This window comes from Rhizobium jaguaris (assembly GCF_003627755.1).
Classification (GTDB): Bacteria; Pseudomonadota; Alphaproteobacteria; order Rhizobiales; family Rhizobiaceae; genus Rhizobium; species Rhizobium jaguaris.
This window is the reverse complement of sequence record NZ_CP032695.1, coordinates 172,748-288,090: the sequence shown is the minus strand read 5'-3', so window position 1 is coordinate 288,090 and position 115,343 is coordinate 172,748. Positions and strand designations below refer to the sequence as shown.

The 115,343-nt window shown below is 60.0% G+C and carries 102 protein-coding genes and 5 pseudogenes (2 of these 107 running past the window's edge); 48 read left to right on the top strand and 59 right to left on the bottom strand.

The features are described 5' to 3' along the window. From CCGE525_RS23435 to CCGE525_RS23425, 3 genes are all read left to right on the top strand, one after another. A protein-coding gene (locus tag CCGE525_RS23435; RefSeq protein WP_120706760.1) for an Ldh family oxidoreductase crosses the window boundary here: on the top strand, positions 1–694 show its 3' portion. 323 nt of this gene lie to the left of the window's left edge; the window shows 694 of its 1,017 coding nt (coding positions 324–1,017); its start codon lies off the left edge, out of view; it ends in the stop codon at positions 692–694. A gap of 77 nt (positions 695–771) precedes the next feature. Then, a complete protein-coding gene (locus CCGE525_RS23430) occupies positions 772–1,824 on the top strand; it encodes a proline racemase family protein (protein ID WP_120706759.1) in 1,053 nt (350 codons plus the stop codon). Between the two features lie 158 nt (positions 1,825–1,982). Continuing rightward, positions 1,983–2,558, top strand: a complete 576-nt coding sequence (locus tag CCGE525_RS23425; RefSeq protein ID WP_120706758.1) for a MurR/RpiR family transcriptional regulator — start codon at positions 1,983–1,985, stop codon at positions 2,556–2,558. Between the two features lie 145 nt (positions 2,559–2,703). Here the strand turns inward: CCGE525_RS23425 and CCGE525_RS23420 are convergent, their stop codons facing one another. The 7 genes from CCGE525_RS23420 to CCGE525_RS23390 all read right to left on the bottom strand — a co-directional run bounded on the left by CCGE525_RS23420 (position 2,704) and on the right by CCGE525_RS23390 (position 9,716). Next, a complete protein-coding gene (locus CCGE525_RS23420; RefSeq protein ID WP_120706757.1) occupies positions 2,704–3,780 on the bottom strand; it encodes an ABC transporter ATP-binding protein in 1,077 nt (358 codons plus the stop codon). A 114-nt stretch (positions 3,781–3,894) separates the two neighbouring features. Further along, positions 3,895–4,848 (bottom strand): SIS domain-containing protein, encoded by a 954-nt coding sequence (locus tag CCGE525_RS23415; RefSeq protein ID WP_120706756.1) that lies wholly within the window; start codon positions 4,846–4,848, stop codon positions 3,895–3,897. A 30-nt stretch (positions 4,849–4,878) separates the two neighbouring features. Next, positions 4,879–5,757, bottom strand: a complete 879-nt coding sequence (locus tag CCGE525_RS23410; RefSeq protein WP_414130709.1) for a carbohydrate ABC transporter permease — start codon at positions 5,755–5,757, stop codon at positions 4,879–4,881. Then, positions 5,757–6,659 (bottom strand): carbohydrate ABC transporter permease, encoded by a 903-nt coding sequence (locus CCGE525_RS23405; protein WP_425375927.1) that lies wholly within the window; start codon positions 6,657–6,659, stop codon positions 5,757–5,759. The genes CCGE525_RS23410 and CCGE525_RS23405 overlap by 1 nt, the downstream gene beginning before the upstream one ends. 21 nt (positions 6,660–6,680) lie before the next feature. Next, positions 6,681–7,952 (bottom strand): ABC transporter substrate-binding protein, encoded by a 1,272-nt coding sequence (locus CCGE525_RS23400; protein ID WP_120706754.1) that lies wholly within the window; start codon positions 7,950–7,952, stop codon positions 6,681–6,683. 13 nt (positions 7,953–7,965) lie between these two features. Further along, positions 7,966–8,934, bottom strand: coding sequence for an N-acetylglucosamine kinase (locus tag CCGE525_RS23395; protein ID WP_162950278.1), 969 nt, complete (start codon positions 8,932–8,934; stop codon positions 7,966–7,968). Next, positions 8,931–9,716, bottom strand: coding sequence for a DeoR/GlpR family DNA-binding transcription regulator (locus CCGE525_RS23390; protein ID WP_245472271.1), 786 nt, complete (start codon positions 9,714–9,716; stop codon positions 8,931–8,933). Before CCGE525_RS23390 ends, CCGE525_RS23395 begins: the two co-directional genes overlap by 4 nt. Positions 9,717–9,863: 147 nt before the next feature. Between CCGE525_RS23390 and CCGE525_RS23385 the strand changes: the two genes are divergently transcribed. Continuing rightward, positions 9,864–11,150, top strand: a complete 1,287-nt coding sequence (locus CCGE525_RS23385) for a D-tagatose-bisphosphate aldolase, class II, non-catalytic subunit (protein WP_120706752.1) — start codon at positions 9,864–9,866, stop codon at positions 11,148–11,150. A gap of 87 nt (positions 11,151–11,237) precedes the next feature. Here the strand turns inward: CCGE525_RS23385 and CCGE525_RS39080 are convergent. Together CCGE525_RS39080 and CCGE525_RS23375 are read right to left on the bottom strand one after the other, a co-directional pair. Then, positions 11,238–11,372, bottom strand: a pseudogene (locus CCGE525_RS39080) (recombinase family protein); the annotation flags it as partial. 157 nt (positions 11,373–11,529) lie between these two features. Beyond that, entirely contained in the window at positions 11,530–11,859 is a 330-nt protein-coding gene (locus CCGE525_RS23375; protein WP_120706751.1) for a type II toxin-antitoxin system RelE/ParE family toxin, read from the bottom strand. 441 nt (positions 11,860–12,300) lie between these two features. On the opposite strand from CCGE525_RS23375, the gene CCGE525_RS23365 reads away from it, so the two are divergent. From CCGE525_RS23365 to CCGE525_RS23350, 4 genes are all read left to right on the top strand, one after another. Next, positions 12,301–13,950, top strand: coding sequence for a Mu transposase C-terminal domain-containing protein (locus CCGE525_RS23365; protein ID WP_120706750.1), 1,650 nt, complete (start codon positions 12,301–12,303; stop codon positions 13,948–13,950). 6 nt (positions 13,951–13,956) lie between these two features. Beyond that, positions 13,957–14,835, top strand: coding sequence for a TniB family NTP-binding protein (locus CCGE525_RS23360; RefSeq protein ID WP_120706749.1), 879 nt, complete (start codon positions 13,957–13,959; stop codon positions 14,833–14,835). Further along, positions 14,832–15,863 carry a TniQ family protein gene (locus CCGE525_RS23355; RefSeq protein ID WP_120706748.1) on the top strand — a complete coding sequence of 344 codons (1,032 nt, stop codon included), beginning with the start codon at positions 14,832–14,834 and terminating at the stop codon, positions 15,861–15,863. The genes CCGE525_RS23360 and CCGE525_RS23355 overlap by 4 nt, the downstream gene beginning before the upstream one ends. 189 nt (positions 15,864–16,052) lie before the next feature. Next, the gene (locus tag CCGE525_RS23350) at positions 16,053–17,399 is read left to right on the top strand and encodes a chloride channel protein (RefSeq protein WP_120706747.1); all 1,347 of its coding nucleotides are present in this window, start codon (positions 16,053–16,055) and stop codon (positions 17,397–17,399) included. A 684-nt stretch (positions 17,400–18,083) separates the two neighbouring features. Here the strand turns inward: CCGE525_RS23350 and tnpC are convergent. The 6 genes from tnpC to CCGE525_RS23320 all read right to left on the bottom strand — a co-directional run bounded on the left by tnpC (position 18,084) and on the right by CCGE525_RS23320 (position 22,965). Then, positions 18,084–19,736 (bottom strand): IS66 family transposase, encoded by a 1,653-nt coding sequence (gene tnpC, locus CCGE525_RS23345; protein WP_120702553.1) that lies wholly within the window; start codon positions 19,734–19,736, stop codon positions 18,084–18,086. A gap of 62 nt (positions 19,737–19,798) precedes the next feature. After that, positions 19,799–20,152: an IS66 family insertion sequence element accessory protein TnpB gene (gene tnpB / locus CCGE525_RS23340; protein ID WP_028005268.1), complete on the bottom strand. Its 354-nt coding sequence runs from the start codon at positions 20,150–20,152 to the stop codon at positions 19,799–19,801. Beyond that, positions 20,149–20,592 carry an IS66-like element accessory protein TnpA gene (gene tnpA, locus CCGE525_RS23335; RefSeq protein ID WP_120702554.1) on the bottom strand — a complete coding sequence of 148 codons (444 nt, stop codon included), beginning with the start codon at positions 20,590–20,592 and terminating at the stop codon, positions 20,149–20,151. Before tnpA ends, tnpB begins: the two co-directional genes overlap by 4 nt. Next, positions 20,514–21,101: a hypothetical protein gene (locus tag CCGE525_RS23330; protein ID WP_205587507.1), complete on the bottom strand. Its 588-nt coding sequence runs from the start codon at positions 21,099–21,101 to the stop codon at positions 20,514–20,516. Before CCGE525_RS23330 ends, tnpA begins: the two co-directional genes overlap by 79 nt. 292 nt (positions 21,102–21,393) lie before the next feature. After that, positions 21,394–21,624: a DUF4396 domain-containing protein gene (locus CCGE525_RS23325; RefSeq protein ID WP_245472270.1), complete on the bottom strand. Its 231-nt coding sequence runs from the start codon at positions 21,622–21,624 to the stop codon at positions 21,394–21,396. Positions 21,625–21,780: 156 nt separating this feature from the next. Next, a complete protein-coding gene (locus tag CCGE525_RS23320) occupies positions 21,781–22,965 on the bottom strand; it encodes an FAD-binding domain (RefSeq protein WP_120706746.1) in 1,185 nt (394 codons plus the stop codon). Between the two features lie 364 nt (positions 22,966–23,329). Here CCGE525_RS23320 and CCGE525_RS23315 point away from each other — a divergent pair, with 364 nt between their 5' ends. Then, the gene (locus CCGE525_RS23315) at positions 23,330–23,734 is read left to right on the top strand and encodes a response regulator (RefSeq protein ID WP_120706745.1); all 405 of its coding nucleotides are present in this window, start codon (positions 23,330–23,332) and stop codon (positions 23,732–23,734) included. 42 nt (positions 23,735–23,776) lie between these two features. Then, positions 23,777–24,088, top strand: a complete 312-nt coding sequence (locus CCGE525_RS23310) for a hypothetical protein (RefSeq protein ID WP_120706744.1) — start codon at positions 23,777–23,779, stop codon at positions 24,086–24,088. Positions 24,089–24,160: 72 nt separating this feature from the next. Here CCGE525_RS23310 and CCGE525_RS23305 read toward each other — a convergent pair whose 3' ends face one another. Beyond that, on the bottom strand, positions 24,161–24,586 hold the full coding sequence (locus CCGE525_RS23305; RefSeq protein ID WP_425375911.1) for a MarR family winged helix-turn-helix transcriptional regulator: 426 nt from the start codon (positions 24,584–24,586) through the stop codon (positions 24,161–24,163). A 214-nt stretch (positions 24,587–24,800) separates the two neighbouring features. On the opposite strand from CCGE525_RS23305, the gene CCGE525_RS23300 reads away from it, so the two are divergent. From CCGE525_RS23300 to CCGE525_RS23280, 5 genes are all read left to right on the top strand, one after another. Then, positions 24,801–25,088: a hypothetical protein gene (locus tag CCGE525_RS23300; protein ID WP_120706742.1), complete on the top strand. Its 288-nt coding sequence runs from the start codon at positions 24,801–24,803 to the stop codon at positions 25,086–25,088. A 109-nt stretch (positions 25,089–25,197) separates the two neighbouring features. Further along, positions 25,198–25,449 (top strand): hypothetical protein, encoded by a 252-nt coding sequence (locus CCGE525_RS23295; RefSeq protein ID WP_162950277.1) that lies wholly within the window; start codon positions 25,198–25,200, stop codon positions 25,447–25,449. An 85-nt stretch (positions 25,450–25,534) separates the two neighbouring features. Then, a complete protein-coding gene (locus tag CCGE525_RS23290) occupies positions 25,535–25,807 on the top strand; it encodes a hypothetical protein (protein WP_120706740.1) in 273 nt (90 codons plus the stop codon). A 154-nt stretch (positions 25,808–25,961) separates the two neighbouring features. Further along, entirely contained in the window at positions 25,962–26,234 is a 273-nt protein-coding gene (locus tag CCGE525_RS23285) for a hypothetical protein (protein ID WP_120706739.1), read from the top strand. Between the two features lie 422 nt (positions 26,235–26,656). Then, positions 26,657–27,520, top strand: coding sequence for a DUF4118 domain-containing protein (locus tag CCGE525_RS23280; protein WP_162950276.1), 864 nt, complete (start codon positions 26,657–26,659; stop codon positions 27,518–27,520). 85 nt (positions 27,521–27,605) lie between these two features. On the opposite strand, the pseudogene CCGE525_RS39070 reads toward CCGE525_RS23280, so the two are convergent. Beyond that, positions 27,606–27,778: pseudogene (locus CCGE525_RS39070) on the bottom strand (SMC-Scp complex subunit ScpB); the annotation flags it as partial. A 57-nt stretch (positions 27,779–27,835) separates the two neighbouring features. Then, positions 27,836–29,761 (bottom strand): adenylate/guanylate cyclase domain-containing protein, encoded by a 1,926-nt coding sequence (locus CCGE525_RS23270; protein ID WP_120706737.1) that lies wholly within the window; start codon positions 29,759–29,761, stop codon positions 27,836–27,838. A 599-nt stretch (positions 29,762–30,360) separates the two neighbouring features. Between CCGE525_RS23270 and nhaA the strand changes: the two genes are divergently transcribed. After that, entirely contained in the window at positions 30,361–31,572 is a 1,212-nt protein-coding gene (gene nhaA / locus CCGE525_RS23265) for a Na+/H+ antiporter NhaA (RefSeq protein ID WP_120706736.1), read from the top strand. Positions 31,573–31,651: 79 nt separating this feature from the next. On the opposite strand, the gene scpB is transcribed toward nhaA, so the two are convergent. After that, on the bottom strand, positions 31,652–32,326 hold the full coding sequence (scpB, locus tag CCGE525_RS23260; RefSeq protein ID WP_120706735.1) for an SMC-Scp complex subunit ScpB: 675 nt from the start codon (positions 32,324–32,326) through the stop codon (positions 31,652–31,654). 1 nt (position 32,327) lies between these two features. Then, positions 32,328–33,263 carry a DUF1403 family protein gene (locus CCGE525_RS23255; protein ID WP_120706734.1) on the bottom strand — a complete coding sequence of 312 codons (936 nt, stop codon included), beginning with the start codon at positions 33,261–33,263 and terminating at the stop codon, positions 32,328–32,330. 261 nt (positions 33,264–33,524) lie between these two features. Here CCGE525_RS23255 and CCGE525_RS23250 point away from each other — a divergent pair, with 261 nt between their 5' ends. Genes CCGE525_RS23250 through CCGE525_RS23240 form a run of 3 tightly spaced genes read left to right on the top strand, consistent with a single transcriptional unit; the run spans position 33,525 to position 35,232 of the window. Then, positions 33,525–33,779, top strand: coding sequence for a type II toxin-antitoxin system VapB family antitoxin (locus CCGE525_RS23250; RefSeq protein ID WP_007538500.1), 255 nt, complete (start codon positions 33,525–33,527; stop codon positions 33,777–33,779). Further along, entirely contained in the window at positions 33,779–34,165 is a 387-nt protein-coding gene (locus CCGE525_RS23245) for a type II toxin-antitoxin system VapC family toxin (RefSeq protein WP_120706733.1), read from the top strand. Before CCGE525_RS23250 ends, CCGE525_RS23245 begins: the two co-directional genes overlap by 1 nt. Continuing rightward, the gene (locus tag CCGE525_RS23240; protein WP_120706732.1) at positions 34,162–35,232 is read left to right on the top strand and encodes a site-specific integrase; all 1,071 of its coding nucleotides are present in this window, start codon (positions 34,162–34,164) and stop codon (positions 35,230–35,232) included. Before CCGE525_RS23245 ends, CCGE525_RS23240 begins: the two co-directional genes overlap by 4 nt. A 68-nt stretch (positions 35,233–35,300) precedes the next feature. On the opposite strand, the gene CCGE525_RS23235 is transcribed toward CCGE525_RS23240, so the two are convergent. Further along, complete coding sequence (locus CCGE525_RS23235) at positions 35,301–36,392, bottom strand: LacI family DNA-binding transcriptional regulator (protein WP_120706731.1); 1,092 nt, start codon at positions 36,390–36,392, stop codon at positions 35,301–35,303. A 220-nt stretch (positions 36,393–36,612) separates the two neighbouring features. Here CCGE525_RS23235 and CCGE525_RS23230 point away from each other — a divergent pair, with 220 nt between their 5' ends. The 6 genes from CCGE525_RS23230 to CCGE525_RS23205 all read left to right on the top strand — a co-directional run bounded on the left by CCGE525_RS23230 (position 36,613) and on the right by CCGE525_RS23205 (position 43,450). Next, on the top strand, positions 36,613–37,566 hold the full coding sequence (locus tag CCGE525_RS23230) for a sugar phosphate isomerase/epimerase family protein (RefSeq protein WP_120706730.1): 954 nt from the start codon (positions 36,613–36,615) through the stop codon (positions 37,564–37,566). A 59-nt stretch (positions 37,567–37,625) separates the two neighbouring features. Continuing rightward, positions 37,626–38,861 (top strand): ABC transporter substrate-binding protein, encoded by a 1,236-nt coding sequence (locus tag CCGE525_RS23225; protein WP_120706729.1) that lies wholly within the window; start codon positions 37,626–37,628, stop codon positions 38,859–38,861. A gap of 72 nt (positions 38,862–38,933) precedes the next feature. Beyond that, entirely contained in the window at positions 38,934–39,821 is an 888-nt protein-coding gene (locus CCGE525_RS23220; protein WP_120706728.1) for a carbohydrate ABC transporter permease, read from the top strand. Continuing rightward, complete coding sequence (locus CCGE525_RS23215; protein ID WP_120706727.1) at positions 39,821–40,708, top strand: carbohydrate ABC transporter permease; 888 nt, start codon at positions 39,821–39,823, stop codon at positions 40,706–40,708. Before CCGE525_RS23220 ends, CCGE525_RS23215 begins: the two co-directional genes overlap by 1 nt. Positions 40,709–40,712: 4 nt before the next feature. Then, positions 40,713–41,795: an ABC transporter ATP-binding protein gene (locus CCGE525_RS23210; protein ID WP_120706726.1), complete on the top strand. Its 1,083-nt coding sequence runs from the start codon at positions 40,713–40,715 to the stop codon at positions 41,793–41,795. A 17-nt stretch (positions 41,796–41,812) separates the two neighbouring features. Continuing rightward, entirely contained in the window at positions 41,813–43,450 is a 1,638-nt protein-coding gene (locus CCGE525_RS23205) for a GMC oxidoreductase (RefSeq protein WP_120706725.1), read from the top strand. Between the two features lie 177 nt (positions 43,451–43,627). On the opposite strand, the gene CCGE525_RS23200 is transcribed toward CCGE525_RS23205, so the two are convergent. The 12 genes from CCGE525_RS23200 to CCGE525_RS23145 all read right to left on the bottom strand — a co-directional run bounded on the left by CCGE525_RS23200 (position 43,628) and on the right by CCGE525_RS23145 (position 55,503). Continuing rightward, positions 43,628–44,995 carry an amidase gene (locus CCGE525_RS23200; RefSeq protein WP_120706724.1) on the bottom strand — a complete coding sequence of 456 codons (1,368 nt, stop codon included), beginning with the start codon at positions 44,993–44,995 and terminating at the stop codon, positions 43,628–43,630. Beyond that, the gene (locus CCGE525_RS23195) at positions 44,992–46,230 is read right to left on the bottom strand and encodes an ABC transporter substrate-binding protein (RefSeq protein WP_120706723.1); all 1,239 of its coding nucleotides are present in this window, start codon (positions 46,228–46,230) and stop codon (positions 44,992–44,994) included. The genes CCGE525_RS23200 and CCGE525_RS23195 overlap by 4 nt, the downstream gene beginning before the upstream one ends. Before the next feature lie 16 nt (positions 46,231–46,246). Continuing rightward, positions 46,247–47,311 (bottom strand): CobW family GTP-binding protein, encoded by a 1,065-nt coding sequence (locus CCGE525_RS23190; RefSeq protein ID WP_120706722.1) that lies wholly within the window; start codon positions 47,309–47,311, stop codon positions 46,247–46,249. Further along, entirely contained in the window at positions 47,301–47,633 is a 333-nt protein-coding gene (locus CCGE525_RS23185; protein WP_120706721.1) for a hypothetical protein, read from the bottom strand. Before CCGE525_RS23185 ends, CCGE525_RS23190 begins: the two co-directional genes overlap by 11 nt. 49 nt (positions 47,634–47,682) lie before the next feature. Then, positions 47,683–48,564, bottom strand: coding sequence for a polysaccharide deacetylase family protein (locus CCGE525_RS23180; RefSeq protein ID WP_120706720.1), 882 nt, complete (start codon positions 48,562–48,564; stop codon positions 47,683–47,685). Positions 48,565–48,596: 32 nt separating this feature from the next. After that, the gene (locus CCGE525_RS23175) at positions 48,597–49,700 is read right to left on the bottom strand and encodes an ABC transporter ATP-binding protein (protein WP_120706719.1); all 1,104 of its coding nucleotides are present in this window, start codon (positions 49,698–49,700) and stop codon (positions 48,597–48,599) included. A gap of 83 nt (positions 49,701–49,783) precedes the next feature. After that, entirely contained in the window at positions 49,784–51,016 is a 1,233-nt protein-coding gene (locus tag CCGE525_RS23170) for an ABC transporter substrate-binding protein (protein ID WP_120706718.1), read from the bottom strand. 96 nt (positions 51,017–51,112) lie between these two features. Beyond that, positions 51,113–51,880 carry an SDR family NAD(P)-dependent oxidoreductase gene (locus CCGE525_RS23165; RefSeq protein WP_120706717.1) on the bottom strand — a complete coding sequence of 256 codons (768 nt, stop codon included), beginning with the start codon at positions 51,878–51,880 and terminating at the stop codon, positions 51,113–51,115. 13 nt (positions 51,881–51,893) lie between these two features. Beyond that, positions 51,894–52,634 (bottom strand): SDR family NAD(P)-dependent oxidoreductase, encoded by a 741-nt coding sequence (locus tag CCGE525_RS23160; protein ID WP_120708588.1) that lies wholly within the window; start codon positions 52,632–52,634, stop codon positions 51,894–51,896. Continuing rightward, positions 52,634–53,479, bottom strand: coding sequence for an ABC transporter permease (locus CCGE525_RS23155; protein ID WP_120706716.1), 846 nt, complete (start codon positions 53,477–53,479; stop codon positions 52,634–52,636). Before CCGE525_RS23155 ends, CCGE525_RS23160 begins: the two co-directional genes overlap by 1 nt. 2 nt (positions 53,480–53,481) lie before the next feature. Then, positions 53,482–54,381 carry an ABC transporter permease gene (locus tag CCGE525_RS23150; protein ID WP_120706715.1) on the bottom strand — a complete coding sequence of 300 codons (900 nt, stop codon included), beginning with the start codon at positions 54,379–54,381 and terminating at the stop codon, positions 53,482–53,484. A gap of 48 nt (positions 54,382–54,429) precedes the next feature. Then, positions 54,430–55,503 carry an ABC transporter ATP-binding protein gene (locus CCGE525_RS23145; RefSeq protein WP_120706714.1) on the bottom strand — a complete coding sequence of 358 codons (1,074 nt, stop codon included), beginning with the start codon at positions 55,501–55,503 and terminating at the stop codon, positions 54,430–54,432. A gap of 541 nt (positions 55,504–56,044) precedes the next feature. On the opposite strand from CCGE525_RS23145, the gene CCGE525_RS23140 reads away from it, so the two are divergent. Then, positions 56,045–57,055 (top strand): GntR family transcriptional regulator, encoded by a 1,011-nt coding sequence (locus tag CCGE525_RS23140; protein ID WP_120706713.1) that lies wholly within the window; start codon positions 56,045–56,047, stop codon positions 57,053–57,055. A 75-nt stretch (positions 57,056–57,130) separates the two neighbouring features. Here CCGE525_RS23140 and CCGE525_RS23135 read toward each other — a convergent pair whose 3' ends face one another. From CCGE525_RS23135 to CCGE525_RS23115, 5 genes are read right to left on the bottom strand one after another with little or no spacing between them, the layout of a single operon-like run. Then, on the bottom strand, positions 57,131–58,102 hold the full coding sequence (locus CCGE525_RS23135) for a 5-oxoprolinase subunit C family protein (RefSeq protein WP_120706712.1): 972 nt from the start codon (positions 58,100–58,102) through the stop codon (positions 57,131–57,133). Next, positions 58,092–58,967 carry a 5-oxoprolinase subunit B family protein gene (locus tag CCGE525_RS23130; RefSeq protein ID WP_120706711.1) on the bottom strand — a complete coding sequence of 292 codons (876 nt, stop codon included), beginning with the start codon at positions 58,965–58,967 and terminating at the stop codon, positions 58,092–58,094. The genes CCGE525_RS23135 and CCGE525_RS23130 overlap by 11 nt, the downstream gene beginning before the upstream one ends. Next, on the bottom strand, positions 58,967–60,352 hold the full coding sequence (locus CCGE525_RS23125) for an acetyl-CoA carboxylase biotin carboxylase subunit (RefSeq protein WP_120706710.1): 1,386 nt from the start codon (positions 60,350–60,352) through the stop codon (positions 58,967–58,969). Before CCGE525_RS23125 ends, CCGE525_RS23130 begins: the two co-directional genes overlap by 1 nt. Beyond that, positions 60,349–60,591: an acetyl-CoA carboxylase gene (locus tag CCGE525_RS23120; RefSeq protein WP_120706709.1), complete on the bottom strand. Its 243-nt coding sequence runs from the start codon at positions 60,589–60,591 to the stop codon at positions 60,349–60,351. Before CCGE525_RS23120 ends, CCGE525_RS23125 begins: the two co-directional genes overlap by 4 nt. Further along, positions 60,578–61,384, bottom strand: coding sequence for a 5-oxoprolinase subunit PxpA (locus CCGE525_RS23115; protein WP_120706708.1), 807 nt, complete (start codon positions 61,382–61,384; stop codon positions 60,578–60,580). Before CCGE525_RS23115 ends, CCGE525_RS23120 begins: the two co-directional genes overlap by 14 nt. A gap of 258 nt (positions 61,385–61,642) precedes the next feature. Here CCGE525_RS23115 and CCGE525_RS23110 point away from each other — a divergent pair, with 258 nt between their 5' ends. The 5 genes and pseudogenes from CCGE525_RS23110 to CCGE525_RS23090 form a co-directional block, all read left to right on the top strand. Continuing rightward, a complete protein-coding gene (locus CCGE525_RS23110) occupies positions 61,643–62,551 on the top strand; it encodes a LysR family transcriptional regulator (protein WP_120706707.1) in 909 nt (302 codons plus the stop codon). Between the two features lie 440 nt (positions 62,552–62,991). Further along, complete coding sequence (locus CCGE525_RS23105) at positions 62,992–64,464, top strand: HlyD family secretion protein (RefSeq protein WP_120706706.1); 1,473 nt, start codon at positions 62,992–62,994, stop codon at positions 64,462–64,464. A gap of 145 nt (positions 64,465–64,609) precedes the next feature. Further along, positions 64,610–66,574 carry a glycosyltransferase family 2 protein gene (locus CCGE525_RS23100; RefSeq protein ID WP_120706705.1) on the top strand — a complete coding sequence of 655 codons (1,965 nt, stop codon included), beginning with the start codon at positions 64,610–64,612 and terminating at the stop codon, positions 66,572–66,574. Between the two features lie 18 nt (positions 66,575–66,592). Continuing rightward, positions 66,593–67,894: a hypothetical protein gene (locus tag CCGE525_RS23095; RefSeq protein ID WP_162950275.1), complete on the top strand. Its 1,302-nt coding sequence runs from the start codon at positions 66,593–66,595 to the stop codon at positions 67,892–67,894. 12 nt (positions 67,895–67,906) lie between these two features. Continuing rightward, positions 67,907–68,060 (top strand): annotated as a pseudogene (locus CCGE525_RS23090) (IS5/IS1182 family transposase); the annotation flags it as partial. Between the two features lie 104 nt (positions 68,061–68,164). Here CCGE525_RS23090 and CCGE525_RS23085 read toward each other — a convergent pair. Together CCGE525_RS23085 and CCGE525_RS38780 are read right to left on the bottom strand one after the other, a co-directional pair. Continuing rightward, the gene (locus tag CCGE525_RS23085) at positions 68,165–68,608 is read right to left on the bottom strand and encodes a threonine transporter (RefSeq protein ID WP_245472269.1); all 444 of its coding nucleotides are present in this window, start codon (positions 68,606–68,608) and stop codon (positions 68,165–68,167) included. 143 nt (positions 68,609–68,751) lie between these two features. Continuing rightward, the gene (locus tag CCGE525_RS38780) at positions 68,752–69,099 is read right to left on the bottom strand and encodes a hypothetical protein (protein ID WP_205587504.1); all 348 of its coding nucleotides are present in this window, start codon (positions 69,097–69,099) and stop codon (positions 68,752–68,754) included. Between the two features lie 362 nt (positions 69,100–69,461). On the opposite strand from CCGE525_RS38780, the gene CCGE525_RS23075 reads away from it, so the two are divergent. Together CCGE525_RS23075 and CCGE525_RS23070 are read left to right on the top strand one after the other, a co-directional pair. Beyond that, positions 69,462–70,349, top strand: coding sequence for a tyrosine-type recombinase/integrase (locus CCGE525_RS23075; RefSeq protein WP_120703950.1), 888 nt, complete (start codon positions 69,462–69,464; stop codon positions 70,347–70,349). Positions 70,350–70,359: 10 nt separating this feature from the next. Further along, positions 70,360–71,553: an IS91 family transposase gene (locus CCGE525_RS23070; protein WP_120703951.1), complete on the top strand. Its 1,194-nt coding sequence runs from the start codon at positions 70,360–70,362 to the stop codon at positions 71,551–71,553. A gap of 843 nt (positions 71,554–72,396) precedes the next feature. Here CCGE525_RS23070 and CCGE525_RS23060 read toward each other — a convergent pair. Further along, positions 72,397–74,736: a methyl-accepting chemotaxis protein gene (locus tag CCGE525_RS23060; RefSeq protein ID WP_120706703.1), complete on the bottom strand. Its 2,340-nt coding sequence runs from the start codon at positions 74,734–74,736 to the stop codon at positions 72,397–72,399. A 782-nt stretch (positions 74,737–75,518) separates the two neighbouring features. On the opposite strand from CCGE525_RS23060, the gene CCGE525_RS23055 reads away from it, so the two are divergent. From CCGE525_RS23055 to CCGE525_RS23020, 8 genes are all read left to right on the top strand, one after another. Next, the gene (locus tag CCGE525_RS23055) at positions 75,519–76,718 is read left to right on the top strand and encodes an amidohydrolase family protein (RefSeq protein WP_120706702.1); all 1,200 of its coding nucleotides are present in this window, start codon (positions 75,519–75,521) and stop codon (positions 76,716–76,718) included. Next, complete coding sequence (locus CCGE525_RS23050) at positions 76,718–78,004, top strand: amidohydrolase family protein (protein WP_205587503.1); 1,287 nt, start codon at positions 76,718–76,720, stop codon at positions 78,002–78,004. The genes CCGE525_RS23055 and CCGE525_RS23050 overlap by 1 nt, the downstream gene beginning before the upstream one ends. Positions 78,005–78,370: 366 nt before the next feature. Next, positions 78,371–79,357 (top strand): BMP family protein, encoded by a 987-nt coding sequence (locus CCGE525_RS23045; protein WP_120706701.1) that lies wholly within the window; start codon positions 78,371–78,373, stop codon positions 79,355–79,357. Between the two features lie 15 nt (positions 79,358–79,372). Beyond that, on the top strand, positions 79,373–80,797 hold the full coding sequence (locus CCGE525_RS23040; protein ID WP_120706700.1) for an amidase: 1,425 nt from the start codon (positions 79,373–79,375) through the stop codon (positions 80,795–80,797). After that, positions 80,794–82,320 carry an ABC transporter ATP-binding protein gene (locus CCGE525_RS23035; RefSeq protein WP_120706699.1) on the top strand — a complete coding sequence of 509 codons (1,527 nt, stop codon included), beginning with the start codon at positions 80,794–80,796 and terminating at the stop codon, positions 82,318–82,320. The genes CCGE525_RS23040 and CCGE525_RS23035 overlap by 4 nt, the downstream gene beginning before the upstream one ends. Next, the gene (locus CCGE525_RS23030; protein WP_120706698.1) at positions 82,310–83,359 is read left to right on the top strand and encodes an ABC transporter permease; all 1,050 of its coding nucleotides are present in this window, start codon (positions 82,310–82,312) and stop codon (positions 83,357–83,359) included. Before CCGE525_RS23035 ends, CCGE525_RS23030 begins: the two co-directional genes overlap by 11 nt. Further along, the gene (locus tag CCGE525_RS23025) at positions 83,356–84,297 is read left to right on the top strand and encodes an ABC transporter permease (protein ID WP_120706697.1); all 942 of its coding nucleotides are present in this window, start codon (positions 83,356–83,358) and stop codon (positions 84,295–84,297) included. Before CCGE525_RS23030 ends, CCGE525_RS23025 begins: the two co-directional genes overlap by 4 nt. 14 nt (positions 84,298–84,311) lie before the next feature. After that, positions 84,312–85,604: an amidohydrolase family protein gene (locus CCGE525_RS23020; protein WP_120706696.1), complete on the top strand. Its 1,293-nt coding sequence runs from the start codon at positions 84,312–84,314 to the stop codon at positions 85,602–85,604. A 137-nt stretch (positions 85,605–85,741) separates the two neighbouring features. On the opposite strand, the gene CCGE525_RS23015 is transcribed toward CCGE525_RS23020, so the two are convergent. Together CCGE525_RS23015 and CCGE525_RS23010 are read right to left on the bottom strand one after the other, a co-directional pair. Next, the gene (locus tag CCGE525_RS23015; protein WP_162950274.1) at positions 85,742–86,656 is read right to left on the bottom strand and encodes a proline iminopeptidase-family hydrolase; all 915 of its coding nucleotides are present in this window, start codon (positions 86,654–86,656) and stop codon (positions 85,742–85,744) included. 54 nt (positions 86,657–86,710) lie between these two features. After that, positions 86,711–87,493, bottom strand: a complete 783-nt coding sequence (locus CCGE525_RS23010) for a helix-turn-helix transcriptional regulator (protein WP_120706694.1) — start codon at positions 87,491–87,493, stop codon at positions 86,711–86,713. A 131-nt stretch (positions 87,494–87,624) separates the two neighbouring features. Here CCGE525_RS23010 and CCGE525_RS23005 point away from each other — a divergent pair, with 131 nt between their 5' ends. The 5 genes from CCGE525_RS23005 to CCGE525_RS22985 are packed head-to-tail and all read left to right on the top strand — an operon-like array spanning position 87,625 to position 93,590. Next, positions 87,625–88,515, top strand: a complete 891-nt coding sequence (locus CCGE525_RS23005) for a proline iminopeptidase-family hydrolase (protein ID WP_120706693.1) — start codon at positions 87,625–87,627, stop codon at positions 88,513–88,515. A gap of 51 nt (positions 88,516–88,566) precedes the next feature. Continuing rightward, entirely contained in the window at positions 88,567–89,505 is a 939-nt protein-coding gene (locus tag CCGE525_RS23000; protein WP_120706692.1) for an ABC transporter permease, read from the top strand. Further along, the gene (locus CCGE525_RS22995) at positions 89,502–90,353 is read left to right on the top strand and encodes an ABC transporter permease (RefSeq protein ID WP_120706691.1); all 852 of its coding nucleotides are present in this window, start codon (positions 89,502–89,504) and stop codon (positions 90,351–90,353) included. Before CCGE525_RS23000 ends, CCGE525_RS22995 begins: the two co-directional genes overlap by 4 nt. Beyond that, positions 90,350–92,056 (top strand): dipeptide ABC transporter ATP-binding protein, encoded by a 1,707-nt coding sequence (locus tag CCGE525_RS22990; RefSeq protein ID WP_120706690.1) that lies wholly within the window; start codon positions 90,350–90,352, stop codon positions 92,054–92,056. Before CCGE525_RS22995 ends, CCGE525_RS22990 begins: the two co-directional genes overlap by 4 nt. A 19-nt stretch (positions 92,057–92,075) precedes the next feature. Further along, the gene (locus CCGE525_RS22985) at positions 92,076–93,590 is read left to right on the top strand and encodes an ABC transporter substrate-binding protein (RefSeq protein WP_120706689.1); all 1,515 of its coding nucleotides are present in this window, start codon (positions 92,076–92,078) and stop codon (positions 93,588–93,590) included. A 455-nt stretch (positions 93,591–94,045) separates the two neighbouring features. Here CCGE525_RS22985 and CCGE525_RS22980 read toward each other — a convergent pair whose 3' ends face one another. The 14 genes from CCGE525_RS22980 to CCGE525_RS22915 all read right to left on the bottom strand — a co-directional run bounded on the left by CCGE525_RS22980 (position 94,046) and on the right by CCGE525_RS22915 (position 111,171). Next, a complete protein-coding gene (locus tag CCGE525_RS22980) occupies positions 94,046–94,831 on the bottom strand; it encodes an SDR family oxidoreductase (protein WP_120706688.1) in 786 nt (261 codons plus the stop codon). 49 nt (positions 94,832–94,880) lie between these two features. Continuing rightward, positions 94,881–95,654, bottom strand: coding sequence for an SDR family NAD(P)-dependent oxidoreductase (locus tag CCGE525_RS22975; RefSeq protein WP_120706687.1), 774 nt, complete (start codon positions 95,652–95,654; stop codon positions 94,881–94,883). Between the two features lie 9 nt (positions 95,655–95,663). Then, positions 95,664–96,998 carry a dihydroorotase gene (locus CCGE525_RS22970; protein WP_120708584.1) on the bottom strand — a complete coding sequence of 445 codons (1,335 nt, stop codon included), beginning with the start codon at positions 96,996–96,998 and terminating at the stop codon, positions 95,664–95,666. A 22-nt stretch (positions 96,999–97,020) separates the two neighbouring features. Beyond that, positions 97,021–98,676, bottom strand: coding sequence for a thiamine pyrophosphate-requiring protein (locus CCGE525_RS22965; RefSeq protein WP_245472268.1), 1,656 nt, complete (start codon positions 98,674–98,676; stop codon positions 97,021–97,023). 40 nt (positions 98,677–98,716) lie between these two features. Continuing rightward, the gene (locus tag CCGE525_RS22960) at positions 98,717–99,658 is read right to left on the bottom strand and encodes an allantoinase PuuE (RefSeq protein ID WP_120706686.1); all 942 of its coding nucleotides are present in this window, start codon (positions 99,656–99,658) and stop codon (positions 98,717–98,719) included. Continuing rightward, positions 99,658–100,701, bottom strand: a complete 1,044-nt coding sequence (locus CCGE525_RS22955) for an NAD-dependent epimerase/dehydratase family protein (protein WP_120708583.1) — start codon at positions 100,699–100,701, stop codon at positions 99,658–99,660. The genes CCGE525_RS22960 and CCGE525_RS22955 overlap by 1 nt, the downstream gene beginning before the upstream one ends. Positions 100,702–100,737: 36 nt before the next feature. Next, a complete protein-coding gene (locus CCGE525_RS22950; RefSeq protein ID WP_120706685.1) occupies positions 100,738–101,511 on the bottom strand; it encodes an SDR family NAD(P)-dependent oxidoreductase in 774 nt (257 codons plus the stop codon). Further along, positions 101,508–102,941 carry a dihydropyrimidinase gene (gene hydA, locus CCGE525_RS22945; RefSeq protein ID WP_120706684.1) on the bottom strand — a complete coding sequence of 478 codons (1,434 nt, stop codon included), beginning with the start codon at positions 102,939–102,941 and terminating at the stop codon, positions 101,508–101,510. The genes CCGE525_RS22950 and hydA overlap by 4 nt, the downstream gene beginning before the upstream one ends. Continuing rightward, a complete protein-coding gene (locus CCGE525_RS22940) occupies positions 102,938–104,209 on the bottom strand; it encodes an MFS transporter (protein WP_120706683.1) in 1,272 nt (423 codons plus the stop codon). The genes hydA and CCGE525_RS22940 overlap by 4 nt, the downstream gene beginning before the upstream one ends. Positions 104,210–104,211: 2 nt before the next feature. Next, on the bottom strand, positions 104,212–106,302 hold the full coding sequence (locus tag CCGE525_RS22935) for a dipeptide ABC transporter ATP-binding protein (protein ID WP_120708582.1): 2,091 nt from the start codon (positions 106,300–106,302) through the stop codon (positions 104,212–104,214). Beyond that, positions 106,299–107,174 (bottom strand): ABC transporter permease, encoded by an 876-nt coding sequence (locus tag CCGE525_RS22930; RefSeq protein ID WP_120706682.1) that lies wholly within the window; start codon positions 107,172–107,174, stop codon positions 106,299–106,301. Before CCGE525_RS22930 ends, CCGE525_RS22935 begins: the two co-directional genes overlap by 4 nt. A 3-nt stretch (positions 107,175–107,177) precedes the next feature. Continuing rightward, entirely contained in the window at positions 107,178–108,191 is a 1,014-nt protein-coding gene (locus tag CCGE525_RS22925; protein ID WP_120706681.1) for an ABC transporter permease, read from the bottom strand. 77 nt (positions 108,192–108,268) lie between these two features. Further along, the gene (locus CCGE525_RS22920; protein ID WP_120708581.1) at positions 108,269–109,942 is read right to left on the bottom strand and encodes an ABC transporter substrate-binding protein; all 1,674 of its coding nucleotides are present in this window, start codon (positions 109,940–109,942) and stop codon (positions 108,269–108,271) included. A gap of 245 nt (positions 109,943–110,187) precedes the next feature. Further along, complete coding sequence (locus CCGE525_RS22915; protein WP_120706680.1) at positions 110,188–111,171, bottom strand: GlxA family transcriptional regulator; 984 nt, start codon at positions 111,169–111,171, stop codon at positions 110,188–110,190. Between the two features lie 173 nt (positions 111,172–111,344). On the opposite strand from CCGE525_RS22915, the pseudogene CCGE525_RS39065 reads away from it, so the two are divergent. Further along, positions 111,345–111,730 (top strand): annotated as a pseudogene (locus CCGE525_RS39065) (hypothetical protein); the annotation flags it as partial. A 249-nt stretch (positions 111,731–111,979) separates the two neighbouring features. On the opposite strand, the gene CCGE525_RS22910 reads toward CCGE525_RS39065, so the two are convergent. Further along, positions 111,980–112,960, bottom strand: coding sequence for an MBL fold metallo-hydrolase (locus tag CCGE525_RS22910; protein ID WP_120706679.1), 981 nt, complete (start codon positions 112,958–112,960; stop codon positions 111,980–111,982). A gap of 301 nt (positions 112,961–113,261) precedes the next feature. On the opposite strand from CCGE525_RS22910, the pseudogene CCGE525_RS22905 reads away from it, so the two are divergent. Continuing rightward, positions 113,262–113,764: pseudogene (locus CCGE525_RS22905) on the top strand (IS5 family transposase). Between the two features lie 294 nt (positions 113,765–114,058). Here the strand turns inward: CCGE525_RS22905 and CCGE525_RS22900 are convergent. Then, a protein-coding gene (locus CCGE525_RS22900) for a trimethylamine N-oxide permease (protein ID WP_120706678.1) crosses the window boundary here: on the bottom strand, positions 114,059–115,343 show its 3' portion. 500 nt of this gene lie beyond the right edge of the window; only the last 1,285 of its 1,785 coding nucleotides appear in the window; the start codon falls outside the window, past its right edge; its stop codon occupies positions 114,059–114,061.

Genomic DNA, 115,343 nt, shown 5'->3' with positions numbered 1-115,343 from the left:
CGGCGTTGCGGTATTTACCCAAACCAATAGCTATACCGCAGGAGAACTGGGCTACTATGTACGTAGGCTCGCGGGCGAAGGGATCATCGGGCTGGCGGCGGCGAACGCGAATGCCATGGTGGCAGCGAAGCCAGGAGGTGCGGCGGTCTACAGCACGAACCCCATGGCGTTCGGTTTTCCGCTTGGTGACCAGACGCCGCCCTTGATTATCGACCAGGCTTCCAGCGCGACTGCCTATGTCAACATCGTTCGTGCCGCCGCCGAGGGCCAGCCGATCCCTGAAGGCTGGGCGGTAGACGAAAACGGCCTGCCCACGCAGGACGCGGCCAAGGCGCTGGCCGGAGCCCTGCTGCCGTTCGGCGGACGCAAGGGCGGGAACGTGGCGTTGTTCGTGGAAATGTTGTCCGCCGGCCTGTCAGGAGGACCATGGTCGCTGGATGCTCCAGACTTCAGATCGGGCGACGCATCCCCGGCAGTTGGTCTTAGCGTGATTGCGATCATGCCTGGGCTTGCCGGAGACGATTGCATGCGTCGTGCGCATGCCCAGACGGTTCGCCTGCACGATTACGGCGTGTTCATCCCCGGCGTCACCGGCATTCCGTTCCCGCCTTCCCCTTCGGATGGATTGAAGATTCCGAGCACCGTTTTCGAGGCGATCAGTCGGATTGCTACGCACGGAAAAGAACTCGGGTAGCAAACTGCAAATTAAGGCCCCGCGGGGCTGTCCGGACAGTCGCCAACAACTGACACGGCAGAGCAGAGGAACAAACTATGGCATTCAAACGAACAATCCACGCCGTTGATACGCATGCCGGCACGCCAATGCGCGTCGTCACCGGAGGTATTCCGAACATTCCCGGCAACTCCGTTTACGAAAAGATGAAGTGGCTTGAGAGCAACGACGATCAGCTGCGCAAGCTGCTGCTCCGCGAGCCCCGTGGGTATTCTGCACATTGTTGCAACATCATCGTGCCCCCCACTCATCCGGAGGCAGACGCAGGCTACATCATCATGGAACAGATCGAGTATCCCGTCATGTCCGGCGGAAACACGATCTCTGTGGTCACCGTGCTGCTGGAAATGGGAATGCTGCCCATGAAAGAACCCGTGACGGAGCTGGTTCTCGAGGCGCCTGCGGGCCTGATCCGCATCAGGGCGGAATGCCAAAATGGGAAAGTGAAGAACGTCACCTTCAAGAACGTTCCGGCGTTTGCCGCACATCTGGACGCCGTGATCGATGTGCCGCACCTCGGAAAGGTGACCGTCGACGTCGGCTGGGGCGGGATGTTCTATGCGATCGCGGACGTCCGGCAGTTCCGGGGCCTCGAACTGAAACCCGAGCACGGTAGGGAAATCGCGAGAATTTCATCGATGATCAGGGAGGCCGCCATCGAACAGTTGCCGGTCTCGCATCCAGACTACCCCGGCGTCGGCATCACGATTTCGCAGCTGTCCGGACCGACCGACGATCCCCGCGCCGACTGGAAGAACACCGTAACAATGGCTTCCGGCGACTTCTCCTGGGACAATCCCGCCACTTGGACCGGCGCACTGGATCGTTGCCCATGCGGCACCGGCACATGTGCGAAGATGGCAGTCTTGCATGCGAAGGGCGAACTGCCGCTCAATCAGGATTTCCGGCATCAGGGGATTCTCGGGAACATCTACACAGGCAGGCTCGTCGAAGAAGCCAGGGTCGGCGACAGGAACGCGGTTGTGCCGACTGTCAGCGGAACAAGCTGGATCTGCGGGATCAACACGATCGTGCTGGATAACGACGATCCCTTCGTTGAGGGGTTTACTGTCGGAGACACTTGGGCCTGAGAGCCACAACCGACCTTTGAGGCCTTTGAACGACAAACGTCTGGTGCCCGAATGACCATATGTCCCGAACGGACCGGCGACAGAGATGATCCTGCCGCCGGCCTCGATAGTGCAATGTTAAGCACCGATCACCATGATCGGCGTTCCCAAATCTTTCTCTGGGAGGCAAGGCGCTCGGAGTTCTCTCCCGGCTCGTCGATATGCCTGAACAGACAGCGGTCCGGACGATTTCCGAATTGGCCGAAGGGCTCGGGATAAATCCATCCACTTTGACCCGGCTTGCAAAGCGTCTGGGTTATGGCGGCTTCGCCTTCGCGAGCTTCCTTACCTATGGATTGGCGATGTTGAGAAGCGACGTTGCCTTGCTCGATGCGCCCCGCCTTGGTGAAGCGGAGGGACTTGCCCAGCTCGAGCCCGGCGATGTCCTTGTCGTTGCGAGTTGCGCGCCCTATACACGCAACGTCGCAGAGGTCGCGGCCCTCGGCGCTCGCCGGGGGCTCGACGTCATCGCCGTGACGGACACCCGATCGTCTCCCCTGGTCCCGCCTGCCCGCCATGCGTTTTTGGTACCGCACGCAAGCAGCTTCTTCAGCAACAGCATGGGTGCCTATATCATCTTCTGCGAGGGCCTGCTCAATCTCGTCGCACGTGCTCTTGCCGACAGTGCCATCGACGCGCTCGCCGAGCGCGAAGCGCTGATCCGGGAGCTTCGTATCGAGATTGATCGAGATTGATATTCGACGCCGGATTCTCAGGCTTTGAAACCGTCAAAAGAATTCGCTGCCAGCGGCTTGTTGCTGTTCGCTACGTTCGCAGCGCGCTTCTCGAGGCCTCGCCCGCGAGCGATGCAGTTTCGCTCGGCCGCACGGCCGTCCGGCGCTAGTCAAGCCGGACGCCATCCGACTTGCGGAAAACGTGAACCTTGTCAGGCCTTGCCGTCAGGCTCAATCGGCCTGCGCTCCCTGGCTGCAACCGGTCACGCAACGCCACGGTAACCGCCCGCTCACTCACCTTTCCGTAGACATGCGTCTCGGCTCCTGTCGGCTCGATCGCCTCGACATCGAAGGGCAGACCGACGGCGCTCGCTGCATCGGCAAGCTGCCAATGCTCGGGGCGAATGCCGATCATAACGGCGTCGCCTTCTGAAACCTTGACTGGATCCGAAATTGGAAGCTTCGAGGAGCCAATCCGGGCGACCGGCCCTCCCCCATCCCGCTCGATTGCGGCGTCCAATAGGTTCATCGCGGGTGAGCCGATGAACGTCGCCACGAAAAGATTGGCTGGCCGATCGTAAAGGTCAAGCGGTGAGCCGACCTGTTCGATACGCCCTTTGTTGAGAATGACGATCCGGTCGGACATTGTCATGGCTTCCATCTGATCATGCGTCACGTAGATGGACGTCGTGGCGAGCCTGCGCTGCAATGCCCGGATCTCCACGCGCATCTGGACGCGCAGCTTGGCATCGAGGTTCGACAGCGGCTCGTCGAACAGAAAGACCTGCGGGCGACGCACGATCGCCCGGCCCATGGCGACGCGCTGGCGCTGTCCACCCGAGAGCGCCTTTGGCAGGCGGTCAAGATAGGGCGTCAGGTTCAACATCTCGGCGACCTCACCCACCGCTTTGCGGATCTCAGCCTTGTCGACATTGCGCAGACGCAGGCTGAAGCCCATGTTCTCGGCCACAGTCAGATGGGGGTAAAGCGCGTAGTTCTGGAAGACCATGGCCATGTCGCGGTCTTTGGGCTCGACCTCATTGATGACCGACCCGTTGACCGCGATGGTACCGTCCGTGATGTCTTCCAGGCCAGCTATCATCCGCAAGAGGGTCGACTTGCCGCAACCGGACTCGCCGATCAGCGAAACAAATTCACCGTCTTCGATCTTCAGGTCGAGGCCGTGAATGACTTCCACGTTGCCGTATTTCTTCGTCAGGCCGGATATCGCCAGGTTTGCCATTGCATCTTCCAGTTTTGCGAGAAGGGAGGACCGCCGTTGGCCGGCGGTCCCTACTGCATAATTCCTCAAATCGGCATCGATTTAAGGATAAAATTATGCAGCAGATTTAAAGTGCTACGACAGCACGACTACCTTGGTCAGGTGCCGCGGGGCTGTGGTATCGATCTGCTTGGATTGGGCAATCCGCTCTCCGAAAATCTGGAGAGCCGGAAGGATTTCGGGGATGCGCGCCAGTTGCTTGCCGAGCAGAGGGATGGAGATATCGCCCGGACCGCCGAAGCCGATTACCTTGCCCCCCTTCTCCTGAATTTCACGAGCGAGCTTTGCTTCTTCGTCGAGCGTATCTTCGCTATAGAGCAGAACCACCAGCGAGCCTTCGTCGATCAGGCTGATCGGCCCGTGCCGATATTCCATCGGATGGAAAGTCTGGGCGTAGCTGATGCTCATTTCCTGCAACTTCAAAGCACCCTCGGAGGCAATCCCATAAAGAGCGCCTGCGCCGAGATAGACAAAGTGCCGGCGGCCCGCGATGACCGAGGCATCAACATCGCCCAGGACTGATAGAGGGCCTTCAGCCGCCTTGGTGATGGCGCTGTCCAGCGCGACGCCTGCCAGTCTGAGGCCAGCGATCAGCATCAGGCTAGCTGACGATGTCATCACGACACCCTCCTGCGGGTGTGTCGGCAGATAGACCGTCTCGTCCGCGGCGCGGGCGATGGAACTATCCTTTTCACAGGTGATCGCGATCGTTTTGAGCCCGGCAGCCCGGCTAGCCTCGACGGCCTGAACCGTTTCCGTGGATTCGCCGCTGCGTGACAGGGCGACAACAACAACGCCCTTGCGGTCCGCGACATAGCTCGATGGGCGACGAGCCCATTCGCCGCCCGGCACGGCCAGCGCGTCGCGACCGTTGACATTGAAGGCCGATGCGATCGTCTGGGCGAGATAATAGGACGTGCCACAACCGACCACGACGACGCATTCCGCGTCGATCGCCGGTATTTCGGCGTCAAGCGCTCCTTGCCAGAAGGGGAATTGTTCCTTGACGACGCGTTCGGTTACATTCATTGCGGTTTTCCTTGCTGTGTGAGTTTAGGATTACTTGGTCGCACCGGCCATGAGGCCGCTGACCAGAAAGCGGTTGAGAAACAGGACCACGAGCACCGGCGGTACGATCGCGATGATGCCTGCCGCGTTGATGAGGCCGTAATCCACATAATTGCGGCTCACGAACTCCGGGATCAGCACCGTCAATGGCTTGGTTGCCAGCGTCGGCGAAAAGACCAGAGGCACCAGGAACTGGCCCCATGCATTGAGGAAGGTGATGATGGCCGCGGCGATAAGGCCGGGAGCGGCGAGCGGCATGACTATACGAACGAGCGTGTAGACCTTGCCGGCGCCGTCGAGCCAGGCCGCCTCCTCCAGCGACAACGGCATGGCCTGGTATACGCTACGCATCAGCCACAACGCCAACGGCAGAAAGGCGGAAACGTAGATCAGTGTGACGCCGAGATAGGTGTCGACAAGCTTGATCGCGATCATGATCCGATAGAGCGGGATCATCACCGTGTAGGCGGGGATCGCCAGCGTTGCAACCACCACGATGAAGATCGTATCCCGGCCGGGAAATCGCAGCCGCACAAAAGCATAGGCGCTGAACGCGGCAATGACGACAGTCAGGATCGTTGCTGCCACCGACGTGACCACACTGTTGATCAAGGCTTGCGAGAATTGCGGCCAGACGGATTGCACCTCATTGCCCTGCGAGACACTGGTGCTGCCCAATAGCTTTGCATAATGCTCAAACGTCAGATGGGCAGGCCAGATGTGTGGCGTCGCCGAGACGAGATCTGTCGGCGGTGTCAAGCTGGTGACGATGGACCAGTAGATCGGGCCCAGGGACCAGAAGAGGAGGACGATAACGGCGAGGGTGAGACCGAGCTTTCCGCCGATGCGCTTCATGCTGCGGGAGGACATCAATCGAACCTCGTTTCGCGGTAGACTTTCAGAACGTAGAGAAGCGAGATCAGAAGCGAGGCGAGCATCGCGAGCAGCGATAGCGCCATGCCCAGCGAGAACTTCATGTTCTGGAACGCGAACATGTAGGTCTGGATGATCACGGTACGCGTATCGAGGCTGGCGCCACTCAAGATCCACGCTTCGTCGAAAAGGTTGAAGGCGAAAACTGTCGACTGGCTGAGCGCGATGGCAAGCCCGCTGGCGATCAGCGGCATGGTGATGAGCCGAAAGCACTTGAATGCCCCGGCGCCGTCGAGCTTGGCGGCCTGATAGAGCTCCTCCGGGATGCTCTGAAGGGCGGCAAGCAGGATCACTGCCGTCAGCGGCATCATCCGCCAGACATGGACGATCGTCACGAGGAAGAGTGCCAAATAACGATTATTGAAGAACACCACCGGACCGGAGATCAGTCCAACCGACTGCAAGATGCCGTTCAGCAGACCATAGCTCGGATTGTAGATCCATAGCCAGACGACAGCGTTGACGACGGGCGGCAGGCACCATGGCAAAACGACTGCGGCGAGAAGCCATCGACGCCCGTAGCGGATCCTGTTCAGCAAAAGTGCAGTGGCGAGGCCTCCAAGCGTTTCCAGGATGACGGCCATCACCACGTAATAGAACGTATTGATCCAGGACTGACGTACCGCCGGATCCTGAAACAGGTCGACATAGTTGCCGAGGCCGACAAAAGGGGTGCCCGGACGCATCGGGTTGATCCGGTAGACGCTGTCTATCATCGTCGACAACAGAGGCACGACCACCAGGCCGCCCATGATGACGATCACGGGAATGACGAAGGCCAGCCCCAGTTTGACCTCGCCGCGACGGCGGCGAGATCCTTGTTGTGACGACGAGGCAATCATGGCATCAGCTCCGCGAGGTCAGTCCTGGGACGCCGACTGGGCGGCAGCAGCGATCTGCTGGATTGCCTGGTCGACCGTCAACTGGCCCTTGGCGGCCTGATTGATGGCGGCGGCGACAGCGGAGGAGAATTCCGGATACCAGCCCGGTGTACCCTGCGCAAAGACCGGCTCGACGGTTGCGGCCTGCTTAAGCAGAACATCGCCATCCTTGAGCGCGCCCTGCCCTTCCAGCTCCTTCAGGACACTGAGACGCGGCGGCATGTTGCCGAGCGCTTTGTATGCGGCGATTTCAGTTTCGGGCTCCAACATAAAGTTGACGAAGGCGGCCGCAGCCTTAGCGTTTCCGGCGGCTGTCGGGATGCCGATTGCTTCAGGCAGGCCGATAGTGCGCGTGGAGCCGGTCGTTGACGGCATCAGCGCAGCCGCGACGTCATTGGCAACCTGCGACTTCGAGGGGTCTGCATAGACCGACAGGTTGCCGGCCCATCCGGCGACGTCGAAGCTGATCTTTCCACTCTTGAAGAGCTCCTGAACTTCAACGTCCTTGAGACCGGTCATCGACGGATCGATCAGGCCGTCTTTCATCGCCTGAATCTCAAAGGCGAGTGCCTTGTAACCGGCCGAATTGGCATCCACGAAGAGCGGCTTGAAATCCTTGTCGAAGAGATCGCCACCGAACGCCTTGGTGAGGAGGTACCATGCCGTCGACGTCCCTTCGGTTGCCGAAAGCGGCAGACCGATCGGATAGTCGGCGATCTTGGCATCCTTGATGGCCTTGGCGTCTCTCAGCAATTCGTCCGGCGTCGTCGGCGGGGTATTGATGCCGGCCTTGGAAAGCTGCGCCTTGTTGTAGATCAGGACGCGAAAGTCGTTGCTGTAGGGGACCGCCAGCAACTTGCCGTCATAGGTGAAAATCTTCGCAGTCGGCGCATCGGCGACCGCGCTGGCGTCGACGGCGCCGTCAAGGGGCTGGTACCACTTGGAAGCACCGAACTGACCAACCCAGGACCAGTCGACCTCCGTCGCGTCGCCGGGTGCCGCATTGGCGACGGTCGAGGTCACAATCTTCGTATGGATGTCATCCCAGCCGAGCGTTTGCGCGTCGAGGACGATGCCGGTCTTGGCGGTGAAACGGTCCGTCATCTCCTTCGGGAGAGTTCCCCACGGTGGAAGAAGGACGGTAAGGTGCTGGCCGGCCAGAGGCTTGGCATCGTCGGCCATCGCACCAGTCGGAACGGCGAACTGCAGAAGCGCAGCACTCGCCATCAATGCGGTTAAAAATGTCTTCATTGGTATTCCCCTTTCATTGCATTGTTGATTGAAGGTTCTGTTGCAGTGAGCTTTTGAGCCGGCCGACGAAGGCCGCATCGGTCTTCCAGCCGGCAAGCTGCGCGGCACGCAGAACGGCGCCGCCGATGGGCGGCAAAACCGGCTCGCGCGGATCGCTTCCGACTCGTCGCGTGACGCCACCCAGGATGATGGGATTGGCAAAGACGCCACCGGCATAGCTCCATGGCTGTCGCGAGGCGCCCGGTGTCGAAACCAGGCGCTCGGCTGCAAGCACATGGGCAGCGAGATGTTCGCAAGCGTCGTCCAGCAGGCCTTGTGCAATCAAGGACCCGGATGCGGCAAGTGCGGCCGTGATTTTTGCAACACCAGCGATGGCTGTGCGCTGATTGGCGAGAGAGTAGACCCAATCGATGAGGCAATCGGAGCTGAGCGAAAGTCCCTCCAGTATCCCCTGCGCAAACTCGCTGGCATCCGTTCGCCGACCGTCCAACGCCTGGCTTGCGATCGATAGGCTCTCGCGGCCGATCCAGCAGGCACTGCCTTCGTCTCCGAAAGCATCGCCATAGCCGCCGATCCGGTAATGACGGTCACCTAGTCCGTTACGGCTCGCCCAGGCCATCGAGCCGGTGCCGGCAAGAACCAGGACGCCGCCGCCCGTGGCGAAGGCGCCATCGAACGCCATACGCACGTCGTTTTCGACGATGACCTGCGACGTTGGAAGGAGCGCTGCGGCGACTTGCTTCTGCCGGCGCGTGAAGTTTTCAATCTCGTCATGGAAGGATAGGCCGAAAGCCGCCGCGACGGGCGCCTCACGCCCCTGTGTCGCCTCACCCACTTGCCGGGCCAGTCGCGCTGGCCATTCGTCGCCTGCAGTCGGGTCGAGACTGGCGCCGGAACTGATACCGAGCACTGCGCCGCTTTCCTCCACAAGCGCAATCAGCGTCTTAGTACCGCCGCTATCCAGACCAAGGGCGTAACTCATCGGCGTTCGCTCTCGCGATAGGGCGCTTCCGTAACGCTGGACCCGAGATTGTTGATGCGCGCTCGCCATTCGATCGGCAGCTTGTGATCGGTAAATATTTTCAGATCGCTATTAAGGGGGGCGACGCGATAGGTCAGCCGGTGTCCGAACTTGGAGGAGTCGACAAGCAGTGCCTTCTTCGCCGATCGCGCCAGCATCAGCTCGTTGACCCGCGCTTCGTGTTCATCGAGACTATAAAGGCAGGTATCGTCGGCAATCGCGCCAGCCCCGAGAAAGAGCTGATCGAACCAGAGCCGCTCCAGCGTGCTTTCCGCGATTGGCCCAACCATGGACGCATTTTCGGGGCGGAGCTGACCGCCGATCAGGGTGATGCGCAGATCGCTCACGTCCATCAACACCTGGGCGACAGTGACGCAATTGGTAAAGATAGACAGCGGCATTGGTTCGAGCCGCAGGCGTCGGGCAAGCTGCAGCACGGTCGTGCCGGCATCGAGAAAGACGGTGCTCTTCGGCACCAATTCCTCGAAAGCAGCGTCAGCGATTGCGCGTTTGGCGGCAAGGTTTTTCTGCTCTCTCAGTTCGAACGCGACTTCGGTTCCCGTGGCATCGGCAATTCGGGCACCGCCATGCGTGCGAACGATCGCGCCTTCCGCCTCCAGCGCAAGAAGATCGCGCCGCACCGTTGGCAAAGAGGCGCCGACGGCATCCGCGATCGTCTGAATATGGCTGAATCCGTGGCTGTAAAGATGCTGCCTTATGGCCGACAGCCGATCGTCCTTCATGAGCGCCTTTCCTCCTTTGTTCGCCGCTACATTCATTCCGGCTTCGATCAATGTCAATCTAAAAAATGATTGATTGTGATCGATAGTCGGCATAGGAGTGATTTATATCGATTTTATTTGCACGCGACCTATCCGGAGGACAGCGCAATGGCTCAACAAAACCCACTTCAGGATATCGCGCGTTGGAGCGAACGCGAGAGTGGCTTCAAAGGCATACCTTCGATCTGCTCTGCTCATCCGCTCGTCCTCGAAGCGGCGATGCTCCGCGCGTCAAGGACGGATTCTCCCCTGCTGATCGAAGCGACCTGCAACCAGGTCAATCAGGATGGCGGCTACACCGGCATGAAGCCTGCCGACTTCCGTCGCTTCGTTGAGGACATCGCCACTCGAACGGGCTTTCCAATAGATCGCATTATCCTCGGCGGCGACCACCTAGGCCCCAACCCCTGGAAGTCGCTCGCAGCAGAAGAGGCCATGGACGAGGCCGAGCAGATGATCCGAGCCTACGCTATGGCCGGCTTTACGAAACTGCACCTGGATACCAGCATGGGCTGCAGGGGCGAACCGATTGCCCTGCCGGATGAACTGACTGCCACCCGCGCCGCACGACTTGCCGTCGCCGCCGAGGACGCCATCAGGGACATGGATGGCAGCAAGCCGGTCTATGTCATCGGCACCGAAGTGCCTATCCCAGGCGGGGCGATGGAGGAGCTCGGCGCTCTTGAAGTAACGAAACCGGAAGCGGCTGTCCGCACCGTCGAGATCCATGCCAACGCCTTCGATGCGGCCGGCGCCGGCGAAGCCTTCAAGCGCGTTGTCGGCGTTGTCGTTCAGCCCGGCGTAGAATTCGGCAACCACAACGTCATCGACTATGTCCCCGAGAATGCGAAGGCGCTGAGCGCAAGCCGCAGTCGGATGCCCATGATCGTCTTCGAAGCCCACTCGACCGATTATCAATCGCGTGAAGCCCTGCGGAGCCTGGTCCTCGGCGGCTTTGCGATTCTCAAGGTCGGGCCTGGCCTGACCTTCGCTCTGCGCGAAGCCCTCTACGGGCTCGATCAGATCGCAGCGTTCCTGCATCCACAGGCGCGCAAGCAGACGCTCCAAGAAACGGCGGAAGCCGTCATGGTCGAGCAGCCGAAAGACTGGGAGAAATACTATGAAGGAAGCGCCGCCGAGCAACATCTACAGCGCCATTATTCCTATAGCGATCGAATCCGCTATTATTGGCCACAGGGGCGATTGGCAGCTGCCGCCGACGAACTGCTGGCATTGCTTGGTGATACAATCATTCCCGAAACCTTGATCAGCCAGCACCTCGCGAGGATCTATCCTCGCGTCCGAGCGGGTTTGGTGGCGCCAAGAGCGCGCGCGCTGGCGATCGCTGCGATCGATCTCGTTCTAGAGGACTATTTCGAAGCCGCCCACGGTTGATTGGAAACTGAAGGGCGGCCCCATTCATCGCTGCTACGGGATCGTATTCATCATGTGAAGGATGGGGCCGCCTTTAGAGCATCAGTTCGTGGATCGCATCTCACTTCGCACGGCGCAAAGATCGCCCACCTTCGTTTCGCATTGGCCCATAGCAGCGCGGGCGAGGCGCAGTTTCGGCCGCGTCACTTTAAATGGGCGACCACCACTAACGCGACGAGCCTTTATTATCGAGCGCCTGCGAGTGGACTGCGCGGCCTCCCTGCGCGACATGCTGGATGCGCTCGAAATGTCGCTCCAGGCGACGCTTCCGATTTATTGACGCTCTTGATGGGTATCGAACCGGCGGTCTGGATTCTTAGCAGCAAATCTGTCCGACTCATCAACGGTTTTCAGATTCCTGCATCGACAGCGGAATGTCCCGCTTGCCATGAAGAATACGCCAGACATCAACACTGTCCTTTTGCTCACGGCAAAACACAATGTAGGGATATCGTTTTAGTGAAATGCCGCGCAGTTCAGGCAACCCCAACTCGTATCCATATCGCAGCGATCCAGATTTCGGATACCTTGCGATAAGGTCGTAAGTTTCCTCTAGGGCGTCAACAAACCCAAGGGCAACCTCGCCTCCAGCCTCGAGCAACAAGTAGTCTACGGCCGCTTCGACATCACTGCGAGCCAATTCGCGAGGAATGACAATCTTGCTTGTCACTTGTTGTGCCGGCCACGCACACGATCGCGCAGATCGCTAAAATAGTGCTCGTCGGCGGGACCAGATTGTGCGGACGATGCTCCGTCGAGCAAAAGCCCGCACAAAGCTGTGGCATCGGTAATCAGTAAACACGGGGGTGGTTCGGCATTGATACTGCTACATGAACATATTTGCGGAAGCATTTTGTCAGGAACTGGGCTGCGGTCGATAGAGGCGCTCACGCATCACCACCAGCAAATCGCATGAGTTCTGTCGTCCTGACCCTGGACGAAAACTAGATCGTCGAGTCGGCGTGCTTTCCAGATGAAGGCGGCGACACACCCCTTACGCAGGGTGTGGCTTTTACTTTGCCATTTCAAACGGGAAAACGTCATACACCCGTTAGGTTTAGCCGATAAATTAAGGACGATTTTTCGCTAACGATTTCACTGAAACATTCATTTGCCAAAACGATTTCAAGATCGAACATCAACGTCGGCTCGCTCGATAGCAGCAGAGCAGTGGTCGAAGGCACGTCACATTGCGCGCGAGTTGGACAAAATACTCGATGGCATCGATCCGAGGCACGCCGCCGTCATACGCGCGGCAACCGAACTCCGGCTCACGACCCGGCAAATCTACAATCTCCTCGCCCGCTATCGCACCGAGCGGACTGTCACGGCTCTGCTGCCTCGGCTTACAGTCAGCCGGCGCAAGAGATTGCCGACAAAGGTCGAGGAAATCATCGGCACGACGCTGCGCGAGCAATGGCTGACGCTCGAGGCGCCTCCTCTCGCTCCCGTCGCGGCTGAGATCCGCGCCCGGTGTGAGGAAGCCGGTCTTGCGCTACCTTCCTACGTCACGGTAGCGCGACGCATACCGGCGTTGTTTTCGCCTGAAGAGATTGCGAAGAAACGCTCCGCCAATCCGAAGCATCTGCTACGCCTCAAGCCGCGACCGGGCTATATTCATGCGCCGCATCCGCTCGACGTCTGCCAGATCGACCATACCCCGGCTGACATCAGTTTCGTGGAAGTTGTCGACGGAGCCGGCGTGTTCGTCGGTCGTCCTTATCTGACGATCGTCACCGATGTGGCGACACGGGCCATTCTCGGATTCTGTCTCACTTTGGAAAAGCCGTCAGTTCTATCTGTCGCGCTTTGCCTCGCCCAGGCCATCTGCCCAAAAGACGCATGGCTTGCCGCACGCAATCTCAATCACGCCTGGCCGATGTTCGGCCGTCCGCGTCTACTCGTCACGGACTCGGCGAAAGAGTTCAAGGGACACGCCTTCCAACGCGGCTGTGACGATTACGGCATCCGGATCCGGTATCGTGATCGTGGCCGCGTCCATCACGGCGGCGTTGTCGAAAGGCTGCTGGGCAAACTCAACGGCGTGCTCGCCACATATCCCGGTTCGTCGGGCCGCTCGGTGGCCGATCGCGACGAATATCCCTCCGAGCGACGCGCCTGCCTCAGCTTCGCCGACCTTGAGCGCTGTGTGGCGCTGGCGGTCATCGATCATAATTTCCAAGAAAATCCCAAGACACTGAAGGTGCCGTTTTCGGAGTGGCAACGCAACAGTACCGATCTGCCCGACTTCCGCGACGATCCGAAACGCGTGCTGCTGTCATTTTTGCCGGGGGCTGAACGGCAACTGTCACCGCAAGGGATCAGTATGTTCGCCTTGCACTATTATTCGCCGTGGCTCGGCATCTTGGTTCCCGAGCGCGACCGCCTCGGAAAGCTGGAGGTGCGATACGATCCCCGCGACATCAGCCATATCTATGTCCGCGACCCGGAAACACAACTGTTTCGACCGGTCGAGCGACGCGACGGTCAGCTGACACCGCTGACCTTGTGGGAACATTGGGCCGGGCGCGCGCATCGGCGCGCGATTAACCAGCGCTCAAGCGTCGAGAAGGTGGCACTTCGTCGTGAGATCGCCGCCATTACCGAGGCGGCCAAGTCTCCCAGGAGCCGGTTGCGGGCCGCGGTGCGCAGCGCGCATGCTGCGGCGGCAAATCCTCACGCAGTGACGGAGACACAAGCGACGGCTCCCGCGGAGCATCCAGTACGCCAGAAGAACCGGCTGCCGGTTGAGGACTGGTAGCAAGACATGCCGGATCATCTGCTTGACCACGTCCGGCCCTATCTCGATCGCAGTCGCGAGGAACGGATCGCCTATATCCGCGCCCCGCGATGGATCGGTCATCAGGTTGCGAAGGACAGCCGTCGGCGGCTGGCCGAGTTGCTGTCACGACCTCAGTCATTGCGAACTCACGGCCTGATGTTGATCGGCCCCTATGCCAATGGCAAGACGATGATCGCCGAGCGCTTCGCCGTCGAACATCTGAGAAACTCGTCCGAGCAAAGGGTGTGGATCGCCCAAACACGCGAGGGCGCCGGCCTCGGTCATTTCTACGCCAGCATTCTTCAAGCGCTCCGCGCTCCCGGTGGCGACTTGTGGGACGTCGGACGCAAGGCCGAGCAGTTGGATCACCTGCTGGCGACCCTCAAACCGAGGGTGCTGATTTTCGACGAATTCCATAATGCGCTGCGCGGCCGAGCGCGCGATGTCGAGGCTGTCTTTGCTTTCCTGCGGCGAATCGGCCGGCAATACGACATTTCGCCGGTGCTGATCGGGGAAGTCGCCATCTACGATTTTATCAACGCTACCAGCGAGATGGCGAGCCGCTTCGACCTGGTCGCGGTCCCTCGGTGGCAATATGACGAGAACTATCTGATGCTGCTCGACAGCCTCGAAGCCGCTTTACCACTTGCCCGAAACTCGGACTTGTCGAACCAGCCTATGGCGCGCCGGATCTACAGCCTCTCAGAAGGTTTGATCGGTGAGATCGTTGGCATCGTCACCAAGGCAGCCGTCGCGGCGATCAAATCCGGCGCCGAACGTATCACCAAGGCCGGCATCGACGAGCTACACCACATTCCGATCTCGCAGCGGCGCAACTCTGCTCTGCGTGAGAGCCTTCTATGACGGTGAACGATACCCTCGCGCCGGCAATCAGCATTGGCGAACGATATCGTGACGTCGTTTCTAACCGCTGGCCCGTTATCGTCGAGCCGCAGCCCGACGAGTTGCTGTCGAGTTGGCTGCACCGACTTGCCTTTGCCAATGGTGTTGCGCCTCGAGCGTTTGCCCGTGTGCTCGGGCTGGCGCCGGGAATGTGGTCTGCATCGCTTGATCTCAGGCTTCCAGGCGACATCGCAAGACAGCTCTATGCAAATACCGGCGTTTCGCTCGATCAACTCTCGGCGATGACATTGTCACATGCTCTTCCGAAGCAACTCTTGCTGCCGCTTCGCAACAGCGGGCGGCGCGATCGCTCGACCTGGCTACAATTCTGCTCGCAATGTCTTACCGAGAATTCGCAGCCCTATTTTCAGCGGCGATGGCGGCTGGCGTCCCGGATTGCATGCGCACTGCACGGCTGCAGATTGCGTGACCGATGCCCCTCCTGTCGCAGCCGGATTGCGAGTTTTGATCAGAGCCAACTTGTGCCGCAATATCGCTGTGCTTACTGCGTCTATGATCTACGTCGAGCATCAGTTATCGCCATCAGCCCGGGAGCAAAATGGTTCGACCGCTGTATCGACGATGTCTGCCAGCTGGAAGCACTGATCGAATCGCCTCCAGGCCGCACGCTCATTCGGCGTCTCTTGAGCCTGCCCAGTCTCGCTGACCTTTATTCGGCCAACGTCTTGACCGGGCTCTCCACCGCCGCGCGGACGCGCTGCTTCGAAAAAGTCACACGCCATCTCAGTGACTGGCTGATGGATGATGAGGATATGGGATTTAACGAGCGACGATATATAATTGCGCCTGCGGTCAGTCACAGCAGAGTGGTCGAGCTGCTTGCGGCGGCTCTCGCGCGAAAAAGAGGGCGGCGGATTGCAGCAAATGACCTCCACCCGGCGTTTAATTGCGCAGACCTGTTCAAAGCCTATGCACAGACTTCAGGCTCGATTTCGGTTGAGCGACGCATGAGGTTCCGCGCATCATGATCGCTTTCGCAATAAAGTGAAGCGAGAAGCGATCATGAGGATTACGTCCGTGAACTATCCCAGTCCCCTTGATCGGATGGCCTGCATCGTGCTTACGCCGATCCGCTTCGGCGCCTCAATCAAACCTCGTATTTTATATCACAGCATGACATATAGCCTTAGCAGCTCTCCACCTCCGTTAGGCAAATGATGTCATCGCGCTTCCGTAGACCGAAATTATTCCGCCGTTCCCGCGTCCTATGGGGGTCTTTCAATCTCTGGCGGCCGCGCCTGGTATTCTGGACTGGGGCTCTGGCGATCGGTGTGATCAGCGTCGGATTTGCCAAGCTTGCCGATCTGGCCCAGCGCACCTTTGCCGGCGTGACCCAATCGGGCGAGTGGACGTGGCTGCTGCCGCTCGTGATTACACCGCTCGGCTTCGTGCTTTCAGCTTATCTAGCAGCGACCGTGTTTCCCAATTCACAAGGGAGCGGCATTCCGCAGGCCATCGCCGCGCGACACCTGCATCACGATGAGGACCGCACGAAATTGCTGTCGCTGCGGTTAGCCTTTGGCAAGATCGTCCTGACCATATTGGGGCTCTTAAGCGGAGCCTCGATCGGCCGCGAAGGGCCGACGGTGCAGGTCGGTGCCTCCTTTATGTTGGCTGTTGCCCGCTTCGGCGGAATGGCGCAGGCAAAAGGGCTGATCCTTGCCGGATCGGCGGCAGGGATAGCCGCCGCCTTCAACACGCCGCTTGCCGGAATCGTTTTTGCCATCGAGGAGATGAGCCGCACCTACGAGGCTCGTGCCAATGGCCTCGTTCTGATGGCCGTCATCCTATCCGGTCTTGCCGCACTCGGCCTTTCCGGCAGCTACAACTATTTCGGCACCGCAGATGCCGCGCCGACCATGCTTCGAGATTGGATCGTCATGCTGATCTGCGGCGTTGGCGGCGGTGCACTCGGCGCCACTTTCAGCGGACTGGCGCTCTATGCGGGCATCCGCATCCGCCGTTGGGCGCAGCCGCAGCCGCTGAAGCGCATGTTGATCCTTGCCGGCCTCTGCGGCCTCGCCGTTGCCGTCATCGGCGTCGTGTCTGCCGGTCAGACATTTGGCACCGGCTATCAGCAGGCCCGTGGCGCGGTGGAAGGACATGCCCTGCCGCAACTGTTCTTTGTCGAGAAGCTGTTGGCGGGCTTCCTCTCGATGATCTCGGGCATTCCCGGCGGCATTTTCGCCCCGTCACTTGCCGTCGGCGCCGGCTTCGGCAGCACGGTCGGCACGCTGATCGGCGGGGGCGTGGCGCTTTCGGCAATCCTCGGCATGGCAGGTTATTTCGCCGGCGTAGTGCAGGCACCAATGACCGCCTTCGTCATCATTCTGGAAATGACCGGCGACCATCAGGCCGTCATCCCGATCATGGCGGTGTCGATGATCGGCTATGTGACCTCGAGGCTGCTCTCGCGCGAACCGCTTTATCACGGCCTGTCGCGGGTGTTCATTGCAGCAGCGATCCGTGCCCGACGCAATGTCGACAAAGGCTCCCAAATATGAGGGGCGGGATGATTATGCCCTTCGTTCAAGCAGTGTGGTCATCTCATAGTAACATACCCGTCGATTGAGTCTTCCTGTTAAGCCCAGTTTGTGGCTGGGTGCCAGGACCAATGCTCACCGCAGATCATTTTGCCGACTGTGGCGGCTGTTGTTGACGGGGTGCTAACGAAAACAAAAGGCTGGTTACGTTCGTTTTGTTCAAGCGAGAAAGATGCACCGTCACATCCTTCTGACGAAAGGAAGTCAGCGACCGGAAAGATTGTTCTGAGGGTAGATCGCCAGCAGGAAATAAGCCGCATGGAAAATGAGGTTTGTTCCAACATGCTGCGCACGAATCCGTTGTGCCGAACTCGCAGAAATGACGTTCACAGCGTGCCGAGCCTTCGGTCGTGGCAGATTGTTTTCGCGAAACATCACGATGGCCCAACGAGATCGAAATTGCCAGCCTTGGCAGATTGCCCGTCGATAGACACGGCGGGAAAAAAGAGAGAGCGGACAAAACTATTTACACTTTCCTATCCGCTCCAAGGCAGCCGAAACAGCAGAGAGAGAATAGGTATAGCTGGTTGCCGTTCCTCGTTTGGAGGGTATGCGGCGTCCACGCCCCATCGAATTTTCAGTTGCAGCGGTCTGAGGTTGATCTACGGGCCGTCAAATGAGCTCACCGAAGAGTACCTGACGAGCTCATTGTGAGGCTCTGATCCGTTGCGCATAAGCCCATGGCATCAGGGCGTCGATGTCTTTGGCGAGGTGGCCGTTTGCGAGGCGGGTGAAGAGGTCGCACAGATAGGCGTAGGGCTCAACGCCGTTCATTTTACAAGTGCCGATCAGGCTGGCAAACCGGGCCCAATTGCGGCCCCCTTCATCGTGCCCCGCAAAGAGCGCATTGCGGCGGTTCATGGCGGGTCGGCGGATCGCGTTTTCCACCAGGTTGGAGTCGATATCGACGTGGCCGTCGTCCAGGAACAGCCGGAAGCCGTCCTGCCGCGTTAGCATATAAGCCAGGGCTTTTCCGAGGTCAGACTTGCGTGAGATGCGCTTGGCTTGCGCTGCCAGCCAGGTGAAGAACTCGTCCACCAGCGGGAGGGACAGGTCCTGTCGAACTGCCCGGCGATGTTTGGGATCTGAGCCCCGGATACTGTCTTCGATCTTGTAGAGCGCGGCGATCCGCACCAGCGCCTCGTCGACGATGGGCGATCCACTCTTTGGCGTGGCCTTGATCAGCTTCCTGCGTCCGTGCGCCCAACAGAAAGCCAGCTTCAAGGGGTCGCCACCCATCCGGTCCGACGTGGCGAGGTGAGAGTAACCACCGTAGGCATCCACCTGGATTGTCCCGTTGAAGCCGTCGAGGATTTCAGCGGCATATTCGCCTTTACGCCCAGGTCGATAATGGAACACCACGCCCGACGGCGCGGAGCCATTCCAGCCGCGATCGTCACGCAACACGGCCCATAGATAACCGGTCTTCGTCTTGCCGCGCCCCGGATCCAACACCGGAGCCGTGGTCTCGTCGACATAGAGCCGCGCGCTTTCCGACAGCAGCCGTTCGGCCATGTGGTCGACCACCGGTGCGATTTCGCTGCCCGTGCGCCCAAGCCAATCGGCCAGGACCGTGCGGTCTATCGGCACCCCGTGTCGCGCCATGACTTCGGCCTGCCGGTTGAGCGGCATATGTTCGGAATGCTTGGAGACGGCAATCTCAGCCAGAAGGGCTTCCGTCGGCCAGCTCCCTTCCAAGAGATGCGCCGGCGCTCTGGCTTGGACGACGCCCGTTCGACCCTTGGGGCATGCGTATTTCGGGCGGATCGTGACGATCACCTCGTAGCGTGCCGGAATCCGGTCGAGCCGTTCCGTCCGATCTTCGCCGATCCGGACCATGTTGCCGCAACCACAGGGGCAGACAATACTGTCGGGCTCAATCACCTTCTCGACCCGCGGCAGGTGTTCGGGCAGTGCACGGGCCTTACGCTCCTTGCGAGGAGCGGCCTTTTCCGGATCGGATGCGCTGGCTTCGATCTTTTTCTCGACGGCGGCGATCCGCGCCTGTGTTTCGGCAATCGCCGTTTCAAGGTCTTCCAGCGCCAGTTCCATCTGCGCCGGATCGAGCTTTTCCGATTTCGGCCCGAACTTGGTGCGCCGATAGTCGTGAACCTGCCCCTCAAGCTTCTCGATCAGTTCCTTCAGCTCGGCGATGAAGGCGTCCTTTTCGGCCACCACAGCCTGCTCATGCTGACGCGCAGCACGCTCGACCGACAGCTCGAACTGCATCGCCGCAAAGGCTTTGATAACCTCTGGCGGAAGGTCCGGAAACAGGCTGAGATCAAGGCGCGACGACATGCGGCCTTATAGCAAGGCAGCACAAAAAAGCCAAATAAAACAATGCAAAGACGGCCGGATATTTACCCTGCCGCCGACGGCGCGGTCACCCGCTGTGCCATGACCCGTCGCCAGTCAAGACCTTCGAACAAAGCCTCATATTGACCCCTGGAAAGACGCATCGTCCCATCCTGAACCTTGGGCCAGGCAAAGTTTCCATGTTCAAGAATTTTGTAGGTTAGCACCATTCCGGTGCCATCCCACACCAGGATCTTCAGGCGATCCCCGCGCTTCGACCGGAAGATCACCGTCACCCCGGAATGCGGGTCGAGCTTCAACTCGGTCTGCACCATCAAGGCCAGCGCCTGATGCCCACAGCGGAAGTCCACCGGACGCGTTGCAATCAGGATCGGCAGTCGTTGGCCCGCGACGATCATGCCGTCCCTCGCATGGCTCGTACCAGAGCCGCCACACGTTCAACCGGCACATCGCCGGGAACCCGCATCACAACATCCGGGCCGATCTCCAACGTCAAGACCGGCCAACCCGCCTCCGGCAGCGGCGGCGCCAAAACATTCACCGCCTCGCTCGGCTCTGCCGCAACCGCCAAAGGCACAAATGCAGGCGCGGCATCGCCGCTCTCCGACAGGCCCGACATAGCCTCAAAAGGCAGGGCCAGAATGCCCTCGCGCACTTGCCGGCGCCACAAGGAAAGCTGGTGCGGCACAACGTCATGACGGCGCGCGACATCAACAACACGAACACCAGGCTCAAGGCTTTCCGCCACGATCCGCGCCTTCACATCATCCGGCCAGCGCCGGTTTCCGCGGCGCGGCTCGACAATTTCGTAGCGGCCAACAAATCCATCATCTGCCATGCCAATCTCCAGATAGTCCTGGAAACCTTCTCGCACACGCAGCAAGCCTCAAAATACAGCCAATCCAATGGGGCGGAGACGGCGCTTACTTTGGAGGTGGCATGCAGTTCCAATTTGTCGCCTGACTTCAGCGCCTGGATCATGGACGGTTGGTCAGCTTCATTCTGAACCCAGCCATGCCGATCCTTGGTGAACATCGCAAAGGTTTTACCTCCAATCACTGCCATCATTGGCGCACCTTGCTTGAGATCGTAGCCCGCCATCGCCTCCGGGACGTAGTCCTGCCCCGATGGATGCCCCACAATGAAGAAATTGTCGCCATGATCCACACTGGAGGGCATCTGAGCGATCGGCGTCGACAGGATGTAGCAACTCATACCGCCGTCGGACCTATACGAAAATGCGCCCCATGCGCCGAATTGATCGAGCCGGACAGGTGCCGCGGCGTGAGCTGCGGTGGCTGCGAACATAGTGAGAATTAGAGAGGCTGCAAAAATGTTGAAAGTCATCGTTTCCTATCATTTCTTCTGCCAAGGAAGCCCGTCGCGAACGTGCGCGCAGAAATCTCGTCATGCTTTCAAGCCTGCCGCTATTGAATGGCTCGTCGAGGGCAATTTCCTTCAAGATTGATTTGGGCCCAACTCGCCCATTTGAGTCGGAGCTTTTTCATAACTTAGATTTTATATCATGTCATGATATATTGTCCGTTCATGATCAGCCTGGGATCGTGCGGGCTTTCATTGGCCTCAAAATGGCTAGCGGACATCCACCCCGCACGAGATGCCGTCGAATGAGGAGCGTCTACAACTTTTCCTTGAGTCCTGAAGATATCAGGTACCAGTTGATGGGAAAGCTCGTAACGAACACACAAATCAAAGCGATCTGTGCCGCGAACCAGAACTCCCAACTATTGACGCCGGCCTTTTCGCCGGATGCTGCTGGGAAGATGAAAAGTTGGATGGCCGCCATCGCAGCAAATGGTGTCATCTTGCTGCGCGGTATCTCCTCGCTTTGCGTCTTGGCTTCAGCCATAGCCGCCCGCGGTCGCGAGACGCCCGAAGCGAAAACAGGCGACGACGAGAGGTATGGTTCCGAAGAGAGCCGAAACCGGCCAGACGACGTTCATAATCGCCATATGCTGGGGATGGCGCATGACGTCAGCAAAGACGAGCAGCGCCGAAAGAACCCTTACCCGAAGGCATAATGCGGAAGCCTGAAATCATCACGCATTTGGCGTCCCAGCAGCAAATTGGCCATCAACGGCAGATCGATCAGTGAAGTCAGCCGATTGCGAAGTGTAATTCTAAAATGGGTCTTCGGCACGAAATATGAGGCAAACCGGGCTGCCGTCTTCTGCTTGTTCTCCAAAAGAGGCATCATAGCCAACTGATAACGAGCAAGACCTGCCACAGGATTATCGCTTGCACGCGCAAGCTCGCCGGCAAGCACATAGGCTTCGGCCATCGCCAGTCCCGATCCTTCGCCGGCCAGCAGCGACACGCAAGCGGCGGCGTCCCCGAGCAAGGCGGTGCGGCCCTTAATCCAGTTCGGCATTCGAATTTGACTGACACGATCGAAGTAGATTTCTTTCGCCGTGTCCATCGCCTCCAATATTTTTCGACACTCCCAGCCGGCGCTGTGGAAAGCATCGCGCAGAACTGCTTTTCTCCCCGCGTCGGTGATCGGTACGCTGCCCGATTCTGGATCGCGATATACGAACAGAAAGAGTGTCGTATCGTCCCGCATCGAAAATCGCGAAACCTGTCTCCCTGGCTCCGCGTAGCTGACATAAGTCAGTTCCTCACGTGGCCGATATCCGCAAATCTCGAAGGCTGCGGCCTTGTAGCCCAAATAAAGCTCGAATTGCTCCTCCGGTCCGAACTGAAGGTTACGGACACACGAATGCAGCCCATCAGCGCCAACCACTACGTCGAAGTTGCGTCCCGGGCTGCGATCAAAGCCGACATGAACACCGGAAACGTCTTCGTCGATCGTGGCGATGCTATCGCCGAAGATCGTTTCAACCTTGCCGTCGATCGCCGCATAAATTACGGCCGCAAGGTCGCTTCTCCTTAAACTGACGAAACGCTTTTCCAACATCCGCCGTATCACGTCGGTGGTAAAACCGCCCCGCCGGCTGCCGTCACGACCGACGAACCGCACCTCGCGGACGTCATAGCCGCATTCCCGCAGACCAGGAACAATTCCCATCATTGTCGCGACATCAAATCCATGCCCCCAGAAGTCGATGATATATCCGCCTGACCGGGGCTCCGGGGCACGCTCTATCAGCACCGGCTCGTGACCGTACCGGTGGAGCCAATAGGCCAATGTCGATCCGGCAATGCCGGCGCCGCTGATCGCAATTTTCATGCACCACCTTTTCGTACATGTCAGGCCTGTTGGTTCTGGCTGCCCAGTCCTCACGCTTCCGGACGCTTCAGTTTATCTAGTCCAATTGGCGCGAACTCAGCCCAGTACGATAAGCGGCAGCTTGCTCAGTCCGAGCTGATTTTTGCTGTATTTTTATATCATGGCATGATATTGCGAAAAATCAAAAAATTACATGATTCTGAACATTGACTGAATAAGCGCTTGCCGTTGCGATATTTCTGGTAAAATTTCCGAAAATCGGGGAAATATAATTTCCCATCGCGCGAAAAGAAGAAATTGTGTTGCATTATGGCGAGATAATGCCAAGTTCCAAACTTAGGCTATTTTGTGGCGGAGACATTCAATGAAGCACCGCGTCCTCATTGTCGAGGATAACCCCCTGATCGCCATTGACCTTCAGGAGACCATCCACGAATTGGGGTATCCGACATCGGGGATTGCCCATGATTTCGACAGTGCAAGACGGTTGGCGCCGCACTCCGATTTTGCCTTGGTGGATGTAAATCTGAGCGATGGCGAAACCGGTCCCCGTATCGGCCGATATCTTTCCGATGAGTTCGGCATCGCCGTCGTTATGGTCACCGGCAACCCGGAAGCCGTGCACAGTGGCATTTCCGGCATTGTCGGCGTTGTTTCAAAACCCGTTACTCCGATCGTAATTCAGATGCTTCTGGAGTTTCTGCAGAGCCGGAGGAATGGAAAGTTCGGCTCGCCTCCATCTGCCCTACGATTGTTCGCACCAAACTAGGCTAGCAAGCCTCGGCGGCTCGAGCGAAGAACTGGAGGCGTGATGAATGAGCGTCAAGCGATAGCCGTCCTGTCGTCATACCTCGAGCATCTGCTGCGATTACAGGGCGTGCTCGATGAATACGGCGAGATTAAATTAGACAACGCTGGCAGGTTGCCGGCTGAGATACGAAACAAACTGGATGGCTTCATCGAGAATGTCGCGGAACTCAGGGGGCTCATCAACATCGGCCGTGACGCTCGCCGAGGCGAACCAATTTCTCCGGCAGTTGCCAATGCGGCTCGATTGATGGCCGAAGAAGTCTGTCGCCTGCTTTCCGAGAACGATGAGCTTCCGGAAGCCAGACTTCACTGAAACGACAAAATTCCAACGAGGCCGTTGAGGAGGAGCGGAAAGGGAAGTCATGGCTGCAAATCTGAATTCGCGTCAGCTCAATCTTTCCAAGCGTCTGAGCTTTTTAAGAGATTCAACAAGCAGCCGCTCATTTGCCAATATCCCTTCCAGATGGATCCTGGCAAGGCGTTCAATCAACTCTTCTCCGTCAGATGTAAGAGCGACAAGCACGCTGCGTTTGTCCTGGTCCGAAGGTACGCGCAGCACCAGGCCCGCCGCAACTAGCCTGTCAATGAGCTGAACTGCACCATGGTGTTGAACGAGCATCTGCTCGGCGAGCTCGCGCACCATGATCTGGCTTCCGGGGGCGGTTTTGATCACCAATAACGTCTGGTATTGCTGGGAGGTGACGCCCGCCTCCGAAACTGCTGCCTCGCTGAATGAGAGAAAGCGCCGCATGGCAAGCCTCATGCCAGCAAGGCCTTCGTAAACGGCGGGCTCGAGCGAACCGCCGGTCAAGGATGGATTCGATGTGAGACGTCTGAGCCGCTTTCCAGTGGGCATTCCGCAATTCCCTTTATTTATATCATTCAATGATATATTTTTACTGTGTCGACATTGGGAGAAGGTTCGCGGGCCTGCAGCGCCGGATGTTCGGGCGGGATAGGCTGTTTCCTCACTCGCTGCGCTCGCGAACCATAGTCCAAATCTTGGCGACAGAAAGGATCATCAGTTGGACGATCTCAATGTCAATATCGATGGGTCAATCGTGTTGGATCGCGATGTACGCTTCTTCGGATCGATCGCGGGAACGCTGACAGTGCCGTCCGGAAGAAAGTTCGAATTGCACGGAGACATAGGCCACGATCTCGTGGTGGAGAAGGGTGCGAGCGCAATCATCCGTGGAACGGTGCATGGTACAATTATCAACAAAGGCGGTGACGTTTTGCTGAGCGGCATTGCAGCGCAAATAGATGACCTTGACCCTGCCAAGCCAACTCAAAAAAATATTCATTGGTAAGCTTTGCCGCCTTCGGATTCCGCACCAGCCACGAGGCGGCGGCTGGCGCCGAGGGAAACATATATGGACCTTGTTTGATCCGCTACGACATAACGCGAAGAGGGGCGACGTGACGGTTTATCTCAGGGCACTCTATCGACTGCATTGCGAACCCAAAAAGAGCTTTGGTGACCTGGCCTACCTCATTCGGTGGCTGGATAGGCAAACACTTCCTGGCGAGGCGGCTTCGGACTGGGTGGTGATGCTGCTGAAGGTTGCCGAAAGCGATGGCCGGTCGGCTTACGTTTATGACCGGGGCGGTCCGGACCAGTGGACCGTAACGCTCACACGGACCAACGTTAAGACGCCGCCAATCTCGTGAGAAGCTCCGCGCAGGATTACTTCGACTTGGAAAATGAGCTTCCCGGACGCCTTGCAATCTTTTCTGCCAAAGGCCTGATGTTGATATGACCTTATTCTGGAACACATTCGCGATGTTTTCGGTCCTGGCGGTCTCGCCGTACGCATTGGCACTGCGACCAGTGCTCGCAGCAGATCGCTTGGCAGACTGCACGCAGGTGGTTGAGAAAATCCTGGAGAAAACATCCGGTCGGCTTTTATCATTCCGCCCTGGCAAGCAAAAATGTACCGTTATCATCCTCATTCGAAAAGAGGGCGAGCGTCCCGAGAAAATCGTCCTGCAAATCGATCGCGACCAGACGACCGACGACGTGCGATAGAGGTCCGGGGGCGAACGACTTCCTCGTCTTCGGAACTGTCACCTGCGGCTCCTTCCGTTCAGGGTCGCTGCGGTAGTGTCAATCCTCGTTAGCGCCGTCTTCACTCTCGCGCGACGACGATTAAACTAACAAGAGGGCCCTTGAGGTCGCATTAATGAAGACGGTCAGCGCCAGATTTCCATTCGAATACTTCATGTTAGATCCCGTGGTCTTCGAGGGTGCGGTCGCATGCAGAATCGGGCGCAAGGTAGTGCGGGAAAGGGTTCGCGACAGCGACGGCAAATCCTATCGATTTGTGGGATTGGCGCTTCGCGATGCCCAGGGCCGTCTCGATGTAGAAGTGCTCAGATCCGGCGAATGGATCGTCGCGCCTGATCTCGTTTATGCGTATGACCCGTCCCAGGCGGAGAAAGCCGTCCGTAGCTAATCGGGTTGATCGGAGCGGCGACGACAAGATTGCGGCTGCGACCCTAGTGATCGGCGCCTGAAAGGACAGAGTTGCATCGGCGTGGCCGGTTGCGCGGGCGAGTTCAATCGGCGAACCAGTCAAGACGAGCACTGAACAACACACCCGGAAAGGACCTACCGATGCGGTGTCGCAGCAGTCGATGCGCAAGGCGTTCGAATATATGAAATTTTGATAAACTACGTTGCCGCACGAATGGAATTTTTATGCTGCGCGCTCCATAATATCGTCAACTCCCGCATGCAACGCGCATGTGCGATAACCAATTGCTGTAGGCGCCGGTGTTCAAAGCTTTGATCCAGAAAAGCGTCGCCCGGTCGCAGTTTGGTGCTGTGTAATGCTGGCCTGTGAAAGCAGGTGACCTAGCACAAGGGGATATCGTTGTGAGTGCGCACGACCCGACATCAGGAAGCGATGGGACGCTTCTCAAAAGCTCCGATCCCATGGAAATGCTGCGACTGACGAGTGCTCCAAGTTTGGCTCGCTATCTGGCGACTTTTGTCATGACGGCGCTCGCAACAGCAGTGACGATTGGGCTTGACCGGGAAGTGACAATCCCAAACCTGTCGCTGATCTATGTCCTGCCTGTCGTCACCGCCGCTGTTGTTTTCGGATTGGGGCCCTCGCTCTTTTCGGCCGTGCTCGGCGCTCTCGCCTACAACTACTTTCTGACGGAGCCGCGCTATACTCTCATCGTCAATGATCCAGCCAACATATGGGCGATCGGATTGCTTTTCGTCGTTGGATGCATTGCGAGCGCCGTTGCATCGATGGCTCGACGAACAGCAGATGACGCAACATTCCTCAAGCGGCAGATGAGGATTCTGCAAACTCTTAGCCACGACATTCCTGCCGCGGAGGATACCAAGGCAATCGCTTCTGTCGCTGCCGATGCCTTGGCGGCCCTCTTCGGTGCGCCCGTCATCATCATGCTGATGGCTGACGCGGCCGTGGAGTTCGTCGACAGAAGCGGTGCCATCCAGCCAACCGAAATAGAGATGGAGGCGGCGCGTTCATCGCTGGCAACTGGCAAGTTGGTTGCGGCAGGTGTCTACCCGTTTGATGCCTCACGCTTTGATTTTTGGCCTGTTACGGGCCCGGGAACACAGCACGTGGTCATCGGCTTGGCATTTGAACCTGAAGACCGGCCCCCAAATCCTGGTAACTTGGTTGAGATTGTAGCAGGGCTTCTTTGGCTTGCTCTCGGTCGTCAACAGGTCCGTGCTCAAAGTCAGACAAAGGGTTGATTTCACGAAACAGACGTTGACGCAGCGTCCAATCGAGAGATCGGGCCCTGGTCATGCGTCCCCCGCGCCGCGGCCGATCTGACAATCAGTCCTCCCCCAGCGTGTTTTCCACCTCTCCCCCCGGCTCGAACGCCTGCCGGCTGAGCGGCCCGGCATCCTCCAATCGTTCGATGTCGGGCAAATTTGCAGCGTTTCCGACCCGAATGCCGACAGGAAATGCTTCGTTGTCACATAGGTGTAGGGCGCACCGCCGTCGGGTTGAACTTGCAGCGCTGGCAACGCCGCAGGATCGAGCGACGACAGGAATTCAGGTCATCAGCGCACCGCATAGCCGCGGCTTTCCCCAATAAGTTCCCATATATTGACCTTCTCGGAGCGCCCCTTTACCTGGGCCATGCCGAGCGATCGAAGTTCGAAGCGATCGGCAACAACATCGTGTATAGCCGCGCTCACCAGGATCGACGTGTTGAATTCCTTGTTCAATCCTTCCAGCCGTGACGCGACATTGATCGTATCGCCCATCGCGGTGTACTGCTGACGCGAAATCGCCCCGAAACTCCCCACGACCGCTGGGCCGGTGTGCAACCCAAACCGCGTGAACAGTTCTGGACGGCCATGCATACGATTGGTTTTGTTCAAGTCGTCAATCGCCGCTTTCATCGCAAGCGCGCATCGACAGCCGTTTTCGACATGTCGAGAATCTTGAACAGGGGCGTTCCACAATACGAAAATGGAGTCGCCGAGATACTGGACGACTGTCCCACCATGATGCTCGGCGATGGTATTCAACAGTTCGAAGTAGCCGGACAGTATATCGACCACGTCCTCGGGCGAATGTTGCTCGGATATGGTCGTGAAATCGCGGACATCCGTGAACAGTGCGGTCACATCCTGTCGCTTCGCCTTGACGACCGTTCCTGCTGCAGGATTGACGATCCGGCGAACCACTTCACGCGGAACATAGAGGGCAAATTGGCTGATAGCATGACGGCTTGCCGCGAGCGCCTTCGCCAGCGTGTTTATCTCGGTTATCCAGGAGTGGGACACACCTTTCTCGCCGACGTCCAGATCGCCGATCTTCCGGGCATCGTCCGCAAGTTGACGAAGAGAGCGGCCGATCACACGTGAAAGCATTACCGATGCAGCGACACCCGCGATTACGAAGGCGGCGGCAATGAAGAGATTGCGCACCAGCAGCCGATTGGCCTGTGCCACAAGATCGTTCAGCGGCACGACGATTGCGGCCTCGCTCCCAGTGAACAGACCCGACACGCTGACGGGGGTGATCTGCACGAGATAGCTTTCGCCATCGAGATCAACCCGTGCCAGGCCGCCGCTTGCATAGGCGGGATCCCGCCGCAGCCTGGCCACAGTTTCGAGGCTCGTCTCGAAACGGTTTGCTGTCGCGGCAAGGGCGCCAGCGCTTCTCGACCATGTTCCGAGGACCCTGGTCATTATGGCTGGGTCAGAATGGGCCACGATATTGTCGCCACCATCGATAATGTAAGCTCGCGCACGCGGCGAAATCTCCCGCGCGTCCAGCAGGCGACTGACGGTCTGCAGGACAACGTTGATGCCAACGACCACCTGACCATCGTCCCTCATCGGTGCAGCTATTGTGAGGGTCGGAGCACCGAGCGTTCGATCGACATAGGGTCCGATGGAAACCGGCACACCGTCTTGAACTACGGCTTGATACCACGGGCGTTCCCGCGGATCATACGATACATCCTCGATCTGCCGTTCCTCTATCGGTCTTGCTTCATTGTCGAGAAGCCGGAGCGTCGATATGACGTCCACCCTTTGCCTCCGTGCGATCGTTCTGATCGCGAAAGCTGTGGGGTTCGGCGCGGAGAGGGTCTCGCGAACATAGTTTTGCCCGGTGTTGATTACCTGAAGGTACGACCCGTCCGGGTACCCCGCGTAGATGCTGGTCGCGTTGGGGACGTTTCGTAGAACTTCCAGAAAGAACTCTTGCTTTGCCTGTAAATCTTGAGGCGGCGGGGAAACGAGCTGCGGCAGAGTCGATGCCAGCGCTGCCGCCTCACTGCCTCCCTCCAGCGTATTCCGGTATCCCTCGATCAACCGCAAGCTCATCTGGTGCATCTGCTGCACGCCCGCATGGACCGCAGCATCGCTTCCGTGGCTGAATGCGATCCAAATGATGGGCATCGACGTGCAAAGCAGCGATGCTACGACCAGGACGCCAAGATGCAATCTTAAGGGTTTAGACCAGCGCACGAGATTTTCCTTGAAATGTGGGCACGTATCCTCTCAATCCGTGTCTTGCCGCGCGGGAATGAGGATAACACACGATGGCAGCTAATTGTTTTTTGAGGGCTCACAGCCCCGTACAGATAGCTTGGCCGCTGCTCTTTCAAACATTGACCTGACACTGAAGTTTCATCCGGCGGCGATTAGAGCCTCGGCGGCCTACGGACTTAGATCTCAAAGCATCGGCGCTGCAGGAGCTTTGCATCCGTCATCTTGAACGGGGGATGGGACGCTCGCTCTGATTTGGCCGGGAGTGATGGATTTAATCTGTTGCAGCATAGAATGTCTTCGAGCAATTGCAGCTATGCCATCTGGACGGCTGAGGTTGACGTTAGCCTCTATTCAAGCCACCTCCCACCCGAACGTTCCTTGTCCGTCAAATTCTCCAGCTCCGCGAAGCGAGGTCGAGATTTGAAGTCTGACGTTTGGCGGAGATCAGCCGGATAGACACTGGAAATTCAGGGGCGGTTGCCTTATTTGCTTTCTACGGCGTGTGCTGCGTGCGCTGCGGGTTCCCCGAAATCGACGGAGACTTCGATCAACCTTCCAACCGGGAGCGCGAACCCATGTCTTCGACGCAAATGACAGGCCGCATTCAGTCCACCCTTCGCCACTTCCTGGATAACGAGGCATCGGGCGGTATTGTCCTGATGGCAATTGCAGTGCTCGCCATCATCGTCGCCAACTCTCCGGCCGACGATGCCTATTTCCATATTCTCGATGTCTACGTCGGGCCGTTGAGCCTTCAGCACTGGATCAATGACGCGCTGATGAGCGTTTTTTTCCTGCTCGTCGGCTTGGAGATCAAGCGCGAGATGCTGGACGGGCAGCTTTCGACATGGAGCCGGCGGATTCTGCCGGGCGCCGCCGCTGCGGGCGGTATGCTCGTACCGGCGCTGATCTACGTCGTCTTCAACCGCGGGCATGAGGCAGCATTGCAGGGCTGGGCAATCCCAACTGCCACGGACATCGCATTCGCCCTGGGCGTGATCTCGCTCTTCGGTCGACGCGTGCCGACATCGCTCAAGATATTCCTCGCTGCGCTGGCGATCATCGACGACCTCGGTGCCGTCATTGTCATCGCGCTGTTCTACACGGCCAAGCTCAATGTTCTGGCTCTTGCCGGGGCGGCGATCGTGATCGGCAATCTGATCATCTTCAACCGCATGGGTGTCAAGGCGCTGTGGCCATACCTGGCCCTCGGCATCGCTTTGTGGATCCTCGTCTTCGCATCTGGCATCCATGCTACGTTGGCGGGAGTCATGCTTGCATTGACGATCCCCCTCAAGAGAACACCCGGCACGCCTGAGGCCTCACATCATGAATCGCCGTTGCATAGGCTGGAGCACCGCCTTCATAAACCCGTCGCCTTTGCCATCGTCCCGATCTTCGGCTTCGCGAATGCCGGCGTATCCTTTGCCGGCACGTCCCTCTCCATCCTCGCGGAACCTCTCACCCTCGGTGTTGCTGTTGGGCTTGTCCTTGGAAAGCTCATCGGCGTGCTCGGCACTGTTGCGGTGTTGGTGAAACTCGATCTTACGGACCTGCCCGCCCAGGCAAGTTGGGGACAAATGGTTGGAACCGCTCTTCTGTGCGGTATCGGCTTCACCATGAGCCTGTTCATCGGTCTGCTGGCTTTCGAGGACCCCGCTCTTCAGGACAAAGTCAAAATTGGTATCCTTGCCGGATCCGTCCTCGCGGGTGTGGCCGGATCCATCCTCCTTGGTTTGTTCGGCCGGCGCAGTGCGCGGAGCGTGGCCACGCCCGCTTCTGAATAAGGATGGGTGCGGCGCCGTCGATAATGATGTCCCACGTCCAAAGCCAAGGTGCTTGTCGCCGGTGTTGCGATGCGGTTGCCTAATCGTCGCCGGCATCCCGATCAATCGCTTCATCCTGCTCATCTGAGGCTATAGGGATCTCGTCATCGAGCAACCTGCCCTTGCTGAGCAACCCGGCATCCTGAAGCGCCTCGAAATCCGGCAGGTCACGCAAACTCTCGAGCCCAAAATGCGACAGGAAGATCCTCGTGGTGACCAGCGTATAGGGCGCGCCCGGCTGCGGGCTGCGCGGACCGGAAGACACGAAGTCGAGCGACCGCAGATGGGCGATCGTATCGCGGCTGACCTCCTTGCCGGTGATCTTCGAGATTTCGCCGCGGGTAATCGGCTGATGATAAGCTACGATCGCCAGCACCAGCAGATCGGCCTGTGACAGCGGCCGGACTAGCGGTTCAAGATCCGTCACGCCGCGGATGGCTTCGACGAATCGCGTGCGGGTGCGATGCTGCCAGCCGCCGGCGACCGCAACGAGTTCGTAGGGCCGGTCGCGCGGCTCGTGGCGAATGTCGTCGATCAGCAAATCGATGCTGCAGTTCCGCCCGACCAGACGGACCAGTGTCTCGCGCGACACCGGCTCGGCGTTGGCGAAAATCATCGCCTCGACCCTCCCCATCCATTCGCGCCAGCGCAGCTCCGCCGGCAGCTCTTCGAGCTCGATGTCGAGTGGGGCGGTGGGTTGTGCGCGTCGTGCCATGTTAGAGCCCGTAGAGCCGGAAGGTCGGCCGTCCTGTCAGTTCGCGTGCGCCGCCGAGCGCCACCAGGCGGTCGAACAGCCGCCGGCTTGATCGGTCGCTGGTCGTCTGGCCGGTTTTCGCCGGCTGCGCATCCTCCCTGATTAGGATCGCCACCATTGTGTCGGCCTCCTTGCCGCGTAACTGTGGCGCCACGGTGAGCAGACGCAGCATCCTACGAGAAAGATCCGCATAAAGATCGAGGCTTGCAGCGGCACTGCGCGCATACGCCAAATGGCAGCCTTCGATCCACGCCTCTGCCCTGCCCTCCCGCAGCGCCCGCCAGTCGGCGGGCCGCAGGGCGCTCGACAACAGCGATGCGGGCGCCGGCCAGCCAAGACGTTTGGCGAGCACCGCGTCCGCCAGCCACATGGCCAGCGGCCGGGCATCCGGCCGGCGTCGCGTGACGTCCAGCGCGGTCACGGCCGCCGCTCGCACCGCATCACCCTGCCCGCGGACTTGATGGGCGGCCATCTCCAGAGCTGCCGTCAAGGCGGTGCCGGCGGCAAGCTCAAACAAGGCCGGCAGGCGCGCCGCCCATTGCTCCGGGCGCAGGGCGCGCGGATCGCCAAGGGCACGGAAGGCGCCGAGCAGCCGGCCCGTGGGACCGGGATCGCCGCCGGCCGGCGTCAGATACCAGTAATCGCGCAGCGCGGCCTCCGCTTCCGGGCGCCCTTGCTGCCGTGTCAGCACGGCCGCGCAAGTCAGCGCCAGACGTTGGCGCCAAAGAATTCCAAGCGGGTGCGCATCACAAGCCGCCGGATGCAGGGCCGCGAGCGCCGCACCAGCGAAATAGGCCGCGTCGTCATGGACTTCGCCCGCGGATGGAAGGCGCGCCCAGCCGGGGACCGGCGGGTAGCTTGCGGGTGGATCGGGTATGATTCGTGCGCGCGGAGCCATATCCAAGGCTAACACGCGGCGGCGCTTTAGGCTATATATTACCGTTGAAACCGCCGCGCCCGTCGGTGGATGAAAACGTCCGATAATCTTGCCTTATCGGACGTATTGTGTTTTATATAGAGAATGGCCGTTTTCGCGGTCCTCAACCCCGTTAGCGCATGCTTGCCGGGCTGAGCGTCGCCAGAATTCGCGTCCGCAGGTGTCGCCTGCGTCGCAGGTCATTAGGTAGATTATATATATCAAGGAACCTGGACACCTGCAATGGCGCTGAGCATCAAAGACCCCGAGACGGAGAAGCTCGCGCGCGCACTCGCTGCGCGCACCGGCGAAACCATCACCATCGCGACGCGGCGCGCGCTGGAAGAGCGCCTCAAGCGTATGGGATCGCAAGCGAAGAAGGCTGCCCTCCTCGACGACATGGAGGCGATGCGGCGACGCTTGAGCGCTCTGCCGGTTCTCGATGATCGCAGTCCGGATGAAATCATCGGTTACGACGAAAACGGTATTCCGAACTGATGGTGATCGATACGTCAGCGATCGTCGCGATCTTTTTCAATGAACCGGATGCCCTCTACTACAGCGAACGCATTGCCGACGATCCCATCCGGCTGATTTCGGCGGCAACGCTCGTCGAAGCCGCGATGGTCATCGAGGGGCGCTTCGGCGAGGCAGGCGGAGCAGAACTCGATCTCTGGTTGCACAAGACCAATCTGGAGGCCGTTGCGGTGACCTCCGAGCATGCCGACCAGGCCCGCCGGGCCTGGCGCCGCTACGGCAAGGGTCGCCATCCTGCCGGCCTGAATTACGGCGACTGCTTCTCCTATGCCCTCGCCGCGCTGACCGGCGAGCCGCTGCTCTTCAAGGGGAACGACTTCAAACAGACAGATGTCGAGGCGGCATGAAGAATAGCGGCGAAATCGTTCTTGAGACGGAGCTGCCGAAGGCTCCGCCCTCCCCTGCCCCGCAGCCGGCGTCCGGCCTACCGGGTCATCTGCAAGATCTCACCGATCGCGCGCGCGGCTATGTCGAGGCGGCCAGCTCCGCCAACACACGCCGCGCCTATGCCAGCGACTGGAAGCATTTTTCCGCCTGGTGTCGGCGCTCGAACCTGACGCCCCTTCCAGCCGATCCACAAATCGTCGGCCTCTACATCACCGCTTGTGCGTCCGGCACCGCCGAACGTGGTATGAAGGCCAACTCTGTGTCGACCATCGAACGGCGGCTGTCCGCCCTCACCTGGAACTACACGCAACGCGGCATGCCGATCGATCGAAAGGATCGCCATATTGCCACCGTTCTTGCCGGTATCCGCAACACCCACGCCACCCCACCCCGCCAGAAGGAAGCGGTGCTGCCGGAGCAACTGATCGCCATGCTCGAAACCCTGGATCGCGGCAGCCTGCGCGGCCTGCGCGATCGGGCGATGCTGCTGATCGGCTTTGCCGGCGGCCTGCGCCGCTCCGAGATCGTTGGGCTCGACCTCGGCCGCGACCAGACCGAGGACGGGCGCGGCTGGCTCGAGATCCTTGACAAGGGCCTGCTCGTCACCCTGCGCGGCAAGACCGGATGGCGCGAGGTCGAGATCGGCCGCGGCTCGTCCGATGCGACCTGCCCGGTTGTCGCCGTCGAGACCTGGATCAAGTTCGCGCGGATTGCCAAGGGTCCTCTCTTCCGCAGGGTGACGGGTGAAGGCAAGGATGTTGGGCCGGATCGGCTGAACGATCGCGAGGTCGCTCGTCTTGTCAAGAAGACGGCGCTCGCGGCCGGCGTCAGGGGCGACCTCAGCGAACCGGAGCGAGCGGAGAAATTTTCGGGTCACTCGCTGCGCGCCGGCCTCGCCTCCTCCGCCGAGGTCGACGAGCGCTACGTGCAGAAACAGCTCGGCCATGCCAGCGCGGAAATGACCCGCAAATACCAGCGCCGCCGTGACCGCTTTCGCGTCAATCTCACCAAAGCCTCAGGGCTTTGAGGCCCCCTCCCCTGCTCGCTATGAAATCGTTAGGTCAAAATTGCGTGTCGGATTTTTAGCTTACCGCTTCAATTGAAATTGTTAGCTAAAAGCCACACAGGGGCAGCGACGCTCTCTCGCTGAATGAGCCGGCTGCGGATAACATTTCGCATTTCCGGCTTTTGCTCCGGCCGATCAATGGCTGCCATCAGAATGGCGACCGCCATCTGCCCCATCTCCTCCATCGGCTGCTCGATCGTTGAAAGCGGCGGCGAGCAAAATGCACAAACGGGCGAACCGTCGAAGGAGACGATCGAGAGGCCGCCCGGAATCGACAGTCCCATCCGCTGCACCCGACTCATGAAAGAAATTGCCATATCATCGCTGGTAGCAATGGCTGCTGTAGGTTTATCCGCAAGCGCGGCAAAATCGCTCGCCGCCTGCAGGCCGATGTCAAAACCGTGCTGATAATCCAGATTGCCGCCCGAGCGAACCACCGCAGATTCTGACAATCCTGCTTCCTGGAGTGCCTCAACGACACCGCTAAAACGCTCGAGATCATGATAGTTGTTCTCTGGGCCAGCAAGATAGAGAAAGCGGCGATGGCCAAGATGGATAAGGTCGGCCGTCGCATCCCGCACCGCCTCGCGATCGTTGGTGACGACGCTCGGCACACCGGCATCACTCATGTCGAGCAGCATGGAAATAGTCGGCAAGCCAGCATTGGCAAGAGACCGACCGTCGACTTCCGGCAGCTTCGACGAGAGAATGATGGCGCCTCGAACGGTGCCACCGAAGGCGAGATCGAGAATATGTCGCTCAGATTCCGCGTCGCGGCCGAGATTGGCGATCATCAGGTTATAGCCGTTCTGCAGCAAGGCTTTGTTGATGCTTTGCAGGACTTGCGGAATGACCTGGGAGACGCCGTAATAAAGCGAGCCGGGCAGAATGATCATGATCGTATTAGATTTTCCGACCCGCAGGCCGCGCGCCATGGCATTCGGCGTGTAGCCCAATTTCTTGGCAGCCGCATCGATCCTGGCACGTGTCTTCTCGTTAACACGACCGGGATTGGCAAGTGCCCGGCTGACCGTTGAGATCGCCACCCCTGCCAATCTCGCAACATCGGCCATCAACGGCCCTGACTGCTCCTCCATCGGCATGCCTTTGTTTTTTCTCAATTTTTATGTTCCTTCCCGATACCTGTTACATGGGATGCTACGGCAGTCGCAGCCCTTTAGCAAACGTTTGCCAAAAATCGCTTGCATAAAAAAACGACTTGGCTACTATCTTAGCATGGCAAACGATTGCCAATTGCAGCGCATTGAAATTATTAGAGATTATTTGCTGCGGACATCGCCTCAGCAAGCGATCCTCTATGCCCAGAGAACGGATAGCGTCATGACATCAACCGAACGGCTTCGCTTCGGCGTCGATCTCGTCACCTTCTTCCATCCCGGGTTCTGGGGCGTGGAGAACTACGACGGCATTATCGCCTTCGCCCGCAGCCAACCCCGCGCCTTTTGGGACAAGATCCTTGATGCTGTTGAGGCATCCGGCGTCACCGGCGTAGAGCTGACCTTTTCGCCGTTCAACTGGCAGGATGCGACGAAGACCTATGGTTCGGTCGAAGCCTTCGCCGCCGAGCTTTCCCGGCGCGGACTGACGCTGGCGAGCGGCTTCTTTGCCGAGCTCGAGGCGGCTGGCGATTTCACCGAGGCATCCGCACAGGCCGCAATCATCGACAAGGCGGAGAAATACGCCGAATTCCTCAAGGCCTGCGGCAGTGACATCATGGTCATCGGCGCCCCGCTGCGTCAGACGCTTGGCGCCCAGCCGGTGCGGTTCTTCGATTTCGAGCAGGCGCGCAAGATTGCCGATTTTCTCAATCGCCTCGGGGCCGCTCTTCATGCGAAAGGCGTGCGGCTGGCCCTCCACACCGAGGCACACTCGATCTTCGCCGCCTCCCGCGATGTCGATCTGCTGATGCTGCTAACCGACCCGGCTTACCTGCATATGTGCCCGGACACAGCCCATATCATCGTCGCCGGCTCCGATCCACTGCAGGTCGTCGAGCGTCATCACGAGCGCATGATCATCGCTCACTGGAAGGACGCGCTCGGACCTATGCCGGCCGACACCCCGATCGACGAACATATTCATGAGCGCCACCACCCTTATTTCTGCGGCTTCGGACTCGGCCGTGTCGATTGGCCGGGCTGGATCAGGCTGTTGCGCGACCGCGGCTACAAGGGCTGGGCCATTCTCGAGCTAGATGCCGCGCCAGATCCGGTCGCCGACATCGCAAATGGGCTCAAGCTGGTGCGGCAGGCACTTTTACCGACCTATCGCTGACTTTCATGACCCGAAAACCAATAGCCCCGCCAAGAGGGTTTTCTTGAAGAGGTGGAACGATGAAAAACACAATGAAGCTCTTACTGGTGGGAGCCGCCGTGCTCTCAGCAGCCGTTTTCTCGGCCCATGCCGAAGACAAGCCGAAAGCCGAGGTGATGACCTCCTGGACTTCCGGCGGAGAGGCGGCTGCTCTGGACGTCATCAAGCAGGAATTTGAAAAACGCGGCGGGGTCTGGAAGGATTCTTCCATCGCCGGTTTCGGCGCGGCCGACGCAGCCTTTCAGAATCGCCTGGTCGCAGGCGATCCTCCGGCCGCCAAGCAGACCGTGCTCGGCCTGGCCAATGCCGATTTCGTCAATCAGGGCCTGCTGACCCCGATCGATGGCATCGCGAAAGCCGGCAAATGGGCCGATGCCCTGCCGAAATCGATCGCCGACCTCATTTCATACAAGGGTCAGGTCTATCTTGCCCCCACCGGCGCCCATGGCGAAAGCTGGGTGTTCTATTCCAAGGAGACCTTCGCAAAGGCCGGCGTGAGCGAAGAGCCCAAGAGCTGGGACGAATTCTTCACCGCTCTCGACAAGCTCAAGGCCGCCGGTGTGCTTCCGGTCGCCTGGGGCGGTCAATCCTGGCAGGAATCCAAGGTCTTCAACATGATCCTGCTGACACAGGTCGGCATTGACGGTTTCCTGAAGATCTATGTCGACAAGGACAAGGGCGAGGCATCGACGGAAGGCGTGAAGAAGACGCTCGATATTCTCGGCAAGCTGCGTGGCTATGTCGATGAAGGGGCTGCGGGCCGCAACTGGAACGACGCAACCGCCATGGTCATCACCGGAAAGGCCGGCGTGCAATTCATGGGCGATTGGGCCAAGGGCGAATTCGTTGCCGCCGGCAAGGTGCTTGGCAAGGACTATGGCTGCATGCTCGCCCCGCAATCGCCAGGCATGGTTTATGTCGCCGATTCCTTCTCATTCCCGAAGATCGCCGATGCGGCTTCGCAGAAGGGCCAGACGCTGCTCGCGGAGGTCGCCATGGACCCGGTCGTCCAGATCGAGTTCTCGCTCAAGAAGGGTTCCGTGCCGATGCGCACCGACGTCGACAAGTCGAAGCTCGACATCTGCGCGCAGAAGGGGCTGGAACTGATGGCCGCGGGCAAGATCGTGCCGGATCAGGCTCTGATCCTTTCGCCGCAACAGGCTGGCGCACTCAACGACTTCGTCGATGAGTTCTGGAGCAGCCCATCGGAAGACAGTGCCTCTGGTGCCAAGAAGTTCTTCGCGATCTTCGAATAGCGCCTTTGTCTCGAGCCGGTCGATAGTGTGATCGTCGATCGGCTCCCTTGTTTCTTTTGAGAGAGTTGGCACATGCAAGCCAAGCGCAAACGTTCCCTGGCTGCGACCATTGCACTTCTGCCGACATGGATCGCCGCAATCTTCGTCTATATCGGCACCATGGTCTGGTCGGTCCGGCTGTCCTTCACGGATTCGACGATCTTCCCGTCGTCCAACTATGTCGGCTTCGCCCAATATGTCAGGCTGTTTAGAAATTCGCGCTGGCTGGCGTCGCTGGAGAATGTGCTGATCTTCGGCCTTCTCTATGTCGCGGGATGCCTCGCTCTCGGCTTTGTACTGGCAGCGGCTCTTGACCGCAAAGTCCGCTTCGAAAGCGTGTTCAGGACCATATTCCTCTACCCCTATGCCATGTCCTTCGTGGTCACGGGACTAATCTGGCAATGGATGCTGAACCCCACGCTCGGCATCCAGGCAACCGTCCGGGCGTTCGGCTGGCAGGGCTTCGTCTTCGACTGGATCGTCAATCGCGACATGGCGATCTATACCGTGGTCTTCGCCGGTGTCTGGCAAGGCGCCGGTCTCGTCATGGTCATCGCGCTTTCCGGCATGCGTGGCATCAGCGAGGAGCAATGGAAGGCTGCCCAGATCGACGGCATACCGGTCTGGCGCATCTACCTTTCGATCATCCTGCCGCAACTCGGGCCCGCGCTTGCGGCATCCGGAATGCTCCTGTCGATGGGCGTGATCAAGACCTACGATCTGATCGTCGCACAGACCGGCGGCGGCCCCGGCTACTCGACCGAAGTGCCGGCAAAATTCATCATGGACAATCTGTTCGAACGCCAGAACCTCGGGCTTGCGAGCGCCGGTGCCACCGTATTGGTGCTTTCCGTCGTCATGGCTGTTGCCCCGTTTCGCTATGCGCTTGCCATGCGCGCCAGAAGAAGGGGAGCGCATTGATGACAACCCGCCCCCATTCTCGTGGCCCCAAGCCGTCCAGGCTCAGCGTCGGCCAGGTCGGGTTCTACGCGTTCCTGATCCTATCTGCGTTGTTCTTCCTGTTGCCTCTCTACACCATGCTCGTGACCTCATTGAAGTCGATGGAAGAAATCCGCCAGGGCCATATCTTCGCCCTGCCCGCCACCGTCGATTTCGATGCGTGGAAGACCGCCTGGTCGGGAGCCTGCATGGGCACGCAATGCCTTGGCGTGCGCATTGGTTTCTGGAACTCGATCAAGATTACCGTGCCCGCCGTCGTCGTTTCCGTTTCCATCGGGGCGATCAACGGTTATGCGCTGTCGCTTTGGCGGCCGAAGGGCTCGAACCTTCTGTTCGGGCTGCTGATGGCCGGCGGCCTGATCCCCTATCAGATCTTCCTCTATCCGCTGGTGCGGCTGCTTGCCAACTTGAGCCTCTACAATTCGGTCGCCGGCGTCGTCCTTGTGCACGTCATCTTCGGCCTGCCGCTGGTTACGCTGCTGTTCCGCAACTATTTCGTCGCCATTCCCGAAGAGCTCTGCAAGGCTGCCCGCGTCGACGGAGCAGGCTTCTGGCGCATCTTTCTCGAGATCATGTTGCCGATGTCGGTGCCGATGGTGGTCGTCGCCTCGATCTTCCAGTTCACCGGCATCTGGAACGACTTCCTGATCGGCCTCGTCTTTGCCGGCCGCGACAACCTGCCGATGACGGTCCAGCTCAACAACATCGTCAACACCACCATGGGCGAACGCGCCTACAATGTGAACATGGCCGCCACCATCCTGACCGCCGTCGTTCCGCTCGCCATCTATTTCTTCTCCGGCCGCTGGTTCCTGCGCGGTGTCGCAGCCGGCGCTGTCAAAGGGTAATGCCATGCAGCCTGCCGTATCGGTAAAAGACCTCAAAATCGCCTATGGCGACCATACCGTCATTGAGGAGCTCTCCATCGACATCGCGCCGCGCGAGTTTCTTGTGCTCCTCGGCCCATCCGGTTGCGGGAAATCGACGCTCTTGAATGCGATCGCCGGATTGCAGGAGATCCGCGATGGTGAGATGTGGATCTCCGGAAGGAATGTGACCTGGGAGGAGCCGAAAGACCGCGGCATCGGCATGGTCTTCCAGTCTTATGCGCTTTACCCGCGGATGACGGTGCGCAGGAACCTGTCCTTCGGCCTGCGCGTCGCGGGGCTTCCCAAGCCGGAGATCGAGGCGCGTATCGCCCGCACCGCATCTCTCCTGCATCTGGAAAAGCTGCTTGATAGGCGCCCGTCGGAATTGTCGGGCGGTCAGCGCCAGCGCGTCGCGATCGGCCGGGCCCTCGTCCGTGAAGTCGACGTCTTCCTGTTCGACGAACCGCTTTCCAATCTCGACGCCAAGCTTCGCAACGAGCTGCGCGTCGAGATCAAGAAGCTGCACCAGAACCTCGGCAACACGATGATCTATGTAACCCACGATCAGATCGAAGCGCTGACGCTCGCCGATCGCATCGCTATCATGAAGGACGGCGTCATCCAGCAGCTTGCGAGCCCGTCGGAGATCTATCACCGCCCCGCAAATCTGTTTGTCGCCGGCTTCATCGGCGCACCGGCGATGAACTTCATCAAGGGTGAGATTTCGATCAGGACGGAGGCGCCGGTCTTCGAATGCAACGGCCTCAGCATCGATCTGGTTAACTATCCTTTTCTGGAAACGATCAAGCCCGGCCCTGCCACACTCGGTATCCGTCCCGAACATATCGTTCCGGATCGAGGGACGGGATCTTTGCCAACCATTACCGGTTCCGTCTCGGTAGTCGAGCCGATGGGCGCCGACACCGTGATCTGGTTCGATTGGGACGGGCTAAGCCTTTGCTATCGCATCATGGGCGACACGACGCTTCAGCCAGGCGCACCAATCGCACCCGGCATCGATATCACCAAAGCCTCCCTCTTTGACGCCGACGGCGTCCGTCTCTGAAATATACGGAAAAATCTATGTCTCAGACCACTTATGACGCGCTCGTTATCGGCTCGGGCGCTGCCGGCTCCTTTGCCGCCAAGGAATTGACCGCTCAAGGACTTTCAGTGCTTTTGCTCGAAGCCGGCCCTGCCGTAACCCAGAAGGATTTCGATCCGGCTCGCAAGAAGCAGCCGGCGAGCAGCATCAACATATGGGAACGCGCCCGCGCCACAATAAAAGGCCAGCCGATACAGGCGCGCGCGGCCTTCTTTACCGAGCGGTTCAGCCACTTCTTCGTCAACGACCGGAAGAACCCTTACACAACGCCGAAGGACGCGCCATTCCTTTGGATCCGCGGACGGCAGGGCGGCGGCCGCCTTCACAGTTTCGGTCGCGTTTTGCTGCGTTGGACGGATGATGACTTCAAGATCCAGTCGCGAACCGGCAAGGGTGTAGACTGGCCGGTCGGCTATGATGAGCTTGCACCATTTTATGATGAGGTCGAATCCTGCCTTGGGCTCTACGGCAACCCAGACGGCGTCGAGACGCTGCCGGACGGCATCTATGCGCGTCCGGCAAGACTGACGCCAGCCGAACAGATCTTCAAGAGCGAAGTGGAGGGGCACTGGCCGCAGCGGCATGTCGTGTCCTGGCGTTATATCGCGCCGGACGCCGAGCGTACGCCCAAGCCCTTGAGAGAGGCGCTTGCGACCGGACGGCTAACCGTCCGCCACGATGCCATCGTCCGCCGCATCGCAACGGATGAGCAAGGGACCCGGGCCACGGGTGCCGAATTCATCGACCGCATAACCGGCAAGGTCGAAACCGTACACGCCGCTTTCGTGGTGCTTTCTGCTTCGCCGATCGAAAGCGTGCGCCTCCTTCTCAACTCGGCATCTGCCCGACATCCGGAGGGACTGGGCAACAGTTCGGGCGCACTCGGACGCTACTTCATGGATCAGCTGCCTTGCCTGGCCTTCGGCGCCTTCTCCAAGGCAAAGGGTTGGGCGGTCGATGATTCCGCTCCGAGCGATCCCTTTTACAATCCCTCCGGCGGTATCTTTCTACCACGCTTTGGAGCTGGCGATTCCGGTCGCGGCGACTTCGACTATCAAGGCAGCATCGGCCGGGCACCCACGCCGGATAACGAGCCCGCCCGACTGGCATTCTTCGGCTTCGGTCGCATGCTGCCCTATGTGGACAACCGCATCACCCTCAACGCAGAACGCAAAGATGCCTGGGGAATTCCCATTCCCCACATCCGTTGTGTTATGGGCACGGAAGAGCATGCGCTTCTGCGCCAGCAGGAGGAGGTGCTTATCGACATGGTGAGCGGCGTCGGTGGAGATCTGGAGTTCATCGGCTCACCCGTCGGCCTCAGGGAAATGGGCCGCGGTGCCTTCCCTGATGCCGACCCTTTCAGCCGATTCATGTTCCGCAAATGGTTCCGCAAGACCATGTGCATGGGGGCGGCGATCCACGAAACGGGTGGCGCGCGGATGGGGAACGATCCGCGGACCTCCGTGCTCAACCCCTACAACCAGCTTTGGGACGCACCTAACGTCATAGTCACTGATGCCAGCGCATTTCCCGGCAGCGGTGTCGCCGGCACGACGCTTACCGTCATGGCTTTGACAATCCGAGCATGCCGGGCGCTTGTTGGTCAGCACTGAACACGTCGCCTGCAAAAGCTATTTGACGGTCAGAGTGCACTTATAGCGCCTTGATGGGAATGGAACTGCGGACCCAGCTATCCCGCAGTCGGGCTCTTGATGCGAACCGAACAACGTGGCTACGAAGGCACGTTCTCCGGCTTGAAACGATCCGGTGTGCCTCCCCGCGAAGGCGTTTTATCCGACAACCGCGATATTTTCGATCGCCGACGCCGAACTGAGCAATTGTTCGTCATGATCCTTCGGACCCGATAGCAGGAGTCCGACAGGCATGCCGGCGTCGCCGGTGCCGCAAGGCAAGGATACGCCGCACCAGTCGAGAAAGTTGCCGATCAGTGTATTGCGCAGCGTTCTGCCATTCACCTTGACGAATAATTCGTCATCGGCTTCCAGCGGTGCGAGCGCCGGTGCGACATGAGCGACAGTCGGATAGGCGATGAATTCATTTGACCCAAGCGTTGCGGCAACCTCCTTGATCAACTGCTCGCGCACCTTGAGCGTTTCCAGATAACCGATCAGCGTGATCTTCTCGCCTAAACGCGTGCGCGCCACGACACGCCGATCCATGGCTTCGGCCTCCGGTCCCGCCAGCCGGCGGTGGTGCAGCACGAAGGCCTCCGCAGTTGCCAGTGGCCCATTCTCGGCCATCACTTGAAAGAGCCTGTCGAAGGCCGGAAAAGCAGCCCGTCGTATCTTGACGCCGGCCGCACTCAGCCGGCCAAGTGTCGCCTCGAATGCTGCAATGACACCATCTTCGGCATTGTCCATGACGACATTCGTCGGCACCACAATGGAAAGCGCGGTGGGCTCAGCACGCCCGGCCTCGGGTACGAAACGTCCGCGCATCGCCGCATCGACCCAGATGGCATCCTGGACGCTGCGGCACAAAGGCCCAAGAGAGTCGAGACTGGTCGCTAGCGGAAAGACCCCGGCCATGCTGTAGCGGCCACGGCTTGCCTTGTAGCCGACAAGGCCGTTGAAGGCAGACGGTATGCGCACCGAGCCGCCGGTATCGGTGCCGATCGAGACCGGCACAAGGCCTGCCGCAACCGCGACGGCGGAACCGGAAGACGAACCGCCCGGAATCCGCGCGACATCGAAGGCCAGCGGATTGAGCGGCGTGCCATAGTGCGGATTGAGGCCGAGGCCGGAAAAGGCGAATTCGCTCATGTTGACTCGACCGACGGCAACCATGCCTGCAGCCTTCAGCGCCTTGACGACATCGGCATCATCCTGCGCAGGCTCGGCATCGGCAAGCACGATCGATCCGGCCGTCGTCGGCAGGCCGGCAATTGCGAACAGATCTTTCCAGGCGACAGGAATGCCATCCAGCAGCCCGCGCGAGCGCCCTCCCCGCAGCCGTCTCGACGAAGCAGCCGCCTCTTCTTTCGCGCGCACCTCAAGCAGCCGCGTGAAGATCGCCTGGTCCTTGTACGTTCGGATCGCATCCAGGCTCTCCTCAACCAGCGCAACCGGATCGAGGCTGCCCGACTGGATCAGTACCGACAATTGCGCGATCGATTTGCCAAGATGGGTCTGGGTCATTGACCTTGCTCTCCTCTGCCGCCGACAAGCTGCATCCAGCGGCGGACAAGATAATTGTGCTCATCCATTGTCGTATTCCAAACGGCAATACAATTGGCGCGCTGCCAATAGGACCCGCCGCTGCGCGCCGAGCCCTTTCTGATCCGCGTCTGCCCATCCGGGCCGGGTAGGTCCTCGGTCGCGGCGGCGCCCTCGTACCAATAATCCCATTCCGGCTGCGTCATGAATTGGCGCGAGCGTTGCGGGGTCGAAATGTAGTAGCCCTGCCGTGCAACGACGGCACCCGGCCATCCCGATATCCACCAGTTCAGATAGTCGTAGGCGACATCGAGCAGGCGACCGCTGAGATGTTTCGAAAGGCATAGGCCGCCGTGCCAGGCACGATAGCCTTCGGCGGGCACAGCCTGCTCGACCGGAACACCCCTGGAATTCAGGATGCCGATCCCAGGCGACCACATGCTCTGGACGCTCGTCTCACCGGCGATCATCAGCCGCGCCGCTTCCTCGGCGGTTTTCCAGAAATCTCTGAAGAAACCGGCCTTCTTGCGCTCCTCCAGGAGGTCAATCAACTGGTCGATCTCCTGAATGGACATATTGCCGATATTGTCGAACGACATGAGACCGGCGGCCTGCGCGGCCAACGCCGCATCAAAGATACCGATGGCAGGCTCGTCCACCAGCGCCACCCTGCCCGCCCAGCGCTCGTCGAAAAGCGCACCCCAAGAATGCATGCCGAGGCCATTCGGCACTAGGTCGGTCCGATACGCGAAACTGTCGAAATTATGCGTCGTCGGCAGCATCGAGATGAAGCGCGACGGCGTATCGCCCAAGGCGAGATTGGGCTGAACGAAGAGCTTGCGCGCCGGCACATCTCCAAGCCCCAGTCTGGGATTGGGGCCGATATGGCCGGTTTTTGTCAGATCATTGACCTCATCCCAGAGAATGATGCGCTGGGTGTCCACGGGCTGGATCGCCCGCCAGTGCCAGACGATATCGAGATTATGAAAGCACTGATCGTAGATATCGTAGGTTTCCGGCTCGCGCGCCGCCTTGTACTGCGTCGTCAGGAAGTCGTTGTTGTCGAACATCACATCGATGCCGAGATCTTCCTGCGCGCGCAAGCGCAGCTCCTCCAGCAACGAAATAGCGGTGCCGAGGACGCGCAAGCGCGGCCGTCCCGCCAGATGCAAAGCGGGAGCGGACAGGCTTTTTGTGACGGATTCATGCTTGTTCATGTGGACACCGGTTGTCTCATCGCGCCGCGGCGATCATGGAATATGCGGCGGACGGCATCTGCGGCATGCGCGCCAGCGTGAAGGCTACGAAGGACCGTTTCAATAGATCGCCGTCAAGCCCATCCAGAATAAAGACCAGACGCGACGTGCGATCCTCCGAAGGCCACCCGTCCATATGCACCGGCGTATGAACCAGATGCTGGACGCCATGGACCGCGACCGGACGCTCTTCGCCGCTGAGATTGAGTATTCCCTTCACACGCAATATGCGCTCCCCATGCCGATTGAGTAGCATGGTGAGCCAGAGCCCGAAAGCAGTCCAGTCGACAGGTTGATTGATGCTGAGCGAAATCGATGAAATGGCGGCCTGATGCGCCACGCCGTCCGATGAGACGAGCTGCATCGGCTCCTCACAGTAAAAGCCGCTCTGCGACAGGCTGCTGCTTGCCGAGAGGTTGCTTTGAACGGCGACAAGCGAGGAGAGATCGAGATCCGGATCGGCCGCCCTCAGGATCGGGGCGTCAGGATTGAGTGTACGAAGACGAGCCTGAAGGGCCTCTCCCTCGCAGCCTGCTTCAAGATCGGTCTTGGTGACGATCAAACGGTCCGCAATCGCTGCCTGCCGGTTGGATTCGATATAGGTGTCGAGCTGTCGCAGCCCATTCACCGCATCGACTGTCGTGATCACATTGCCGGCACAGAAGTGATGTCTGAGCACCGGATCGGCCTTGATGGTCGACAGCACCGGGAAGGGATCGGCGAGGCCGGTGCTTTCGATGATGACGCGCCGGAACGGCGGCAACAGCCCACTCTCGCGTCGCGAATAAAGCTCCCTGAGCGCAGCGGCAAGCTCGCCGCGCACCGTGCAGCAGACACACCCCGAATGCAGCAGCACCATCTCGCCGTCGACACTTTCGACCAGATCGTGATCAAGACCGATCTCTCCGAACTCGTTGATGAGCACGGCCGTATCGGCGAAGGCCGGATCCGCCAGGATGCGCTTGAGCAGCGTCGTCTTGCCGGAACCGAGGAAACCCGTGAGCAGGTTGATCGGCAGAAAACCGCTCGCCTCAATCGACATGCCGTGCCTCCATCCTGGAGATGAAAGTAACGTCGAGCGGATCGCAGGACCGGCCGACGAGCCTTTCGGCCGCCGGCCAGAGATGACCGAGATCCTCGATGATCTCGCTTCTGCCTGTTCGCGTTGACAGAACGAAGGACGCGCCTTGCCAATCGCACAGGACAAGGCCAAAACCCGAGAGCATCTCGTTGGCGGCACGCACGCGCTCGGCACGCGCACGCCGCCGGTCAGGGCTGGCGTGATTGCGGGTGAACACGCCAGGTCGCGCCGCGGCGTCAGTCCAGTGCTCATTGCCACCGAGTACACCGCACAGTGAACACATGGCGCTCGCCTCCTTCGAATGGATGCTCCCGGTTCTTCAGCTTAGCCGGCTATTTCTTGCGCGGAAAGCGCGCGGCGAAATCGTCTGCGATCTCATTCATCGTGACGAACTTCACGCCGGGATGCTTGATCATATGCGCATAGAGCCGCTCGAGCATCATCAGCACCTGCGGCCTGCCAGCGACGTCCGGGTGGATGGTGATCGGGAAGACGGCATAATCCATTTCGCGATAGACCCAGTCGAATTGATCCCGCCACATCTGCTCGATGTGATGAGGGTTGACGAAGCCATGGCTGTTGGGGGACTTCTTGATAAACATCATCGGCGGCAGATCGTCGAGATACCAGGATGCCGGGATTTCGATCAGATCGGTTTCCTTGCCGCGCTTCAGCGGTACCATCCATTCCGACGGCTTGCGCGAATAGTCGATCTTCGTCCAGCTGTCGCCGACACGCACATAGTAGGGCGTGAAATCGTTATGCATCAGCGAGTGATCGTACTTGATGCCGCGCTCCAACAGCAGCTCGTTGGTCACATTGGAGAATTCCCACCACGGCGCGACATAGCCGGTCGGGCGTTTGCCGGACAGCTTGGTGACCAGCTCTATGCACTTGTCGAGGATTTCCGTTTCCTGTTCGCGCGTCATGGCGATCGGATTTTCATGGCTGTAGCCATGGATGCCAATTTCATGGCCGGCATCGGCCACTGTCTGCATCTGCTCGGGGAAGGTCTCAATGGAATGGCCGGGAATGAACCATGTCGTCTTGATGCCGAAGCGTTCGAACAACTTCACGAGCCGCAGACTGCCGACCTCGCCGGCAAAAAGGCCGCGCGAAATGTCGTCGGGCGAATCCTCGCCGCCGTAAGAGCCGAGCCAACCGGCGACGGCATCAACGTCGATGCCAAAACTGCACAAGATTTCCTTTGCCATGGGATTACCTCCTTCGATCAGGTTTTCGATTATCAGTGGGCTGGAATGACGGTCGCATCGGCCGGGTTCCAGGCAAGCATGACCTCGGCACCCACAGGGAAGGCACCAGGTCGGTATTTGTCGATATGGGCTTCGAGAGCGAGCCCGCGGCCATCGGGCAGGCTGACGCCGATCTGCGAGATATGGCCGACGACATCGAAGCGATCCACACGCCCACCGACGACATTGCCGCCGAACGTGCCGGCGAGGTTTTCTCGCGCCGAAGCTCCGACCGCGTGAACCTCGATCGCCTCCGAGGGGATGACGATATTGACCTTCTTCGAGACGTCGCCATTGGCGCATCCCGACAGCGTGCCGAATGACGTCGAGACGAGCGTGTTATCGGCCTGTGTGCCGGATATCTCGCCCTCGAAGATGGTATTGCGGCCGATGAACTGCGCGACAAACGGAGTGTTCGGGCGCGTATAGAGCTGATGCGGCGGGCTGATCTGCTCGACCCTGCCCTGGTTCATCACCACGATCCGATCGGACAGCGCCAAGGCCTCCGATTGGGCATGGGTGACGAACACGAAGGTCACCCCAAGCCTTTTCTGCAGCAGCTTCAACTCGTTCTGGATCGCTTTGCGCAGATTGGCATCGAGGGCGCCGAGTGGCTCATCGAGAAGCAACACGTCGGGCTCGACCACCAGCCCACGTGCCAGTGCAATGCGCTGGCGTTGGCCGCCGGAGAGCTTGTCCGGCTTGCGCTCGGCAATATCCTCAAGCCCGAGCGTTGCCAGGATACGGTCGACCCGCATCTCGCGCTCGCTTTTGGGCACGCCCTTGACCTCGAGACCGTAGCCGACATTGCGCCGGACGGTCATATGCGGAAACAGGGCATAGTTTTGGAAGATCATCGATGTCGGGCGCTTCTGCGGCGGCACATCGTTTATGCGCTCGCCCTTGATCGTCATGTCGCCGGAGGAAATGCTTTCGAAGCCGGCGATCATGCGAAGCGTCGTCGTCTTGCCGCAGCCGGACGGCCCCAGAAAGGCGATGAACTCACCCTTTTTGATTGCGAGATTGAAGTCGATGACGGCGGGCGTGCCGTTGTCATAGACCTTGCCGACATTGATAAGTTCCAGGTCATATATCATCAGAAATCTCCAGGCGTGGCAGAGAGGCCGGATTGGTCTCCCTGCTAGGCATCCGACGGACGGTCGAAGCCTGTCCCATCGGATCAGGCGTTGAGGAATTCATCCCACTTCTGCACGAGATGATCGTATTCATCCGGCCACTGGTGCCAGTAGGCGACGTTCTTGGCGCGTTCCGCCAGCGAGCCGCCATCACGCAGGTCGCCTTCCTTGATGCCGCGCTCGGTAGCACCCACCCACGGCTTGCCCTCGTACCAGAAAGCATATTTCTCCGGCGCCATGACCTTCTGGATATTGGTCGACGGCGAATAGTAGCCCTGCTCCGACACCGCGATGCCCGGCTCGCCCGACAGCCAGTAATCGGCATAGGCGATCACGGCATCCTTGTTGGGCGTGCCCGATATCATGGATGGACCGATCGCCCAGCCACGATAGCCTTCCTTCGGCACGGCATATTTGCATGCCTTGCCCTGAGCCTTTACCGCCATGACAGCCGGCTGCCAGGCGTCGCAGACGACCATTTCGCCCGAGGCCATCAGGTTGACCAGCTCGCCGAAATCGCCCCACAGCGCTCGGAACTGGCCGCCCTTCTTCTTGGAAACCAGGAATTTTGCCGCCTCATCGATTTCGGTAGCACTCGGGTTTGCGGGGTTCTTGACGTTCGATAGCCCGAGCGTGTTCATCGCCATGATGGCCTGGCCGAAGGCGATCAGCGGATCGGTGTTGAGGCCCGACTTGCCCTTCCACTTCGGATCAAAGATCGCTGCCCAGCTATTGGCTTCCTCGGCAGAGAGAACGTCCGGATTGTAGCCGATGGAGTCGTAGTTATAGACGGCCGGCACCATGTTCAGCGTGGTCTTGGCGTCATCGGCCCAGATCTGACCAACAATCTGCTGCTTCGGCTCCCACTTGTCGGACGGCGTCGTGAAGGTGTCGCGGATATTGGCCCAGTTCTTCAGGGAGGCAGCCGGAATAGGTTCGACATTGTTGGTCATGACGATCGACGGCAGGCGCTCGCCGATGATCTCCCAGCAATCATAGTCCTTGGAGCCGGACAGGATTTTCGTCTGCGCGTCGGGGAAGGTCGCGGCCGTACCGGAGGTCTGTCCGACACCGCTTGCCTTGCGGAAATCGTCGAGGATTCGCTCCTGAACGGTGACTGAAAGGCCGATGGTGCGCAGCTGTTCCTTGGCAAGATCACTTGCCTGCGCGTAAGCCGCCCGCGACGACAGGAATGCCGTGCCGCCCCCGATCGCCAGCGCCATGACGCCGGCGGAATGTTTCAACAGAGAGCGTCTGTTCATTTCCATTTTGGACATCTCAAGTTCTCCAGTGCTGATTGCTGTTCCCTGAGCCCTTTGCGGGCCTGCTTCATTGCCCATCGCCTGATACCCGGCGCTGCCGGGTGCCTGCGATCAGTACCGCCCCACGAGGAGGCCACCATCAACGACCAGAACCTGGCCGGTCATGTATCTCGCGCTCTTGGAGGCGAGGAATGCGATCACGTCGGCGATATCCTCAGGCTCACCGAGCCGGCCCATCGGAATGAATTCGGCGGCCTTTTCAGCACCCACCGGCCCGAGCGAATTCTCTTCGGAAAGAAGCTGCGCCGTGCGGATGTAACCGGGCGCAATGCCGTTGACCCTGATGCCGTCCTTCGCCAGTTCGACGGCAAGCCCACGCACCAGTCCGACCACACCGGATTTCGCCGCCGAATAGTGGACGTGTTCATCCCACCCGTAGGCGACACCCATGATGGAGGAGAGCGCAATGACGCTGCCTGATCGGCGAACCTGCATGCTGGGTGCTGCGGCCCGCACCAGTCGGAAGATGCCCTTGAGGTCGACATCCATCGTCAGGTCCCATTTGTCGTCGCTGAGCTTGTCGAGTGGCGTCCGATGGGCGATGCCGGCATTGGCGACGATGACGTCGATCTTGCCGAAGCGGGCCTCGACATCCGCGACCAGTTGATTGGAAGCGTCTGTGGAACGCACGTCGTAATGGCGAAATTCAGCCGAACCGCCGGCAATGAGAATGTCGCGAACGGTCCCCTCACCCTCGGTTTCGAGAATATCCGTGACGACGACATGATCACCGAGCGCGGCGAATGCCTTTGCGGTCGCCTGGCCGATACCGATACCTGCGCCAGTGACGACGACAACACGCTTTTCTGAATTGTCCATCTGCATCTTCCTTTCAGAGCATCACGTCGCCAGAATTGGGTCCGAGCGTTTGGCCGACGAAAAGGCTGGCTGCTGGCGAGGCCAGAAACACCACCGTCGCCGCCACCTCCTCGGGCTCGCCGAAGCGGCCGAGCGGTAATTCGCGCTTCTTGCGTTCGCGCCATTCCTCGGAAAGTCCCTCTACAAGCGGCGTATTGATCGGCCCCGGTGCCACGGCATTGACGCGCACGCCGCGGCTTGAGACTTCGCGGGCGAGCGACTTGGTCATGCCGATGATGGCTGCTTTGGCGCCCGAATAATGAACGAGCTCGACACCGCCGATCTGTCCGAGCTGAGAGGCGATGTTGACGATAACACCCTCGCCGCGCGCCAGCATCGACGGCAAGACCGCCTTGGTCATCAGAAAGTTGCCGCGAACATGAACGGCAAACATCCGGTCGAAGTCTTCAACCTCAAGGTTCTCAAACGCCGCCTGATGCGCAATGCCGGCATTGTTGACGAGAAGGGCGACGTCGCCATGCGAGGCCTTGGCGGCGGCATGGACCGCTGCCACATCCTCTGGCCGCGTGATATCGCCGGCGATCGCGGTCGCCACGCCGCCCACCTTGATGATCTCCGATGCGACGGACTGAGCCCGGTCTTCTGAGAGGTCATTGACCAGAACGGCATAGCCATCCGCTGCGAGGCGAAGGGCGATAGCTCGACCAATACCCGAACCAGCACCGGTAACGATGGCAGAGACCTTCTGCGTCATCATGCATCCTCCTGGATACGGGCACGCTTGGCACGGCGCACCGACATCCCCATGAGGATCGCGTAGGTGCCGAGAAGCGCGAAGGAAAACAGGGTGGTCAAGACACCGAAGGCGAAGACGTTCGGATGGACCTCGACGGAGAAGGTGCCGTAGATAGCGAGCGGCAACGTCAGCTCGCGGCCGGAGGCAAACAGGGTCCGTGAAAATTCGTCATAGGAGAGCGTGAAGGCAAAGAGCATGGCCGAAAGCACGCCCGGGAAGATGAGCGGAAAGGTAACCTTGCGGAAAGTGCGCGCCGGCGTGACGCCGAGCGACCAGGATGCTTCCTCCATGCTCGGATCGAACCTGTTGAAGATGGCGAGCATGACCAGGAACGCGAAGGGGAAGGTGTAAACGACATGCAGGACGAAGGCCGTGCTCCACCAGTGCCGATCAATGCTGAAGGCATTGGCTACAAGCGCCATGCCGAGACCGACAAGCACGCCCGGCACCATCATGCCGAGAACGATCAGGTAGAAGACGACGCCTGAGCCGCGAAACTTGCGGCGGAAGGCCTGGGCGGACATGACGCCGAGTACGGTCGAGACGATCATGGTCATCAAGGCCAGCGACAGCGAGCGGATGAGCGCCTGATCAATCGGCAGCGGCGCAATGCGCGAAGGCGGTGTCAGCCCGAAGAGATGGCGATACCAATAGGTCGACCATTCGATGATCGGAAATTGCGGACCACCCTCCGGACCCGTCTGGAACGACAGGATCGCCAGAACGACAAGCGGTCCATAAAGGAAGACGAGAAACAGGGCCGTATAGACACCCAGGCCGAGCTTGATGCTGCCGGTATTCATGATCAAAGCTCCTTTCTGAGGTCGACGACCTTGAGCAGTGCGGCGATGACGGCACCCATGACGATCGTCAGGACGACACCCGCCACCGCCGCGAACGCCCATTTGAGCGATCCGACCTGGGTGACGATGATGTTGCCGAGCAGATTGACCTTGCGTCCGGACAGTGCCGCCGACGTGGCGAATTCTCCGAGGACCATGACGGAGACGAAGATCGCACCGACGACAACGCCCGGCATGGACAGCGGCAGGATGATCGTGCGGAAGATGCGCCAGAAGCCGGCGCCGAGATCCTGTGCGGCCTCGATGACCGAGGCATCGATGCGGCCCATCATGAAGGCGATCGGACCGACCATGAAAACGCAATAGATCTGCGTCATGCCGATGATGACGGACAGTTCCGAAAACAACAGCACCTCGATCGGCTGCCTCACGACACCGAGATTCATCAGGATCATGTTGATCGCGCCTTCTGTGCCGAGCATCGGCCGCCATGCCAGCACGCGGATCAGGAAGGACGTCCAGAACGGAATGACGCAGAGGACAAGAAGCACGGTCTGCAGCGTCTTGTTCTTGATGAGAAGGCCGACGAACAGCCCAGCCGGGTAACCGACGACGAGCGTCGAGACCAGCACAAGCAGCCAGATTCGGATCGTCGTCCATAGAGCGCCGAGATAGGTGGCGCTGGTCAGAAAGGTGATCCAGCTCTGCAGGGTCAGCTTCGGTTCGATCTTGAAGGTCGTCTGCGTCCAGAAGGAAACATAGACCATCATCAGGATCGGCAGGACGAGAAAGGCGATCATCCAGATCATGCCCGGCGCCAGAAGCCAGAATGTCTTGTTGGATTTCCGGCGCACGGTCGCGCTTTCCTGCGCAGCTTCTTCGCTTGTCGCAACCATGGTCATCTCTCACTCTCCTTGGCGGATCCGGGGAAAGGGTTCAGGACGTTCACATCAGCCGAAGACAAGGGCATCTTCCTTCTTCCAGACGAGCGCGTAGCGGTGCTTTTCGATGAAGACGGGCGGACGCGCGTGGCTAAGGTGGGATTCGACCTCGAAGACATGGCCGCCGTCGAGCGCAAAGAAGGAGTTGACCGCCGCCCCTGAATATTCGCTTGCGATGAAATCCCCTTCGATGCGGACCTCGTCGGGGGATAAACTAGCCTCGCGAGGACGGATCGAGACGCGATCGTAGCGGATGGCATAGGCCGGTTGCGGCGCCTTCCGGCGCGACGTATTCAAGGGAAAGCGACCGGCAGGGCCGACGAAGACATCCTCGACCACGCTACCAGCAAACAGATTGTAGCAATTGAGGAAGCCGGCGACGGCTGCGGTCGCCGGGCTGTTGTAGACGATATCGGAGGCCGCGGCCTGCGCGATGCGGCCGCGATCGAGAACCAGCACGAGGTCGCCCATCGCCAGGGCCTCGGATTCGCTGCCCGTGACATGCAGGAACGTTACGCCACAGCGCTCGCGGATGGCCTTGAGTTCACTTCGCATGCGGCTGCGCAAATTGGCGTCGAGCGCTCCCAGCGGTTCGTCGAGCAACACCATCTTCGGCTCGGTCACTAGCGTGCGTGCCAGGGCGACACGCTGGCGCTGGCCGCCGGAAATCTGGGTGACGGCGCGGTCCTCAAAACCCTTGAGGCCGACCAACGCCAGCATGTCCTGAACCCTTGTCGCCAGGACACGCGTATCGGTCACCGGATCGACCTTGCGATTGCGCAAACCGAAGCCGACGTTTTCGGCGACGGACAGATGCGGAAACAACGCAAAATTCTGGAAGACGAAGCCGATGCCGCGATCATGCGGTTCGACGCCATCCAGGCGCTTGCCATGAAAGAGGATCGAACCGGAGTCCGGCTCCTCAAAGCCTGCTATGACGCGCAGCAGCGTCGTCTTGCCCGAACCGCTTGGCCCGAGCAGCGCGATATAGGCGTTGTCGGGCAGAGAGAAATCCACCGCATCCAGCGCGGGCGCGCCGCCATACGACTTGATGACTTTCTTGAGCTGAAGAACGGTCGACACCGAATTCCTACCAGTTTCAAGGCAAGGACCATCCTTCGGGCAAAGTGAAGCCGTTGCCGGAATCCTGTCGATCCGGACATAAGACGTCAGTCTGCATTCGCGCATAACTACATGCGCGTCAAAGAGATGTTCCTTGGCGTTTCAATGAGTTCCACCTGCGGCACTTCTGACGAGCGCCTTGATGACCGAAGCATTGCACAAATGATTTTTGTATTCAATAGACTTTTTCATAAAGTCGTGCGACCGAAGCGATAATAATCAAACGTACGCGATAAGGGCAAAGCATGATCAGAGCAATCGCGGCGCACCACGACACGGAAAACCCGCAGTGAAGGCCATTCAAACACCCTCACCGGAAACAATGGTCAAATTGAATCGCACCAAGGCTCCGCCCACCGGCAGCCATCATCGCAGTCTTCACCGTCTATATCGAATCAAAAAAACATATTTTGTATTCAATAGTCATTTATTTTTGCGCTATATTGGCTTTATAAAACGGGTAAGAGTGAGGCATCGGAACGACGTGAGTCCAACGCATCAGATGACCGAAAACCACGCGCGCGCCAATGCGCAGAAGCGCTACGAGATTGCGGAGGATGTCCTGCGCAGCAATATCGGCGACAGCACGCTGCCGCCCGGCGTCGTGCTGCTTGAAGGTCCGATCGCAGAAATCCTGCAGATTTCCCGCGCACCCGTGCAGCGGGCGCTTCAGACGCTGGAAAGCGAAGGGCTGGTGCACCGTTTCAATGGGCGCGGGTACCTCGTCGGGCCCGCAGGCCAGGGCATCGAGCCCAATCGCACCGATATCAAGACGCTTGGCCTCACCATTCCGCGCCATGCCGACGAGGCGCTTCAAAGCCGCTCGTCCTGGGAGCGGATCTATAATACCGTCGAAGCGGATGTCGCAGGCTGCGTCGTCTTCGGCCAATACCGTATTATCGAGATCGAGCTCGCCGACCATTTCAACGTCAGCCGCACCGTGGTGCGCGATGTGCTCACCCGCCTGCGCGAGCGCGGCCTTGTTCGCAAGAACCAGTCGTCCCACTGGATTGCCGGCCCGCTGACCGCGCAAATGATCAAGGATCACTATGGCCTGCGCTGCATGCTGGAGCCTCAATCTCTGGTCGCGGGCGCCGGCCGAGTCGACCGCGAGCGCTTGAACGACCTGTTCCTGCGGCTTTCCGATCTCGAACGACGCGAGCCGGCTGATCATCTTGCCGCTCTCGAAGCCGTCCATGCGGACTTCATCGATATCTGCATCCTTGCAACGCCGAACGAGCGTTTGAAGGAATCGATCCGGAACAATCTGCTTCCGGTGACAGCGACCGAGAGACTGCTGCGGCAGCTCGGCCTGCCCGGCGATCCGGCGATCATCACGGAACTGCGGCTGATCACCGAACTCTTGCTGCGGGGCGCCGTTAGAGCGGCGGCCGCGATGATGGAGAACCATCTGGAGGCCTCCGTCGACCGCACCATCGCCCAGATGAAGATCGTCGCCATCATCCCGGGTCCGAGTGTGACCGCCGCCTATCTCACCCGCGTTCTGGAGTGAAAGCCCGGAAGACCTTCTTGTGGCCCGTTGCCGTGTGAAGCCCGAGATCGAAGCTGCCGCCATTTGTCGGTCTCCTTACGACAGAGCAGCACGGAGGCGTGAGAGCAATGTCTGGCGATCCGCGCGAGCCGCCAGCGCTTGATCCATCGTCACCTCCACGAATTGCGTTGGCGTATGCGGCTGCAGTTGCGCAATCAGGTCCATGTCGGCGGAAATCACCGTTCCGAGCATGAAATAACCGCCACCGGAGACTGCGTCGCGATGCAGGATGATCGGCTCCGTCCCGCCCGGTACCTGGATCGAACCATAGGGATAGCAGCTGTCTACGATATTCGACGGATCCGAACCCGCACCGAAGGGCTGCTTGCGTTCGACGAATTCGAGCTTGCGGCCGCCACGGAAACGATATCCCATACGGTCGGCTTCAGGCGCCACCTTCCACTGGTCGGCAAAGAAGTTGCTCTTGGCCGCCTCGGTCAGCCGATCCCAATAGAGCCCCGGCAGCACCCGCAGTTCGGCCGGCATGCCGGGCTGGCGCCGCAGTTCTTCGGCGACGGATTTGCCTTCGCTCGCCATGGGGCCCGCGCCGACGGGAAGTTCATCTCCGGCGGCAATCGCCCTGCCCTTGTAGCCGCCAAGCGCCCCGATCACATAGGTCGACCGGCTTCCAAGGGCCTCTGGCACGTCGATGCCGCCCGATACCGCGATGCAGATCCGCGCCCCGGATTTCAGGAAGTCAAAGCTTACGGTCTGCCCTGCCCTGACCTTTAGCGCTGTCCAACCCGGCCGAAGCTCGCCGTCGATCCTGACTGGCAGGTCCGCGCCGGTGACCGCGATCAAGGCATCGTCGAGAAATTCGAGCTTAGGCCCCATGAAGACGGCCTCAAGCCCGGCTGCACCCTCGTCATTGCCGACAAGACGGTTTGCTGCCCGCATGGCGTAGCGGTCCATGGCGCCGCCAACCGGTATGCCGAGATGAAAATAGCCGGGTCGCCCGAGATCCTGAACGGTAGTCGAGAGGCCGTGATGAAGAACCTTAATGGCCATGCAGCGCGCCCTCCAGCTTGGCGTTGTAGCCGTCGATATCGGCCTGGTATTGCCGGAGATCGAAACTGACCTCGTAGATCGGTGGAGCAAAGCGTCCCTTGTCAACATCCTCGACCGCCTGATCGTAGCCGTCACGATCGATCGGCCGGAACTTCACGATGTCGCCGGGACGGAAGAACACCATGAAATCACGGAGGTAGCTCGTCGATTGCGTGGGATCGAAGATCGGCATCGGCGTGATGCCGAACATCTGATAGCCGCCTGCCCCACGCACCGAATAGATGCAGCCGAAGCAGCCGCCATGGCCGACCGTCAACCGCGGCGTATCAGTGCGCGGGCGCAGATATTTCGGTACCTCGATCTGCCGCTGCCGCTCGACCATCTGGTACATAAAGGGCAGGCCAGCGACGAAGCCGACCATGGAGACGAACCATGGCGAGCCGGCATGGGCCGAGATAAAATCCTTCACCGCGTCATAGCCGTTGATCCTGGCGGCATAGTCGAGATCCGTGCCTGTCGGCTCCTGATGCCGCTCGCGAAAGCGCATCAGCGTCTCATGCGTCCATGGGTCGTTGTAGAAGACCGGGATTTCGACGATACGGGTCGTCATGACCGGTTCCGCCTTTTCGGCTGCTCCCTCGATTGCCTTGACCTCGCGCAAGAGATCGTCCGGCTTGATCAGATCCGGATCGAACTTGATCTGGAAGGAGGCATTGGCAGGGCAGATTTCGGTGATGCCCCTGATGGCGCTCTCGCGGACTCCTTTGGCCATCGACAGGCTCTTGAAGAAGGCTTCGAGAGACATCTCGTCGCTGCATTCGACGAAGAGATGCTCGTCACCTCCGAATGTAAAGCGAGCTGGCATCAGGCAACCTCCGCTGATGTGCCGTCAACCGTGGAAAAATCGGTCTCCAGCCAGGATTCGAGAAAACGCGTATGGAATGTCCCCTTGCGCACCGATGGGTCGCGAGCAAGCGCAAGGTGCAGAGGTATCGTCGTCGGCAAGCCTTCGATCGTCAGCTTGGAAAGGGCAGCAGCCAGCCTGTCGAGGCAGGCATTGCGATCCTCGGCCCAGACGATGAGCTTGCCGAGCAGGGAGTCGTAGAAGGGCGGCACGGTATAACCGGCATAAAGCATCGTATCGAAACGGATGCCGTCACCTTCTGGAATCGAAAGCCGCGTCACGGTGCCCGGCGCCGGCAGGAAGCTCTTGGCCGGGTCCTCGGCATTGATCCGGCACTCGATGGCATGACCATGCACCCGAATATCGGACTGCGACAGCGACAAGGCAGCGCCACCCGCCACCTTGAACATTTCCTGCACCAGATCGATGCCGGTAGTCATCTCCGTCACCGGGTGTTCGACCTGGATGCGGGTATTCACTTCGATGAAATAGAACTGCCGGCCATCTTCGTCGTAGAGATACTCGACCGTGCCTGCTCCGCGATAACCGACTTCAGCGGCAAGTGCTACCGCGCTGGCGCAGAGGCGCTGCCGCACGTTATCGGGCAGCAGGAAGGCCTGCGCTTCCTCCCAAACCTTCTGGCGGCGACGCTGCAGCGAGCACTCACGCTCGAAACAATGCACGTAGTTCTGCCCGTCACCGAAGATCTGCACCTCGATATGACGGGCGCGGGGGATGACCTTCTCCATATAAAGGCCGCCATCGCCGAAAGCCGCAGCCGCCTCCGCCGAGGCGAGCGGAAATTGCTCCCTGAGTTCGGCGAGCGACTGAACGATGCGAATGCCACGTCCACCGCCGCCGGCTGCAGCCTTGATCATGACCGGAAAACCGGTGCGCTCGGCAACCACCTCGGCAGCCCCGATGTCGGCTACGCGGCCGTCGCTTCCCGGCACGGTCGGCACGCCGGCGCGTGCGGCAATCGCCCGCGCCGCCACCTTGTCGCCGAGCAATCGGATGGCCTCGCCGCTCGGCCCGATGAAAATCATGCCTGCTGCCTCGACGGCATCGGCAAAATCTCCGTTTTCAGACAGAAATCCATATCCCGGGTGAACGGCATCAACGCCGGCCAAACGCGCCGCCGAGACGATGGCTTCGATGTTCAGGTAGGATTTCTTCGGAGCCGGCGAGCCGATATTGATCGCCTCGTCGGCCAGCTTCACCGCGAGCATCTCGGAATCTGCCGCGCTATGGACCTGCACGGTGCGAATGCCGAGCGCTTTGGCAGCCTTTATGATCCTGACGGCGATCTCGCCGCGGTTGGCAACCAGGACCGAGCGGATCGTCATGGATCCACCTCCGCGATGATCTGGCCAGCCATTACAGGCTCTTCGTTCTCGACGAGGAACGTGATGTTCTTGCCGTCAAGCCCGGCCGGGATCTGCTGAAAGGTTTTCATGACCTCGATAAGGCCGATAGTATCGGTTGCAGTGACGATATCGCCCTCGGTCTTGAAGGGCGGCGTGTCCGGAGAGGAGGCTCTGTAGAAGGTTCCCGGAAGGGGTGATCTGATCTCAAGCTTGCTCATGGGACCTCCGCGCTGCGTCACTGTTCAAAATTTGTGAAACGGGTGCAACTTTTATGCCCTCGGCAACGAGGGCCTCACGCATGTGGCGCACGATATCGAGCGCGCCCAAAGTATCGGAATGAAAGCAGATGGAATCGAAGACGATCGGAATATCAGTACCATTGACGGTGCGCACGAGGCCTTCGGTGCAAGCCCTGATCACCTTGCGAGCGATCGCCTTGGGATCGGGACGACCCGCATCCCTGGTAAAGACGATCCATCCCGTATCGCCGTAGTCACGATCGGCATAGAACTCGCGCACGATCGGCTGGCCGGCCTCCTGCGCGGCGAGGCAGGTCGCCGAACCGTCCATGCAGAAAACGAACATGTTCGGCGCCGCCGTGCGCATATATTGTATGAATATCTGCGAAAGGTCCGTGTTCGCCGCCAGTTCCATGTAGAGGGCGCCATGTGGTTTCACGTGTTGGACGGGCACGCCATGGCGTCTGGCGAACTCCCGCAGCGCACCGACCTGGTAGATCAGATCGTTGATGATCTCGCGGCTGGTGCCATTGATCTTGCGCCGCCCGAAGCCCTGGAGATCGTTATAGCCGGGATGAGCCCCGACTCCGACCCCGTGAGCGGCCGCGATCCGCACAGTCTCATCCATCAGATTGGGATCGCCGGCATGAAAACCGGTGGCGATATTGGCCGAACTGATGAGCGAGATGAGCTCCTCGTCATGTGCGTCACCGATCCGCCATCGGCCGAAGGCCTCCCCCATGTCGCAATTGATGTCGACAGCTTCCTTCAAGTGTATTCCCTCACACATGCGTCCTGACCAGACTGTTGATGAGGACGCTAGAGGGAAAGGCCTCCCTTGAAAAATACAATTTTCAAAGCATCAATATCTGATAAATTAATATCATCGCTTAAAATGACGCCACGTAATACTAATTTATATCAATAGGATAGATAGATTGCATAAAAATAAATCGAAAATTGGCTCGTTTTAGATCCACGAAATCGGAATCGATATAATGGTTTTCAGATAAACAGATAGGATGAGACCATGAGCCTCAGTCTGCGGCAGCTTCGCTACTTCGTTGCAACGGCCGAATATGGGCAGATCTCGCATGCGGCCGTCAGCCTGTCGATCTCGCAGTCCGCCGTTACCGCAGCGATCAAGGATCTCGAACTGACAGTCGGAGTGTCTCTATTCAACCGCACGCCACAGGGAATGGACCTGACCACGGCCGGTCGGCAATTTCTGTCGCATGCCTATGAAATTCTGGCCAAGGTCGATGAAGCGACCCATCTCAATCTCGTCAGCAGCGATATCGACGGAGAGCTCGTCGTCGCCGCGACCTATACCGTCATCGGCTATTTCCTGCCGCTTCACATCGAACGTATCCGTCGCCTCTACCCGAAACTGAAAATTCAGCTCTACGAGGTAAATCGAGAGTCGATCGAGGAAGGCTTGCTCACCAACCGCTACGATATATCAGTGCTGCTGACATCGAACATCCTCAATCCGATGCTGACCACCGAAACACTCCTGAGCTCGGTCCGGCGTCTCTGGCTTCCAGCAGGCCACGACCTGCAGCACCGCGACGGTATAGGCCTGCGTGAAATCGCCGAAGAGCCCTACATCATGCTGACGGTCGATGAGGCGGCCCACTCGTCGCTGCGATACTGGAGCCGAAGCCCTTATCAGCCGAAGGTGCTTTTGAGGACCAGCTCGATCGAAGCTGTGCGGTCGATGGTAGCGAATGGTCTCGGCGTCGCCATCCTTTCGGACATGGTGCACCGCCCCTGGTCGCTCGAAGGGCGGCGCATCGAGACCGTGAATATCCAGGACCCGGTCCCGCCCATGGATGTGGGGCTGGCCTGGCGAGCCAATGTCGAATTCAGTCAGCCGATGCTGGCCTTCAGACGTTACTTCCAGCAGGCATTCAGTCTGCCGGGCACCAATGCGTGAGTTGTTCGGGATGAATCCGTTCAGCAATCCGCATTGGATCGAGCCCTGCATCTACCTCTTTATGATGATCCTCGGTTCCTTGAGTAGTATATTTGGTAGTATTTTCGTAAAAACAATATCGCAATGGTTGCAACGCATCATGCAGGCAGTAGCATTTCAGACATCGGGCAGCGCCGCTGACGGCATATGCCTCCGTTTTGTGCGTTCGTTTAGAATTCCGCCGCAGCGACCATGATTGCCGCCTTTACAGCAAGATAGAAGGAAATTCTGATCTCGTTCCGAGGACTGCTTCCAAAATCTCCTGAGTAATTCTTGAGCACTTGCGGCCCATCGCGTTAGCACAATTTTAAGGATGTTGCAGCGCACAACAAATCATGTAACGATCCATGCATTCTTTCGGGAGGAAGAATATAGGCAGCTTCATTAAAGGAACTGTAGCTATGTTTTCCTTTCTCAAAAGCAAAAATAGCCAAAACAATGGCGCTTCTGTTAGATTAGCGTCCTATGCTGTACTTGGCGTCATCGGAACAGTATTTGCCTCGTCTGCGTTTCCACCCTTCTTCACCTCGACATCGAGCCGCGCTGTCATAAACGCGCCACTCGTGCCGTTGACGACGCCGATCAGCGGCAAGGTCATGTCGCTTGGCTCGGCTGACCAGATCATCGTGGAGAATGATCGAGTCGACAATTCCACCTTGATCGGCCTGAAGGTCCAGCTTGTGGCGCTGCACGACGAGCTGGCGCAGAAGAACGGCATCGTCGCGGACTATGCACAGCGCATCAAGGATTTCGAAAACGACCTGGCGGGCCAGCAAGCAGCACTGCTGGCCAGGACTAATGCCGATCTCAAGGCGGCGGAGGCGGCTTTGGAGATGGTGACCTATTCGTCCCGCATCGCAAAGGCAGAAGCGGCGCGCAAGCTCAAACTCATGGCTAAGGGCATAGCCGCAGGCACCCAGGACGAGGTTGCCGACACCCTCCGCCTGGAGGATGCAAAGCTTGAGGCAGCCGGGCTCTCGGTCGCCAAGCTTAAGGCGGAAGTCGACTTCGCGCGCGAAGGCATCTATGTGGGCGCCGACCTGCAGTCGCTTCAAAATCTTCAGCAGGAAATCCGCACCCGCAAGGCCGATCTGCTGCAGATTAAGATGCAGATCGCCACAATGCGCTCGAAGGAAGCCGAGTTAAGTTCCCTCGTGGCTACAGAGGGCGAGCGCGTCCAAAGGCTTGCCCGCGCCGATCTCCACATCCCCCAGACGAGCCAGCTCTACAAGCCGGTAGCCGCATCGGGGCGTGAGGTCACTGCCGGCGACACGCTGGCGGAGATGCTCGACTGCCGCGATGCTTTCGTGGTGGCGATTTTCTCCGAACGGCAAGCTCAGGCGCTTGCTGTCGGTTCGAAGGTTCAAGTCAGCGCCGACGGCTGGGCGCGGGTGGCGGACGGGACAATCACAAGGTTGGTCCCCCGCACGACGGACAGGGTCGACTTGGATTATGCCGTGCCGTTCCCGCCGACGGAGCGCCGCGAGCTATATGTCTATATCCGGCTGACCGAGCCGGATCAGGCAGTGTTTCGCGACAGCCAATTCTGCTCCGTCGGAACATGGGTGGATGTGACTATGCCCGAGCAGTGGCTGCAGAAGACGCAGGAATATGTGCGCGAGGCATCGACATCCCTTATCGGCATTGCACAGGCATCGGCGGCGCAATGGCCTGCCGCCAAAACAGAGCTGAGCGGACTTGTGCAGCGATCCGCCGTGCGGCTCGGCACGGCGAAAGGCATCGGTCGCGGCATGAAAGGCCCTCGCGACATCTCAGCCCCAGATGAGATGCCGGCTCTCCGGCCGTACCGAGCCGATGCACACGCTGTCGACCTGCTGAACGAGAGGATGGGCATTCTCCCGGCCAAGAGCTGACGCTGGCGATCGTGCAGTAACGGAGAGTATTCACTTACCAATTGACGAGTCGTAGCTGACGCCGATCTTGCTCAATGAGCCGCCATGCGCTGTCGAAAGACATGCAGGGGCTGGTCGTCGCGCCAAAGTAACGAAGGAAGGGATCATGTTCTTCAGTTCCAACGACGACATCTTCAGCGTGCTGACATTCGATCTTCTCATCGCGATCTGTGCACTCCTTTTCGCAATGCTCGGCAATCCGAAGCGGATGGTCGAGCGGGCCGCCTTCAGCCTGCTCATGCTTTTGTCGCTCGGGCTCTACATTTCTTGGCGCGCGCTTGACACCCTGCCGCCCTTCGAGCTTTCTGCAGAGACGATCTGGAACTATATCTATTTCCTCTTCGAAGCCGTCTCAGTGCTTTATGCCATGGGCTCGGTGCTGATTTTGCTGCGGAGGACGGATTGGACTGAACAGGCCGACCGCAGCGAGCAGGAGCTAAGGGCGGCTACAAACCTTCCTAGCGTCGACGTGTTCATTTGCACTTACAATGAGCCGCTGAATATCCTGGAAAAATCCGTCATCGCCGCGCAGGCGATGGATTATCGCCAGCTTCGGGTCTTTGTCTGTGACGACACGCGCCGGCCGGAGGTTCGCCAATATTGCGACCGTGTCGGGGTCAACTACATGACCCGCCCAGATAACAAACACGCCAAGGCCGGCAACCTCAACAACGCGCTGCGTCACACCAACATGCTCGCCGATGTCTCCGATTTCATCATGGTTCTCGATGCGGATTTCGCGCCTCAGGCGAACTTCCTCAATCGCGTCGTCGGCCTCTTTAAGGACGGCAAGGTCGCTGTTGTCCAGACGCCGCAATTTTACTTCAACAGCGATCCCATTCAGCACAATCTTGGCATCCGTCACTCTTTCGTCGATGACCAAAGGGTCTTCTTCGACACGTTCCAACCGGCAAAGGACGCGGCCGGATGTGCATTCTGTGTCGGGACCAGTTTCGTCCTCCGCCGGGCGGCGGTCAATGAACTCGGCGGCTTTCCACATGAAGCGCTCTCGGAAGACATGCTACTGACCTATCGCCTGATGGAGCGAGGTTATGTGACCCGCTGGCTCAATGAGAAGCTGAGCGTCGGGCTGTCGGCCGAAGGCATTCCCGAATATATCACGCAAAGGACCCGCTGGTGTCTCGGCACCATCCAGATCGGCCTCCTGCGCGATGGACCGCTCTGGCGCGGAAAGTTCACGCTCACGCAGCGGCTTCACTACTTGCACGGCCTGTTTTGCTGGCTGTCCAAGCCGTTCATTCTCTGCCTCCTGCTGGCGCCTTCCATATATTGGCTGACCGGCATACCCGCGCTGCAGGCTGATGAGTTGCTCTTCATGAAATATGGCCTCAGCTCGCTTTTCCTGTTCTGGGCCTATTCGACGTGGATCTCCGAAAGGCGTACGCTGCCGCTCTTCACCGAGGTCACCCATGCGCTGACGGCCGTGCCGATCACGATCACCCTTCTCCAGGCGATCCGCAAGCCGTTCGGCCGCCCCTTCAAGGTGACGGAAAAGGGCGGCGACAGGTCGGCGATCCGGGTCCACCGGCCGACGGCGCTGTTCTTCGGCTTCGTCGCGGCGATGTCGGCGCTCTCCGTCATCCGGGTGGTTTACGGCTGGGATGCGCCCGTCGAATTTTCGGGGCGCGAATGCCTCAATCTCGTCTGGTCCGCAGTTGCGATGGTGATCGCTTTCACCAGCCTGCTTTGCTGCATCGAATTGCCCCGGCTCGGCCAGGAAGAGCCCATCGGGATCAGTCTCGACGCGAAACACAAGGCGGACGACACGATTGCCGATGTGACGATAACAGCCTTGTCCACGGAAGGCGCCGCCATTGCGCGATTGGTCCCGGTGGGTTCTCGAGACGAGGCCTTGTTCATCCCCGAAGTCGGCTGGGTTTCGGCAGGCGCTAGCGCCGCGCCGTCGGCCACGCCGTTTGCGCTATTTCCGACGCCGGAGCAACATGATGCGATCTTGCGGCTGCTGTTTAGAACCGCGCCCGGCAACGTGGCCGAAAAGGGCGATCTTGGCAAATCGATGCGGATGCTCCTATCGCGCGCTTTGTCCTGACGAAGAGAAGGGGCTGAAATGCATTTTTTGCGCAGCGTCAGAAAGAAAGCGGTGGTCGATCTGTTCGGGACCTTCTTGGCCGTTGTCATGATTGTCGCTTTCTCGACCATCAGCGCCGGGGCGGCAATCGGCGGACGGGACGTACAGCTCGCCTCAAGGCTCTGCGATGGGCTGATTGCTCATATGAGCGGCGATCCGGCACAACCCTTCATCTTCCGAAGCTTCGAGCCCGCGAATGGCGGTTCACGGCTGCATCCCACACTTGAAAACACCGGCTTCACATACGACAACGCACTTGCGGCGATAGCGCTCTATGCCTGCGGCCGAAAGGCCGAAGCTGGACGCGTTGCTGACGCGCTCGTTCTCGCGCTGAACACAGATCGATATTATCACGACGGACGGCTGCGAAATGCCTACCGCTCTGGCCCCGTTGTGCCCGGCAAGGAGGGCATGTTGCTGCCCGGTTATTGGAATTCCACCACCAACTCCTGGGAGGAAGACGGATATCAGGTGGGCAGTGCGACGGGCAGCACGGCTTGGGCAGCGCTCGCGCTGCTCGCGGCCTACGAGCAGACGGACCGTCCGGCTTACCTTGACGCTGCCGGCAAGATCATGGAATGGATCCAAACCGCCGTGGCAGACCCGCAAAATCCCGGCTATTTCGGCGGCTTTTTCGGGCACGAACCCGCACCCGATCGCGTGACGTGGAAGTCCACAGAACACAATCTCGATATTTACGCCGCCGATCGCTGGCTCGCCCGTCTCGACCCCCAGCGCGACTGGGAGCATCTTGGCGAGCATGCACGCCTCTTTCTGGACGCCATGTGGGACGAGAAGGAGGGGCGCTTTTTCATCGGCAGCATGCCTGGCAGCAATGCGCCGAACACGAATATGTCGGGTCTGGACGCGGAACTATGGCCGCTCATTGCCGTACCGTCCTATGCAGCCAGGTCCGGACGCGTTCTGGAATGGACGGCGCGCCATCATGGTGTCGAGGGCGGCTTCGACTTCAACGACGATCGCGACGGCATCTGGCTCGAAGGCACCGCCCAGGCCGCGCTCGTCTTTCGTCTTGCCGGCCGGGCAGCCGAGGCCGAGCCGTTGCTCGCTACGATCTCTGCGCAAGTGGCGCCAGACGGCCTCGTTTATGCAACGGTGAAGGACGAGCTTTCGACCGGGCTCCAGGTCGGACCCAATTCCGCACCCGGCGATTTCAAGTACTTTCGTCTGCCGCACATCGCCGCGACGGCATGGGCCGTGCTCGCCGCTGTTGGCTACAATCCCTTCATCGGCATGGCCGATCAGCGGGCCAGCCGGTGAGCATTAAGGGTCCTGGTGCGTTTGGCGCGGGCCATCGGCTGGCCGGTGTTGGAAGCCCACGTCGGCACGGTCTATTCGGACGGAACGGGCATGCCGCCACTGCCGACGCGGGCTGGCCATTCTCAAGCACACGTTCAACCTGTCAGACGAGGCCCTGTGCGACCACTGAGTGGAGAACCCCTATTTCCAGCACCTGTGCGACGCTGCCTCCTCGGGAGCTCGGGCAATTCGACCCCAACAGGCCCGCCTTCACGCAGCGCGTTTTGAGGTTCAGATCGATAACGCACTCGCAACTGCGGCCATCGAAAATCCACCCAACACTAGCGATGCCAGTTTGTACGTGTGGCGACGTACACTGAACGGCAGGCTCGCCCCGAACGCAACCCATCCCAAACCGGCAAGCGTCGAAAGAAGCGCATAGGTCAATACCCAAACTGGAAAATGAACCGCACCTGCAGGAATGAGAACGGTACCAACCAGCATGGCCTTTGGATTGACCAGCGTGGTCAGCAAGACTCGGATAAACGCCTCCCGCGCTGGCCGCGCATCCGTGTGGAACGACATCCCCCAGAGCTTGAAAGCCGAATAAAGCAGCCAGCCTGCTGCCATCAGCTTTATCGTGGCAAAAGCCGCAGCGTTGCCTCGAACCGTATCCGCGACTGCCGCAAACACCGACACCGCGACGATATATCCAATGGCCTCTGCGACGGGCATGATGGCCGCTCGTCGCAATCCGAACGAGGCACCGCACGTAGCGAGAACCGTGTTGGTCGGGCCTGGCGTGAGCAGAATGGTGATGGACGTCAGAACAAACGATAGGGTGATCATGGAAGTACCAGCGGGGAGAAAACGCCTGTTTACACGCTTTCCCCGCAATTACACTTGATGCATGTCAAGCACGCGTCCCGCCAGAGAGTGTGGAGGTTGCCTGGTCTTGAAATTGACCAAACAACAAGGCAGTCGTTCGACTGGTTGCGATTGACGAACTCGTCGTCGATCCAGGGAGAGGCGCAGGCGTCGGCGAGATGAGGCGTTCGATCCATATCACCAACAGACGGATCGGTTGATCCGCTCATCAATTGCGCCAGCGCCCCCTGGCGCGATAAGGCGTGGTCCTTTCGATGCTCGCGCGCTCGCTGGATCAAGTGGGCCAAGGTATCGAGACGGATAATGTCTCCCCTCGACCAGCCTTCGGCAAGGCTCATTAGAATGTCCATCTCCTTTTTCAGGCTGACGGTCCGGATCACATCCTCGGCTCGCTATCGCTGTGAACATGATTGAATTCACCGACCGCGATTCCTGCCGTTTTACGCTCGTCCTCGAGCGCCTATTTCAAGTGTGTAAGCTCCCTCTTAGTACCGCCGCATAAGGTGAAAGCCTAAACAAAAATGCGGTGTTATGCGGCAAATGCCACCAATGACAACTTTCGGGCCCAAGGACGAAGCCGCTCGCGCGGCATTGGCGCCCGTGGTGACGGTGCAGCAACGATCTGAACGCCGTGCATTTTGTGGGTTTGCCGTCCTGGCTGAGGATTGGGGTCTTCTCAATCACCAGACAGGAGGTTCCCATGACGGAGGAGAAGACGACCCCGCTGCGCGAACGGATGATCGAAGACATGCGCATCCGCGGGATGGGCGACAAAGTCCGGCAAGCCCATATTCGGGCGATCAAGGATTTCGCCGGGTTTCTGAAGCGATCTCCGGATACCGCGACACCCGACGACCTGCGCGCCTACCAATTGCACATGACCAATGCGGGCGTCACGCCGCCGACCTTCAACGCCCGCATCGTCGCGCTGAGGTTCTTTTTCGGCATCACCTGCGACCGCGAAGAGATGAAGCGGCATATGCAGTTCCGTCGGCAACCGCAGAAGTTGCCCGTTGTCTTGAGCGTTGAGGAGGTTTCCGACCTGCTTGTGGCGGCCCAGGGGCCGGGCCTGAAGTATCGAGCGGCGCTCAGCATCTCCTATGGCGCCGGACTGCGGGCCTCCGAAGTCTGCAACCTCAAGATCAGCGACATCGACAGCGATCGGATGCTGATCCATGTCGAACAGGGCAAGGGACAGAAGGACCGCAAGGTGATGCTGTCGCCCCTGCTGCTGGAACTCTTGCGCGACTATTGGCGCGAGTCACGGCCGCAGGGCTGGCTTTTTCCTGGCAAACCGAAGATCAACCCGATCTCGCCGCGGCAGCTCAACCGCGCCTTCACCGCCGCCAAAAAACTGGCCGGGATCGCCAAGCCAGCGACGCTGCACACCCTGCGGCACAGTTTTGCCACCCACCTGCTGGAAGCGAACACGGATGTGCGGGTGATCCAGGTCCTTCTGGGACACGCCAAGCTGACGACCACCGCCCGTTATATGCATGTCGCCACGAAGACGATCCGCGACACGATCAGCCCGTTCGAGACCCTGAAGAAGCTGCAGGACCAAACGCTCCGACGCGAACTGGAGTAGCGCCCGTCCGGTGATCCGGCCAAAACTGGAGATCGCCGACATCTTCCGTGCCTATGGCCCGGCGTGGCGGCGGGCCAATGCCGGGCATGTTAGCCTGACCCAGCTCAAGGTCATGGCGGCGATCGAGGCCTGCCGAACCGAGGCGCTCGGCGGGCATGTGGCAGCCTGTGCCAAATGCGGCCACCATCACATCGCCTACAATTCCTGCAAGAATCGGCACTGCCCGAAGTGCCAGGGACCCGCGGCGCGGGACTGGATGGCCGCCCGTGCCGAAGACCTGCTGCCGGTCGAGTATTTCCATGTTGTCTTCACCATCCCCGCCGAGATCGCGCAGATCGCCTATTGGAATAAGAAGACGGTCTATGATCTTCTATTCCGGGCATCGGCGGAGACGTTGACCACCATCGCCGCCGATCCCCGGCACCTTGGCGCAAACATCGGCATGACCAGCGTGCTGCACACCTGGGGGTCGGCGCTGACCCATCACCCGCATGTGCACATCGTCGTGCCCGGCGGTGGACTGTCGCCGGATGGCACGCGCTGGATTGGCTGTCGCCCGGGGTTCCTTCTGCCCATAAAGGTTCTGTCTCGTCTGTTTCGGCGGCTGTTTCTCGAAGGACTGATGGCACTCAGTCAATCCGGGGTGCTCTGCTTCTTCGGCGATCTAGCCCGGCTTGCAGAGGCGGATGCCTTCGCTGCCTGGCTTGCCCCCTTCCGCAAATCCGACTGGGTCGTCTACACCAAGCCCCCATTCGGCGGCCCCGAGGCCGTGCTGGCCTATCTCAGCCGCTACACGCACCGCGTGGCGATCTCGAACAGCCGCCTGATCAGCGCGAATGCCGAGGCGGTCACCTTCCGCTGGAAGGACTACCGCATCAAGACCGGTGACCGTCACAAGGTCATGCGGCTGGCCACCGACGAGTTCATCCGCCGCTTCCTAATCCACGTGCTGCCCGACGGATTCCACCGCATCCGCCACTACGGCCTGCTGGCCGGAGCAGGCCGCAAGGCCAATGTCGCAAAGATAAGGAAACTGCTCGGGACGGAAGCGCCATCACAGGACGACACGCCAAGCGCCGAGAGCATCCCGCTCACCCTGAGGCAGCCATGCCCAGATTGCGGCGGCCCGATGCGCATCGTCGAGATATTCCGCCGTGGCCAGCGACCCAAATCCCGTGCGCCACCCCGAAAGGACGCCGCATGACGAAACGCCTGTCACATCAGCCAAGGCCGGCCCGGATCTGCGATGCATTCCGGGGTGGCGCCGATTTGCGCCAGGCAACGCCGCACACTGCAAAACCGCCGATGCGAGGCCTACGAAAGAGGAGCACCCCAACCCCGATCGCGTCATTGCAAGCCTTCGGGGCAACCCGCTTGCACCCGACGCTCCCACCGATAGCCACCTCAGAAAACCGCAGCCGCACGCTTTCCCCATAGGCGCTCCACCCAGCCCCCGCAGGCCTCCTCCTTGGAAGGTTTTTCAACGCGGGCCGACACACGCCCAGCCGCCACCGTCACACCGCGGCCCGCATCGAAAAACCTTCACCGAAGCGGACTAAATGGGCGGCGCTTCTCTTATCGGCGGGCGCTTACGGTCCGCTGGTTTCATTATTTCTTCTTCTCTTGATCGTGATGCCACTTGATGGCGAAGAACATGCCCGTGCCTAACACGAGAACCTTGAACGTAATGAAGACTATAGGGAACCAATCCCACATTTCGGATATTTCCAGGCTATTACTTGGCACTATCTATCGTGAGGGAGCACTACCTCAAAACTGCTGCATACAACATCAGCCATGTTGACGCAGATGAGATCATAACATTCCCATCACACGGCATGAGTGGGCTTGCCCCATGTTTCCGGACAGGTCGTCTAACCTAACAAGCTGGTGACCGCTTCTGGCGCGCGAAGGTGTCATGAAGGAGCACCCACGATTGGTGGCAGTTGCTGCGAATTCCGCAAAAATGCCCCGGACAAGGCGTCCGGGGCGATCCTCGCGGCGTTACCGCAGCAAGCCTTCGGTGCCTGTCTTGACGTCAGGCCGATCAGAACTCCGACCACTCCTGATGGAGATGTTTAAGCGCGGCATTGCCCTGCGTGGCCGGAGCGGCGCGTGTAGCAAGTCGGCCCGTTGCCGGGGGTGAGGCAGGCCGGGCTACGGGCTTTGCCTGCGACACCCTGCGCTCGGCTTCGCCCGTGCGGAACGCGCTCAGGAGTTCGCCGAGCCGGTTGCTCTCCTCGGCCAGACCCGCACCAGCCGCGTTCATCTCTTCGACCATGGCGGCATTCTGCTGTGTCGCCTGGTCCATATGATTGACGGCGCTGTTGATCTCCGACAGGCCCATGGACTGCTCCTGGGCAGCGGTGGCGATCGCGTCCATGTGCTGATTGATCTGCAGGACCAGATCGGCGATAGCCGCGAGGCCATCGCCCGTGTCGTTGACGAGCTTCACTCCCTCGCCGACGGCAACTTCGGAATTGCCGATCAGCGCCTTGATCTCTTTGGCGGCATTGGCCGAACGCTGTGCAAGTTCGCGCACTTCCTGGGCGACGACGGCAAACCCTTTGCCGGCTTCACCCGCACGCGCCGCCTCGACACCGGCGTTGAGAGCAAGCAGGTTGGTCTGGAAGGCGATCTCGTCGATCACGCCGATGATCTGGCTGATTTGTTTGGACGAATGCTCGATCCTGCCCATAGCGTTGACGGCATTGCTGACGACTTGGCTGGAGTTTTCTGCCCGCAACCGGGCCCCGCGAACTAGTTCACGGGCATCGCCAGCTCGCTTCGAGGTCGACTGGACGTTGGCCGTAACCTCTTCAAGTGCGGCCGCCGTCTCCTCAAGCGAAGCGGCCTGCTGCTCGGTGCGCTTGGAGAGGTTATCGGAAGCCTGCGAGATCTCGTAGCTGCCACTGTTTACGAGTGACGCGGCCTGGCCGACGCGGGACATGGCATCGCGAAGCTGGCCGACGGACGAATTGAAATCGTGACGCAAAGCTTCGAACTGCTCAGCCAGTGGCGTTTCGATCTCGCAGAGCAGGTCGCCGGATGCCAAATGACGCAGACCTGTCGCAAGCGAACCTGTTGCTTGCAGCAGCCTCTGCTCGGCCTCGGCTTCGGCGCGACGCTGAACTTCTACGCGTTCGTGCTCCGATGTCACACGTGCCTCGGCGGCTTCGGCTTCGAGCGCCTTGTTGCGCAAGGCCGCCTGCTGGAATACCTGTACGGAACGTGCCATGGCGCCGACTTCATCGCGACGCTCGACGCCATCGATCGAGACCGAGAGGTCGCCTTGGGCGAGCGCCGTCATGGAATGGGTTAGCGCGCCGACGGGTTTGGTGACGCGGAAAACGATGACGCAGATGCCGGTGATGCTCAGAACCACGGCAACTAGGAAGGTGAGTCCGTAGGCGATCAGGCTGGTGAATGCATCATTCTGACCGGCGGCTGCCTTGGCCACCATGCCATCTGCGGCGGCAGCGGCGGTGTTTGTGATGGTGAGTAGTGCGGCGTTGCCGAGCGGGCGCCAGTCGTCGAGGGACATAGCCTTCTTCTCGCCGGCTGCGAACCTCGCAAGTAATGCATTGTGTTTTGCTGCAAAGTCGCCGCTGAAATAGGTCGTATCGCCGATCTTGTAGGCGTCCTTGACAACTTGTGGTGTCGATGGATGGTTGACCAGAGTGCCGATCTGTCCCCAGGTGAAGCTCGCGGCATAATCGAACTGTTGGATCTTGCTGAGTTCGTCGGGCTTCATCGCCTCTCCGGAGGCAAGTGTGTTGACGAACAAGAGGTTTGCTGCGCCCGCTGTCGCGCGGGTGTACCAAGTCAGTGCACGGATCTGGATCATTGCCGCCATCGAGGGATCGCTCGCGCGAACCTGGCTTTCAACGGCGGTCGAGCCTGCTTCTAGCGCGGTCAAGAGCTGCTGGCCGATGTCCAGCGTCGTGGCCTGCAGTGTCGGATCGCGATCAGCGAGTTTCTTGGCAACTTCGCTGTCGAGCCTTGAGCGGAATGCGACGACCCGATCATATGCACTCATGACGTCGGCGATCGGCGCTCTGAGCTTCTCGTTGTCAATGTTTGCAGAGACCGATTTCGCGTCAGCCATATATTTGTCGACGACGACCCGCTCCGCTTTCAACATGGCGAGCGTTGCATCTTGCGTGCCAAGCTCAAGCTTGGCGAGCGACGAGCCGTCACCTCGCTCGTTGCGGAAGTTGGCAAGTGTCTGGAAGAGCGCTCGGTCGAGCATGGTAAACTTCGAGACGTCTGCATAGGTGCTCTCACCACGATAGGCATCGAGCATGGAAGATCCTGTTAGCACGCACAGAGCGACGCTGAGAACAAGAAAAATTCCAACAAGTATATTGCGAAGAGAGAAAAGCATAATTGCAACCTATGTTCGGGGGTGCCGGGGCGCCAACTCGCTTCGCCGAAACCCGAATTTTTGGAGCCCTTGCGGCGCAATTTCCAAAAGAAAAGCAGTCCGCGAGCCGTCGAGACGCCGCCCGAGCGCAGACCCTCATGGCCTGTCCAATCAGAGACAAAGATAGGCGGGCTTTATTGAAACAGGATTAATAATGCTTCCCGAAAATACATAAAAGTATTCGCAGTCTGGCCCATCTATTCACTAGATTGGCGAATTTGACCGCTATTTATCACGGATGCCTAGAGACAATATAATCAACTAAAGTATAATGTATGGAAATATCAAGTTAACTTAAGCGAACGCGCACCGCATTTTGCCCCAAAAAATGTGGGCTATGCGCCAGAACAATGCCTGGCCAATGCTCCGCCAATCACGGATTAGCCGGCCTTCTTCCTCCGCAAGGCTATGCCGCGGTCGCCTCATAAGATCGAGCCGGACCGTCAAGCGCACCAATACGCCAGCCATTTTGCGCGCTTTCAGCTCGACGCCAACAGGGGAACGCGGACGAGTGGTAGTGCTTGCGTAGATCAGTCCGCTTTGCAAAGACTTCAGTTGCGATGATTTTTCCCAAAGTGATTTACTAAAACGGTTTGCAAATGACGGCAGAAAGAGTCCCGGGCTGGCTGATCGAGGACGTGCAGGGCAATCTACCGCAGAACTGAACCGCACTATCATGAAGAGGACACCAGGTCCCGCATCCGGCGGACTTGGCCGATGACACAAAGGAAGGGAAAATACCAGTGCACTCGACCGAAACACTTTTCACCAATGCAAAACTGGCCGACGGCACGCTCAATGACCTTGTAGTGTCGGCCGGCCGCATCGCCGCGATCAAGCCCGCAGGTTCCGGTGGGAATGCCGCAACCATGATCGACATCGCCGGTGCACTCCTCGCGCCGAGCTTCGTCGAGGGCCACACCCATCTCGATACGAGCTTCTATGGCGACAAGTGGATCCCGCACAAACCCTGCACCAAAGGCTTCGATGTGCACGAGCGCGTTGCTCTCCAAACTGAGAACATGGCCGCCGCCGCGCCGATGGACGAGCGCGCTCGCAATCAGCTCAATCTCTGCATTTCGAATGGTTCATTGCAGATGCGCAGCCATGTGATGGTCGACGGCTCGGTCGGTCTGACGTCGCTCGAAACCATCCTGAAGGTCCGAGAGGAATACAAGGACATCATCGACATCCAACTCGTCGCCTTCCCGCAAAGCGGTATCCTGAAGAGCCCCGGCACAGCGGACCTGATGGATGAAGCGATCGCCATGGGCGCCGATCTTGTCGGCGGGCTCGATCCGCTTTCCTTCGATCGCGACATAAAAGGCCATCTCGACGTGGTCTTCGGCATTGCCGAAAGACGCGGCGTGGACGTCGACATCCATCTCCACGATGCCGGCACCCTCGGCGCCATGACGATCGAGGAGATCTGCGCCCGCACGACGGCGCTCGGCATGCAGGGGCATGTCGCCGTCAGCCATGCCTATGGCCTTGGCGACCTCACGCCGGATGCGGCGAAGAAAATTGCCGCACTGATTGCCAAAAGCGGCGTATCGATCATGACCAATGCTCCCGGCAACCACAATTTCCCCCCGGTCGCATTGCTTCGCACCGCCGGCGTTACCGTCTTCAGCGGCAGCGACAACATTCGCGATTCGTGGTGGCCCTTCGGCGATGGCGACATGCTCCGGCGGGCCGAAATCATCGCTTACCGCTCCGGTTTCTACACCGATGCGGATCTCAGCGCCGCCTTTGACCTGGTAACGTCAGCCGGCGCCAAGGCACTCCGTCTGGAAGGGCACGGCATCGTCGTCGGTGCCAAGGCCGACTTCGTGACACTGGCCGCCGAGCACCTGCCCGAAGCCGTGGTGGCCTTCCCCAAGCCGCGCCGTGTCTTCAAGGAAGGCCGTCTTGTGGCCGAAAACGGCGCCGTGGTCCGCTGATGCTTCGTCCCACCAGAAAGGCCGACGAGCAGCCCCGTGAAGCCAGGGTTACCGACAACCTGTTCGATCTCGTTCTCCGCAACGTCCGCATCGAGGAAGATGGCGTTTTCGTCGATGTCGCAATCCGCGACGGCTGGATCGCAGCCATCGAGCGCGGCTTCCGCTGTGAGGCGATCGAGAATGTCGATGGCCAGGGCGCCTTCGCCTTTGGCGGCTTCGTGGACACACACATCCATCTAGACAAAGCCTGCATTCTCGACCGATGCGCGATTTGCGAAGGCACGCTCGCTGAAGCCGTTCAGGAGACAGCCAGAGCCAAGGCCAGCTTCGAGGCAGACGACGTCTATGCCCGGGCCGCGCGCGTCGTGGAGAAGGCGATCTTGCACGGAACGGTGCGGATGCGGACCTTCGTCGAGGTCGATCCTCGCGCCGGTTTGCGCTCCTTTGAGGTCATCAAGCGTATCAAGGCGGACTATGCCTTCGCCGTCGACATCGAAATCTGCGCCTTCGCTCAGGACGGGCTGACGAACGAGCCCGAGACATTCGACATGCTGGATATCGCACTTTCAAGCGGCGCGGATCTGATCGGCGGCTGTCCCTATACGGATCCCGACCCAGCCAGGCATGTGGACATGATCTTTGCGCTCGCGGTGAAGCACGGTGTGCCGGTCGACTTCCATCTCGATTTCAGCCTCGACCCCGATCGCACCGACCTGCCGGCCGTGATCGCCACGACGCTGCGCCACGGCTGGCAAGGGCGCGTGGCGATCGGCCACGCCACCAATCTTTCGGCCATGCCGCAGGCGCAGGTCCTATGCATTGCCGACGAGCTCGCCAAAGCGGGCATCGCACTTTCGGTGCTTCCGGCCACCGATCTGTTTCTTGCGGGTCGGGGGCATGACCGGCTGGTGCCGCGCGGCGTCGCGCCGGCCCATCTCCTCGCAACCCGTGGTGTCGTGACCTCCATTGCGACCAACAATGTGCTCAATCCCTTCACACCCTATGGCGATGCCTCGCTGATGCGCATGGCCAATCTCTACGCCAATGTCTCCCAGCTCGCACGAGACGAGGATATCGCCTTGGTCTTCAACATGGTGAGCGAAACGGCGGCGCGCCAACTAGGCGCCGTGGAACGCCTGCAGCCGGGCTGTGAGGCGACCATCGTGCTTCTCGACAGCTCAGGGCCACGCGCTGCCGTACGCGAGATTGCTCGTGTGATCGCAGGCTGGAAAAATGGACGCAAAAGCTTCGACAATGGCCGGCCCAGGCTTCACAGAGCGCGCTGAGGCACTGAGCAGTCGCAACCGTCCGCCCGAAACAGTCCATGTCGGATGCGGCCAGTCTTCCCGCTGTGGCAGTCGCGATCGCCTGGGTGAAAATTCAGGGTCTAGCCGTCCCCAACCGTAAAATCACTCATTGCATCGAGGAACCGCCGCGAGCAATGAAAGCGAATGACGCGGAGCATGGCCAATGCCGAAATCCATGATTGCAACGGGCAGCTCTATCGAGCTGATGCCGAGCCTACTGAAATGGGCACACTCTCGCATTTACATTTATGACAGCATATTATTTGAGCATGCCAATTGCTTGACACTTTTTTAGCCTCCCCCTATGATTTTTTACCAAATGATCAAAAAGCAGGGGAACCAAAAATGACCAATGAAATCATGCTGTCGCGTCGTGCCGTCATTGCTTCCGGCATTGCGCTCGGCGTCAGCGCTCTGGCGCCAAGCGCTCGTGCCGCCGCGCCACTCAAAGTCGCCGGCATTCACGCCTCACCGGTCGAAAATGCCTGGAATTCCTGTCTTCACAAGGCGCTCCAGGATGCAGCCAAGGAAGGCGTCATCGAATACGTCTTTTCTGAAGGCGTTTCGGGCACGGACTATCCCCGTGCCATGCGCGAATATGCCGAGCAGGGTAACAAGCTGATTATCGGCGAAGCCTATGCGGTGGAGAAGGAAGCACGCCAGGTTGCTGCCGATTACCCAGACACGGCCTTCGTACTGGGCTCCAGCGCCGAGACCGCGGGCAGCAATTTCGGCGTCTTCGGCACTTGGAACTATGACGGCGCCTATCTCGCCGGCATGTTGGCGGGCAAAATGACCAAGTCGAATGTCGTCGGCTCGGTGGGCGCCATTCCGATTCCCGAAGTCAATATGCTGATCAACGCCTTCGCCGCAGGCGTCAAGGCGGTCAACCCGGACTGCAAGCATCTGGTCTCTTTCATCGGCACCTTCTTCGATCCACCGAAGGCGCGCGAGGCGGGCCTCGCACAGATCGATGCCGGTGCCGACATTCTCTTCGGCGAGCGCATCGGCACTGCCGACGCTGCCAAGGAGCGCCACATCAGATCGGTCGGATCCCTGATCGATTATACGCCCCGCTACCCCGATACCGTCTTTGCCAACGCCATGTGGTACTTCCGTCCCATCCTCAATGCGGCGATCGCCGATGTTGCCGCCGGCAAGCCGGTCGGCCGCAACTACACGGCCTATGGCCTGATGAAGGAGGGCGGCAGCGACATCGTCTATGTCAAGGGTGTTGCGCCGACGGAAGCGGAAGCCGCTATGGAGAAGGTCCGCGCAGACATCAAGACCGGCACTTTCGAGGTGCCGAAGATTTCAGATCAACCGAAATAATCAATCGGCTCGGTCATGAGCAGGCCATTATTCGCCGATGCCACGGAGCTGGCCGGCGCCATTAGATCCGGCAAGCTTGCCTGCATGGATGCCATGCAGGCATCCATTGCCGCTTGCGCCACGCATGAAGACATCGGCGCCATCGCCTATCTCGACCCCGAAATGGGACTTGCAGCCGCGCGAGCCATGGACCGGGAAGCATCGGAGCTGCCGGAACGCTTTGCTGCCCGTTCGTTCGTCGGCGTGCCGACTGTCGCCAAGGATCTTGGCGGCCCTTTTGCAGGGCTGCCGGTGACGGCGGGGTCACGTCTGTTCAGGCGCGAAGGCACAGGTGCAGACAGCGATCTGGCGAGCCGATTTCGCGATGCGGGCCTTTGCGCATTCGGATTGAGCACCAGCCCGGAATTCGGCTTTTCACTCGCTTCCGAGCCGGCGATAGGTCCGATCTGTCGCAATCCGTTGGATAGAACCCGCACCGCGGGCGGTTCCTCCGGCGGCGCGGCGGCGGCGGTAGCCGCTGGCATCGTTGCAATCGCGCATGCGACGGATGCGGGCGGCTCGATCCGCGTTCCGGCTGCCTGTTGTGGTCTGGTCGGCCTAAAACCGACCCGCGGCGCTGTACCTGCCGGCCCCTCCTTCGGCAATCACCTCGGCGGCATTGCCAGCGAACTCGCCGTGACGCGGTCCGTACGTGACACGGCTCGGATTTTCACCGCCGTTTCCGGCAAAACGAGGGGACCATTCGCTGATATCCTACAACTCACCGTGCAAGCCGCCCCCCTTCGGATCGGTCTGCTGATAGATGCAGGCGACCGATACTCGATCGCAAACGACCGGCTGCAAGCCGTGGAGGCGGCCGCCCAGCATCTCGAAAGGCAGGGACATCCGCTCGTTGCGCTCGCCTGGGCTCAATTCCGGGAAGCAGTAGCAGCCAGCACTCAAGCTTTCGGCGACATTATTTCCGTCAATATCGCCGGCTTGGTGGACGACCTCGAATTGGATATTGTGGCAGCCGAAACGATGACGCAGGCTTTCGTCACGCGTGGACGCGCCATGTCGGCAACGACTCTTTGGAACTCCCTCAATGGTGCGGTACAGGCAAGTCGCTCCTTGTGGGAGATCTTCGATAGGGTCGATGTCATTATCATGCCCATGCTTGCGACAGCTCCGCCGCCGATTGGATCCTTTCCGACGGATCATTCCGACACCGATCTGCATCTCGAACGCATGGCAGCTTTCGCTCCCTTGGCATCGCTGGCCAATGTTTCGGGCTTTCCTGCCATAACGCTTCCCTTCGGCATCGATACCGATGACCTGCCCTTGCCGGTTCAGATCATGGCGCCAATGGGCAAGGAGGCGCTCTTGCTGTCTCTTGCGGCAAATCTCGAAGCGGATGGCCGCTGGCAGCACCGCTACCCGATCGCGGGGCTTGCCGCATGAACGCACCCGTCCTCACAATCGAAGGTGTCAGCAAGCGGTTCGGCAGCACTGTTGCCAACGACAATATCTCGCTGACCTTGGCGAAGGGCGAGATTGTCGCCTTGCTCGGCGAGAATGGCGCTGGCAAGACCACGTTGATGAGCATCCTTTTTGGCCACTATGTGCCCGATACCGGACGCATATTCGTCAACAATGCGGAGTTGCCGCAGGGCAAGCCCCGCGCCGCGATCCGCGCCGGCGTCGGCATGGTGCACCAGCATTTTTCCCTCGCTCCCAATTTGACCGTGCTTGAAAACGTAGTGACCGGCACCGAGAAGCTCTGGTCGCTGCGGTCGCAGACGAATGCCGCGCGCAAAGAGCTTTTGGCGATCGCCGAGCGTTTCGGCCTTAAGGTAGATCCCGACGCACGCCTCGGCGACCTTTCGGTCGGCGAGCAGCAGCGCGTGGAAATCCTCAAGGCACTCTACAACGATGCACGCATCCTGATCCTCGACGAACCGACTGCCGTGCTCACGCAGATCGAAGCGGAAAGGCTGTTCTCGACGCTGAAACAGATGGCCGCACAGGGCCTGTCATTAATCTTCATCTCCCACAAGCTCGATGAGGTCATGGCAACCGCCGACCGTATTGTCGTGCTGCGCGGCGGTAAAGTTGCAGCCGAGCGGCACGCATCGCAGACCAGCAAGGCCGAGCTTGCGGAGCTCATGGTCGGTCATCGTGTGACGCGACCTACCCGCGAGGCGAGCATACCGGGTGAGATTGCGCTGGAGGCACGCGATATCACGGTGAAGATCGGCGGTGTCGAGCGACTGAAAAGAGTGAGCTTCCATCTGCGCGCCGGCGAAGTTCTTGGCATTATCGGCGTATCGGGCAACGGCCAGGCAGCATTGGGTCAAATCCTATCCGGCACCCTGCCCCGCTCGTCGGGCGAGTTGCTGCTGTTTGGCGAGGCCATAGGCGATCTGGACGTTGCCGCCATCATCGGCGCCGGCATCGGGCGCATTCCCGAGGACCGCAACCGCGATGGCGCTATCGGCGAGATGGCGATCTGGGAAAATGCCGTGCTTGAACGCTTGTCATCCTACTCAAAACACGGCTTGGTCGACCGCAGGGCCGGCATGGCCTTCGCGCAGAGGATCATCGACACCTTCGATGTGCGCGGTGGAAATCCCACCAGCCGCACCCGGCTGCTGTCCGGCGGTAACATGCAGAAGCTGATCCTCGGCCGCAATCTTTATGAACGCCCGCACATTCTTGTCGCCGCCCAGCCTGCGCGAGGGTTGGACGAAGGGGCTGTTGCCGCCGTTCACGGACGCATCCTGGAAGCACGCCGTCAAGGGAGCGCCGTACTGTTAATCTCGGAGGACCTGGATGAAGTCATCGCCCTGGCCGATCGCATCCAGGCGATCGTCGGCGGTCGCCTTTCTGCGCCAGTCGATGCGGCTCAGGCAGACGCACGCCTGCTTGGGCTTATGATGGCCGGGGAGTGGAAAGACGAGAGCGGGACCGAAGATGCGATTTGAACGGCGCGAACACCGGCCACTCTACCTGATGATCCTTGCCCCCCTTCTTGCGATCGTGGCAGCCTTGGTGCTGGCAGGTATCCTGATCGCCATTGCTGGCGCGCCGGTTCTCGAAGCCTATCGGCGCATCTTGCTGGGCGCCTTTGGCTCGCGACTGTCTGCCACAGAAACGCTGACCCGGGCAACGCCGCTGATCCTGACGGGATTGGCAGCGGCGGTCGCCTTTCGCGCCCGCCTCTGGAATATCGGCGCCGAGGGACAATTTTATTTCGGTGCGATCGCAGTGGCAGCTTTCGGCTCGAAAATGCTCGCCGGCCTGCCTGCCCTGATGCTGATCCCGCTGCTGCTGATCATCGGCGCCATCGCCGGAATGATACTGATCCTTGTTCCGCTCTGGCTGCGGCTGCGCTTCTCCGTCGACGAAGTCGTCACCAGCCTTATCCTCAATTTCATCGCCGTTCTCTTCGTCTCCATGTTGATCGACGGCGTGCTGAAGGATCCGATGGCGTTCGGTTGGCCGCAATCTCAAGGCGTTGTCGATCATGCCATGCTGCCGAAGCTGATCGCCCGATCGCGCCTTCATATCGGCTTTGCGATTGCTATAGCACTTGCCGCCATCGTCTATTTCATCCAGTCGCGCACGGTCTTCGGCATGCAATCGCGGGCAGCCGGGCTCAGCCCTTCCGGTGCCGTCTTTGCCGGCGTCCGGCTCGGAACGACGCTCGTAAAAGTCGCCTGTCTTTCAGGGGGGCTTGCAGGCCTTGCCGGCGCAATCGAGGTAATGGGGGTCAAGGGTTATGTTACGACGGATCTGTCGCCGGGCTTCGGCTATGCCGGTATTGTCGTCGCCATGCTTGCCAACCTCAATCCCCTCGGTGTGGTGCTGGCGGCGATCTTCACCGCAACGATGTTCGTCGGCGCCGACGGCATGAGCCGCGGCCTTGGTATTCCCACCTATATCGCTGACGTCACGGTCGCCCTGTCACTGCTGACCATGCTGATCGCGCTGTTCTTCACGCAATACAGGGTCCGCCGATGAGCACGCTGATCGACATCATCGCATCTGCCGGGCTTTGGGCTGCCGTGCTGCGGATTGCCACGCCGCTGATCTTCGGCACGCTCGGGGCGCTTCTGTGCGAGCGGGCCGGCGTCCTCAATCTCGGCATCGAAGGTATCATGACGTTCGGCGCGATGATCGGCTGGCTGTCGGTGTATCACGGCGCCGATCTCTGGACGGGACTTCTGATCGCAGCACTTGCCGGCGGCATCTTTGGCCTCCTGCATTCGGCATTGACGGTAACGCTCGGATTGTCACAGCATGTCTCAGGCCTGGGTGTGACGCTTTTTGCATCCAGCTTCAGCTATTATGTCTTCCGTCTGATCGTTCCTGTCGCGGGAACGCCGCCGACGATTGCGCCCTTCCAGCCGATCGCCATTCCGGGGCTTTCGACCCTGCCCTTCCTCGGTCCCGCCGTGCTCACACAGACGGCGCCAACCTATCTGGCAATCCTGGTGGCACTCGTCATGGCCTATATCCTCTTCCGCACACCGGTTGGGCTTGCGATCCGCATGACCGGCGAAAATCCGCATGCCGCCGAGGCCCAGGGCCTCAATCCGATGAGGGTTCGTTATGGCGCTGTGATTGCCGGCAGCGCGCTGATGGGCATGGGCGGCGCCTTCCTGACACTTTCAGCCTTCAACAGTTTCTTTCCGACGATGGTGCAGGGCCGAGGCTGGATCTGCATCGCGCTAGTCGTCTTTGCGTCCTGGCGGCCGGGCCGAGCGCTGTTCGGAGCGCTGCTCTTTGCCTTTTTCGATGCCTTCCAGCTACGCCTGCAAACGGCCGTGCAGGGCGTGCCCTACCAGATTTTTCTGATGACGCCCTACATCCTGTCCATCGTTGCGCTCGCCGTCATGAGCAGGCGGGCCCGCGTGCCACAGGCGCTCATGCAACCCTATCGTCGCGGCGAAAGATAGTCCGAGGAGTTTTCATGTTCGACCTAATCGTTCGTAACGCCAATCTGCCTGATGGCCGCAAGGGCATCGATATCGCGATCAAGGATGGCAAGATCGTTACCGTGGAGGCTTCGATTGCGGCCGAAGCAAAAGAACAGATCGATGCGACCAACCGGCTTGCAAGCCCGCCTTTCATCGATCCGCATTTCCATATGGACGCGACGCTGTCGCTCGGCCTGCCGCGTATGAATGTTTCCGGCACCCTTCTGGAAGGTATCGCACTTTGGGGAGAACTGCGCCCAATCGTGACGAAGGAGGAAGTCGTTGAACGCGCGTTGCGTTATTGCGATCTTGCCGTGACGCAAGGGCTGCTTTTCATCCGCAGCCATGTCGATACCTCCGATCCCAAGCTGGTGACGGTCGAGGCACTCCTTGAGGTGAAGGAGAAGGTCAAGCCCTACATCGACCTGCAACTCGTCGCCTTCCCTCAGGACGGCTATTATCGCGCCAAGGACGGGGTGACCTCGCTCACACGCGCCCTGGACATGGGCGTCGATATCGTCGGCGGCATCCCGCATTTCGAGCGCACCATGGATGAAGGCAGGGCTTCAGTCGAAGCGCTTTGCAGGATCGCAGCCGATCGCGGTCTGCCAGTCGATATGCATTGCGACGAGACCGACGACCCGATGTCGCGACACGTGGAAACTCTGGCTGCCGAGACCATCCGCTTTGGACTGCAGGGCCGCGTTGCCGGCTCGCACCTGACCTCGATGCATTCGATGGATAATTACTACGTCTCCAAGCTCATCCCCCTGATGGCGGAAGCAAAGATCAACGTCATTCCCAATCCGCTGATCAACATCATGCTGCAGGGCCGGCACGATACTTATCCGAAACGTCGCGGCATGACGCGAGTGCGTGAACTGATGGATGCGGGGCTAAACGTCTCCTTCGGCCATGATTGCGTGATGGATCCCTGGTATTCGATGGGGTCAGGCGACATGCTCGAAGTTGGCCATATGGCGATCCATGTCGCCCAGATGGCCGGCATCGAAGACAAGAAGAAGATCTTCGATGCGCTGACGGTGAATTCCGCCAGGACGCTCGGTCTCGAGGGCTACGGTCTGGAAAAGGGCTGCAACGCCGATCTCGTGGTGCTGCAAGCCGTGGACACGCTTGAGGCGCTCCGCCTGAAGCCCAATCGCTTGGCCGTCATTAAACGCGGCAAGGTCGTTGCCCGCTCCGCGCCACGCATTGGCGAACTCTTCCTCGATGGCAGGCCTTCCCGGATCGACGGCGGGGTCGATTACGTGCCCATCCAGAAGTAAGAGATCGGCCGAGGGTTCTTGAGATATTGCCGCGCAAACCAATCCAACTTCCAGACAGGGATCGTAGCCTTGGCAGGAATTGAAGCGGCGACCAACGCTGACGACGACCGAACTCATCCCCAGCCCCTTCGACCTGATCAATCATGTTCACTCAAGAATTCCGAAACCGTCTTCAGGCAGAGGTCCTTCTCCTCGACATGCGGCATGTGGCTTGAGTTCTCGAAGAGCACCCATTCGCAACCCTTGACGCGGTCAACGTAGGGTCTGACCACCAGCGGCGTGGCCTCGTCATGTCTACCGGAAATCAGCAAGGTCGGCGCTTCGATGAGGGAAAGCCGGTCCTCGATCGTCCAGTCCTTCATCGTGCCGATGACGTGAAATTCGGTCGGGCCGTTCATATTGCGGTAGACGGTATTGTCCTCGTCCATAATGGCGAACGTGCGGGCGACTTCGTGCGGCCAGGGAGCGACGCGGCAGACATGGCGATCGTAGAAAACACGGGAGGCGGCGATATATTCGGGATCGGTGATCGTGCCGGCCCGCTCGTGCTTCAGCAGCGTATCCTGCACGTTTTGCGGCAATTCCTCGCGAAGGCGGTTTGCCTCTGTGACCCAGGTATGCATGTTGGCCGGCGAATTGGCGATCACAAGCGCCTTCAGACCCTTTGGCTGACGCACGGCATGTTCGGCACCCAACATGCCGCCCCATGACTGGCCAAGAAAGGCATAACGGTCCTGGATGTCGAGATGCTTCAGGAGCGCATCGAGTTCTTCGAGGAAAAGCGACGGCGTCCAGAAGTCGGGCCCCTTTTCGGGCAGGCGTGTGGAATTGCCGTTGCCGAGCTGATCATAGTGGATCACAGGGCGACCATCGATTTCGGTGATACCTTTAAAGCTATCGACATAATCATGGGTGCAGCCCGGGCCGCCATGGGCGACGACGAGCGGCAGCCTGGTCGAATCAAGCGAGCCGGTGATGCGATACCATGTCCGGTATTCACGAAAGGGCAGAAAGGCTTCCTGTGTCGGGACTGCGGCCACGGGCTTCTCCATCTCTAAGCTTCGACGGACAAGAACATAGCGCGGCCAAAATGGAGGCGGCAGCTATCACAAGTTATAGGATGGTCGCGCATCCAGCAGACGATAGTGCGTGGCGCGGACGACGGCCTGCGTGCGGTTCTTTGCGCCGAGCTTCTTTGCTGCCGCATTGAGGTGCATGACGACCGTCGGCACCGAGCGATCGATGATGCGTGAGATCTCCTTAGCGGAATAGCCTTCGGCGGAATGGCGCAGGCATTCCCTCTCCCGCTCCGTCAACCGGATCTTGCCGACGCTGAGTGCGGCGGCATCGAAGAGCGAATAAGCCGCCTCATGGAAGACATGGGCGAGCAGATTGAAATCGGCGATGTAGCGCAGGGCATGGCGCTCGAATTCCTTGTTGGCGCCAAACCGAATTCCGGTGACGGTGGCATAGTCCCCGCGAGGCATGTGCACCGGCACGGTGACGCCCGTCGACATGTCGCGTTCGCTGAGATAGCGGGCGACGGGAGCAGTGTCCTCGGTCATGAAGCGCTTGATCAGGGTATCGGCATTAGAATCGTAATTCCAGAAGAAGGGCGCCGAGGTGCGTAGCGCCACCTGCTGCACTGGATCGATACGGAAGTAACCACGATCGAACCAGTATTCGTGCATATCGTCCGAGATGTTTCGCAGCTTTAGCAGCGATGGGATCATGATCTTTCCGTCGAGATCAAAGGGCACCGGCGTATAATCGTAGATCAGCGCCTCGAAGCCGATTGCCTTCATAGCCTCGAAGACATGGTCTATGCGGCCGTCCAACGTCTGATGCGCGGTGAACTGGCGTCTGATGGTTCCGATTTGGTCGAGCATGGCGCGGTTCTCATCTCTGCTTCCGGCCTCCCAACCTATCACTTCTTATAGCTGGTACCGATCGCGGTTTAAGGTAAAAATTTAGCCATGCTCAAATATTGAGCAAGCGGAATCTTTTGCCGGAGTTGCCAATGTGGCGTGAAATCCAGCCAGAAGCGCGGCACGACATCGAGGTCGATGGTCACAAGGTGGTCGCCTACAGTTTCGGCGGCGGACCGGAAACCGTCCTCTGCTTGAATGGTGGCCCGGGCCTGCCATGCGACTATCTGCGCGAAGCCCACTCCTGCCTGATCGACAAGGGATACCGAGTCGTCGCCTTCGATCAACTCGGCACCGGAGCCTCCGATAGACCGACAGACAAGGGTCTGTGGACCATCGGCCGTTATGTCGAAGAGACGGAGACTGTTCGCAAGGCGCTCGGCCTCGGCAAGGTGCATATGCTCGGCCACTCCTGGGGCGGCTGGCTGGCGATCGACTATGCACTAACCTATCCCGAGAACCTGCAGACGCTGATCCTCGAAGACACCGTTGCGGACATGCCGCACCTGATTTCCGAGCTGGAGCGGCTACGCGCAGCGCTTGGCCCAGAAACTGTCGCCATGATGCAAAAACACGAAGCGCAGGGCACCTACACTCATCCCGAATATCTCGCTGCAGTCACCATCCTCAACTACCGCCATGTCTGTCGCCTGCCGGAATGGCCGGCGCCGGTTCGCCGCTCGCTCGACGACTGGAACATGGGTCCTTACGAGACGATGCAGGGGCCGAACGAATTTCTCTATATCGGCAATCTCAAAGACTGGAATCGCATTCCCGACCTCCCGCGACTGACCATGCCCGTGCTGATCACGACGGGCGAGCACGACGAACTAACGCCAGCCTGCGCGCTTCGTATGAAGCTCGCCTTGCAGAAAGCGGAGCTCAAGGTCTTCGCCAATGCCAGCCACATGCCCTTTTACGAAAATCCAAATGACTACTACCCCACGCTTCTCGGTTTCCTGTCGCGGTACAGGGCAAGCTGATGCACGATAAGGTGATTCAAACCCGACGACGACAAAGGGGCGATCGCCGCCATGCATCGCTATAAATTCGTTCTGACACGGCCGCTGCAGTTCCTGCCGGTTATTTTCGGCATAAGCGTCATTACCTTCGTTCTGGTACATTTGATCCCAGGCGATCCCGCGCGCAACATCCTCGGCACGCGCGCCACGCCGACGGCGCTTGCCAATATCCGCGCTCAGTATGGCCTCGACCAGCCGATATGGCTGCAATATTTCTATTTCATCAAGAATCTCGGCAATGGCGAGATGGGCAAGTCGATCCTTTACAAGATCGACGTGCTGCCGTTGATCGCCACCCGAATCGAGCCGACGATCGCATTGGTCGTCTCAAGCGTCATCCTGTCGATCCTCATCGCCGTACCCATGGCCGCGATTGCCGCACGCAATGCTGGCCGCGCGCCGGACCATGTCGTGCGCATCGTCTCCACGTTCGGTATCGGCTTTCCGCCTTTCTGGCTGGGGCTGATGTTGATCATCCTGTTCAGCATCGAGTTCGGCGTCCTTCCGGTGTCAGGCTATGGATCGACGATCGGCGACAAAATCGCCCATCTCATTCTGCCGGCTCTGACCGTCGCGCTGTCACTTTCGACGGTGCTGACCCGCAGCCTGCGGGCTGCGATGATCGAATCCCTCAAATCGGATGTGGCGACCGCCGCTCGTGCCCGCGGCATGCCGGAGGGCATCGTCTTCTGGCGGCATGTGGTACCGAACTCGCTGGTGCCAACCATCAATCTGCTTGCCGTCAATATCGGCTGGCTGATCGGCGGCACAGTCGTCGTCGAAAGCGTCTTCGCTCTGCCCGGTATGGGCCAGTTATTGGTGCGCGCCATCTTCTCGCGCGACTACATGGTCGTCCAGGGTGTCGCGATGGTGTTTGCCTGCGCCACGGTGCTTGTCAATTTCCTTGCCGATATCGTGACCGTCGCCGCAGACCCGCGGGTGAAATTATGAGCGTCGATACGATATCCCACGCTTCAATCGGCTGGAGGAAGTTCCTCGGAAAACACCTGACGCTGACGCTCGGCGGCGGCATCCTGCTATTCTTCCTAATTCTCGCGATCTGCGCTCCCTTTGTCGCGCCCTATGATCCGATCTTCCAGAATGCCGATGTGCGCTTACAGGCTCCGTCGCTGCTACACCCTTTCGGCACGGATAATTTCGGTCGCGATATCCTGTCGCGGGTCATCTGGGGCACGCGTATCGACCTGCAGATCGCCGTCGTCGGGGTGTTCTTCCCCTTTCTGATCGGCACCACGGTCGGCACTGTCGCGGGCTTCTTTGGGGGTATCGTCGATGCGCTGTTCATGCGCGTCGTCGATGTCATCCTCGCTTTCCCCTTCCTGGTGCTGATGCTGTCGATCATCGCCATCCTCGGACCGGGGTTGAGCAGCTTTTACATCGCCATGGCCCTGGTCGGCTGGGTTTCCTATGCCCGCCTCATCCGCGCGCAGATGCTGGTCCTGAAGGGCAGCGACTATGCTGTTGCCGCCGCCAGTCTCGGCTTCAGCCGGCCGCGCATCATGTTCCGCCATCTGCTGCCAAACGCCATAGCCGGCTCGATCGTCTTTTCCATGTCGGACGCGGTGCTCGTGCTCCTGAGCGGCGCGGCGGTCAGCTATCTCGGCCTCGGTGTGCAGCCGCCGGTCGCTGAGTGGGGCGTCATGGTTGCCGAAGGCCAGAGCTTCATCACCACAGCCTGGTGGATCACACTCTTTCCTGGCCTGTCCATTGTCTGCCTCGCCTTCGGCTTCAGCATGCTGGGTGATGCGCTTGGAGAATTGCTCGGAGTGCATGAATGAGCGCGCCCGTCCTTTCCGTCCGCGACCTCATTGTGAAAGCCCACCTCGATAACGGCGTGCGGACGCTGATTGATGGCGTCTCGCTCGATCTCGGCAAGGGCGAAATCCTCGGCCTTGTCGGCGAGAGCGGCTCTGGCAAGAGTCTCTTGTGCCGCTCGCTTGTGCGGCTGCTGCCCTCCTCGCTGCTGAAGATCGAAGGCGGCTCGATCCGCCTCGAAGGACGGGAGTTGACCGATGTCAGCGATGCGGAAATGCTTGAGGTGCGCGGCGGCGAGATCGGCATGATCTTCCAGAATCCGACGAGCCATCTCGATCCCGTCATGCGCATCGGCGACCAGATCGCCGAAGGCATCCGCTATCATCAGGGCCTCAATGCCCGCGGGGCCCGCGCTGCAGCAACCGAGATCCTTGCCCAGGTCGGCTTTCCCGATCCTATCAGGCAATATGACAGCTATCCGCACGAATTTTCCGGCGGTATGCGCCAGCGCGCCATGATCGGCGTAGCGCTTTCCTGCAATCCGAAGATCCTGATTGCCGACGAGCCGACCACCGCGCTCGACGTCACTATCCAGGCGCAGATTCTCAAGCTCTTGATGGAAATCCGCGACAAGCGCGGCCTCTCCATCATTCTCATCACCCATGATCTCGGCATCGTCGCCCAGACCTGCGACCGGATCGCCGTGATGCGCGGCGGAAAGCTGCTGGAGGAAGGGCTGAAACGGACGCTCCTGTCGCAACCGCGGCATCACTACACGATCGACCTGATCAAGAGCCATCCGTCGATGCCCGATGAGACGGCATACGTTGCGGAAACCATGAGAGACGATACGCCCCTCAAGCCTCTCCTTGAAATCGACGATCTTCATGTTCGCTTCAATGTCGGCGGCTTCTTCAACGGCAGCGATAAAAGAACGGTCAACGCCGTCTCGGGCGTCAGCCTGCAGGTGATGCCGGGCGAAACGGTCGGGGTCGTCGGCGAATCCGGCAGCGGTAAGAGCACACTTGCCCGTGCTATTCTTGGCCTGACACCGCTCTCCTCTGGGCACATCACCTTCGACGGCATCGATCTGGCGCAACGAAGAGCAGCGGGCCTCGTCAAGCTGCGGCGCGAGGCGGCCATGGTATTCCAGGACCCCTACAATGCGCTCAACCCGCGATTGACAATCGGCGAGATGCTTTCCGAAGTGCTTAAGGTGCAGGGCAAGGTCGCATCTGCCGATATTCCCGCCCGCGTTGGCGAGCTGCTGGACCTCGTCGGCCTTGAACGCGAATTCGTCAATCGCAAGCCGCGCAGCATGAGCGGCGGCCAATGCCAGCGCGCCGGCATCGCTCGTGCACTCGCCGTCGATCCTAAGCTCATCATCGCCGACGAATGCGTCGCCGCTCTCGACGTCACCATACAAGCGCAGATCATCGCGCTCTTCCGCGAGCTGAGGCGGAAGATGAACCTGACCCTGCTCTTCATCGCCCATGACCTCGCCATCGTCCGCAATCTTTGCGACCGCACCGTCGTCATGTATCGCGGCGAAATCGTAGAGGAAGGCCCGTCCGAGGAGGTCTTCACGCGGCCCAGACATGCCTATACGGCCTCGCTCATCGCCGCCATCCCCGACATCGATCCGAACAAGCAGCTCTTCGCCGACACGGGTCTTCGGGGCGAAAGGAAAGTCGTCGAAATCCTGCCATTCAAGCGCATGCCATAACAACCAAGGGAACGATCTTATGACCAGCAGATGGAAATCAATCGGGCTCGCGGCCATCGTCGCCGGCCTTACTCTCACCGCAACCTATGCCGAAGCTGCCGGTGTGCTGACCATCGGCCGCCGCGAAGATTCGACGACGTTCGATCCGATTAAGACGGCGCAGAACATCGATAACTGGGTCTTCTCGAACGTCTACGACGTGCTGATCCGTGTTGACAAGACCGGCACCAAGCTGGAGCCCGGTCTCGCCGAAAGTTGGACCGCATCCGACGATGGCCTGACCTATGTCTTTAAGATCCGCGACACGAAATTCTCCGACGGCTCGCCGCTGACGGCCGAGGATGCCGCCTTCAGCCTGTTGCGCATCCGCGACGACACGGCCTCGCTCTGGAGTGATTCCTACAAGGTAATCGATACCGCGGTCGCAACCGACGCGCATACGCTGACGATCAAGCTCAAGCATCCCTCCGCGCCCTTCCTGTCGACGCTGGCACTGCCGAATGCCTCAGTCATCTCCAAGAAGGGCATGGAAACGCTCGGCCCCGACGCTTATGGCGAAAAGCCGATCGCCTCGGGCGCCTTTGTCGTCGACGAATGGCGGCGCGGCGATCGCATCATCCTCAAGAAGAACCCCTATTTCTGGCAGGCCGACCGTGTGAAGCTTGATGGCGTCGAATGGATCTCCGTGCCGGACGACAATACCCGTATGCTGAACGTCCAGGCCGGCCAGCTCGATGCAGCGATCTTCGTTCCCTTTTCCCGCGTGGCGGAGCTGAAGAAGGATCCCAGCCTCAATGTCGATACCGACGCTTCGACCCGTGAGGATCATCTTCTGATCAACCACGCGCATGGCGCGCTCGGCAAGAAGGAAGTCCGCCAGGCGCTCGACATGGCGGTCGACAAGAAGGCGATCGTCGATGCCGTCACCTTCGGCCAGGGCACGGCTGCCAATTCGTATATTCCGAAGGGCGCGCTTTATCACTATGCCGACAACCTGCAGCGCCCCTACGATCCAGATAAAGCCAAGAAATTGCTGGCCGATGCCGGCGTTTCCAATCTGACCCTGACCTATCTTCTACGCGCCGGCGACGAAGTCGACGAGCAGACGGCCGTGCTCGTGCAGCAGCAACTGCAGAAGGCCGGCATCACCGCCAACCTGCAGAAGGTCGATCCGAGCCAGGAATGGGATATGACGGTCGCCGGCGACTACGACATCTCGGTCAACTACTGGACCAACGACATTCTCGATCCCGACCAGAAGACGACCTTCGTGCTCGGCCACGACTCCAACAACAACTATTCGACCAACTACAAGAACGAGGCCGTGAAGGAGCTGGTTGCCAAGGCACGCCTGGAGCTCGATCCCAAGAAGCGCGAGCAGATGTATATCGATCTGCAGAAGATGGCGAAGGAAGACGTCAACTGGATTGACCTCTATTACAGCCCCTACATCAACGTCTCGCGCAAGAATATCGAGAACTTTTACCAGAACCCACTTGGCCGCTTCTTCTTGGAAGATACGGTCAAGAATTGACGGGTCGCTGACTGATCCTTGCTCCGCCGCCCGGCGGAGCATTGTGTCGTTGAAAGGTGGTTGATCGTCAGGCGGCTGAGGTCGACAGATGGCTCATCAGGAAGCTGAAGCGGCGGCCTACTTTAGAAGCACAATCACCACGCCGCGTGGATCGCGAGCAAAGCGGTCCGAGTCCGTTGTCGACAATACGTCGCTAGGTTTAGGCTGATTCAGCTGCGGCCAGCCGTTTATATCCTCGCTCTTGAGTGGACCTGAGCCGCCGGCCCGCCGATGCCCGCGGTCCCAAGTCACAGATAATACCGAACCCTATTCTCAACGGTGATATTCGGCTCTGTCCGACCATGCTGCGCCACGACTGCCTCCGAGCAGAAATAGGCCACCTAGGAACGGATCACGCTTGGGGGACGTCGGCCTTTGCTTCCTCAAATCAGCAGCCGCCGCCGTCCGGATTGCGTTCACACACTTGCGATGAGGCCACCATCTATCCGCAATACGCTTCCCGTCACATACGATGCGCGTATGCTCGCGAGGAAGGTAACAACGTCGGCATATTCTTGCGGCTCACCATATCGGCCGACAGGGATGGAAGCCGTACTCTGCGCCGATACATCTTCCGCCGAGCGCCCCTCCCGCTTGGCTTTCTGCTCGTCCAAAAACGTGATGCGCTGCGTCGCGACGCGGCCCGGCAGCACGATATTGACCGTGACCCCATCTCGACCAACTTCGCCGGCGAGCGTCTTGGACCAGCCCAGCAAAGACATGCGCAACGCGTTGGAAAGCCCGAGATTAGGAATGGGCGCAACGACGCCCGACGAGGTCGAGGTGATGATCCGCCCCCATCTCTTTTCGCGCATCTTCGGCAGCACGGCATCGGTGATTGCGATGACCGATAGCACCATGCTGTCGAAATGCTTGCGCCAGCTTTCGGCGCTCTGGCCGGCGACCAGAGTCGGCGGCGGGCCGCCGGTGATGTTGACGAGCACATCCACCGATCCGAACCGGGCTTCGATCACGGAGAGGTTCGAAGCGATGATGCTCAGATCAGCCAGGTCCCAGGCAATCGCCATGGCGCTGCCGTCATTTGCCTCGATCTCGGCGACCGCCTTTTCAGCAGCTTCCTTGTTGATATCGGCAACAGCGACGCTGCTTCCCTCCGCTGCCAGCGTCCTGGCAATCGCTCCGCCGAGGCCGCCGCCCGCGCCGAGAACGAGCGCCGTCTTTCCCTTGAGTCCCAGATCCATGTGTGCTTCCTTTCATTCTCCGGCAGACAGCCGGCCTTTCGTTGAGGGGTCAGCCGGCCATCCAGCCGCCGTCGACCATGAGGTTGATGCCGGTCATGTAGCTCGCCATGTCGCTTGCCAGGAAAAGGGCGGCGCCGGCGACATCTTCGGGGACGCCGAGGCGCGGCCAGGGCGTGCGGCGGCGCGAATAATCGAGCGCATCCGGATCATTGGCGACCCCGGGCTTGCCGGTGACGATCTTGCCCGGCGCGATCGCATTGCAGATGATCAGATCGTCGGCATGATCGACCGCGATCTGGCGCGTCATCTGGACGATCCCGCCCTTGCTGACGCCATAGGGAAAATCGCCGGGGCAAGCGACCATTCCATGCTGCGAGGAGATGTTGATAATGCGGCCGCGCACTTCGCTGACCGGCTCCTGGGCAAGGAATTGCTGCGCAGCCCGCTTGCAGCAATAGAAGAAACCGGTGAGGTTGACGCCGATGACGCGTGCCCACTGCTCCGACGTCGTTTCCAGCAGATTGGTCGATGTGTAGATCGCCGCATTGTTGACCATTACGTCGAGCCGGCCGAAATGCTTGACGGTCTCGCTGACCAACGCATCGACGGCGTCCCAATTGGAAATATCCGTCTTGACGAAAAAAGCCTTGCCGCCGCCGGCACAGATCCGCTCGAGGGTGGTCTCTCCGCCCTCCAGCGGCGCTTCGATCGTGTCGGCGATAACGACCGACGCCCCCTCTCGGGCGTAACGCAATGCGATGGCGCGGCCGAGACCGGAGCTTGCGCCGGTTATGATGGCAATTCTGTTCTGCAGCATAGGCATGGTGTTTCCTCAGACTTCGCGTACGACAACCGCGCCGCGCCTTTCGGCAATGATTGCACCGTCGCGGACGATCTCTTGTCCCCGCAGGAAGACGCGAGTGAGCTTTGCCGGAATGCTCCAGCCATCGAACGGGGTGTAGGCCGCCCGCGACGCCTGTTCAGCATTGGTGATGAGGCTACTCCGGCGCCGATCGACGACCAGGATATCGGCATCGTAACCGGTCGCGATCGCCCCCTTCGATCTGGCGAGACCAAATCGCTCGGCTGGATTGCGGGCACACATGCGAACGAGTTCGGAGAGACCTATCACTCCTTCCGCGACCAGCCTGAGCATCGTCGGAAGCAGCGTCTGCAGACCCGGCATGCCGCCCGGAATATCGGCGAAGGCAGCATAGGTCGCCGCCTTCTCTGTCGGACTGTGCGGCGCGTGGTCTGTGGCGACAATGTCGATCAGCCCTTCGGACAAGGCGGCCCGCAGCGCTTCGACGTCTCTGGCGTTGCGAAGGGGCGGCGATCCCTTCAGGTTTGCGCCGAGCGTCGCATAGTCCTCAGCTGTGAAGAACAGGTTCTGCGGCGTCGTCTCGATGGTCGCGTCGGCCATGTCGCGAAGACGCCGCCATGTGGAAACGCCAATGGCGGAGTTGACCTGGCGGACATGGATGCGCGCACCGGTCGCTGCTGCGGCGAGCACTGCGCGCGCAACGCCGTCGGCCTCAGCCAGCGGCGGGCGGCTGGCGAGGAATGCGGCTATATCGCCGGCGCCGTCGCGCGGACCGCTACCTTCCAGAATGGACTGATCGCCTGGAGAGATACCGATCAGCGTGTCGCGTCCGGCAAGGCGCTTCAGCATCTCGGCAACGGCATCCATCGTATTGAAGCGAAATGCTTCAGGCACATCGGCAGTGAAGAGTTCCAGCGAAACCGGACGGAGAGCGAGCAGTCCTTCGAGAAGGCTGAGGTCCTGGCTGAGAACCGCCTGGAAGCCGACATCGACGTGGATGCGCCCCTTGGCCATCGCCATCTTCTCAGCAAGCTGTCCTGATGTCGCCGTCCATGGATCGTCTGTCGGCATATCGAGCACCGATGTCACGCCGCCGAGCGCCGCCGCCCGGGTACCGCTATCGAAGTCTTCCTTCTGGGTCAGCCCCGGTTCGCGCAGGTGGACATGGGCATCGACGAGACCGGGCAGCAGATGGCAGCCTGCCGCATCAACGACTGTGCGAGCCTCAGCCACGTCACCGGGCGAGAGGATCGCGGCGACCCGCCCGTCCGTGATGCCGACGTCGGCCCGTCTCTCACCGTTGGCGTTGACGACGGTGCCGCCCGATATGATCATGTCGAACATGCCGCCCTCCTGTCGCGCGCCGTCAGCAAAGCCCCGGCAGGCGCGGCTCTTCATGCGTCACGACCTCGACCAGAGCCGCCTGCCCCTGACCCACTTTCTCCAGGGCGCGAAGCAGCGCCGGGCGCAGATCGGCGGGAGAGATTACGCATTCACCATGGCCGCCAAGCGCCTCGGCGATCGGCGCATAGCCGCCCGACATGCGGTTGGCACCATATTTCTTTGTCGCGATCGGCATGCTCGCGGCATATCCGCCGAGCACGTTGTTGCGCATTACGACAGTTAGGATCGGCAGATTGCAGCGGATCGCCGTTTCGAAATCGATGCCGACCATGCCGAAGGCCGCCTCGCCCATCAGGTTGACGACGGTCGCCTCCGGCCGCGCCAACTTGGCGCCAAGCGCAAAACCAAGCCCGCTGCCGAGCTGGGTCGTCTTGCCCCAGCCGACATAGCTGCCCGGTACGGTTGCCTCATAGAAAGGGCTGAACTGGTCGCGCGGATTGCCGGCATCGTGGGTTACGATAGTCTTGGCCGGATCGACGGCGCGCATGATTTCCCAGACGACGTGATAGGGCGAGATCGGCTCGCTGTCGGCGGTCAGGAACGGCATCCAGCGTTTCATGAAGGCGGCGCGTATACCGCGGATCTCTTCGGCAATATCGCCGCGATCGGGGATGGCCAGCCGCTCGCTTTTGACATGGGCGATCATTTGCCTCAATGCAGAGCGGGCGTCGCTGACGACCCCCTGTACGATCGGATAATCCTTGCCGAGGTCACCCTCGTCGATGGTGACCTGCAGTAACACCTTGTCCTTGGCGATCGGCAGGATGTAGTGCGAGCGGGTGAGGCTCGTGCCAAGCGCCAGCACGACGTCGGCCTTGTCCATGAAATGATCGACCGTTGCCGGCCGCGCCCTGCCAGCCGTGCCAAGCGCCAACGAATGGTTTTCCGGAAAGCCGCTCTTGCCGTTCGGTGTCGTCATGACGGGGATGCGCAGCAGCTCTGCGAACTCAACCAGTTCTTGCGAAGCCGAGGCGGCAAGTACGCCCTGGCCCGCAAAAACCACCGGATTCTTTGCGGCGAACAGGGTTGCGACTAGTTCGGCAATCTCGGCCGCATCCGCTTGTGGCACGCTGCGACGAGGCCTTTGATAGATGTCGTGGGACGGATCGAGCTTTTCCGCCAATAGATCGACCGGTAATTCGAGAAGTACGGGCGCCGGACGACCATTGCGAAGACGGGTGATTGCCGAATGCATCAGCTTCGGCAAATGCTCGACGCGGGTCACTGCCTCGCACCATTTCGTGATGTGACGAAAATTGCGGCTCGCCTCGAAATTCGGCGCCACCGCCTCCGAGCCGCGCGGATAACCGGTCGGCAAGAAAAGGATCGGCGCGCGATCATTGAAAGCCTGCGCAATGCCGCCGAAAGCGCTCTCCGCGCCGGGACCATATTGCACAGTGACCACGGCGAGTTCTCTCCCCGCCGTCGTACGGGCATAGCCCTCGGCGATATTGACAGCCACACGCGGCGTCCGGGTTATGACCGGCGGAATGTTGAGATGAGCCGACGCATCGAACAGCTCGCTGTTCGGGAAGCCGATGATCTGCTTCACGCCTTCCTGTTTCAGGATCGAGGCGACGACCTCAGCACCGTTCATGTCTTTCCTCAAATCGCTCATTGTTTCCTCGGGCTTCGCCAGCGACGCTGCCTCTGTCCCATCACGCATGGCGGCCAAATGTTTCATGGTTTTCGAGCCAGTAGCGGGCAATATCCTCGCGGTGCATGAAGGCGGCGCCGGGGGTTTTCTGGACATGCTCAATGACGTCACGCAGGCCGGAAGCCCGGTTCGGCTGGCCCATCCAGCGGGCGTGTACGCCGATCGTCAGCATCCGCCCGCCGGTCTCGTCGGCCTCGCTGAGCAGGTAATCGATGGCGGAGCGGCAATCTTCGGCGAAATCGCGCGGATTGCTGTAGCCCGGCGCTATCAGATAGCGGCTGTCGTTCAGCGTCTTCGAATAGGGCACGACGAGCATGCGCGTGCCGTCATGGTCCATGAAATAAGGAAGATCGTCGTTGCAGGGGTCGGAGTAGTAGAGAAACCCGCCCTCCTTTGCGATCAGGTCGCGCGTATTGACGCTCGGGAAGGAACGGCAATTCCAGCCCATCGGGCGGCGGCCAGTCAGCTTTTTATAGAGCGCGATCGCCTCATGCAGCTCCCGTTCCTCGTCTTCGCGCGCGACAGTCGAGTATTCGCTCCAGCGCAGGCCGTGGCCCAGCAGGTCGTGGCCGCGGGCATTCATCCACTCAGTGACGGCGGGGTTCTTTTCCAGTGCCACGGCGCAAGCCGAGACCGTGATCGGGATGTTGTAGCGGTCAAAGAGGCGAGCCAACCGCCAGACGCCGGCGCGGCTGCCATATTCGAAGTGAGTCTCGGTGCCGAGATCTCGCACTAAAGGGCTATTGGGGATGTTGTATTCGCCCCAATTGTCGTTGCGGGCATCTTCCAGCCAGGAATATTCCGAGCCTTCCTCATAGTTGAGAACTAGATTGATCGCGACCTTGACGTCGCCGGGCCAGTTCATGAAGGGCGGCTTGGGGCCGTAGCCGATAAAGTCGCGCGGCTGGCGTTCCGTGTTTTCTATTTTGATGGTCTCGGACATTATTTCCCCTCCTTTGCCGCCGCAGCCTCGTTGGCGACAATCCAGTCCATGTAGTCGTGGAAGGCCTCCCTGCCGGAGCGCGGACGCCAGTCGGTATCGCGCTCGATGCGGGCAAGATCGTATTCTCCCCACATGCCGTCTTTCAGCGTCGCGTCCTGGATGACGTTGGCGGTTTCGTGAGGGCTGACTTCGACCTTCAGATCAGGCATCCGCTCCCGCGCCCATTCGACGATATCGCCCGTCGTCGACGTGCGGCCGCTGCCGATATTGTAGTGGCGATAGCGAAGGCGCGGTGCCGAGATCAGCGCGATGACGGCCTTTGCAACATCGCCGGAATGCACGTAATCGCCGATCGATTCCAGGCTGTTGGGCCGGATCACGTCGCCTGAAAGCGCCATATGAGCGACACGGTTCGGGACATGGCGGAAGTTTCGGCTTTCGGTCGCCCTATCCATCGGGCCATAGACGGAGGCAAGGCGGACACTCAGAGCAGAAATGCCGAAGAGATCCGCATAGCGGTTGACGACCATTTCGGAGGCGAATTTCGAGATGCCGTAGAGCGTCAGCGGCGCGACATAGCCATCTTCCGGCAAAGGCTCGCCCGCCCAGTCCGGGCCATGGTGGCGATAGACGGAGCCCGAGCTGACATAGAGGAAACGCTTGACCGACGGCTTCTTGCGCGCCCATTCGAGCATCCGCACCGTACCCATCAGATTGACGTCGACAATCCGCGCCGGGTCCTCGGCCTCGGGCTGGCGCTTCGCCTCGGCGGCGCTGCCGCGTGAAATCGGCGTGATGGTCGCGCCATGAACGATCGCCGTGATGCCGTGAGCGTCGAGCGCATCGGACCATTGCGAGGGATCGCAGATATCACCGGTAATGACCGTCAGCCGATCGCGAACCGGAGCGAAATATTGCTCGGCCATGGCGTCGAGGCCGGAGCGATCGAGAATAACGGCGCGGGCAGCGGGATCGCGGTCGAGCCATTCCCGCGCCACCACACTCATCACGAAACCAGTACCGCCGGTGACAAGAAGGGTCATTTTGAAATCCATTCCAGTTGCGTGTGAAAGAAAACCTCAGCGAGCCGCATAGCCGCCATCCACGAGAAGGTCGGTGCCGGTAACGAAGGAACCGTCGGACGAAAGGAGAAAGGCGGCCGACGCTGCAATCTCTTCCGGCTGCGCAATCCGGTTGAGCAGATGCGCCGCACCGAGGCCTTTGTCGGCGGCCTCGAGATCGGGCCAGCGCTGCAAGAGCCGCGGCGTGGCGACGGCCCCTGGCGACAGGCTGTTGACACGAATGCCCTCGGCTGCATGGTCAATCGCCATCGCCTTGGCTAGATGAACGAGACCGGCCTTGGCCGCACAATAGGCGACTGCCTTGCCCGTCGCGACATGCGCGAACTGAGAAGCTATCAGCACGACAGAGCCACCGCCATTTGCCGTCATCAATGGAATCGCAAACTTGCCCGCCAGAAACGCGCCGGTCAGGCTGACGTCGATTTCGAGACGCCATTGCTCCTCGCTGAGATCGACGACCGTGCCGTCAAGCGATGGCGCTGCCGCGTTGTGCACCAGCCCGTCCAGCCGCCCGAAACGGCCACGAACTGTTTCGACCGCCCGCTCCATCGAGCGCTGATCCCTCACGTCGCAGCGAACGGCAATGGCGCGAGGGCCGAAACTGTCGGCGAGGTTACCAACCGCGTCCTCCGACTGATCGGCACAGACGACATAACCGCCCTCGTCAACGCAGCGGCGCGCAATCGCTGCGCCTATGCCGCTGGCGGCACCCGTAATCATGATCACCTTGCCGTCGAGCCGCGCTGTCATGGGATTTCCGGTCGCGGTCATGATGCAAGTATCCGCGAAAGGCCCTGCTGCGGCGGGAACGGCCGCTGCCGGGCGATGAACCGGCCGCGACCGGCTACAGACAGCACCTCGCCGTCATTCCACACCAATTCGCCGCGCGAGATGGTCATGACCGGCCAGCCACGGATCGTCTGCCCCTCATAGGGCGTGTGGTCCGTTGCGTGATGCAGCATGTCATTGTTGATCGTCACGACCCGATCCGGATCCCATATCGCGATGTCAGCATCCGATCCGACGGCAATGAGCCCTTTGCGCGGATAGAGGCCGAAGAGCCGCGCGGGGGCGGCAGACGTCAGATCGACGAATTTCTGCAGCGACATGCGACCACCGTTGACGCCGGCCGAAAAGAGCAGAGCGAGCCGCGTCTCAATGCCGGGAATGCCGTTCGGGATACGATTGAACGGCGTATCCGGACCGCCGGCGATCTTGTCGGCATAGTTCCAGGGCGAATGGTCGGACGAGAAGACCTCGAGCGTGCCGTCCAGAATGCCGCGCCAGATATCCGGCTGGTTCGACTTGTCGCGCGGGGGCGGCGTGCAGACGCATTTCGAGCCGGAGAGATCGTGGGTATCGATATCCTCGGCCGAGAGGAAGAGATATTGCGGGCATGTCTCGGCATAGATCGGCAGCCCGCGCGCCTTGGCGCGACGGATCTCCTCGACGGCACCACCGGCAGCGACGTGGCTCACCAGGATCGGCGTCTCGATCAGTTCCGACAGGCTGATGGCGCGGAAGGTCGCCTCGCGGTCGCCGATCTCGGAATGGGCCTTTTCGTGATAACGCAGTTGCGTCTTGCGGGCGGCGATGAACTTCTCGGTGAGCCAGCGGATGCAAGCATCGTTCTCGGCATGCACCATCACCATCGCGCCATGGGATCGGGCGAGATCGAGGACATTCAGCACCTCATAGTCGTCGAGCTTGAGGCCGTCATAGGTCAGGTAGATTTTCATCGAGGTGCAACCCTCGGCGATCAGTGACGGAATTTCGTCGCGAAGCACTTCCGGCGACGGATCGCCGACAATCAGATGAATGCCGTAATCGATATGTGCCTTCGGCCGCGCCCGCTCGTGATAATCCTCGACGATACCGCGCAGGGACTGGCCGCGCATCTGCATTGCAAAGGGGATGACGGTCGTCGTGCCGCCACAGAGCGCCGACAGTGTGCCCGTGTTGAAGTTGTCGGCGGTCGCTTTTCCTTCCCAGGGTTGCTGGTCCATGTGGCAATGGCTGTCGACACCGCCCGGCAAGACCAGGCGCCCCGCGGCGGAGATCTCCTGGCGTCCGTCCGGCAGGTCGGCACCGAGTGCGACAATCACGCCGCCGCAAACGCCTACATCGATGTCGCGGGTCTCCTCGGGAAGCACGACGCGGCCTCCGCGGATGACGAGGTCGAAGCGAGAATCCTTGGTCATTCATTGGCTCCGGAAACGAGGCAGTCTGACGAAATGCTCAAGTCGGAATGGACTGCCTTGCGGCGAAGATTGAAGCAGGCGCCGACGGCAACGAGTGCCGCGCCGCTCCCGAGCATGATGAAGAGTGCGTAAGGCGCTACATGCGCCATGAGACCGGCGGCAACGCCTGGTGTCATGACATTGCCGATCGAATAGAGCAGCAGAAGACCGCCCGATGCCGAGACCATGTGGCGGCTGTCGATCTGCGAGTTGGCAAAGGCGATGCCAACGGGATAGATCGTCAACGCCGTGGCGCCATAGAGGAAGAACAGCACGAAAAGCAGCGGTACGAAGTGGCTTCCGAGAGTGATGATCGAGACGCAGAATATGGCTGCCAGTATGCCCTGCACCAGCAGCATCCAGCGACGGTCCAGCCGATCGGAGAGCCAGCCCACAGGCGTCTGCGCCAGCATGCCACCCATACTGAATGCCGTTACGAGCCCGATCGTCGTTGCGGCCGGAAGGTCGATCTTCGCGCCGTAGAGCGGCGTCAACGCGAAGACATTCATGTTGGTCATGCCAGCCTGGAAGACCGCAATGATAGTGACGGGCGCGAGAACGGCAAGCTTCCACAGGCCATAGCGCTGATCGGCGGATGAAACACCGGCCTGTAGCGGGCGGATATCGCGCACTGGAAGAGACGGCCAGGGGCGGCCGACGAACCGGCAATAGAGGACGCCGACCGTCACGGTCATTGCCGCGATCAGGAAGAGATGGGGGGAATGCGGGCCTGCCGCCTCGACCATGAGCTGGCCGAAGAGAACGGCGAGCGAGGTCATCATCATGTAGAGTGAGAAATAGGAGCCGCGATTACGCTCGTCCGCATAGAGATTGATCCAGCTTTCCGAGACGACGAATATCACCGCCATCGCAAAGCCGTTCAGAAGTCGCAGCACGAGCCAGACCGGCGCCGCGGATGTCGCCATATAGCCAAAGCCCGCGAAGGCTGCAAGGAAACCGACGGCCAGGAACGTGCCCCGATGGCCGAAGCGCGAGACGAGAAAGCGCGCGGCGAGGCAGCCTGCGAGGAAGCCGACGGGGAAACCGGTCAGAAGCAACTGCACCGTGCCAGGATCCACATCCGGCTCGCTAAGGCGCAGCGATACCGATGTGGTCAACAGGCTGTTGCCCGTGCCGATCACGCAAATGGCGACCATAACCGGGACAAGTGCACGAAATCGCGCTGCCCGCTCCCAGAAACTCGCGCCCATGGATGCTTCGCCGCTCATCGCTATCCCCTTGTTGGCGCGGCATAGACCGGCAATTCGCCCCGCAGCCGGCCTTCCTCGATATGGCAGGCGATCTCGTGGGTGTCAGACATTTGCCGGATCGGCGGAGCGACGCTGTCGCAGATCGTGCCGACCTTGCGATGGCAGCGCGTCGCGAAGCGACAGCCCGCGGGGACATTGACGGGGCTCGGCGTTTCGCCGGTCAGCCGGATCCGTTCACGCGGCTCCTCGTCGGGGTTCGGGCTGCGGATCGCCGAAATCAGCGCTTCGGTATAGGGATGGGTGCCGGCGCCGAAGACCTCTTCGACCGTGCCTTTTTCCATCACCTTGCCGAGATACATGACGACGACCTTGTCGGCGACGTGCCGGACGAGCGCTAGGTCATGGCTGATGAACAGCATCGTCGTATGCTTCTCACGCTGGATGTCGAGAAGCAGGGTCACGACTGCGGCCTGAACCGAGACGTCGAGCGCCGAGACCGGTTCGTCGGCAACGATCAGCGAGGGATCGGCGGCAAAGGCGCGGGCAATCGCGATGCGCTGCTTCTGGCCGCCGGAGAGCTGGCTCGGCTTGCGATCGGCAACCGTGGGCGATAGCCGCACCATTTCCAGAAGCTCCCGGACCCGCTGTTCGATTGCGGCCCTGCCCTTGCGGACGCCGAATTTCTTGATCGAGCGACGGATCGAAAACGCGGCCGAGTGGGACGGATTCAGCGTGCTGTCCGGATTCTGAAAGATCATCTGGATGGACTGCAATAAGTGACGCGGTCTTTCGCGCGCCTGAAGCTCGGCGATGTTCTCGCCGGCCATGCGGATCGATCCTGATGTCGCGCTATCGAGGCCGGTTGCGATGCGCGCCAGCGTCGACTTCCCGCAACCGGATTCGCCGACCAGAGCGACGATCTCGGCCTTGCGTGCGCCGAAAGAGACCGCCTCGTTGGCCTTGACCGTCTTCTGGGCGCTGATCCGGTAGAGCTTCGTGACGTCGGAAAGGTCGATCGCCTCTTCCTGCTGAACCATGGTGGAGAGCGTCGGCGGCAGTTTTGCGCGCGGCCGTTCCATCTCCTGCCAGCGGGCGCAGCGGACGAGATGATCGGCTCCGGCCGTCGTCAGGTCGAGATCAGGACGGTCGCAGAGACCCGCGGTGAAGCCCGAGCAGCGCGGCGCGAAGAAACAGCCTTCCGGCCGCTCCTGCGGCAACGGAATATGGCCGGGAATTGCGGCCAGCGCGCGGCTATGCTTATCGCTGCCGATATCTGGAATGCAATCGATCAGCCCCTGTGTATAGGGATGGCGCGGCGTGCGGAAGAGATCGCCGGTCGTCCCCTCCTCCACCATCTCGCCGGAATACATGATGCCGACGCGGTCGCAGGTTTCTGCGATCAAGCCGAGATTGTGGGAGATGAATAGCAGGCTCGTGGAATAGCGGCGGCGCAGCTCGCCGATCAGGTCGATGACAGCCGCTTCGACCGTCACGTCGAGGCCCGTCGTCGGTTCGTCGAGCAATAGCAGCGAAGGCCGCGCCAGAAGCGCCATGGCAATAACGACGCGTTGCTGCTGGCCGCCCGACAGCTGATGCGGATAGCGCTTCAACATGTCGCCGGCATCAGGCAAGCGCACATCGTCGAGCATGGCGGCCGCCATCTCCATGGCCTCCTTCTTCGTCGATCCGAGATGCAGCAGAGGCACTTCCGCAAGCTGCGATCCGATCGTCTTGACCGGATTGAGCGCACTCATCGGATCCTGGTAGACCATGGCGATGCGCCGGCCCCGGATCGAGCGCAGCTCCTTTTCTCTGGCGCCGACGAGCTCCCTGCCATCGAAGCGGATGCTGCCGTCGGCGATCACGCCGGTATTGCCGAGATAACCCATGATCGCCATGGCTGTCGTGCTCTTGCCGCAGCCGGACTCGCCGACGAGGCCGTAGCTCTCGCCCGGCCCGACGCTGAAAGAGAGGTTCGGCACTGCGACCACGGTCTCGCTCTTGCCGCGGAACTCGATCCTGAGATCCCTGATGTCGAGCAGCGGTTCGAGATCAGACTTTGGAGCGTCGGACATGTCGGCCCCTTGCAGGTTGGATACGGACAGGTTCATGGCTTCCATGCCTCACGCATGCCATCGGCCAGCAGATTGAAACCGAGAACGAGACTGACGAGCGCAGCGGATGGAATGAGCGACATCAGGGGCCAGACGTTGAGCACGGTGACGCTCTCCTTGACCATGCCGCCCCAATCGGGGTTCGGCGGCGGCAGGCCAAGGCCGAGGAAACCGAGAATGCCGATGGTGATGATGGTATACCCGATGCGCAGGCAGGCATCGACGATCAGCAGGCTGCGGCAATTGGGCAGGAGCTCGACGAGCATGATGTAGATCGTGCTCTCCGCCCGGAGTTTCGCGGCGGCTATATATTCCTGCTCTTTGAGGCCGAGAATGAGGCCACGGGTGATGCGGCCGATGCCCGGTGACGACGCGATTGTCGTTGCGAGCACGATGTTGAGTACGGACGGCCCGATATTGGCGATCAGGATCACATAGATCACGAGAACGGGAAAGGCGAGCACGATGTCGGAGAAGCGACTGATCAGCGTGTCGATCCAGCCGCCGTAATAGCCCGCGACCATGCCCATGGCGATGCCAACGATCATGGCGACAGCAACCGAGAGCGGCGCAACGAAAAGCACGGTGCGTGCGCCGAAGATCAGGCGGGAGAGAACGTCTCGGCTTAGGATATCGGTGCCGAGCCAATGGGTTGCGGATGGAAAGGGATTGCCCATCGCCATCACGTCCGAATCCGTCGGGGACGGTAGCGGCAGGATCGGCGCGAGAACGGCCGCGGCCACCCAGAAGACGACCAGGAACAGGCCGACGATGGCCGTCTTGGAATGAAAGATCCGCATCCAGTTCGGCCGCGCCGCCCGCTTGACCGCAGTGACCTTGATCCCGGCGATATTGTCTTGGAGTGCCATGGTTTACCTCACCCGGATACGTGGATCGAGCAGCATGTAACCCAGGTCGCCGAGCAACTGCGTAACGACGGCGACGGCAACCGTGATGAGCGTCGCAGCTTCCAGCGTGGCGATATCGCCGAAGAGGCTGGCGTCCAGGATCAGGCGACCGAAGCCCGGATAGGCAAAGACGAGCTCAGTGACGACCACGCCGCTGATCAGAAAGTTGATCTGCAGGAGGAGCACGGTGAAAGGTGCGATCATGGCGTTGCGCAGCGCATGGCCGAGAACCATGCGACGGGTACTCATGCCCTTCAGGACGGCAGTGCGGATGTATGGCCGCTCCATGACGCCGATCATCGAGACGCGGATCATCCGGGCGACGTAACCGAAATCGTAGATCACGAGCACAGCGACCGGCAGCACGAACTGATAGGGCACCGCCCATCCGCCGTCGCTGTTGAGCGGGCTCGTCCCCGGCAAGATCGGCCAGAGAATGACGAAGAGTGTGACCAGGAAAACGCCCGACGCAAATTCGGGAATGGAGGTGAAAGTGATGCAGATGACCGACAGCGTTCGGTCAAGCACCCCGCCCTCCTTCAACCCCGACAAGATACCGAAGATGATCGACAGTGGCACGATCAGGAGAAAGGCGAGGCCGGCGAGGATCGCCGTATTGCCAAGCCTGTTCCAGATCACGTCGTTGACAGGCAGCTTGTTCAGCGTCGAATAGCCGAAATTGCCAAAGTACTGCGCGCCGCGCGGATCCTTGAAATTGAGCCCGGTGCTCGGATCCTGCAGCGGATCGGGAATGGCGCCGACGAGCACGCCGAGCCAGCGACCGTAACGCACGAGCAGCGGATCATTGGCCTTCAGCTTTTCAGTCAGGATATCGACCTGCTGCTGCGTGGCGAAGGGGCCGAGCGATTTGCGCGCCACGCTGCCGGGGGTGAATTCGCAGACGGCAAAGACCAGGAATGATGCGCACAGCATGGTGAGCAGCATCATGATCAGTCGTTTCAGAAGGAATTTCGACATTGCACTATCAGTCCGATGTTCTCACGCGTCGGCATGAGACCGCCCGGACAAGCCCGGGCGATCCTGGCGCCGCTTGATCAGGCGGAGATCGCGTATTGATGCGCGAAGATGTACTGCGAAGGATGGAGCTCGAAACCCTTGACCTTCTTGTCCATTACGGTCGAGAAGACGCGCCAGAACGGCTGAACGATCGGCCCGTCATCCTGCATGATCAACTCGATTTTCTCGATGACCTTGCTGCGCTCCTTGGGGTCAAGGATGCCCTCGGCCCGGGTCAGGAGCTGGTCGAATTCCGGATTGGCATAGTGGGACTCGTTCCAGGCGGCATTCGACCGATAGGCGAGCGACAGCGTCATGATGGCGAGCGGGCGATGGCCCCAGGCCGTCAGGCTGAAGGGCGCCGACGTCCAGACCTCCCAATATTGCGCGCTCGGCAGCGACTTGATGTTGATCTTGACGCCGATGTCCTTGAACTGCTCGGCCAGAACTTGGGCCGTGTTCAGCTCCCAGATCGGATCCGGGCGCGTGACCATGTCAAATTCGAAGCCGTTGGGATAGCCGGCATCGGCCAGCAGCTTCTTGGCCTTCTCGATATCGCGGGGATATTTCGGAAGGGTCGCGTATTCAGGATGCGACGGCGCGACGTGGTGATCTTCCGCCGGCGTGCCGGCGCCAAGCAGCGACGTCTGGATGACCTTCTCGCGATCGATCGCAAAGCGCATTGCCTGGCGGACGCGCCTGTCCTTGAACTGCTCGACATCGGGGTGCATGCGGGCGACGACAGTCTGCGTCGTCTCGACCTTGAAGACCGCCACATGCGGGAAATTCTTCATCGAGCTGATCTGGACTGCATCGGCCTCCGACAGTCCGTCGACCTGCTTGGAGGCCATGGCCGCAATGCCCGCGCCTGGATTGTCACCGAGATCGACGAACTCGAATGTCGAAAGATAGGGACCGGTGCCCCAATAGTCGGTGCGCGCCTTATACTTGGCGCCCTTGCCGATCGTGTATTCCGTCATCTCGAACGGGCCCGTACCGTTTGCATCGGGGCCGAAGGAGCCGTTGTCGGCCGGATCCAGAATGAACATCGGATAGTGGTAAAGATGTTCGGGAACGGCGATCTGCGGTGCGTAGCAATTGAGGCGAACCGTGTAGTCGTCGACCTTCTCGATCGCGTTGTCGGACCAGAGCTTGCTCGACTTCTTCGGATTGCCCTTCTCGTCCTTCTCGCCCCCGTCATATTCCTGGACGAGATAGCCGGTGAAGAGGCCGAGAACCGACGAGCCGACCTTCGGGTCGCTAACGCGCTTCAGGTTCCAGACGACGTCGTCCGCCGTCAACGTCTTGCCGCCCTTGCGCCACTTGACGCCCTTGCGGACATGCAGCGTCCAGGTCTTCAGGTCGTCGCTGACATCCCATTTTTCGAGGAGGTAGGGATGGGTGATGTTGTTGCGGTCGGTGAAGGTCAAATACTCGCAGACCTGACGGATGACGTTCGACTTTTCGGCGAAGTCGGCCAGATGCGGGTCCTTGATTTCCATGCAGCGCATACCGATGCGCAGATTACCGCCCTTTGGCATGTCGTCGGCCTTGGCCGAGTTGAACGGCTGAGCGACGCCCGCCAGCGAATAGGCGGCGGCCGCCGAGAGGCCGAGAAGCGTCGACTTACGCAGGAAGTCCCTGCGGTTGATGCTGCCGTCCGAAAGCTCTTTGATAAGCGTCGGAATATAGGAATGCTGATTCTTGTCCAAGATGATGGTCTCCGAGTTCGTGCAAACTGTTCCCGTTGTCGCGAGGCGTAGCTGGTTTTCCGCCGCCTCGACCTGCGCGGATCTGATGTCCGTTTTCGCCGTCGAGACAAAATCTAGAGCCAATATTAATGTGACAGAATGCATTCATCCGACACGGAATATGCGTCACACGACATATTGCTGCATTGCACCAATAGCGGTCCACTCCGATTAAAAAGACAGGCAAAGATTGCAGTGATGCTGACTCAGGACCGTCGCGTGGCGACTGGGCTTTCGCGAAAATGCTGGCGGTAGAACCGGCTGAAATGCGAGGGGGATTCGTATCCGCAGACGCCGGCGATATCGGAAACGCTTAGATCGGTGTGGATCAAAAGTTCCCTGGCGCGCGCCATGCGCAGATCGATGTAAAACTGCGACGGGCTTTTGTTCAGATGGGTACGGAACAGCCGTTCTAGCTGACGCGGTGAGATCTTGACGGCATCAGCAAGCTCCGCGATCTCGATGGGTTCGGAAAGACTGCTTTCCATGCGACGGATCACGAAACCAAGTTTGACATTCCGAATGCCGAAGCGGTCCTCGGGTACCATCCGCTGAACGTCGTCCTGTCTTCGCATGCGAGGATGATTGAACTGATCGGAGATCTGCTCGGCGAGCTCTCGTCCTTCGATCGCGGCAATCAGATAGAGCATCATGTCAAGCGTGACGGTACCGCCAGACGATGTAATCAGCCGCCCGTCGACCGCAAAGATGTCATCGGTCGCCAAACAGTTGGGAAACTCACTGCGGAAGCTCGGGAGCGACTCCCAATGGACCGCGCAGCGCCGGCCCTCAAGGAGTCCGGCCCTTGCCAAATAGAACACCGCCGTGCTGACCCCACCGACAACGCAGCCTTCGGAATAGATGCGGCGAAGCCACGAGAACAGCCCCGGATCGTAACTATTAGTGTAGTTGACACCAGCACAGACGAACAGAATATCGCATTTCGGTGCTTGCGCTATGGCGTAATCGGAAGGAAAAGCCAGTCCGCTGCTCGACCTCGCCTCGCGTCCGTCTGCAGTAATCAGAACCCATTCGAAAGCCTTCCGCTTGATCAACCGGTTTCCCTGCCTGAGTGAATCAAGGGCTGCAGAAAAGGTCATCAGCGGATAGTCGGGTGCCAGGAAGAACCCGATGCGTACCGGCCGCTCGCCATGCTTGAGATCATTTAGAGAAAACGATTGCCGCGCCATGAGTTCAGTAATTCTATGAGAGTGTTGCACATCGTCGGGGTTGCTGCCTAGTTGGGTGCTCACGTTCTGGTATCGAGACCGCTGGGGGCAAGCATGCATCATGTAGGAACGCGATGGAACTCGCCATCGCAAGTCCGTTGTGCGAATGCCGCACGCGCGGCTGTTGGGATGCCTTCGGCGGAGGATCGTTGTCGCCGCGGGCCCTCACCCTAACGGCGGGCGCCAACCCTAATATGACGGACGTTCGAAGACCCTGACCTTTTGGCCGGCGTCGCAGATGCGCCGCCGCCGTTGGCAGCGGAGGTGGCCGACATGATCCATTTCAATACTTCGGCGCCGAGGCGATCGGTCTTCAGCGCACGGTATCTGGGGCGAAGAGACAGCCTTCCAGAAGGTCGATCACCTTGGCCTGACGTTTGGGGCCTTGGCAGCCTCCGCCGCCGGTATCGTCAAAGGCTGCGGCGTCCCGCTTACAGCCACTTTCGGCTTATTGATCTTCCTCAGCGCCTGGGACTGGTATCTCCAATGGAGGGAATAACGCCGCGGGCTTTACACTAAGTGAGAAGAGGACATGCTTACCGATGCGACCCCGCTTTCTCTTCAGATCGACCCGACCATCTGTCATCTCTCAGATACTGACGGCAGATCGCTAGCTGGATTGAACCAGGCCGTGAACCCATAAATCTGCCTGGCGGACGGCTTGCCAGAGTCCGCTATGCACCGATAGCAACCAAATTCTGCAGCGCAGCTGAATGACGCGAAGGGCCAGGAGCTGAAGTCGAGGCCTCACGTTTGGAATGCCCGCGCGTCAGATTGCGAATATCTTTCCGACGGCCAAGGGTGCCACGGTGCTGTCACCATAGGCGTTCACGAGGGCATTCACCGCCCGCCAGCCCGTGCAATGGCCCGGCGCGATCAAGGCAAGACCGAACGTTCCGATGTCGCGCACGGATTCGGCAATGATCTTCTCGTTGCCGCCCGCCAAGTGGAAGCCGCCAGCAACAGCATAGAGCGGGATCGCCGGGAAACTGGACTGCGCATGTTTGAGAACGTTGATGATACCTGCGTGCGAGCAGGCCGTGAGTACGACGATGCCTTTGCCGCCCACATGAACGGCCAGAAAGCGCTCGTCCATGATGAGCGGATCATCTTCCCAAGATTGGCCGTCCTCGCTCCGCCGCTTGTGGCCCGGGAACCCCTTCTCGTAGCTCGTCATGCGGGGAATCTCACCGCTGACTAGAAACATATCGTCGAGCAGGACTTGCGCCTCAGTCGTGACGACCGGGACGGCTCCCTTGGCAGCGAGGTCGTCCGGCGAGGGGATCCCGCGGATGGGAAGTAATCCGCCGCCCGTGAGCGGCAAGGCGCGCTGGCGGAACATGCCGGGGTGCAAATAGCAGGGAATCGCGCGGCCGCCGTTTGCTTTGGTGATGAGGTCAAACGCAATCGGCAGCCCGCCGGCGTGGTCCCAGTGCCCGTGCGAGAGCACCACAGCATCGATGCTGGCGAAGTCGATGCCGAGCCGGGTCCCATTGTATTCGACCGCGAACTCCACCGGACCGGCATCGAACAGAACGACGCGGCTCGCCGCGCCGCGAAACGCTTTGACGACGACTGCCAAGCCGTGATTCGCACAACATTGGCAGCGGCCGGACAATTGTCGCATGCCCGCCCGCATAAGTGCTGTCCACTCAAGCGTGACATTCGGCGGGGCCGTGGACAAGCTATCGGTCAGATTGTCGATCAGGATCTGAAATTCCAACCGATCCACGGGCTGCAAAGTGGGCATGGGCGGTTTCCCTCGTTCGGCCGCACGAGACTCTCTTCCGAGCTATGCGTCCTCAGGCCGAGGATAGAGTCTACCACATTAGCGAGCGGAAACGGCGCTCCACATGGGCTCAAGAACAAGCAGCCAATGTCGGAGTCGGGTCATTCGCGACCGGGTCGCGCCAATAGCAAGTTCGGCCAAGTCCGCTATGCCGCCGAAAGCGGAAGTAAATTCAGAGCATTAGTGGCACAGCCGTGGGGCGCGGCCGGTTGATGGCGCGGCCCGAGACGTGATTCAAGCTCCGAAACCGGAGGCACGAATCATGCGCTACGAACTCAGCGATCACGAATGGACCGCCATCAAACCGATGCTGCCGAACAAGCCGAGCGGCGTCCGGCGCGTAAATGACCATCGCGTGCTCAATGGCATCTTTTTGGGTACTACGTTCTGGTGCGCCATGGCGCGACCTGCCGAAGAACTACGGTCCCCGCACCACTTGTTACAATCGCTTCGTTCGGTGGCGGCGGGCTGGCGTCTAGGACCGGATCATGGATGCACTGGCCGCAGGTCGTGACGCGGCGATCCAAATGATCGATACCTCGGTCGTCCGCGTGCACCAGCACGGAGCTTGCATCGCCGACAACAATCATCAAGATATGGGTCGCTCGCGAGGGCGCGCGCAACTTGATCGAACGGTTCTTCAACAAGATCAAGCAATGTCGGTGCGTTGCAACCCGATATGACAAGCTCGCAGCCAACTATCTGGCGTTCGTCAAACTCGCATCAATCCAAATTTGGTTGCATGCTAATCAGTCCGCGCCCTAGGTATCTCGGCGGAGCCGCCTGCTTGATTGGCCCGCCTGTTCACTCATCGCGACTTGAGCAAGCCAATCTCGAAGCCGGTGCAACTTCCGCTTTCAACCGGCTAATCGTACGCTCCTTCACCAATCGTGCCCGCTTGGTTTCCGCCCTGCCGGGCTAGCCCGCGGCGCAACAGCCCCTTTTGAAGGATGGAAGCGCCGAGGGGGTAAGTCCTCGGCGTCATCCGATCCTCTACAAGCTGCGCAACTGCCAGCGATACATGGGGTGTCGACAGGAAAATGCTGGTCGTGCCTCTGCCTATGCTGGCAGTTGGAAAATCCAATTGGCGATCAACACGATGGCGAGGCCGCCGGCGAGCGCCACATACGGCAAAGTACCCGCCTTTTTGACACCCAAATCCTGTCCAACCAGGCCGAGATCCTCCATGGCGCCGGCCGGGAACTTGCCGCCATCGCGGACATAGTGTCGATAGGCGAAGACCGGCAGGATCAGCGCGGCGAAGGCAAAGCCGACCCAGAGAGCGTTGGCGTAGCCCCAGACCTTGGCGCCGGCACCAAGGAAGAGGGCATTGACGAAGGCGAGAACTGTGTTGAGGCCGATCAACCAAGTCGGTGCCTTCCAGGGGCGTTCGATGTGGCCGGAGTCGACGCGATGGATCCAGCCCGAATTCAGGTTCAGGAAATTGAAGATGATGTAGCCGACGTTGGAGACAGCGAGCACGAAGAAGTAACCGCTTGCATCCGAAGCGATCGCCAGAAGGCAGAGATTGAACGCGAAGTCCGTCCACATCGCCCTGGTTGGTGCGCCGTTCCCGTTGACATGGTCGAGATATTTCGGCAGCCAGCCATCCTTCGAACCTTGGTAGAGCGTCCGCGAAGAACCTGCCATCGCTGTCATAATGGCCAGGAAGAGGGCGAGGATCATCAGGACGACGAGGAGCTGCGTGACGATGCGGCCGGCGCCGATCAGGCCGCCGAGCGCTTCCGCCACCCCGGTGCCGTCAACGATGCCAGGCGCCAACATGCCGGCATGGCCAAGCACGCCCTGGAAGGCGAAGGGTACGAGGAAGAAGAACAGGCAGCAGACAAGACCGGAATAGAAGATCGCCTTGAACGTGTCAGTCTTCGGGTTCTTGAGCTCGCGGGTATAGCAGACGGCGGTTTCGAAACCGTAGGTCGACCAGGCGGCGATGTAGAGGCCGCCGAGAAAGAGCGTCCATCCGCCATTGCTCCAACTGCCGTCGGTGCCGGCATAGGCCGCCGTCGGCGGAACGAGGCCGGTGACATTGGCAGCGACGATCTGGCCGCTGACGATCGGATAGAGGCCGATGATGAGCAGCGGCACGAGAACGATGATCGCCAGCCATTTCTGGACACTTGCCGTTTCGGAAATACCACGATGCTGGATCGCGAAGATGATCAGCATCAGGATCCCACCTATAAAGAAGGTGGCGTTGATATTGGCGGTTGCGAGGAACGGAATGCTGAAGCTGAGAAGCGACCAGCTCCGGATTGGCGGCGTCAGCGCGGCAATGCCGTCGGCGCTCAGTAGTGCCTTGACGGCGTCTTCCGCCGAGGTACCG

Coding starts and splice junctions, on each gene's coding strand:
- CCGE525_RS23430 (WP_120706759.1), top strand. CDS start 772: ATGGCATTCAAACGAACAATCCACGCCGTTGATACGCATGCCGGCACG.
- CCGE525_RS23420 (WP_120706757.1), bottom strand. CDS start 3,780: ATGGCAAACCTGGCGATATCCGGCCTGACGAAGAAATACGGCAACGTG.
- CCGE525_RS23415 (WP_120706756.1), bottom strand. CDS start 4,848: ATGAATGTAACCGAACGCGTCGTCAAGGAACAATTCCCCTTCTGGCAA.
- CCGE525_RS23410 (WP_414130709.1), bottom strand. CDS start 5,757: ATGTCCTCCCGCAGCATGAAGCGCATCGGCGGAAAGCTCGGTCTCACC.
- CCGE525_RS23400 (WP_120706754.1), bottom strand. CDS start 7,952: ATGAAGACATTTTTAACCGCATTGATGGCGAGTGCTGCGCTTCTGCAG.
- CCGE525_RS23395 (WP_162950278.1), bottom strand. CDS start 8,934: ATGAGTTACGCCCTTGGTCTGGATAGCGGCGGTACTAAGACGCTGATT.
- CCGE525_RS23390 (WP_245472271.1), bottom strand. CDS start 9,716: ATGAAGGACGATCGGCTGTCGGCCATAAGGCAGCATCTTTACAGCCAC.
- CCGE525_RS23385 (WP_120706752.1), top strand. CDS start 9,864: ATGGCTCAACAAAACCCACTTCAGGATATCGCGCGTTGGAGCGAACGC.
- CCGE525_RS23360 (WP_120706749.1), top strand. CDS start 13,957: ATGCCGGATCATCTGCTTGACCACGTCCGGCCCTATCTCGATCGCAGT.
- CCGE525_RS23355 (WP_120706748.1), top strand. CDS start 14,832: ATGACGGTGAACGATACCCTCGCGCCGGCAATCAGCATTGGCGAACGA.
- CCGE525_RS23350 (WP_120706747.1), top strand. CDS start 16,053: ATGTCATCGCGCTTCCGTAGACCGAAATTATTCCGCCGTTCCCGCGTC.
- tnpC (WP_120702553.1), bottom strand. CDS start 19,736: ATGTCGTCGCGCCTTGATCTCAGCCTGTTTCCGGACCTTCCGCCAGAG.
- tnpB (WP_028005268.1), bottom strand. CDS start 20,152: ATGATCGTCGCGGGCCAACGACTGCCGATCCTGATTGCAACGCGTCCG.
- tnpA (WP_120702554.1), bottom strand. CDS start 20,592: ATGGCAGATGATGGATTTGTTGGCCGCTACGAAATTGTCGAGCCGCGC.
- CCGE525_RS23330 (WP_205587507.1), bottom strand. CDS start 21,101: ATGACTTTCAACATTTTTGCAGCCTCTCTAATTCTCACTATGTTCGCA.
- CCGE525_RS23325 (WP_245472270.1), bottom strand. CDS start 21,624: ATGGCTGAAGCCAAGACGCAAAGCGAGGAGATACCGCGCAGCAAGATG.
- CCGE525_RS23320 (WP_120706746.1), bottom strand. CDS start 22,965: ATGAAAATTGCGATCAGCGGCGCCGGCATTGCCGGATCGACATTGGCC.
- CCGE525_RS23315 (WP_120706745.1), top strand. CDS start 23,330: ATGAAGCACCGCGTCCTCATTGTCGAGGATAACCCCCTGATCGCCATT.
- CCGE525_RS23310 (WP_120706744.1), top strand. CDS start 23,777: ATGAATGAGCGTCAAGCGATAGCCGTCCTGTCGTCATACCTCGAGCAT.
- CCGE525_RS23290 (WP_120706740.1), top strand. CDS start 25,535: ATGACCTTATTCTGGAACACATTCGCGATGTTTTCGGTCCTGGCGGTC.
- CCGE525_RS23285 (WP_120706739.1), top strand. CDS start 25,962: ATGAAGACGGTCAGCGCCAGATTTCCATTCGAATACTTCATGTTAGAT.
- nhaA (WP_120706736.1), top strand. CDS start 30,361: ATGTCTTCGACGCAAATGACAGGCCGCATTCAGTCCACCCTTCGCCAC.
- scpB (WP_120706735.1), bottom strand. CDS start 32,326: ATGGCACGACGCGCACAACCCACCGCCCCACTCGACATCGAGCTCGAA.
- CCGE525_RS23255 (WP_120706734.1), bottom strand. CDS start 33,263: ATGGCTCCGCGCGCACGAATCATACCCGATCCACCCGCAAGCTACCCG.
- CCGE525_RS23250 (WP_007538500.1), top strand. CDS start 33,525: ATGGCGCTGAGCATCAAAGACCCCGAGACGGAGAAGCTCGCGCGCGCA.
- CCGE525_RS23245 (WP_120706733.1), top strand. CDS start 33,779: ATGGTGATCGATACGTCAGCGATCGTCGCGATCTTTTTCAATGAACCG.
- CCGE525_RS23240 (WP_120706732.1), top strand. CDS start 34,162: ATGAAGAATAGCGGCGAAATCGTTCTTGAGACGGAGCTGCCGAAGGCT.
- CCGE525_RS23230 (WP_120706730.1), top strand. CDS start 36,613: ATGACATCAACCGAACGGCTTCGCTTCGGCGTCGATCTCGTCACCTTC.
- CCGE525_RS23225 (WP_120706729.1), top strand. CDS start 37,626: ATGAAAAACACAATGAAGCTCTTACTGGTGGGAGCCGCCGTGCTCTCA.
- CCGE525_RS23220 (WP_120706728.1), top strand. CDS start 38,934: ATGCAAGCCAAGCGCAAACGTTCCCTGGCTGCGACCATTGCACTTCTG.
- CCGE525_RS23215 (WP_120706727.1), top strand. CDS start 39,821: ATGACAACCCGCCCCCATTCTCGTGGCCCCAAGCCGTCCAGGCTCAGC.
- CCGE525_RS23210 (WP_120706726.1), top strand. CDS start 40,713: ATGCAGCCTGCCGTATCGGTAAAAGACCTCAAAATCGCCTATGGCGAC.
- CCGE525_RS23205 (WP_120706725.1), top strand. CDS start 41,813: ATGTCTCAGACCACTTATGACGCGCTCGTTATCGGCTCGGGCGCTGCC.
- CCGE525_RS23200 (WP_120706724.1), bottom strand. CDS start 44,995: ATGACCCAGACCCATCTTGGCAAATCGATCGCGCAATTGTCGGTACTG.
- CCGE525_RS23195 (WP_120706723.1), bottom strand. CDS start 46,230: ATGAACAAGCATGAATCCGTCACAAAAAGCCTGTCCGCTCCCGCTTTG.
- CCGE525_RS23190 (WP_120706722.1), bottom strand. CDS start 47,311: ATGTCGATTGAGGCGAGCGGTTTTCTGCCGATCAACCTGCTCACGGGT.
- CCGE525_RS23185 (WP_120706721.1), bottom strand. CDS start 47,633: ATGTGTTCACTGTGCGGTGTACTCGGTGGCAATGAGCACTGGACTGAC.
- CCGE525_RS23180 (WP_120706720.1), bottom strand. CDS start 48,564: ATGGCAAAGGAAATCTTGTGCAGTTTTGGCATCGACGTTGATGCCGTC.
- CCGE525_RS23175 (WP_120706719.1), bottom strand. CDS start 49,700: ATGATATATGACCTGGAACTTATCAATGTCGGCAAGGTCTATGACAAC.
- CCGE525_RS23170 (WP_120706718.1), bottom strand. CDS start 51,016: ATGTCCAAAATGGAAATGAACAGACGCTCTCTGTTGAAACATTCCGCC.
- CCGE525_RS23165 (WP_120706717.1), bottom strand. CDS start 51,880: ATGGACAATTCAGAAAAGCGTGTTGTCGTCGTCACTGGCGCAGGTATC.
- CCGE525_RS23160 (WP_120708588.1), bottom strand. CDS start 52,634: ATGACGCAGAAGGTCTCTGCCATCGTTACCGGTGCTGGTTCGGGTATT.
- CCGE525_RS23155 (WP_120706716.1), bottom strand. CDS start 53,479: ATGAATACCGGCAGCATCAAGCTCGGCCTGGGTGTCTATACGGCCCTG.
- CCGE525_RS23150 (WP_120706715.1), bottom strand. CDS start 54,381: ATGACCATGGTTGCGACAAGCGAAGAAGCTGCGCAGGAAAGCGCGACC.
- CCGE525_RS23140 (WP_120706713.1), top strand. CDS start 56,045: ATGACCGAAAACCACGCGCGCGCCAATGCGCAGAAGCGCTACGAGATT.
- CCGE525_RS23135 (WP_120706712.1), bottom strand. CDS start 58,102: ATGGCCATTAAGGTTCTTCATCACGGCCTCTCGACTACCGTTCAGGAT.
- CCGE525_RS23130 (WP_120706711.1), bottom strand. CDS start 58,967: ATGCCAGCTCGCTTTACATTCGGAGGTGACGAGCATCTCTTCGTCGAA.
- CCGE525_RS23125 (WP_120706710.1), bottom strand. CDS start 60,352: ATGACGATCCGCTCGGTCCTGGTTGCCAACCGCGGCGAGATCGCCGTC.
- CCGE525_RS23120 (WP_120706709.1), bottom strand. CDS start 60,591: ATGAGCAAGCTTGAGATCAGATCACCCCTTCCGGGAACCTTCTACAGA.
- CCGE525_RS23110 (WP_120706707.1), top strand. CDS start 61,643: ATGAGCCTCAGTCTGCGGCAGCTTCGCTACTTCGTTGCAACGGCCGAA.
- CCGE525_RS23105 (WP_120706706.1), top strand. CDS start 62,992: ATGTTTTCCTTTCTCAAAAGCAAAAATAGCCAAAACAATGGCGCTTCT.
- CCGE525_RS23100 (WP_120706705.1), top strand. CDS start 64,610: ATGTTCTTCAGTTCCAACGACGACATCTTCAGCGTGCTGACATTCGAT.
- CCGE525_RS23095 (WP_162950275.1), top strand. CDS start 66,593: ATGCATTTTTTGCGCAGCGTCAGAAAGAAAGCGGTGGTCGATCTGTTC.
- CCGE525_RS23085 (WP_245472269.1), bottom strand. CDS start 68,608: ATGCCCGTCGCAGAGGCCATTGGATATATCGTCGCGGTGTCGGTGTTT.
- CCGE525_RS38780 (WP_205587504.1), bottom strand. CDS start 69,099: ATGAGCCTTGCCGAAGGCTGGTCGAGGGGAGACATTATCCGTCTCGAT.
- CCGE525_RS23075 (WP_120703950.1), top strand. CDS start 69,462: ATGACGGAGGAGAAGACGACCCCGCTGCGCGAACGGATGATCGAAGAC.
- CCGE525_RS23060 (WP_120706703.1), bottom strand. CDS start 74,736: ATGCTTTTCTCTCTTCGCAATATACTTGTTGGAATTTTTCTTGTTCTC.
- CCGE525_RS23050 (WP_205587503.1), top strand. CDS start 76,718: ATGCTTCGTCCCACCAGAAAGGCCGACGAGCAGCCCCGTGAAGCCAGG.
- CCGE525_RS23045 (WP_120706701.1), top strand. CDS start 78,371: ATGACCAATGAAATCATGCTGTCGCGTCGTGCCGTCATTGCTTCCGGC.
- CCGE525_RS23040 (WP_120706700.1), top strand. CDS start 79,373: ATGAGCAGGCCATTATTCGCCGATGCCACGGAGCTGGCCGGCGCCATT.
- CCGE525_RS23035 (WP_120706699.1), top strand. CDS start 80,794: ATGAACGCACCCGTCCTCACAATCGAAGGTGTCAGCAAGCGGTTCGGC.
- CCGE525_RS23030 (WP_120706698.1), top strand. CDS start 82,310: ATGCGATTTGAACGGCGCGAACACCGGCCACTCTACCTGATGATCCTT.
- CCGE525_RS23025 (WP_120706697.1), top strand. CDS start 83,356: ATGAGCACGCTGATCGACATCATCGCATCTGCCGGGCTTTGGGCTGCC.
- CCGE525_RS23020 (WP_120706696.1), top strand. CDS start 84,312: ATGTTCGACCTAATCGTTCGTAACGCCAATCTGCCTGATGGCCGCAAG.
- CCGE525_RS23015 (WP_162950274.1), bottom strand. CDS start 86,656: ATGGAGAAGCCCGTGGCCGCAGTCCCGACACAGGAAGCCTTTCTGCCC.
- CCGE525_RS23010 (WP_120706694.1), bottom strand. CDS start 87,493: ATGCTCGACCAAATCGGAACCATCAGACGCCAGTTCACCGCGCATCAG.
- CCGE525_RS23005 (WP_120706693.1), top strand. CDS start 87,625: ATGTGGCGTGAAATCCAGCCAGAAGCGCGGCACGACATCGAGGTCGAT.
- CCGE525_RS23000 (WP_120706692.1), top strand. CDS start 88,567: ATGCATCGCTATAAATTCGTTCTGACACGGCCGCTGCAGTTCCTGCCG.
- CCGE525_RS22995 (WP_120706691.1), top strand. CDS start 89,502: ATGAGCGTCGATACGATATCCCACGCTTCAATCGGCTGGAGGAAGTTC.
- CCGE525_RS22990 (WP_120706690.1), top strand. CDS start 90,350: ATGAGCGCGCCCGTCCTTTCCGTCCGCGACCTCATTGTGAAAGCCCAC.
- CCGE525_RS22985 (WP_120706689.1), top strand. CDS start 92,076: ATGACCAGCAGATGGAAATCAATCGGGCTCGCGGCCATCGTCGCCGGC.
- CCGE525_RS22980 (WP_120706688.1), bottom strand. CDS start 94,831: ATGGATCTGGGACTCAAGGGAAAGACGGCGCTCGTTCTCGGCGCGGGC.
- CCGE525_RS22975 (WP_120706687.1), bottom strand. CDS start 95,654: ATGCCTATGCTGCAGAACAGAATTGCCATCATAACCGGCGCAAGCTCC.
- CCGE525_RS22970 (WP_120708584.1), bottom strand. CDS start 96,998: ATGTTCGACATGATCATATCGGGCGGCACCGTCGTCAACGCCAACGGT.
- CCGE525_RS22965 (WP_245472268.1), bottom strand. CDS start 98,676: ATGAGCGATTTGAGGAAAGACATGAACGGTGCTGAGGTCGTCGCCTCG.
- CCGE525_RS22960 (WP_120706686.1), bottom strand. CDS start 99,658: ATGTCCGAGACCATCAAAATAGAAAACACGGAACGCCAGCCGCGCGAC.
- CCGE525_RS22955 (WP_120708583.1), bottom strand. CDS start 100,701: ATGACCCTTCTTGTCACCGGCGGTACTGGTTTCGTGATGAGTGTGGTG.
- CCGE525_RS22950 (WP_120706685.1), bottom strand. CDS start 101,511: ATGACCGCGACCGGAAATCCCATGACAGCGCGGCTCGACGGCAAGGTG.
- hydA (WP_120706684.1), bottom strand. CDS start 102,941: ATGACCAAGGATTCTCGCTTCGACCTCGTCATCCGCGGAGGCCGCGTC.
- CCGE525_RS22940 (WP_120706683.1), bottom strand. CDS start 104,209: ATGAGCGGCGAAGCATCCATGGGCGCGAGTTTCTGGGAGCGGGCAGCG.
- CCGE525_RS22935 (WP_120708582.1), bottom strand. CDS start 106,302: ATGAACCTGTCCGTATCCAACCTGCAAGGGGCCGACATGTCCGACGCT.
- CCGE525_RS22930 (WP_120706682.1), bottom strand. CDS start 107,174: ATGGCACTCCAAGACAATATCGCCGGGATCAAGGTCACTGCGGTCAAG.
- CCGE525_RS22925 (WP_120706681.1), bottom strand. CDS start 108,191: ATGTCGAAATTCCTTCTGAAACGACTGATCATGATGCTGCTCACCATG.
- CCGE525_RS22915 (WP_120706680.1), bottom strand. CDS start 111,171: ATGGCGCGGCAATCGTTTTCTCTAAATGATCTCAAGCATGGCGAGCGG.
- CCGE525_RS22910 (WP_120706679.1), bottom strand. CDS start 112,960: ATGCCCACTTTGCAGCCCGTGGATCGGTTGGAATTTCAGATCCTGATC.